The 115,343-nt window shown below is 69.9% G+C and carries 90 protein-coding genes, 1 tRNA gene, 1 rRNA gene, 2 pseudogenes and 1 riboswitch (1 of these 95 running past the window's edge); of the genes and pseudogenes, 60 read left to right on the forward strand and 34 right to left on the reverse strand.

Going from position 1 to position 115,343, the window contains the following annotated elements:
• From rrf to ACFYWS_RS13265, 3 genes are all read left to right on the forward strand, one after another.
• Positions 1–82, forward strand: a 5S ribosomal RNA gene (gene rrf / locus ACFYWS_RS13255); the annotation flags it as partial.
• Positions 83–200: 118 nt separating this feature from the next.
• A complete protein-coding gene (locus ACFYWS_RS13260) occupies positions 201–866 on the forward strand; it encodes a DegT/DnrJ/EryC1/StrS family aminotransferase (RefSeq protein ID WP_389275638.1) in 666 nt (221 codons plus the stop codon).
• A gap of 85 nt (positions 867–951) precedes the next feature.
• Positions 952–1,024: transfer RNA gene (locus tag ACFYWS_RS13265), tRNA-Thr, on the forward strand.
• Positions 1,025–1,087: 63 nt separating this feature from the next.
• Here the strand turns inward: ACFYWS_RS13265 and ACFYWS_RS13270 are convergent.
• Positions 1,088–3,709 carry a SpoIIE family protein phosphatase gene (locus ACFYWS_RS13270; protein ID WP_389274164.1) on the reverse strand — a complete coding sequence of 874 codons (2,622 nt, stop codon included), beginning with the start codon at positions 3,707–3,709 and terminating at the stop codon, positions 1,088–1,090.
• Between the two features lie 378 nt (positions 3,710–4,087).
• Between ACFYWS_RS13270 and ACFYWS_RS13275 the strand changes: the two genes are divergently transcribed.
• From ACFYWS_RS13275 to ACFYWS_RS13320, 10 genes are all read left to right on the forward strand, one after another.
• Positions 4,088–9,634, forward strand: coding sequence for a HAMP domain-containing protein (locus ACFYWS_RS13275; RefSeq protein WP_389274167.1), 5,547 nt, complete (start codon positions 4,088–4,090; stop codon positions 9,632–9,634).
• A 274-nt stretch (positions 9,635–9,908) separates the two neighbouring features.
• Entirely contained in the window at positions 9,909–10,589 is a 681-nt protein-coding gene (locus ACFYWS_RS13280) for a response regulator (RefSeq protein WP_326014117.1), read from the forward strand.
• A gap of 136 nt (positions 10,590–10,725) precedes the next feature.
• Positions 10,726–13,500: a DNA translocase FtsK gene (locus ACFYWS_RS13285; protein WP_389274170.1), complete on the forward strand. Its 2,775-nt coding sequence runs from the start codon at positions 10,726–10,728 to the stop codon at positions 13,498–13,500.
• Between the two features lie 217 nt (positions 13,501–13,717).
• Positions 13,718–14,572: a helix-turn-helix domain-containing protein gene (locus ACFYWS_RS13290; protein WP_389274173.1), complete on the forward strand. Its 855-nt coding sequence runs from the start codon at positions 13,718–13,720 to the stop codon at positions 14,570–14,572.
• A 66-nt stretch (positions 14,573–14,638) separates the two neighbouring features.
• Entirely contained in the window at positions 14,639–16,111 is a 1,473-nt protein-coding gene (rimO, locus tag ACFYWS_RS13295) for a 30S ribosomal protein S12 methylthiotransferase RimO (protein ID WP_389274176.1), read from the forward strand.
• The gene (gene pgsA, locus ACFYWS_RS13300) at positions 16,108–16,788 is read left to right on the forward strand and encodes a CDP-diacylglycerol--glycerol-3-phosphate 3-phosphatidyltransferase (protein ID WP_389274179.1); all 681 of its coding nucleotides are present in this window, start codon (positions 16,108–16,110) and stop codon (positions 16,786–16,788) included. The genes rimO and pgsA overlap by 4 nt, the downstream gene beginning before the upstream one ends.
• On the forward strand, positions 16,785–17,354 hold the full coding sequence (locus tag ACFYWS_RS13305) for a CinA family protein (protein WP_389274182.1): 570 nt from the start codon (positions 16,785–16,787) through the stop codon (positions 17,352–17,354). Before pgsA ends, ACFYWS_RS13305 begins: the two co-directional genes overlap by 4 nt.
• A 109-nt stretch (positions 17,355–17,463) precedes the next feature.
• Entirely contained in the window at positions 17,464–17,844 is a 381-nt protein-coding gene (locus ACFYWS_RS13310; RefSeq protein WP_389274185.1) for a helix-turn-helix domain-containing protein, read from the forward strand.
• A gap of 251 nt (positions 17,845–18,095) precedes the next feature.
• A complete protein-coding gene (locus tag ACFYWS_RS13315) occupies positions 18,096–18,569 on the forward strand; it encodes a Dps family protein (protein WP_389274188.1) in 474 nt (157 codons plus the stop codon).
• A 183-nt stretch (positions 18,570–18,752) separates the two neighbouring features.
• Positions 18,753–19,067, forward strand: coding sequence for a hypothetical protein (locus ACFYWS_RS13320; protein ID WP_389275641.1), 315 nt, complete (start codon positions 18,753–18,755; stop codon positions 19,065–19,067).
• Here ACFYWS_RS13320 and ACFYWS_RS13325 read toward each other — a convergent pair.
• The 3 genes from ACFYWS_RS13325 to ACFYWS_RS13335 all read right to left on the reverse strand — a co-directional run bounded on the left by ACFYWS_RS13325 (position 19,015) and on the right by ACFYWS_RS13335 (position 25,669).
• Complete coding sequence (locus tag ACFYWS_RS13325) at positions 19,015–19,791, reverse strand: SDR family NAD(P)-dependent oxidoreductase (protein WP_389274191.1); 777 nt, start codon at positions 19,789–19,791, stop codon at positions 19,015–19,017. The genes ACFYWS_RS13320 and ACFYWS_RS13325 overlap by 53 nt on opposite strands.
• A gap of 114 nt (positions 19,792–19,905) precedes the next feature.
• Complete coding sequence (locus ACFYWS_RS13330; protein ID WP_389274194.1) at positions 19,906–20,712, reverse strand: Fpg/Nei family DNA glycosylase; 807 nt, start codon at positions 20,710–20,712, stop codon at positions 19,906–19,908.
• Positions 20,713–20,821: 109 nt separating this feature from the next.
• Positions 20,822–25,669 (reverse strand): ATP-dependent helicase, encoded by a 4,848-nt coding sequence (locus ACFYWS_RS13335; RefSeq protein WP_389274197.1) that lies wholly within the window; start codon positions 25,667–25,669, stop codon positions 20,822–20,824.
• Positions 25,670–25,757: 88 nt separating this feature from the next.
• Here ACFYWS_RS13335 and ACFYWS_RS13340 point away from each other — a divergent pair, with 88 nt between their 5' ends.
• Genes ACFYWS_RS13340 through ACFYWS_RS13350 form a run of 3 tightly spaced genes read left to right on the forward strand, consistent with a single transcriptional unit; the run spans position 25,758 to position 27,768 of the window.
• Entirely contained in the window at positions 25,758–26,762 is a 1,005-nt protein-coding gene (locus ACFYWS_RS13340; protein ID WP_389274200.1) for an AraC family ligand binding domain-containing protein, read from the forward strand.
• The gene (locus ACFYWS_RS13345; protein ID WP_389274203.1) at positions 26,714–27,463 is read left to right on the forward strand and encodes an AzlC family ABC transporter permease; all 750 of its coding nucleotides are present in this window, start codon (positions 26,714–26,716) and stop codon (positions 27,461–27,463) included. Before ACFYWS_RS13340 ends, ACFYWS_RS13345 begins: the two co-directional genes overlap by 49 nt.
• Positions 27,460–27,768 (forward strand): AzlD domain-containing protein, encoded by a 309-nt coding sequence (locus ACFYWS_RS13350; RefSeq protein WP_389274206.1) that lies wholly within the window; start codon positions 27,460–27,462, stop codon positions 27,766–27,768. The genes ACFYWS_RS13345 and ACFYWS_RS13350 overlap by 4 nt, the downstream gene beginning before the upstream one ends.
• Here the strand turns inward: ACFYWS_RS13350 and ACFYWS_RS13355 are convergent.
• Complete coding sequence (locus tag ACFYWS_RS13355) at positions 27,758–29,056, reverse strand: MFS transporter (protein WP_389274209.1); 1,299 nt, start codon at positions 29,054–29,056, stop codon at positions 27,758–27,760. The genes ACFYWS_RS13350 and ACFYWS_RS13355 overlap by 11 nt on opposite strands.
• Positions 29,047–30,450, reverse strand: a complete 1,404-nt coding sequence (locus ACFYWS_RS13360) for an alkyl sulfatase dimerization domain-containing protein (RefSeq protein WP_389274212.1) — start codon at positions 30,448–30,450, stop codon at positions 29,047–29,049. Before ACFYWS_RS13360 ends, ACFYWS_RS13355 begins: the two co-directional genes overlap by 10 nt.
• 157 nt (positions 30,451–30,607) lie before the next feature.
• On the opposite strand from ACFYWS_RS13360, the gene ACFYWS_RS13365 reads away from it, so the two are divergent.
• Positions 30,608–31,786 (forward strand): PucR family transcriptional regulator, encoded by a 1,179-nt coding sequence (locus tag ACFYWS_RS13365; RefSeq protein ID WP_389274215.1) that lies wholly within the window; start codon positions 30,608–30,610, stop codon positions 31,784–31,786.
• Between the two features lie 45 nt (positions 31,787–31,831).
• On the opposite strand, the gene ACFYWS_RS13370 is transcribed toward ACFYWS_RS13365, so the two are convergent.
• Entirely contained in the window at positions 31,832–32,782 is a 951-nt protein-coding gene (locus ACFYWS_RS13370; RefSeq protein ID WP_389274218.1) for a hypothetical protein, read from the reverse strand.
• Between the two features lie 79 nt (positions 32,783–32,861).
• On the opposite strand from ACFYWS_RS13370, the gene ACFYWS_RS13375 reads away from it, so the two are divergent.
• Both ACFYWS_RS13375 and ACFYWS_RS13380 read left to right on the forward strand, forming a co-directional pair.
• Positions 32,862–33,056: a DUF3046 domain-containing protein gene (locus ACFYWS_RS13375; protein ID WP_389274221.1), complete on the forward strand. Its 195-nt coding sequence runs from the start codon at positions 32,862–32,864 to the stop codon at positions 33,054–33,056.
• Positions 33,057–33,113: 57 nt separating this feature from the next.
• Positions 33,114–34,340, forward strand: coding sequence for an AI-2E family transporter (locus ACFYWS_RS13380; protein WP_389274224.1), 1,227 nt, complete (start codon positions 33,114–33,116; stop codon positions 34,338–34,340).
• 6 nt (positions 34,341–34,346) lie between these two features.
• Here the strand turns inward: ACFYWS_RS13380 and ACFYWS_RS13385 are convergent, their stop codons facing one another.
• Both ACFYWS_RS13385 and ACFYWS_RS13390 read right to left on the reverse strand, forming a co-directional pair.
• Positions 34,347–35,111, reverse strand: a complete 765-nt coding sequence (locus tag ACFYWS_RS13385; protein ID WP_389274227.1) for a hypothetical protein — start codon at positions 35,109–35,111, stop codon at positions 34,347–34,349.
• An 83-nt stretch (positions 35,112–35,194) separates the two neighbouring features.
• Positions 35,195–36,109, reverse strand: a complete 915-nt coding sequence (locus tag ACFYWS_RS13390; protein ID WP_389274230.1) for an aminoglycoside phosphotransferase family protein — start codon at positions 36,107–36,109, stop codon at positions 35,195–35,197.
• Positions 36,110–36,352: 243 nt separating this feature from the next.
• On the opposite strand from ACFYWS_RS13390, the gene recA reads away from it, so the two are divergent.
• Together recA and recX are read left to right on the forward strand one after the other, a co-directional pair.
• A complete protein-coding gene (gene recA / locus ACFYWS_RS13395; RefSeq protein WP_389274233.1) occupies positions 36,353–37,471 on the forward strand; it encodes a recombinase RecA in 1,119 nt (372 codons plus the stop codon).
• A 6-nt stretch (positions 37,472–37,477) separates the two neighbouring features.
• Positions 37,478–38,266, forward strand: coding sequence for a recombination regulator RecX (recX, locus tag ACFYWS_RS13400; RefSeq protein ID WP_389274236.1), 789 nt, complete (start codon positions 37,478–37,480; stop codon positions 38,264–38,266).
• Positions 38,267–38,327: 61 nt separating this feature from the next.
• Here recX and ACFYWS_RS13405 read toward each other — a convergent pair whose 3' ends face one another.
• The 8 genes from ACFYWS_RS13405 to ACFYWS_RS13440 form a co-directional block, all read right to left on the reverse strand.
• A complete protein-coding gene (locus ACFYWS_RS13405) occupies positions 38,328–38,726 on the reverse strand; it encodes a rhodanese-like domain-containing protein (RefSeq protein WP_389274239.1) in 399 nt (132 codons plus the stop codon).
• Entirely contained in the window at positions 38,723–39,292 is a 570-nt protein-coding gene (locus tag ACFYWS_RS13410; protein ID WP_389274242.1) for a cysteine dioxygenase, read from the reverse strand. The genes ACFYWS_RS13405 and ACFYWS_RS13410 overlap by 4 nt, the downstream gene beginning before the upstream one ends.
• Positions 39,293–39,373: 81 nt before the next feature.
• The gene (locus ACFYWS_RS13415) at positions 39,374–39,463 is read right to left on the reverse strand and encodes a putative leader peptide (RefSeq protein WP_323187227.1); all 90 of its coding nucleotides are present in this window, start codon (positions 39,461–39,463) and stop codon (positions 39,374–39,376) included.
• A 60-nt stretch (positions 39,464–39,523) separates the two neighbouring features.
• A complete protein-coding gene (locus ACFYWS_RS13420) occupies positions 39,524–41,209 on the reverse strand; it encodes an FAD-dependent monooxygenase (protein WP_389274246.1) in 1,686 nt (561 codons plus the stop codon).
• 212 nt (positions 41,210–41,421) lie between these two features.
• On the reverse strand, positions 41,422–42,420 hold the full coding sequence (locus ACFYWS_RS13425; RefSeq protein ID WP_389274249.1) for an amino acid ABC transporter permease: 999 nt from the start codon (positions 42,418–42,420) through the stop codon (positions 41,422–41,424).
• On the reverse strand, positions 42,417–43,064 hold the full coding sequence (locus tag ACFYWS_RS13430) for an amino acid ABC transporter permease (protein ID WP_389274252.1): 648 nt from the start codon (positions 43,062–43,064) through the stop codon (positions 42,417–42,419). The genes ACFYWS_RS13425 and ACFYWS_RS13430 overlap by 4 nt, the downstream gene beginning before the upstream one ends.
• A 143-nt stretch (positions 43,065–43,207) precedes the next feature.
• On the reverse strand, positions 43,208–44,128 hold the full coding sequence (locus ACFYWS_RS13435; protein ID WP_389274255.1) for a glutamate ABC transporter substrate-binding protein: 921 nt from the start codon (positions 44,126–44,128) through the stop codon (positions 43,208–43,210).
• Positions 44,129–44,221: 93 nt separating this feature from the next.
• Positions 44,222–45,001: an amino acid ABC transporter ATP-binding protein gene (locus ACFYWS_RS13440; protein WP_389274258.1), complete on the reverse strand. Its 780-nt coding sequence runs from the start codon at positions 44,999–45,001 to the stop codon at positions 44,222–44,224.
• A gap of 247 nt (positions 45,002–45,248) precedes the next feature.
• Between ACFYWS_RS13440 and ACFYWS_RS13445 the strand changes: the two genes are divergently transcribed.
• Together ACFYWS_RS13445 and ACFYWS_RS13450 are read left to right on the forward strand one after the other, a co-directional pair.
• A complete protein-coding gene (locus tag ACFYWS_RS13445; protein ID WP_389274261.1) occupies positions 45,249–45,935 on the forward strand; it encodes a response regulator transcription factor in 687 nt (228 codons plus the stop codon).
• 21 nt (positions 45,936–45,956) lie between these two features.
• Positions 45,957–47,471 (forward strand): sensor histidine kinase, encoded by a 1,515-nt coding sequence (locus ACFYWS_RS13450; protein WP_389274264.1) that lies wholly within the window; start codon positions 45,957–45,959, stop codon positions 47,469–47,471.
• Here the strand turns inward: ACFYWS_RS13450 and ACFYWS_RS13455 are convergent.
• Positions 47,450–48,445 carry a TAXI family TRAP transporter solute-binding subunit gene (locus ACFYWS_RS13455; RefSeq protein WP_389274267.1) on the reverse strand — a complete coding sequence of 332 codons (996 nt, stop codon included), beginning with the start codon at positions 48,443–48,445 and terminating at the stop codon, positions 47,450–47,452. The two genes, ACFYWS_RS13450 and ACFYWS_RS13455, sit on opposite strands and share 22 nt — an antisense overlap.
• A gap of 145 nt (positions 48,446–48,590) precedes the next feature.
• On the opposite strand from ACFYWS_RS13455, the gene miaB reads away from it, so the two are divergent.
• Together miaB and ACFYWS_RS13465 are read left to right on the forward strand one after the other, a co-directional pair.
• Complete coding sequence (gene miaB / locus ACFYWS_RS13460; protein ID WP_389274270.1) at positions 48,591–50,123, forward strand: tRNA (N6-isopentenyl adenosine(37)-C2)-methylthiotransferase MiaB; 1,533 nt, start codon at positions 48,591–48,593, stop codon at positions 50,121–50,123.
• A gap of 115 nt (positions 50,124–50,238) precedes the next feature.
• Positions 50,239–50,955 carry a class III extradiol dioxygenase subunit B-like domain-containing protein gene (locus ACFYWS_RS13465; RefSeq protein ID WP_389274273.1) on the forward strand — a complete coding sequence of 239 codons (717 nt, stop codon included), beginning with the start codon at positions 50,239–50,241 and terminating at the stop codon, positions 50,953–50,955.
• A gap of 78 nt (positions 50,956–51,033) precedes the next feature.
• On the opposite strand, the gene ACFYWS_RS13470 is transcribed toward ACFYWS_RS13465, so the two are convergent.
• Together ACFYWS_RS13470 and ACFYWS_RS13475 are read right to left on the reverse strand one after the other, a co-directional pair.
• Positions 51,034–51,309 (reverse strand): antitoxin, encoded by a 276-nt coding sequence (locus ACFYWS_RS13470; protein ID WP_389274276.1) that lies wholly within the window; start codon positions 51,307–51,309, stop codon positions 51,034–51,036.
• A gap of 44 nt (positions 51,310–51,353) precedes the next feature.
• Positions 51,354–51,632, reverse strand: a complete 279-nt coding sequence (locus tag ACFYWS_RS13475) for a hypothetical protein (RefSeq protein ID WP_389274280.1) — start codon at positions 51,630–51,632, stop codon at positions 51,354–51,356.
• 182 nt (positions 51,633–51,814) lie between these two features.
• Here ACFYWS_RS13475 and miaA point away from each other — a divergent pair, with 182 nt between their 5' ends.
• The 6 genes from miaA (at position 51,815) to hflX (ending at position 59,746) form a co-directional block, all read left to right on the forward strand.
• Positions 51,815–52,753 carry a tRNA (adenosine(37)-N6)-dimethylallyltransferase MiaA gene (gene miaA, locus ACFYWS_RS13480; protein ID WP_389274282.1) on the forward strand — a complete coding sequence of 313 codons (939 nt, stop codon included), beginning with the start codon at positions 51,815–51,817 and terminating at the stop codon, positions 52,751–52,753.
• 107 nt (positions 52,754–52,860) lie between these two features.
• A complete protein-coding gene (locus ACFYWS_RS13485) occupies positions 52,861–53,328 on the forward strand; it encodes a hypothetical protein (protein WP_389275644.1) in 468 nt (155 codons plus the stop codon).
• Positions 53,329–53,395: 67 nt separating this feature from the next.
• On the forward strand, positions 53,396–54,265 hold the full coding sequence (dapF, locus tag ACFYWS_RS13490; RefSeq protein WP_389274285.1) for a diaminopimelate epimerase: 870 nt from the start codon (positions 53,396–53,398) through the stop codon (positions 54,263–54,265).
• Positions 54,266–54,404: 139 nt separating this feature from the next.
• Complete coding sequence (locus tag ACFYWS_RS13495; protein ID WP_389274288.1) at positions 54,405–56,528, forward strand: RelA/SpoT family protein; 2,124 nt, start codon at positions 54,405–54,407, stop codon at positions 56,526–56,528.
• Positions 56,529–56,606: 78 nt separating this feature from the next.
• Positions 56,607–58,061 carry a M1 family metallopeptidase gene (locus ACFYWS_RS13500; RefSeq protein WP_389274291.1) on the forward strand — a complete coding sequence of 485 codons (1,455 nt, stop codon included), beginning with the start codon at positions 56,607–56,609 and terminating at the stop codon, positions 58,059–58,061.
• Positions 58,062–58,237: 176 nt separating this feature from the next.
• On the forward strand, positions 58,238–59,746 hold the full coding sequence (gene hflX, locus ACFYWS_RS13505; RefSeq protein WP_389274294.1) for a GTPase HflX: 1,509 nt from the start codon (positions 58,238–58,240) through the stop codon (positions 59,744–59,746).
• A gap of 94 nt (positions 59,747–59,840) precedes the next feature.
• On the opposite strand, the gene ACFYWS_RS13510 is transcribed toward hflX, so the two are convergent.
• Positions 59,841–61,064 carry a trypsin-like serine peptidase gene (locus tag ACFYWS_RS13510; RefSeq protein WP_389274297.1) on the reverse strand — a complete coding sequence of 408 codons (1,224 nt, stop codon included), beginning with the start codon at positions 61,062–61,064 and terminating at the stop codon, positions 59,841–59,843.
• A 466-nt stretch (positions 61,065–61,530) separates the two neighbouring features.
• Here ACFYWS_RS13510 and ACFYWS_RS13515 point away from each other — a divergent pair, with 466 nt between their 5' ends.
• The 5 genes from ACFYWS_RS13515 (at position 61,531) to ACFYWS_RS13535 (ending at position 69,896) form a co-directional block, all read left to right on the forward strand.
• Positions 61,531–62,949: a diaminobutyrate--2-oxoglutarate transaminase family protein gene (locus tag ACFYWS_RS13515; RefSeq protein WP_389275647.1), complete on the forward strand. Its 1,419-nt coding sequence runs from the start codon at positions 61,531–61,533 to the stop codon at positions 62,947–62,949.
• Between the two features lie 99 nt (positions 62,950–63,048).
• Positions 63,049–65,019, forward strand: coding sequence for an IucA/IucC family protein (locus tag ACFYWS_RS13520; RefSeq protein ID WP_389274300.1), 1,971 nt, complete (start codon positions 63,049–63,051; stop codon positions 65,017–65,019).
• Positions 65,020–65,034: 15 nt separating this feature from the next.
• On the forward strand, positions 65,035–65,880 hold the full coding sequence (locus ACFYWS_RS13525; protein WP_389274303.1) for a GNAT family N-acetyltransferase: 846 nt from the start codon (positions 65,035–65,037) through the stop codon (positions 65,878–65,880).
• 40 nt (positions 65,881–65,920) lie between these two features.
• Positions 65,921–67,879, forward strand: a complete 1,959-nt coding sequence (locus tag ACFYWS_RS13530) for an IucA/IucC family protein (protein WP_389274306.1) — start codon at positions 65,921–65,923, stop codon at positions 67,877–67,879.
• A gap of 40 nt (positions 67,880–67,919) precedes the next feature.
• Entirely contained in the window at positions 67,920–69,896 is a 1,977-nt protein-coding gene (locus ACFYWS_RS13535; RefSeq protein WP_389274309.1) for an ATP-dependent DNA helicase, read from the forward strand.
• An 88-nt stretch (positions 69,897–69,984) separates the two neighbouring features.
• On the opposite strand, the gene lexA is transcribed toward ACFYWS_RS13535, so the two are convergent.
• Positions 69,985–70,770, reverse strand: a complete 786-nt coding sequence (gene lexA, locus ACFYWS_RS13540) for a transcriptional repressor LexA (protein ID WP_389274312.1) — start codon at positions 70,768–70,770, stop codon at positions 69,985–69,987.
• Between the two features lie 527 nt (positions 70,771–71,297).
• On the opposite strand from lexA, the gene nrdR reads away from it, so the two are divergent.
• Together nrdR and ACFYWS_RS13550 are read left to right on the forward strand one after the other, a co-directional pair.
• Positions 71,298–71,843: a transcriptional regulator NrdR gene (gene nrdR / locus ACFYWS_RS13545; protein ID WP_389275650.1), complete on the forward strand. Its 546-nt coding sequence runs from the start codon at positions 71,298–71,300 to the stop codon at positions 71,841–71,843.
• Positions 71,844–71,980: 137 nt separating this feature from the next.
• Positions 71,981–74,875 (forward strand): vitamin B12-dependent ribonucleotide reductase, encoded by a 2,895-nt coding sequence (locus ACFYWS_RS13550; protein ID WP_389274315.1) that lies wholly within the window; start codon positions 71,981–71,983, stop codon positions 74,873–74,875.
• A 99-nt stretch (positions 74,876–74,974) separates the two neighbouring features.
• Here ACFYWS_RS13550 and ACFYWS_RS13555 read toward each other — a convergent pair whose 3' ends face one another.
• Positions 74,975–75,514 carry a TerD family protein gene (locus tag ACFYWS_RS13555; protein WP_389274318.1) on the reverse strand — a complete coding sequence of 180 codons (540 nt, stop codon included), beginning with the start codon at positions 75,512–75,514 and terminating at the stop codon, positions 74,975–74,977.
• Between the two features lie 147 nt (positions 75,515–75,661).
• On the opposite strand from ACFYWS_RS13555, the gene ACFYWS_RS13560 reads away from it, so the two are divergent.
• From ACFYWS_RS13560 to ACFYWS_RS13570, 3 genes are all read left to right on the forward strand, one after another.
• Positions 75,662–76,267, forward strand: a complete 606-nt coding sequence (locus ACFYWS_RS13560; protein ID WP_389274321.1) for a YdbC family protein — start codon at positions 75,662–75,664, stop codon at positions 76,265–76,267.
• Positions 76,268–76,377: 110 nt separating this feature from the next.
• Positions 76,378–77,037 carry a histidine phosphatase family protein gene (locus tag ACFYWS_RS13565; protein ID WP_389274324.1) on the forward strand — a complete coding sequence of 220 codons (660 nt, stop codon included), beginning with the start codon at positions 76,378–76,380 and terminating at the stop codon, positions 77,035–77,037.
• A gap of 12 nt (positions 77,038–77,049) precedes the next feature.
• A complete protein-coding gene (locus ACFYWS_RS13570; RefSeq protein WP_389274327.1) occupies positions 77,050–77,952 on the forward strand; it encodes an ADP-ribosylglycohydrolase family protein in 903 nt (300 codons plus the stop codon).
• Between the two features lie 28 nt (positions 77,953–77,980).
• On the opposite strand, the gene ACFYWS_RS13575 is transcribed toward ACFYWS_RS13570, so the two are convergent.
• Positions 77,981–79,537: an MFS transporter gene (locus ACFYWS_RS13575; RefSeq protein ID WP_389274330.1), complete on the reverse strand. Its 1,557-nt coding sequence runs from the start codon at positions 79,535–79,537 to the stop codon at positions 77,981–77,983.
• 256 nt (positions 79,538–79,793) lie between these two features.
• Between ACFYWS_RS13575 and ACFYWS_RS13580 the strand changes: the two genes are divergently transcribed.
• From ACFYWS_RS13580 to ACFYWS_RS13590, 3 genes are read left to right on the forward strand one after another with little or no spacing between them, the layout of a single operon-like run.
• Positions 79,794–80,420, forward strand: coding sequence for a TetR/AcrR family transcriptional regulator (locus ACFYWS_RS13580; protein ID WP_389274333.1), 627 nt, complete (start codon positions 79,794–79,796; stop codon positions 80,418–80,420).
• Positions 80,421–80,471: 51 nt separating this feature from the next.
• Positions 80,472–81,173, forward strand: coding sequence for a ribonuclease HII (locus ACFYWS_RS13585; RefSeq protein WP_389274340.1), 702 nt, complete (start codon positions 80,472–80,474; stop codon positions 81,171–81,173).
• Between the two features lie 29 nt (positions 81,174–81,202).
• A complete protein-coding gene (locus ACFYWS_RS13590) occupies positions 81,203–81,877 on the forward strand; it encodes a hypothetical protein (protein ID WP_389274343.1) in 675 nt (224 codons plus the stop codon).
• A gap of 81 nt (positions 81,878–81,958) precedes the next feature.
• Here ACFYWS_RS13590 and ACFYWS_RS13595 read toward each other — a convergent pair whose 3' ends face one another.
• Both ACFYWS_RS13595 and ACFYWS_RS13600 read right to left on the reverse strand, forming a co-directional pair.
• Complete coding sequence (locus ACFYWS_RS13595) at positions 81,959–82,597, reverse strand: hypothetical protein (protein ID WP_389274346.1); 639 nt, start codon at positions 82,595–82,597, stop codon at positions 81,959–81,961.
• A 222-nt stretch (positions 82,598–82,819) separates the two neighbouring features.
• Positions 82,820–84,982 (reverse strand): RecQ family ATP-dependent DNA helicase, encoded by a 2,163-nt coding sequence (locus tag ACFYWS_RS13600; RefSeq protein WP_389274349.1) that lies wholly within the window; start codon positions 84,980–84,982, stop codon positions 82,820–82,822.
• A 132-nt stretch (positions 84,983–85,114) separates the two neighbouring features.
• Here ACFYWS_RS13600 and ACFYWS_RS13605 point away from each other — a divergent pair, with 132 nt between their 5' ends.
• The 7 genes and pseudogenes from ACFYWS_RS13605 (at position 85,115) to ACFYWS_RS13635 (ending at position 94,665) form a co-directional block, all read left to right on the forward strand.
• Positions 85,115–86,542 (forward strand): DUF4192 domain-containing protein, encoded by a 1,428-nt coding sequence (locus tag ACFYWS_RS13605; RefSeq protein WP_389274351.1) that lies wholly within the window; start codon positions 85,115–85,117, stop codon positions 86,540–86,542.
• Positions 86,543–87,182: 640 nt separating this feature from the next.
• Positions 87,183–87,570: pseudogene (locus ACFYWS_RS13610) on the forward strand (glycogen debranching protein); the annotation flags it as partial.
• A 117-nt stretch (positions 87,571–87,687) separates the two neighbouring features.
• The gene (locus ACFYWS_RS13615) at positions 87,688–88,449 is read left to right on the forward strand and encodes an NUDIX domain-containing protein (protein ID WP_266714958.1); all 762 of its coding nucleotides are present in this window, start codon (positions 87,688–87,690) and stop codon (positions 88,447–88,449) included.
• 222 nt (positions 88,450–88,671) lie between these two features.
• Entirely contained in the window at positions 88,672–90,615 is a 1,944-nt protein-coding gene (locus tag ACFYWS_RS13620) for an ATP-binding cassette domain-containing protein (RefSeq protein ID WP_389274354.1), read from the forward strand.
• 163 nt (positions 90,616–90,778) lie between these two features.
• Entirely contained in the window at positions 90,779–91,663 is an 885-nt protein-coding gene (locus tag ACFYWS_RS13625) for a FadR/GntR family transcriptional regulator (RefSeq protein WP_389274357.1), read from the forward strand.
• 449 nt (positions 91,664–92,112) lie between these two features.
• The gene (locus ACFYWS_RS13630; RefSeq protein WP_389274360.1) at positions 92,113–93,669 is read left to right on the forward strand and encodes an RNA polymerase sigma factor; all 1,557 of its coding nucleotides are present in this window, start codon (positions 92,113–92,115) and stop codon (positions 93,667–93,669) included.
• Positions 93,670–93,831: 162 nt separating this feature from the next.
• Entirely contained in the window at positions 93,832–94,665 is an 834-nt protein-coding gene (locus tag ACFYWS_RS13635; RefSeq protein ID WP_389274363.1) for a serine protease, read from the forward strand.
• A gap of 102 nt (positions 94,666–94,767) precedes the next feature.
• On the opposite strand, the gene ACFYWS_RS13640 is transcribed toward ACFYWS_RS13635, so the two are convergent.
• Entirely contained in the window at positions 94,768–94,998 is a 231-nt protein-coding gene (locus ACFYWS_RS13640) for a hypothetical protein (RefSeq protein WP_389274366.1), read from the reverse strand.
• A 442-nt stretch (positions 94,999–95,440) separates the two neighbouring features.
• On the opposite strand from ACFYWS_RS13640, the gene ACFYWS_RS13645 reads away from it, so the two are divergent.
• The 3 genes from ACFYWS_RS13645 (at position 95,441) to ACFYWS_RS13655 (ending at position 99,978) form a co-directional block, all read left to right on the forward strand.
• Positions 95,441–97,564, forward strand: a complete 2,124-nt coding sequence (locus tag ACFYWS_RS13645) for a type IIA DNA topoisomerase subunit B (RefSeq protein WP_389274369.1) — start codon at positions 95,441–95,443, stop codon at positions 97,562–97,564.
• A gap of 273 nt (positions 97,565–97,837) precedes the next feature.
• On the forward strand, positions 97,838–98,371 hold the full coding sequence (locus ACFYWS_RS13650; protein ID WP_389274372.1) for a DUF485 domain-containing protein: 534 nt from the start codon (positions 97,838–97,840) through the stop codon (positions 98,369–98,371).
• A complete protein-coding gene (locus ACFYWS_RS13655) occupies positions 98,368–99,978 on the forward strand; it encodes a cation acetate symporter (protein WP_389274375.1) in 1,611 nt (536 codons plus the stop codon). Before ACFYWS_RS13650 ends, ACFYWS_RS13655 begins: the two co-directional genes overlap by 4 nt.
• Positions 99,979–99,995: 17 nt before the next feature.
• Here the strand turns inward: ACFYWS_RS13655 and ACFYWS_RS13660 are convergent, their stop codons facing one another.
• From ACFYWS_RS13660 to ACFYWS_RS13675, 4 genes and pseudogenes are all read right to left on the reverse strand, one after another.
• A complete protein-coding gene (locus ACFYWS_RS13660; RefSeq protein ID WP_389274378.1) occupies positions 99,996–100,676 on the reverse strand; it encodes a response regulator in 681 nt (226 codons plus the stop codon).
• Positions 100,673–102,325 (reverse strand): ATP-binding protein, encoded by a 1,653-nt coding sequence (locus tag ACFYWS_RS13665; protein WP_389274381.1) that lies wholly within the window; start codon positions 102,323–102,325, stop codon positions 100,673–100,675. The genes ACFYWS_RS13660 and ACFYWS_RS13665 overlap by 4 nt, the downstream gene beginning before the upstream one ends.
• An 86-nt stretch (positions 102,326–102,411) precedes the next feature.
• A pseudogene (locus ACFYWS_RS13670) lies at positions 102,412–103,338 on the reverse strand (sucrase ferredoxin).
• 28 nt (positions 103,339–103,366) lie between these two features.
• Positions 103,367–104,635, reverse strand: coding sequence for a citrate synthase family protein (locus ACFYWS_RS13675; RefSeq protein WP_389274384.1), 1,269 nt, complete (start codon positions 104,633–104,635; stop codon positions 103,367–103,369).
• A gap of 97 nt (positions 104,636–104,732) precedes the next feature.
• Here ACFYWS_RS13675 and ACFYWS_RS13680 point away from each other — a divergent pair, with 97 nt between their 5' ends.
• The gene (locus ACFYWS_RS13680; protein WP_389274387.1) at positions 104,733–105,902 is read left to right on the forward strand and encodes a citrate synthase/methylcitrate synthase; all 1,170 of its coding nucleotides are present in this window, start codon (positions 104,733–104,735) and stop codon (positions 105,900–105,902) included.
• A gap of 60 nt (positions 105,903–105,962) precedes the next feature.
• On the opposite strand, the gene ACFYWS_RS13685 is transcribed toward ACFYWS_RS13680, so the two are convergent.
• Together ACFYWS_RS13685 and ACFYWS_RS13690 are read right to left on the reverse strand one after the other, a co-directional pair.
• Positions 105,963–106,199 carry a hypothetical protein gene (locus ACFYWS_RS13685; RefSeq protein WP_389274390.1) on the reverse strand — a complete coding sequence of 79 codons (237 nt, stop codon included), beginning with the start codon at positions 106,197–106,199 and terminating at the stop codon, positions 105,963–105,965.
• A 154-nt stretch (positions 106,200–106,353) separates the two neighbouring features.
• Positions 106,354–106,908, reverse strand: coding sequence for a DUF6082 family protein (locus ACFYWS_RS13690; RefSeq protein ID WP_389274393.1), 555 nt, complete (start codon positions 106,906–106,908; stop codon positions 106,354–106,356).
• Positions 106,909–107,252: 344 nt separating this feature from the next.
• On the opposite strand from ACFYWS_RS13690, the gene ACFYWS_RS13695 reads away from it, so the two are divergent.
• A complete protein-coding gene (locus tag ACFYWS_RS13695) occupies positions 107,253–108,392 on the forward strand; it encodes a CobW family GTP-binding protein (protein WP_389274396.1) in 1,140 nt (379 codons plus the stop codon).
• Here the strand turns inward: ACFYWS_RS13695 and ACFYWS_RS13700 are convergent.
• The gene (locus ACFYWS_RS13700; protein ID WP_389274399.1) at positions 108,389–110,845 is read right to left on the reverse strand and encodes a DNA topoisomerase (ATP-hydrolyzing) subunit A; all 2,457 of its coding nucleotides are present in this window, start codon (positions 110,843–110,845) and stop codon (positions 108,389–108,391) included. The genes ACFYWS_RS13695 and ACFYWS_RS13700 overlap by 4 nt on opposite strands.
• Positions 110,846–111,139: 294 nt before the next feature.
• Here ACFYWS_RS13700 and ACFYWS_RS13705 point away from each other — a divergent pair, with 294 nt between their 5' ends.
• The 4 genes from ACFYWS_RS13705 to ACFYWS_RS13720 all read left to right on the forward strand — a co-directional run.
• A complete protein-coding gene (locus tag ACFYWS_RS13705; protein WP_389275653.1) occupies positions 111,140–112,492 on the forward strand; it encodes a M16 family metallopeptidase in 1,353 nt (450 codons plus the stop codon).
• Positions 112,493–112,509: 17 nt separating this feature from the next.
• Positions 112,510–113,877, forward strand: a complete 1,368-nt coding sequence (locus ACFYWS_RS13710; protein WP_389275657.1) for a M16 family metallopeptidase — start codon at positions 112,510–112,512, stop codon at positions 113,875–113,877.
• 240 nt (positions 113,878–114,117) lie between these two features.
• Positions 114,118–114,281: riboswitch (cyclic di-AMP (ydaO/yuaA leader) on the forward strand.
• A 12-nt stretch (positions 114,282–114,293) separates the two neighbouring features.
• A complete protein-coding gene (locus tag ACFYWS_RS13715; protein WP_389274402.1) occupies positions 114,294–115,094 on the forward strand; it encodes a M23 family metallopeptidase in 801 nt (266 codons plus the stop codon).
• A gap of 245 nt (positions 115,095–115,339) precedes the next feature.
• A protein-coding gene (locus ACFYWS_RS13720; protein WP_389274405.1) for a GntR family transcriptional regulator crosses the window boundary here: on the forward strand, positions 115,340–115,343 show its 5' end (the start). Its footprint extends 683 nt past the window's final position; the window shows 4 of its 687 coding nt (coding positions 1–4); its start codon is at positions 115,340–115,342; its stop codon lies off the right edge, out of view.

Genomic DNA, 115,343 nt, shown 5'->3' on the forward strand with positions numbered 1-115,343 from the left:
CATTCCGAACCCGGAAGCTAAGCCTCATAGCGCCGATGGTACTGCAGGGGGGACCCTGTGGGAGAGTAGGACGCCGCCGAACTAATTTTATAGAAGAGCTGGTCCCTGAACCTTTTGGTTCAGGGACCAGCTCTTTTTTGTTGCGCTTCACTTGTCGTTCACGTCGCCTGGGCACGATCCCAGACATGGGCACAGTCGAAATGCTGCGAGCCGCAGGTGTCGGTACCGGGGACGAGGTCATCGTGCCGGCCTTCGGGAACGCCGAGGTGGCCGAGGACGTCGTGCGAGCGGGGGCCGTGCCGGTCTTCGCCGATATTCACCCGGAGACGTACTGCATCGATCCCTCCCACGTAGCCGCCGGCGTGAGCGCACGCACCGCGGCGGTCGTCGCCGTGCACCGCTTCGGACATCGGGCTGATCTCGCCCGGCTGAGGGAGCTGGGACAGCGCCACGGGCTGCTCGTGCTGGAGGAGCCGGGCGAGTCCGAGAAGTCGTACGACGAGGTGGCCCAACGCCGTGTGCACGCCGCCTATTTGAGCGCGCGACTCACTGGCGTACGGACTCCCGTCGGGGAGGAAGGACACACGTATCAGCAATACGTGGTGCGGGTGCCGGGTAATGGGCGGCCGGATCGGGACGCATTCGCCCGAGTGTTGCGGGGGAAGGGCGTCGAGTGCCGGGTGCCGGTGAAGACGCCGGTGCACCGGCTGCCGGGTTTCCGGTTCGACATAGCGCTACCCGAAACCGAGCTGGCCGCCGACGAGACGCTTGCCCTGCCTGTCGAAGCCACCATGTCGCGGCGGCAGTTGCAGCGGGTCGTGCATGCCTGCAACGCGTTGGGCGGATTGCTGCAGCCGGCCTTCTAGAGCCGCACTGGTCCGTGGTTCGGAGGGGTCTCAACATCAGGTAAGCTTTATGTCGTTGCCAAGCGGGAAACCGCGAAAGCGACAGGCCCCTATAGCTCAGTCGGTAGAGCGTCTCCATGGTAAGGAGAAGGTCAGCGGTTCGATTCCGCTTGGGGGCTCGTTGAATTAAGGCCTCCGCCCATCGGGCGGAGGCCTTTTTTGTTGCCCCCGCCCCGGCGGCCTCAGTCGTGATGCAGGCCCGGAACGCGCATCGCGAGGATCGCCATGTCGTCCGACGGGGCGTCCGCGGCGAAGCGCTCCACCGCGCGCATGATGCGGGCGGCAACAGCCCCTGCCGTGAGGCCCGTACAGGTGGAGAGGACATCCGCGAGGCCGTCGTCGCCGAGCATGCGGCTGCCCTCACGGCGCTCGGTGATGCCGTCCGTGACGCAGAGCAGGACATCGCCCGGGTCGAGCGTCAGCGTCTGCTCGTACAGCTCCAGGTCGTCCATGACGCCGAGCAGCGGCTGGGGCTCCGCGTACGGCGCGACGGAGCCGTCCTGGCGCAGGCGCAGCGGGAGCGGGTGGCCGGCGCAGACCATCTTCAGGATCGCCGAGCCGTCCTCCTGCGGCCACAACTCCCCGTAGAGCAGGGTCAGGAAGCGGCTGCGGGCGCCCTCGTCGAGGATCGCCGCGTTCAGGCGCTCCAGGACCGCAGGGCCGCCGAAGCCCTCGCGGGCGAGCAGGCGCAGGGCGTGGCGGGCCAGGCCGGTGACGGCCGCCGCCTCCGGGCCCGTGCCGCAGACGTCGCCAATGGCGAAGCCGTACGCGCCGTCCCTGATGGGGAACAGGTCGTAGAAGTCGCCGCCCACCTCGTTGCCTTCACCGGCCGCGCGGTAGATGACCTCCACCTCGACGCCGGGGACGTCGGGGAGCTCCGGGGGCAGGAGGCTGCGCTGGAGGGACTGGCTGATCGCCATGCGCTCCGAGTAGAGGCGCGCGTTGTCGAGGGCCAGGGCGGCCCTTCGGCTCAAGTCCTCGGCCAGCTCCAGGATTTCCTGACGGAAGTGTTCGTCCGTCGGCTTGCCGAGGGTCAGCATGCCGATGACGCGGTTACGGGCCACCAGGGGGAGTACGACGGTCTCGCCGCCGACCGCGGCGGCCGTCTGGAGCGTCGTGCCGATGCCGGAGCTGACACTGGCCGGTTCGCCAAGGCCCAGGCTTCTCATGGACGTACGAAGAGCTGCCTGATGGGCGGCTTCCGCGGGAGCCGCCCAGACGCGGGCGCCGGGAGTCGGGACCGGGTCCGGTGGGGCGATCTTCGAAAGGAGCGCCTTCAGGCCGTCGATACGCTCCTCGTCCTCGTGCAGCACAAAGGAGAGGTACGGCTCCGAGGCCTGGTCGGCGATCGTGTAGACCGCGCACCACGTGGCGAGGGTCGGGACCGTCATCTGGGCCATGAGCGCCAGGGTTTGGTCCCTGTCGAGCGTGCCCGCCAGAAGGTCGGAGGCCTCGACGAGGAAGCTCAGCGAGCCGCGGCGGAGCTTTTCGAGTTCGCCGAGGCGGGCCGACTCGACGGCCAGCGCGATGCGGTCGGCGGCGAACTGCAGACGTAGCGCCTCTTCGTTCGAGTAGCGGTCCGGGGACTCCGCCGCGACTCCCAGGGAGCCCGTGAGGCGGCCCTCGACCTTGAGGGGGACCGTGACGACCGAGCGCATGCCCGTGCCGTTCAAGAGCGGGACCGCGCCCGGGACTTGGGTCAGGTCCTCGTGCACGGCGGGCATCCGGGCCGAACCGTAGCGGCCGGGGCCGACTTCGACGGGTACGCGCGCGAAGCGCTGCCGTGCGGAAGGCAGGCCGGTCGACGCGCGGACCTCCAGCTCCGTCTCGTCGTCCGTGGCGAGCAACAGGAACGCCGAGTCGCCGTCGAGCATGTCGCGAGCGCGCTCGACGGTGCGCTGGAGCAGCCCGTCGAGGTCGTCGGGGGCCGGCGAGCCGATGAAGACCTCGAACGGGTCGGAGCCCTGGCTGTCGGAGTGCGTCGCGGGGTCGGGCGAGGGGAGGCGCAGCGGGGTCTGGAGGATGGCGCGCTCGTGATCGCGTACCAGGAGGCACACGGTCGACGGGTCGCCGTCGGTGTCGCGGACACGCAGGTGCGAGGCGTACACGGGCGTCACGCGGCCGTTGGCGCCGCGGATGCCGTAACTGCCCTCCCAGCGCGAGAGTTGCAGCGCGTCGACGATGCCCGTGCTGGTGCCGGGCGTGTGCGGCCATGCCGCGAAGTCCGTGAGGGGCTTGCCGGTGACCTGCTCGGCCGCGTATCCGAAGAGTTCCTCCGCGTCCTCGTTCCACGCGGTGATCGCGCCGACCCGGTCGATCTGGACGACGGCCACGCGGACCCTCTCGTCCGCGAGCGGGAGGAGGTCGATGGGGAGGCTGGGGCCCGCGGCGCGGGTGCCCACCGAGCGTTCCGGCAGGTCGAGTTGGAACCAGACCCGCTTGTGGGTGGCCGAATAGTCGACGCCCCAGCGGCCGGCGAGCGCGGCGCAGAGCTGGAGGCCGCGGCCTCCCTCGCGGTCCGGGCTGCCCATGCTCATGGCGGACGCCTGCAGCGGAATCTCGCGCTCCGGGTAGCGGTCGGAGACCTCGATCCGGACGTGATCCTCACTTCGCAGGCACAGAACCTCCGCGGATGTGCCCGCGTGAACCACGGCATTTGTCACGAGTTCGCTGGTCAGGACGACAGCGTCATCGATGATGTCGGCATGGCCCCACCCTTGGAGGGTGTCGCGCACGAAGGAGCGGGCGGTCGCGACGGATCGCCCGACCGGTTCGAAAGTGGCAGCCGCGCGCGCGGTGATCACAGAACTCCCTGTACGAGTTGTACTCGTTGTCCGAGTGTCGAGGCCCAGGTCTCCCGTACCCATGTCTCGGCCGCCCCTCCGATGCCCGCTCGTTTTCCGCCACCGCCCAGGCCGGGCAGACCGGGGTGGGTGGACAGCCGCATGCAAGGTTACTTACCTTCGCCGTCCATGCGGATGCCGGTCGTCTGTGTTTCCGCCCGGAGGGTGTGCGGACGGTGTGCGAAGCTGCCGAACTGTTATGGCCTGGTTCAGCCATGGTGAAACACTGGGCAAGCTTCCATGGAAGAACGCATTGAAGTGCCGATGCGGCGGTAGAAGCGAATCCGAGAAACCCGAGCTACCCGAGCAGTACAGGTCGACCCCTGCGGGAGGGACAAAGTGGAGTCTGGCGCAGCGACGCGGAGCAAGAAGACGCGCGCAGAAGACGGACAGTCCCTGGCAAAACAGCGCAAATCGCGCGGTGGCAGTGGAACGACGACGGTGGATACCGCGGCGCTGAACAGGCTGCTCGCAGGTCTTGTCGCGATGAGAGACGGCAATTTCCGCAAGCGCCTGACCGTCAGTGGCGACGGGGTCATGTCGGAGATCGCGGCCGTCTTCAACGAGGTGGCCGACCGAAATCTGCACCTGACGGGTGAGATGTCCCGGGTGCGCCGCACGGTCGGGCGCGAGGGCAAGCTCACCGAGCGGCTCGAGACGGGCGCCTGTGAGGGCTCCTGGGCCGCCGCGATCAACGCGTCCAACGCGCTCGTGGACGACCTCGTACGGCCCGTCTCAGAGGTCGGCAGGGTGCTCTCGGCGGTCGCGGAGGGCGACCTGTCGCCTCGTATGGAGCTGCGGGCCCAGGTGCCGGAAGGGAAGCCGGAGGGGAACGGACATCCGCTGCGCGGCGAATTCCTGAAGGTCGGCCGGACCGTCAACAATCTGGTCGATCAGCTCTCCACGTTCACCGATGAGGTCACGCGCGTGGCCAGCGAGGTGGGTACCGAGGGCAAGCTCGGCGGGCAGGCGCGCGTACGTGGAATGTCCGGTTCGTGGAAAGATCTCACGGATTCCGTCAACACGATGGCGTACCGACTGACCGCGCAGGTACGTGACATTGCTCTCGTCACCACTGCCGTGGCCAAGGGTGACTTGTCCCGGAAGGTCACGGTTCACGTCGCGGGCGAGATGCTCGAGCTGAAGAACACCGTGAACACGATGGTGGACCAGCTGTCGTCGTTCTCCTCCGAGGTCACACGTGTGGCCCGCGAAGTGGGTACGGAGGGTGAGCTCGGCGGTCAGGCGCAGGTGCCCGGTGTGGCCGGAGTGTGGAAGGACCTCACCGATTCGGTGAACCTCATGGCCGGCAACCTGACCGCTCAAGTGCGTGGAATCGCTCAGGTCACCACGGCCGTGGCCAACGGTGATCTGTCGCAGAAGGTCACGGTGTCGGCGCGCGGCGAGGTCGCCCAGCTGGCCGAGACCATCAACCAGATGACGGAGACCCTGCGTACTTTCGCGGACGAGGTCACGCGGGTGGCGAACGAGGTCGGTGCCGAGGGTCAGCTCGGCGGCCAGGCCAATGTGCCGGGAGCCGCCGGCACGTGGAAGGACCTCACCGATTCGGTGAACACGGTTTTCCGGAACCTCACAACTCAGGTGCGGGACATCGCGACCGTCACAACGGCGGTGGCAAACGGTGATCTGTCGCAGAAGGTCACCGTCGACGTCGCGGGCGAGATGCTCGAGCTGAAGAACACCGTGAACACGATGGTGGACCAGCTGTCCGCCTTCGGTTCCGAAGTGACGCGTGTGGCCCGGGAGATCGGTGTCGAGGGTGAGCTCGGCGGTCAGGCCCTCGTGCCGGGCGCGGCCGGTACGTGGAAGGACCTGACCGACTCCGTCAACACCGCGTTCCGGAACCTCACCGGACAGGTGCGCAACATCGCCCAGGTCACGACGGCGGTGGCGAACGGTGATCTGTCGCAGAAGGTCACCGTCGACGTCTCCGGCGAGATGCTCCAGCTGAAGAACACCGTGAACACGATGGTGGACCAGCTGTCGAGCTTCGCCGACCAGGTGACGCGGATGGCGCGTGACGTGGGCACGGAGGGCCGCCTGGGCGGTCAGGCCCGCGTGGACGGCGTGAGCGGCACGTGGAAGGAACTGACCGACTCCGTCAACTTCATGGCCGGAAACCTGACTTCACAGGTACGGCAGATCGCTCAGGTCACGACCGCGGTGGCGCGTGGTGACCTGTCGCAGAAGATCGACGTGGATGCCCGCGGCGAGATCCTGGAGCTGAAGAACACCATCAACACGATGGTCGACCAGCTCTCCGCCTTCGCGGACCAGGTGACCCGGGTGGCCCGTGAGGTGGGCACGGAGGGGCGTCTGGGCGGCCAGGCGCAGGTGCCCGGCGTCGCCGGTGTGTGGCGCGATCTGACGGATTCCGTGAACGGAATGGCCGGCAACCTCACGGCCCAGGTGCGCAACATCGCCCAGGTGGCCACGGCGGTGGCGCGTGGTGACCTGTCGCAGAAGATCGACGTGGATGCCCGCGGCGAGATCCTGGAGCTGAAGAACACCCTCAACACGATGGTGGACCAGCTGTCGGCCTTCGCCGAGCAGGTGACGCGGGTGGCCCGTGAGGTGGGTACGGACGGCATCCTCGGCGGACAGGCCGAGGTGCAGGGTGTGTCGGGTACGTGGAAGGACCTGACGCAGTCCGTGAACGGCATGGCCAACAACCTGACGCTTCAGGTGCGCAACATCGCCGAGGTCACGACGGCCGTGGCGCGTGGCGACCTCTCCAAGAAGATCACCGTCGACGCCAAGGGCGAGATCCTCGAACTCGTCACCACGGTGAACACGATGGTGGACCAGCTGTCGGCGTTCGCGGAGCAGGTGACCCGGGTGGCCCGTGAGGTGGGCACCGAGGGTCAGCTGGGCGGTCAGGCGCGGGTGCCGGGCATCACCGGCATCTGGAAGGACCTGAGCGACAACGTCAACCTGATGGCCAACAACCTGACCATGCAGGTGCGCAACATCTCCCAGGTCGCCAACGCGGTGGCCAATGGTGACCTGACCCGTCAGGTCACCATCGAGGCGCGCGGCGAGGTCGCGCAGCTCGCCGACACGTTCAACACGATGGTGCGGACCCTGAGTTCGTTCGCCGACCAGGTCACCAAGGTGGCCCGCGAGGTGGGCACGGACGGCATCCTCGGCGGCCAGGCCCGCGTACCCGGAGTCTCCGGTACGTGGAAGGACCTGACCGAATCCGTGAACGGAATGGCCTCGAACCTGACCGGACAGGTGCGCAACATCGCGATGGTCACGACCGCCATCGCCAAGGGCGACCTGACCAAGAAGATCGACATCGACGCGCGCGGCGAGATCCTCGAGCTGAAGACCACCATCAACACGATGGTCGACCAGCTGTCGTCGTTCGCGGAGCAGGTGACGCGGGTGGCCCGTGAGGTGGGCACCGAGGGCCAGCTGGGCGGCCAGGCGCGGGTGCGCGACGTGGACGGCACGTGGCGCGACCTGACCGAGTCGGTGAACGAGATGGCCGGGAACCTGACCCGTCAGGTGCGCGCCATCGCGGCCGTCGCCACCGCGGTGACCCGAGGCGACCTCAACCTCAAGATCGACGTCGATGCCGCGGGTGAGATCCAGGTCCTCCAGGACAACATCAACAAGATGATCTCGAACCTGCGCGACACCACGATCGCCAACGAGGAGCAGGACTGGCTCAAGGGCAACCTGGCCCGCATCTCGGGTCTGATGCAGGGCCGCCGCGACCTCGACGACGTGGCGGGGCTCATCATGAGCGAGCTGACGCCGGTGGTGTCGGCGCAGCACGGCGCGTTCTTCCTGGCGCTGCCGCTGGACGAGGCCGACGCGGCGACCGCGCACGAGGACGCGTACGAGCTGCGCATGTGCGGGAGCTACGGCTACTCCATGGGTTCCATGCCGACGGCCTTCCGGCCCGGCGAGACGCTCATCGGGACGGCCGCGCAGGAGCGGCGCACGATCCTTGTGGACAACGCGCCCAGCGGCTACCTGAAGATCGCCTCCGGGCTCGGTGAGGCGCCTCCGGCACAGGTCATCGTGATCCCCGTGCTGTTCGAGGACACGGTGCTCGGCGTGATCGAGCTGGCGTCGTTCACGCCGTTCACACAGATCCAGAAGGACTTCCTCGGGCAGATCGCGGAGATGATCGCGACGAGCGTCAACACGATTTCCGTCAATACGAAGACGGAGGTCCTGCTGAGGCAGTCGCAGGAGCTGACCGAGCAACTCCGTGAGCGCTCCGCCGAGTTGGAGAACCGGCAGAAGGCCCTCCAGGCGTCCAACGCCGAACTGGAGGAGAAGGCCGAACTGCTCGCCCAGCAGAACCGCGACATCGAGGTGAAGAACACCGAGATCGAGGACGCGAGGCAGGTCCTGGAGGAGCGTGCCGAGCAGCTCGCCGTCTCGATGCGCTACAAGAGCGAGTTCCTCGCCAACATGTCGCACGAGCTGCGCACACCGCTCAACTCGCTGCTCATCCTTGCCAAGTTGCTGGCCGACAACGCCGACGCGAACCTCACTCCGAAGCAGGTCGAGTTCGCCGAGACGATCCACGGAGCGGGCTCCGACCTGCTCCAGCTGATCAACGACATCCTGGACCTGTCGAAGGTCGAGGCGGGCAAGATGGACGTCTCACCGACGCGCATCGCCCTGGTGCAACTTGTCGACTACGTAGAGGCCACGTTCCGGCCGCTGACGGCGGAGAAGCAACTCGACTTCTCCGTAAGGGTGTCGCCGGAACTGCCCACTACGTTGCACACCGACGAACAGCGTCTCCTTCAGGTGCTGCGCAACCTGCTCTCCAACGCGGTGAAGTTCACCGACTCCGGTGCCGTCGAGCTCGTCATCAGGCCGGCCGGCGCCGACGTACCGAACGCGATCCGGGAACAGCTCCTGGAAGCGGGCTCGATGACCGAGGCCGACGGCGATGTGATCGCCTTCTCGGTGACCGACACCGGCATCGGCATCGCGGCCAGCAAGATGCGCGTCATCTTCGAGGCGTTCAAGCAGGCCGACGGCACGACGAGCCGCAAGTACGGCGGCACGGGCCTCGGACTGTCCATCAGCCGGGAGATCGCCCGCCTCCTGGGCGGTGAGATTTACGCGCAGAGCGAGTCCGGACGCGGCTCGACCTTCACGCTGTACCTGCCGATGCACCCGAGCGAACTGCCGCCCCAGGGCTACGCGCAGATCGCGCCGACCATCGAACCGGGGGAGCGGCTCGCCCTCAACGCGGCGCCCGACCCCGAGCCCGAGCCCGCCGAGGTGGAGACCCCGGCCGAGGTGAGGTCCTACCAGGACACCCAGAACGGGCCCGCGGCGCTGTTCCGGCGCCGTCGCAGGTCGACCCCGACGCCGCCCGAGCGGACGGCGCTGCAGGGCCAGCCGCTGCCCGCTCAGGAGCGTGCGGAGGAACACTGGGACGGCGGCATGGCGGGTGCGTCGGGCGCGGCCGAGAAGAGCGCGCCCACCCCCCGGCACGGGCTGTTGTTCGTCGGCGAGAAGGTACTCATCGTCGACGACGACATCCGCAACGTGTTCGCGCTCACCAGCGTCCTGGAGCAGCAGGGTCTGTCGGTCCTGTACGCGGAGAACGGGCGTGAGGGCATCGAAGTCCTCGAACAGCACGACGATGTGACAGTTGTGCTGATGGACATCATGATGCCGGAGATGGACGGCTACGCGACGACGACGGCGATCCGTAGGATGCCGCAGTTCGCCGGGCTGCCGATCATCGCGCTCACCGCGAAGGCGATGAAGGGCGACCGGGAGAAGGCCATCGAGTCGGGTGCTTCCGACTACGTGACGAAGCCGGTCGACCCGGACCATCTGCTCTCTGTGATGGATCGGTGGATGCATGGTGAGTGACAGGAAATCGGAATGTTCAAGATGAGTTGCTGACTGAGTGTGGTCGAAGTCGTGTAGAGGCGCGGGATTCGGGGAACCTTCTGGTCTCCCACCGCGTTTCTGCTACGTGCACGGTGACATCGCGGTGACAGGGTGTGGCGACAGGCGGGGTGCGGCTACCATGACCGGCACAAGGACGGGCGACGCAAGGGAGTCGTCCCTTGGGGCGGCGAAAGGAGCCTCCCCGAGTCCTGCGGACAGGGGCGGCCCCATGCCGGGGCGAGGAGGGCGGGCCATGGTGCAGAAGGCCAAGATCCTCCTGGTCGATGACCGGCCGGAGAATCTGCTGGCGCTGGAGGCCATCCTCTCCGCGCTCGATCAGACACTGGTACGGGCATCGTCCGGGGAGGAAGCGCTGAAGGCGCTGCTCACGGACGATTTCGCGGTCATTCTGCTGGACGTTCAGATGCCAGGAATGGACGGTTTCGAAACCGCTGCGCACATCAAGCGCCGCGAGCGGACACGAGACATCCCGATCATCTTCCTCACCGCGATCAACCACGGACCGCATCACACGTTCCGTGGCTACGCGGCAGGGGCGGTCGACTACATCTCCAAGCCGTTCGACCCCTGGGTGCTGCGCGCCAAGGTGTCGGTGTTCGTCGAGCTGTACATGAAGAACTGCCAGCTCCGGGAGCAGGCGGCGTTGCTGCGGCTCCAGCTGGAGGGCGGCGGCAAGGCCATCGGGGACACCAAGGAGCCGGCGGGGCTGCTCGCCGAGCTGTCGGCGCGGCTCGCCGCGGTCGAGGAGCAGGCCGAGGCGCTGTCGAAGCAGCTGGACGACGAGTCCGCGGACGCGGCGGCGGTGGCCACGGCGGCGCACCTGGAGCGCAAGCTCACGGGGCTGCGCAGGGCGCTTGACGCCCTGGAGCCCGGGACAGGCAGCGGAGCGCCCTCACTGCCCTCCCAGAACTGAGGCGGTCGCCCCGGAATCGGGGGCGCCGCTCGGGCTTTGAGGGCACGTCAGTTTTCGCCCCGTCAGTTCGCGACACGATCGGGTGAAGCAGTGGGCACACGTGTCCAAGGTCGGCTCCCCCGGTAACCTCACACCCATGGCCTCACGTCCCGCAGCCAAGAAGTCGCCCGCGAAGAAGACGGCGGCGCCGACCAAGGCTCCGGCGAAGAAGGCCGCTGCCAGAAAAGCCCCCGCGAAGCAGACCGCGGCCAAGAAGCCGGCGCCCAAGAGGGCACCCGCGAAGAAGGCCGTGGCGAAGAAGCCCGCTCCCAAGGCGGCACCCAATCCGACCGGGGGCCTGTACAAGCTCGTACGCGCCCTGTGGCTCGGTACGGCGCACAGTGTGGGGGCCATGTTCCGCGGCATAGGGCGTGGTGCGAAGGGGCTCGACCCGGCACACCGCAAGGACGGGCTCGCGCTGCTGCTGCTCGGGGTCGGGCTGATCTGCGCGGCCGGTACCTGGTCCAACCTGCAGGGCCCGGTCGGCGACCTCGTCGACATGCTGGTGACCGGCGCGTTCGGCCGCCTCGACCTGCTGGTGCCGATCCTGCTCGGGGTCATCGCCGTGCGCTTCATCCGGCACCCAGAGAAGCCCGAGGCGAACGGGCGGATCGTGATCGGCCTCTCCGCGCTCGTCATCGGCGTGCTCGGACAGGTCCACATCGCGTGCGGCTCACCCGCGCGCGGGGACGGCATGCGCGCCATAAGGGACGCGGGCGGTCTCATCGGCTGGGCCGCCGCGACGCCGCTGAGCTTCACGATGACCCAGGTGCTCGCGGTCCCGCTGCTCGTCCTGCTGACGGTGTTCGGGCTGCTCGTGGTGACCGCGACGCCCGTCAACGCCATTCCGCAGCGCCTGCACCAGCTCGGTGTGAAGCTCGGCATCGTGCACGAGGACGCGGCCTTCGCCGACGGAGCCCCCGACGAGTACGACGACGAATGGCGCGAGGCCACGCCCGTGCGTTCGCGCAAGCGCCCCGCGGCCCCGGAGTCGTACGACCCCGACCGTGCCGAGGAGGAGGCGTTCGCCAAGCGGCGCAAGCCCCGGCGGTCCGTGCAGCCCGCGATGGAGCGCCCGATGGACGCGGTCGACGTGGCCGCAGCGGCGGCCGCCGCGCTCGACGGGGCCGTGCTGCACGGCATGCCGCCGTCGCCGCTCGTCGCGGACCTCACGCAGGGCGTATCCGGCGAGGGAACCGGCGAGAACAGCGGTGAGGCGTCCACAGGGGACCGTTCGGCGGCCGTGCCGGGGGCCAGGGCCAAGAAGGCGCCCGCGGCCGCTCAGAAGGAGCCTGAGCCGACGCCCACGTCCCTCGCCGTGGCGGACCTCACCAAGTCCGCACCGGAGCCGAAGGGAGACCTGCCGCCGCGCGCCGAGCAGCTCCAGCTCGCCGGCGACATCACGTACGCGCTGCCCTCCCTCGACCTGCTCACGCGCGGTGGCCCGGGCAAATCGCGCAGCGCCGCCAACGACGTCGTCGTCGAGTCCCTGTCGACCGTCTTCACCGAGTTCAAGGTCGACGCGTCCGTCACGGGCTTCACGCGCGGCCCCACGGTCACGCGGTACGAGATCGAGCTCGGCCCGGCCGTGAAGGTCGAGAAGATCACGGCCCTGGCGAAGAACATCGCGTACGCCGTCGCGTCCCCGGACGTCCGGATCATCTCGCCGATCCCCGGCAAGTCCGCGGTCGGCATCGAGATCCCGAACACGGACCGCGAGATGGTCAACGTCGGCGACGTGCTGCGCCTCGCGGACGCGGCCGAGGACGACCACCCCATGCTCGTCGCGCTCGGCAAGGACGTCGAAGGCGGCTACGTGATGGCCAACATGGCGAAGATGCCGCACATCCTGGTCGCCGGCGCGACCGGTTCCGGTAAGTCGTCGTGCATCAACTGTCTGATCACCTCGATCATGATGCGGGCGACGCCCGAGGACGTCCGGATGGTCCTTGTCGACCCCAAGCGCGTGGAGCTGACCGCGTACGAGGGGATCCCGCACCTGATCACGCCGATCATCACCAACCCCAAGAAGGCCGCCGAGGCACTCCAGTGGGTCGTGCGGGAGATGGATCTGCGCTACGACGACCTCGCGGCCTTCGGCTACCGGCACATCGACGACTTCAATCGGGCGGTCAAGGACGGCAAGCTCACCACGCCCGAGGGCAGTGAGCGGGAACTGAAGGCGTACCCGTATCTGCTGGTGATCGTCGATGAGCTCGCCGACCTGATGATGGTCGCGCCGAGGGACGTCGAGGACTCCATCGTCCGGATCACGCAGCTCGCGCGCGCGGCCGGTATCCACCTGGTCCTCGCCACGCAGCGTCCGTCGGTCGACGTCGTCACCGGCCTCATCAAGGCGAACGTGCCCTCACGGCTCGCCTTCGCGACCTCCTCGCTCGCCGACAGCCGGGTGATCCTCGACCAGCCGGGTGCCGAGAAGCTCATCGGCAAGGGCGACGGCCTGTTCCTCCCCATGGGAGCGAACAAGCCGACCCGTATGCAGGGTGCCTTCGTCATAGAGGACGAGATCCACGCCATCGTGCAGCACTGCAAGGACCAGATGGCGCCCGTCTTCCGGGACGACGTCACGGTGGGCACCAAGCAGAAGAAGGAGATCGACGAGGACATCGGCGACGACCTGGACCTGCTGTGTTCGGCGGTCGAGCTGGTCGTCTCCACGCAGTTCGGCTCGACCTCCATGCTGCAGCGCAAGCTGCGCGTGGGCTTCGCCAAGGCCGGGCGGCTCATGGATTTGATGGAGTCGAGGAACATCGTCGGACCCAGTGAAGGTTCAAAGGCTCGGGACGTTCTTGTGAAAGCCGATGAACTGGAGGGAGTGCTCGCGGTGATCCGCGGGGAGGCTCAACCTTAAGGTGATCCCCTCGAACGACGTCACCCGTACGGGCATCGGAGCAACCGTTTCCTCATCGGCTACGTCAAGTTGAGGAGGAGGCAGCCGTGTACGTCGCCAGCGGGATGGCGGGCCATTCTGATGGCGTACAAAGTCCGACCGCCCGGTTGCCTCACCCATTCACACCCCCCCTACACTGAACCTCCAGCAGGTGGCTACACGCTCGAAAGGCGCCCCCGTGTCCATCGGCAACTCCCCTGAAGACGACCGCCCTTCGGAAGACCGAATCCCGCACGCGGAAGACGACCGGACATCGATCGGTCGTGCCCTCCAGCAGGCACGCGTCGACGCGGAGCTGACCGTCGAAGAGGTCAGTCAGTCGACCCGGGTGCGCATCCCGATCGTGCAAGCCATCGAGCAGGACGATTTCTCGCGCTGCGGTGGTGACGTGTACGCACGAGGCCACATCCGCACGCTCGCGCGTGCCGTGGGCCTCGACCCCGAGCCGCTCATCGAGCAGTACGGCGACGAGCACGACGGACGCCCCGCGCCGACGCCGGCCACGCCGCTGTTCGAGACCGAGCGGATCCGCTCGGAGCCGCGCAGGCCCAATTGGACGGCCGCCATGGTCGCGGCGATCGTCGCGGTCATCGCCTTCGTCGGCTACACCGCCTTCAGCGGCGGCGACAGTGACGGCAGCCAGCAGCAGGCCGCCGAGGGCTCCACCCCTGCGACCAGCAAGCCCACGACCGCGAAGCCCAGCCCCAGCGCCAAGAAGCCCACCGACCCGAAGCCGGATCCGACCGACAGCGCGATCGCCGCGGCCCCCGCGGACAAGGTCACCGTCAAGGTGAACGCGTCGGACGGGCGCAGCTGGATCTCCGCCAAGGACCACAACGGGCGGATCATGTACGACGGGCTGCTGCAGGACGGCCAGACGAAGACCTTCCAGGACAACCGGAAGATCGACCTCGTCCTCGGGGACGCGGGCGCGATCAAGCTGTATGTGAACGGCAAGCAGATCGAGGACGAGTTCAAGCCCGGGCAGGTCGAGCGGCTGTCGTACACGAAGGGTGACCCCGAGGTCGGCTGAGCCCGGCGGTCCGGCGGTAACCCCTCGCGGCTAGGGCTGTCAGTCGGACGAAGTAGTCTTGATTCCATGCCCGAACGCCGTACCGTCGCACTTGTCACCCTTGGCTGCGCCCGTAACGAGGTGGACTCGGAGGAGCTCGCAGGCCGCTTGGAGGCGGACGGCTGGGAGCTCGTCGAGGACGCCGACGCAGCCGATGTCGCCGTCGTGAATACCTGTGGCTTCGTGGAGGCCGCGAAGAAGGACTCCGTCGACGCCCTCCTTGAAGCCAATGACCTCAAGGGTCATGGCAGAACGCAGGCGGTGGTCGCGGTCGGCTGCATGGCCGAGCGCTACGGCAAGGACCTCGCCGAGGCGCTGCCCGAGGCCGACGGCGTGCTCGGTTTCGACGACTACGAAGACATCTCCGGCCGCCTCCAGACGATCCTGTCCGGGGGCAACGTGGAGGCGCACGCCCCGCGTGACCGCCGCAAGCTGCTGCCGATCAGCCCGGCCGAGCGCCAGGAGGCGGGCTCAGGGATCGCTCTGCCGGGGCACGCCCCGGTGGCGCCGCCTGTCGATCTGCCCGACGGCCTCGCGCCCGCGTCCGGCCCGCGTGCGCCGCTGCGGCGCCGACTGGACGGCACCCCTGTGGCGTCCGTGAAGCTGGCCTCCGGGTGCGACCGGCGGTGCTCGTTCTGCGCCATCCCGTCGTTCCGTGGTTCGTTCATCTCGCGCCGCCCCAGCGACGTACTGAACGAGACGCGCTGGCTCGCCGAGCAGGGCGTCAAGGAGATCATGCTGGTCTCCGAGAACAACACGTCGTACGGCAAGGACCTGGGCGACATCCGGCTCCTGGAGTCGCTGCTGCCCGAGCTGGCCGGGGTCGACGGGATCGAGCGGGTGCGGGTCAGCTACCTGCAGCCCGCCGAGATGCGGCCGGGCCTGATCGACGTACTGACGGGGACCGAGAAGGTCGTCCCGTACTTCGACCTCTCCTTCCAGCACTCGGCGCCCGGCGTGCTGCGCGCGATGCGGCGCTTCGGTGACACGGACAGGTTCCTGGAGCTGCTCGACACCATTCGGGCCAAGGCGCCGCAGGCGGGTGTCCGGTCGAACTTCATCGTGGGCTTCCCCGGCGAGACCGAGGCGGACTACGTGGAGCTGGAGCGCTTCCTGAACGGCGCGCGCCTGGACGCCATCGGTGTCTTCGGCTACTCCGACGAGGAGGGCACGGAAGCGGCGACGTACGAGAACAAGCTCGACGAGGACGTCGTCGCGCAGCGCCTCGCGCGCCTGTCCCGGCTCGCCGAGCAGCTGGTGTCGCAGCGCGCGGAGGAGCGCGTGGGTGAGACCGTGCAGGTGCTCGTCGAGTCCGTCGACGAGGAGGAAGGCGTCGTCGGACGCGGTGCCCACCAGGCACCCGAGACCGACGGGCAGGTGCGCCTCACGAGCGGCGCCGGTCTGACAATCGGCCGTATGGTCGAGGCGAAGGTGGTCGGCACCGAAGGTGTCGACCTCGTGGCCGAGCCGCTGGAGATCGCTGAGGAGGCGGACAGATGACCGGAGTCCCGGCGTCCGCTGCGGGCGGGACCGGCAGGCCGTCGCCCGGAAGCACGCTGGGTACCGCGGCCGTCCATCAGGCGAGCCTGTGGAACATCGCGAACATCCTGACCATGATCCGGCTCCTTCTGGTGCCGGGCTTCGTGGCGCTCATGCTGGCCGACGGCGGGTACGACCCGGCGTGGCGGGCCTGGGCGTGGGCGGCGTTCGCCGTTGCCATGATCACGGATGTTTTTGACGGGCATTTGGCGCGTTCATACAACCTGGTTACCGATTTCGGAAAGATCGCCGACCCCATCGCCGACAAAGCGATCATGGGCGCCGCGCTGATCTGTCTCTCGTCACTCGGTGATCTCCCGTGGTGGGTGACCGGCGTCATTCTCGGGCGCGAGCTCGGGATCACGCTGCTGCGTTTCATCGTCATTCGCTACGGGGTCATTCCGGCCAGTCGCGGCGGCAAGGTGAAAACGCTCGCGCAGGGCACGGCCGTGGGCATGTACATCCTGGCGCTGACCGGGCCGCTCGCGACGCTGCGCTGGTGGATGATGGCGGTCGCCGTCGCGCTCACCGTGCTGACCGGGCTCGACTATGTGCGGCAGGCCGTCGTGCTGCGCCGCGCGGGGCTCGCCGAGGCGAAGGCGGCCGCGCAGGCGTCCGCGGGGGCTGCCGAGAAGTGACGTACGAGGCATCCGAGGCGCTGCGCCTGTTGGCGGAGCGGGGGGAGACCCTCGCTGTCGCGGAGTCGCTCACCGGGGGACTGGTGGCCGCGGAGCTCGTGTCGGTGCCGGGTGCGTCCAAGGCCTTCCGCGGCTCCGTCACGGCGTACGCGACCGAGCTCAAGCACCAGCTGCTCGGCGTCGACGCGGACCTGCTGGCCGCGCACGGGCCCGTGCATCCCGAGGTCGCGCTGGCCATGGCGGCCGGGGTGCGGGAGGCGCTGGGCGCGGACTGGGGTGTCGCCACGACCGGCGTAGCGGGGCCGGAGCCGCAGGACGGGCAGCCGGTCGGGACCGTGTACGTGGCCGCGGCCGGGCCCGGATCTGATCATTCCGCAGGTGCGGCCGATTTCGCTGGTAGCCACAAAGTGGCCGCCCTGCGATTGAACGGCGGTCGGACGGAAATCCGTATGGAGAGTGTACGGAGCGTGCTCGGACTGCTCGTCGAAGAGCTGGTCGGAGCGGATTCCGGCGAACGTACGGAGAAAGCGCGGGCACAGGATACGGAACAGAACGGGGGGTTTTGATGTTTGCAGCCCTGAGTGAACACGACATCGCTCCCCGCACGGCCGCGGCACGAGGCGGTACGGTGGGGCGTGAAGGATGCGGCTACGCGGTCCGAGGAGGGAGCCACCGATGATTCTGCTCCGTCGCCTGCTGGGTGACGTGCTGCGTCGGCAGCGCCAGCGCCAGGCCCGTACTCTGCGCGAAGTCTCCTCGTCCGCCCGAGTTTCGCTCGGCTATCTCTCCGAGGTGGAGCGGGGGCAGAAGGAGGCTTCCTCCGAGCTGCTCTCCGCGATCTGCGACGCGCTTGACGTACGGATGTCCGAGCTGATGCGCGAGGTGAGCGATGAGCTCGCTCTCGCCGAGCTGGCTGAGTCGGCAGCAGCGGTCCCGTCGGAGCCGGTGCCCGCACCGGTTCGTCCGAGGCTCAATTCCGTCTCCGTGGCCGGCGTCCCGCCGGAACGGGTGACGATCAAGGCGCCTGCGGAGGCTGTGGACGTCGTAGCGGCGTAGCGCCTGCGCTCAGTGTCTGAGCCCAGTTTGAACGTGGGGAAGCCCCGGCCGAGAGGATCGGCCGGGGCTTTCTGCTGTGCGCTTTCGGGGTGAGTGTCTTCGGGGTGCGTGAGTTCGGTGTGTGTGAGGTTCGGTGTGTGTGAGGTTCGGGGTTGCCTGAGTTCGGTGTGCCTGAGCGAGGGCGGTCTCGATGTGTCCGTAATAGTCCATGTGTGCCATGGTTGATGGGGATTTCTATACGGAGGTGACGCATGGACGTCGTGAAGAGCCCGCTGCCCGATGCCGACCTGAAGATCGTGGGTGAGGCGCTGCAGGGTGCGCTCGTGGATCTGGTGGACCTGTCCCTCGTGGCGAAGCAGGTGCACTGGAACGTGGTCGGTCCGCGGTTCCGGTCGGTGCACCTTCAGCTCGACGAGGTCGTGGACACCGCGCGGCAGCACTCCGACACGGTGGCCGAGCGGGCCTCGACGCTGGGCGTCCCGCCGGACGGCCGTGCGAAGACCGTGGCGGACACCAGTGGCGTGGGAGTGGCCCCCGACGGCTGGGTGAAGGACACGGACGCGGTGGGGACGCTCGTGGACGCGCTCGGCGCGGTCATCGCGCGGATGCGCGCGCGGGTGGACTCGACCGGTGAAGCGGATCCTGTGAGCCAGGACATCTTCATCGGGATCACTGCCGACCTGGAGAAACATCACTGGATGTTCCAGGCGGAGAACCGGGGCTGAGAAGGCTGAGAGTCCCGGCACCTCGGTGTCGCGCGCGCCACGTGTGTCCCGAGTGTCCCGCGTGCCGCGTGTGCTCCTGGGCGTGGCGTCGGCGGCTCGGGGCAGATTGGGCGTGGTCGTGGTCCGTGGTCCCGGAGGTCGTCGGGCGGAGGTGAGCGGTCGGTGGCATGGGCTGGGTGGCGGATGCTCCGGTGGGCGCCGGCGGTCGTGTGCGGGGCGCTGTGGTGGTGGGGCGCCCTGCGGCTCGCCTTCGCGCCGGGCGCCGGGGTGTTCGAAGGCACGCTCGTCGTTGGAGGCTGGGGGCTGAGCCTGCTGCCGGTGCACGCACTGCCGAAGGCGCGGGCGGCCGGCGTGGCCGGGGCGCCCGGGCGGCACGGCGCGCGGCGCGTGCGGACACGGGCCGTGCGCGCCGGGCGCGAGGTCACCGGCGCGGTGTGGCGGCAGGTCACCAGGGCATGGCGACGCCCCCGTTCGGGCGGAGGATCTGGCCCGTCGTGAACGATGCGGCGTCCGAGGCGAGGTGCAGCACCGCGTGCGCGATGTCCTCCGCCTCGCCGACCCGGCCGAGCGGTGACATGCGCACCATCAGGGCCTCGGTGTGGGCCTGAGCGGTCTCGTCGTGGCGGTTCGTCATCGGCGTACGGATCCACCCCGGCGCCACCGCGTTGACGCGGATGCCGTGCGAGCCGATCTCCGTGGCGAGCGTCTTCGTGAGCTGGACGACGGCGGCCTTCGCCGCGCCGTAGCAGAGGAGCCCCGGGCCGCCGGTGTCGACCGCGCCGGAGGCCATGGTGACGATGCTGCCGCGGGTGCCGGCCGCGATCATGGTGCGGGCCGCTTCCTGGCACGCGTACAGAACGCCCTTGAAGTTGATGGCGAGGACGCGGTCCAGGTCCTCTTCGCGGGTCTCCAGGACCGTGCTGTTGTGCATCACTCCGGCGATGGCGGCCATGATGTCGAGGCCGCCCGAGGTGCGGGTCGCGCTCGCGACGGCTTCCGCGATCTGGGCGTGGTCGGACACGTCGACGGTATGCGTGTGGGCCGTCCCGCCGCTCTCCTTGATGAGGGCCGCCGTCTCGTGCAGGCCTTGTGCGTCGCGGTCCGCGCAGTGGACGGTGGCTCCCGCCTGCGCGAGGAGCGTCGCCGACGCGCGGCCGATGCCGCTCGCCGCGCCGGTGACGAATGCGGTGCGTCCGGTGAGGTCGTACGCAGTGAGGGGCATGGAGGGACCGTACGAGGTTGTCTGACGGGGCGTCAATTGCCGTGCGGTCGTTGTGTTTGGCGGCTTTGTCGGTGGGTTTTGCGGATGGCGCTCGGGGGTGGTGTGCGGGGGTGGCTACGACGTGGGGGCCGGGCCCTGTTGGCAGTGCGGGCACCAGTACGTCGGGCGTTCGCGGGAGCCGTCGCCCTGGTCGGCCGTGCGGATGGGGGTGCGGCAGCGCAGGCAGGGGCGGTGGGAGCGGCCGTAGACGTAGAGGCGTTCGTCGGGGCGGGGGCGGCCCGTGGTGACGCGTGCCGGGCGGTCGCGGTTGGCCTCGAGCAGCTTCTTGGCGAGGAGCGTGAGGCGGTCGGCGGTCTCGGCGGGCAGTTCGCCGACCGGGAGCCACGGGGTGACGCGCAGGAGGAAGCAGAGCTCGGACTTGTAGATGTTCCCGATGCCGGCGAGGTTGCGCTGGTCGAGGAGGGCCTCGCCGAGGGGGCGGGTCGGCTCGCCGAGGACGTTGCGCAGCGCGGTGTCCGGGTCCCAGTCCGGGCCGAGGAGGTCGGGGCCGAGGTGGCCGACGGCCTTGAACTCCTCGGTGGTGCGCAGCAGTTCCAGGACCGGCAGCCGGTAGCCGACCGCGGTGCGGGTCTCGGTGCCGAGGATCGCGCGGATCTGGTGGGCCGGACCGCCGCGCCAGCGCTCGCCCGGCGCGTAGACCTTCCACGAGCCGTCCATCCGCAGGTGCGAGTGGAGGGTGAGGCCGCCCTCGATCCGGGTCAGCAGATGCTTGCCGCGCGGGGTGACGTCCAGGACCGTGCGCCCGGTGAGATCTGCTGTGGCGTATCGGGGGACACGCAGGTCGGAGCGGGTGAGTACCTGGCCCGCGAGGGCGCTGTGCAGCCGCTTCGCCGCCTGCGCGACCGTGTCTCCTTCGGGCATGGCGTCCAGAGTAGGGCGGCGTCCAGGCGCGCGCTGCGAAGCGGGACGGCGGCAGCGGTCTTCAGGGGCGCGAGGTGCGGGCTTGGCTGCGGCGTGGGGGCGTGCTGCCTCACGCGCGCAGGCGCAGGCCGCGCGGTGTCGCGTGGAATCCGGCTCCTTCCAGGAGAGGGGCGTACGGGGAGGTGAGCGCGGATTCCGCGTTGACGCGCTCGACCGTGATGGTGCCGAGGGCGCCGGAGCGGGCCGCCTCGGTGAGCGCCTGCGCGGCGGCGGGCACGCGCGGGTCCTCAGCGACTTGGGCGGGGGTGAGGACGGGGCTCGCGGGGCGCGCTCCTCCGGTCGCGGTGCCGGTCGCTTCGGGGGCGGGCGTGGCGTGGGCCGGGGTGGCGCGGGCCAGGTCGGACGCGGACCAGGCCAGAAGGGTCTTGCCGCCGCGCTCCATGTACAGCGTCAGCTCGCCGTCGACCAGGACCACCAGGGAGCCCGCCTTGCGGCCCGGTTTGTGCCCGGGTTTCTGGCCCGGGCCGGTGGGGGGATCGGGCCAGGGCAGAGCGGCCCCGTACGCGTTGGCCGGATCGGCCGCCGCGAGGACGAGGGCGCGGGGCGCGGTGGTCCTGCCCTTGCCTGTGGGGGCGTCGACCGGGGCGTACGGATCCGGGGGCGCGGCCCGCTCCTGCGCGTTCGCCGCCGCGCGCAGGCGGTCCACGGCGCCGTCCATCGCGAACTGGGCCGCGCCGAGGCCCTCCACCACGTAGCCACGCCGTGCCTGACCGCTCTCCTCGAAGACGGACAGAATCCGGTACGTCGCCGAGAACCCGCCCTCGACGCCTTCGGCGGCCACCGCGCCCCGGGTGACCACCCCGTGGCGGTCGAGGAGCGTGCGGGCCAGGGTGTGGGCGCGCACGGTCGGGTCGGGTTCCAGGCCGGGCAGCAGCGACCAGCGGCCCGCGACCGTGGGCGGACCGGTGCGTGACGTGGGCCGGGCCCCCGCGGTGAGGCCTCCGTAGCGGCCGCGCGGCACGGCTCTGCGGGCCCGGTGCGCGGTGGAGCCCGCGGTGCGGCCGGAGCCGAGGACGGCGCGCATCGGGGCCAGCGTGTCGTTCGTGAGACGGCCCGACCAGGCCAGCTCCCAGAGGGCGTCGGCCAGCTGGGGATCGGTGACCTCGAAGGGGGCGCCTCTCTGACCCTCAAGACCTTGAGGGCTGGAGGCGGCGCGGACCTGGTCGGCGATCTGGCGGAAGAACAGGCCGTAGCCGCCGGAGAGCGCGTCCAGGACCGACTGGTGGAGCGGAGTGAGCTCCAAGGGGTGCGGGGGTGGGAGGAGGAGCGGGGCCGTGTCGGCGAGATAGAGGCTGACCCAGCCGTCCTTGCCGGGCAGCGAGCCCGCACCGGCCCACAGGACCTCTCCGGACGCCGTGAGCTCGTCGAGGAGCGCGGGCGCGTAGCCGGAGACGCGCGAGGGCAGGACGAGCTTCTCCAGGGCGGAGGCGGGCACCGAGGCGCCCTGGAGCTGTTCGACCGCCCGGACCAGGCCGTCGACGCCGCGCAGGCCGTGCCCGCCCACGTGCTGCCACTGGGGCAGGAACTGGGCGAGCGCCGCGGGCGGCACCGGCTCCAGCTCATGACGCAGCGCGGCCAGCGAGCGGCGGCGCAGCCTGCGCAGGACCGTGGCATCGCACCACTCCTGGCCGATGCCCGCCGGGTGGAACTCGCCCTGGACGACTCGGCCATCGGCGCCCATGCGCTGGAGCGCGCCCTCCGTGACCGCGGCGCCGAGGCCGAAGCGGGCAGCCGCCTGTGTGGAGGTGAACGGGCCGTGTGTGCGGGCATAGCGGGCCAGGAGGTCGCCGAGCGGGTCCTTGACCGGCTCCGTGAAGGCTTCGGGGACGCCGACCGGAAGCGCCGTGCCCAGGGCGTCGCGCAGGCGGCCCGCGTCCTCGATCGCCGCCCAGTGCTCGGTGCCCGAGATCCGTACCCGGATGGCGCGCCGGGCGACCGCCAGGCGCTCGGCCCAGCTGGGCTCGGCGCCCCGCTCGGCCAACTCCTCGTCCGTGAGCGGCCCGAGGATGCGCAGCAGGTCCGCGATGCCTTCCTCGTCCTTGACGCGACGGTCCTCCGTGCGCCACTGCAACTCCTGCTCCAGGTCGGCAAGAACGTCCGCGTCGAGCAGCTCGCGCAGCTCGGCCTGGCCGAGGAGTTCGGCGAGCAGGCGGGAGTCCAGGGACAGCGCGGCCGCGCGGCGCTCGGCCAGCGGGGAGTCGCCCTCGTACAGGAACTGCGCCACGTAACCGAACAGCAGCGAGCGGGCGAAGGGGGAGGCCTCCGGGGTGGTGACCTCGACGAGGCGGACCTTGCGGGACTCGATGTCGCCCATCAGCTCGGCGAGGCCCGGTACGTCGAAGACGTCCTGGAGGCACTCGCGGATCGCTTCAAGGACGATGGGAAAGGAGCCGAACTCAGATGCCACCTGGAGCAGTTGGGACGCGCGCTGGCGCTGCTGCCACAGTGGGGTGCGCTTGCCGGGGTTCCGGCGGGGCAGCAGCAGCGCGCGGGCGGCGCACTCTCGAAAGCGCGAGGCGAACAGGGCGGAGCCGCCCACCTGGTCGGTGACGATCTGGTCCACATCACCCTTGTCGAAGGCGACGTCGGCCGCTCCGATGGGGGCCTGCCCGTCGTCGTACTCCATGCCGGGCTTGGCGGGTTCCTGGTCGAGGAGGTCCAGGCCCATCAGGTCGGCGTCCGGGAGGCGCAGCACGATGCCGTCGTCGGCGTGCATCACCTGGGCGTCCATGCCGTACTTCTCGCTGAGCCGGGCGCCGAGGGCCAGCGCCCACGGAGCGTGCACCTGGGCGCCGAACGGGGAGTGGACGACGACCCGCCAGTCACCCAGCTCGTCCCGGAACCGCTCGACCACGATCGTGCGGTCGTCGGGGATGTGGCCGCAGGCCTCGCGCTGCTCGGCGAGATACGAGAGGACGTTGTTCGCGGCCCACTCGTCGAGTCCCGCCGACGTGAGGCGCACGCGCGCGTCGTCGGGCTTCTGGGAGCCGACCTCGCGCAGGAACGCGCCCAGCGCACGCCCCAGTTCGAGCGGGCGGCCCAGCTGGTCGCCCTTCCAGAACGGGAGCCGGCCGGGGACCCCGGGGGCGGGCGAGACGAGGACGCGGTCGCGGGTGATGTCCTCGATGCGCCAGGAGCTGGTACCGAGCGTGAACACGTCCCCGACCCGGGACTCGTAGACCATCTCCTCGTCGAGCTCTCCGACGCGGCCGCCGCCCTTCTTGGGGTCGGCTCCCGCGAGGAAGACTCCGAAGAGACCGCGGTCGGGGATCGTGCCTCCGGACGTGACGGCGAGGCGCTGCGCTCCGGGGCGGCCCGTGACGGTGCCGGCGACGCGGTCCCAGACGACGCGCGGTCGCAGCTCGGCGAAGGCGTCGGAGGGGTAGCGGCCCGCCAGCATGTCGAGCACGCCCGTGAACGCCGACTCGGGCAGCGAGGCGAACGGGGCGGCGCGGCGGACCAGCGCCAGCAGGTCGTCGGCCTGCCAGGTGTCCAAGGCCGTCATCGCGACCAACTGCTGGGCGAGCACATCCAGCGGGTTCGCCGGGAGGCGCAGGGATTCGATGGCGCCCGAACGCATGCGCTCGGTCACGACCGCCGACTGCACCAGGTCACCGCGGTACTTCGGGAACACGACCCCCGTGGAAACCGCGCCCACCTGGTGGCCCGCACGGCCCACGCGCTGTAGGCCCGACGCGACGGACGGGGGCGACTCCACCTGGACGACGAGGTCGACCGCGCCCATGTCGATGCCCAGCTCCAGGCTCGATGTGGCGACCACGGCGGGAAGCCGGCCCGCCTTCAGGTCCTCCTCGACCTGCGCACGCTGCTCCTTTGAGACCGAGCCGTGGTGGGCACGCGCGATGACGGGGGGAGCGCCCTTCGCGGCGCCCGATTCCGCCATCAACTCGGCCGGGGAGTGGTCCTCGGGAAGGGGCTCGCCGGTGGCGCGCTCGTAGGCGATCTCATTCAGGCGGTTGCACAACCGCTCGGCGAGGCGGCGGGAGTTGGCGAACACGATCGTCGAGCGATGGGCCTCGATCAGGTCCGTGATCCTCTCCTCCACGGAGGGCCAGATCGAGGGGCGCTCGGCTCCCTGGTCGGAATCGGCCACCGGGGAGCCGCCGAGCTCGCCGAGATCCTCCACGGGGACGACCACCGACAGGTCGAACTCCTTGCCGGACGGCGGCTGGACGACCTCCACCCGGCGCTGCGGCGAGAGATAGCGCGCCACCTCGTCGACCGGCCGGACCGTCGCGGACAGGCCGATGCGGCGGGCCGGGCGGGGCAGCAGCTCGTCGAGCCGCTCCAGGGAGAGGGCCAGGTGGGCGCCGCGCTTGGTGCCCGCCACCGCGTGCACCTCGTCGAGGATCACCGTGTCGATGCCCGCCAGCGCGTCGCGCGTGGCCGACGTCAGCATCAGGAACAGCGACTCCGGCGTCGTGATGAGGATGTCCGGCGGGCGTGTGGCGAGCGCGCGGCGCTCGGCGGGCGGGGTGTCGCCGGAGCGGACGCCGACCTTCACCTCGGGCTCGGGCAGGCCCAGGCGGACGGCTTCCTGGCGGATACCGGTGAGCGGGCTGCGCAGATTGCGCTCCACGTCCACCGCGAGGGCCTTCATCGGCGACACATACAGGACCCGGCAGCGCTTCTTCGGGTCGGCCGGCGGGGGTGTCGACGCGAGCTGGTCGAGCGCTGCGAGGAACGCGGCGAGCGTCTTGCCCGATCCGGTCGGCGCGACGACCAGCACGTCCGAACCCTCGCCGATCGCCTTCCACGCACCGGCCTGCGCGGCTGTGGGCGCGGAGAAGGCCCCCGTGAACCAACCGCGGGTCGCGGGGGAGAAGCCGCTGAGGGCTTGCGAGGCGCTGTGGGCCTCCTGCCTGGACCTGACCATGCCCCCATCCTGCACCCCGCCACTGACAATGGCGGTGACCTGCGGAAACTGGTGGTTCGTCGCGGGTGGCCTGACGCAGAATGGGGCCATGGCACGGACAGCGGGGAAGGACGAATGGGCACGGCACTGGCGCTATGAGCGGCTGCCGGGGCTCGACCTGCTGCGGGCCCGCTACGTCCGGCACACCTTCCCGCGCCACAGCCACGACGGCTTCGTGATCGGTGCGGTCACGCGGGGCGTCGAGGCCATCGGCCTGCCCGACGGGACCTTGAACGCGGGCCCCGGGACCGTCGTCATGCTCAATCCGGAGGTGGCGCACACGGCGCGGGCGGGCGACCCGGACGGCTGGGCGTACGCCACGCTCTACCCCTCCGCCGACGTCATCGCCGAGATCGCCGCGGAGACCGGCACCGGGGGCGGCACCACGGTCTTCGGTGAGCAGATCGTCACCGACCCACAGGCCTCGCAGATGATCAACGAGGTGCACAGGGCGGCGGAGCAGGGCAACGCGCTGGCTGCCGACAGCCTCCTCAGGATCGTGCTCGCCCGGCTGCTCCGGGCGCACGGGGCCTCCTTCGCCGCGCGGCCCCGGCAGTCCGCGGGGGCCACGGCCGCGGACCGCGCGCGCGAAGTCCTCGAAGAGCGTCTGGCGGACCCGCCGTCCCTGGAAGCCCTCGCGGCCGAGCTCGGCACCAGCCCCTTCGCGCTGCTGCGGGCCTTTCGCGACGCGTACGGGATGCCGCCGCACACCTGGCTCACCAATGCGCGGGTGCGCGTGGCACGGCGGCTCCTGGAGGCGGGGACGCCGCCCGCCGATGCCGCCGTGGCCCTCGGCTTCTCCGACCAGCCGCACCTGAACCGGCACTTCACCCGGATCGTCGGGGTGCCGCCGGGCGCGTACCAGCGCGAGCGCAAGAACGTACAAGAACAGGAACCGCCCCTCCTCGTACCGTGCGAGGCGTGGCAGACAAGACAACACCCACAGACATACGTAGAGCAGAGGCCGGCCCTCCCGAGCCCGAGCCTGAGCAATCGACCGGGCTCTTGCTCGAGTCCGAGCCCGCGTCCGAGTCGGGGCAGGTCGGCGAGGTAGACAAGCCGGACTCCGCCGTCGTCCGTGACGCGCTCGGCGTCGGCGTCGCAGTAGGCCTTTCCGGATTCGCCTTTGGAGTGACCTCGGCGGGGAGTGGGCTCAGCGTGCTGCAGACCTGCGCGCTCAGCCTCCTTGTCTTCACGGGGGCGTCGCAGTTCGCGCTCGTCGGAGCGCTCGCGGCCGGCGGCAACCCGCTCACGGCCGCCGCGGGAGCGTTCTTCCTGGGCGTGCGCAACGCGTTCTACGGACTGCGCCTGTCCCAGTTGCTCGCTCTCCCGCGCGCGGTGCGGCCGTTCGCCGCTCACTGGGTCATCGACGAGACGTCGGCCGTCGCGCTGGCGCAGCCGACCCGGCGCAGCGTGCGGGTCGGTTTCACGGTCACAGGACTGACCCTGTACGTGCTGTGGAACCTCACTACGCTGCTCGGCGCCCTGGGGGCCGAGGCCATCGGTGACACCGATGCCTGGGGTCTCGACGCGGCCGGGCCCGCGGTGTTCCTGGCGCTGCTGGCGCCGATGCTGAAGTCGACCATGGAGCGGGCCGTCGCCGGCCTCGCTGTGGTCCTAATGCTCGGCTTGCTTCCCGTACTGCCGGCAGGGATGCCGGTGCTCGTGGCCGCCCTCGCGGCCCCGGCCGCGCTCTACGTAGAGGGGCGCCGCCGCGGCACGGCGCCCAACGCACCACAAGGAGAAGACCGTTGAACGTCTGGATCGCCATCGCGGTCACCGCGGTCGGCTGCTACGCCGTGAAACTGATCGGTCTGCTGGTGCCCGCGGGCGCCCTGGAACGGCCCGTGGTGAAGCGTCTTTCGGCGCTGCTCCCGGTCGCTCTGCTGGCCGCCCTCACGGCCCAGCAGACCTTCGCGGACGGGCGCGTGCTGCTCCTCGATGCCAGGGCGGCCGGGCTCGCCGCGGCGGCCGTCGCGCTCGTGCTGCGGGCGCCGTTCCTGGTGGTGGTCGCGGTGGCCGTGGTGGTCACCGCGGGGGTGCGGGCGCTTACGGGGTGACCTGGTGCGCGGGGAGGGCGGCCGGGGTCTCAGGGACGCCGAGCCGCCCCGCCGTGCGCTCGGGGCGGCAGAAGACGGCCGCGAGGACACCGCCCGTCACCAGGAGGGCAGCGGTCAGCAGCCAGCCGTGCTCATAGCCCGCCGACACGGTGGCGGCGCCGTCCACCAAGCGCCCCAGGACGAGCGGCGAGACGATGCCCCCGAGGGCGTACACGCACGTCAATGCGCCCAGCACCGTGCCCCGTTGGACCGGGGGTGCGATACGGGAGCAGGCCGTCGCCGCGACTGTGAGCATCACCATGGCAAGCGCCATCGGCCCCAGCATCATCGGTACCTTCACGGCCTGCGAGTCGGACAGGGCGAACAGGGCGGTCGCGCAGCCCGAGAGGGCGACCAGGAGTCCCGCACCCGCGCCCACCGGGATGCGGGGCTGCGTTCCCTTCAGGGCCGAGCGTCGCGCCAGCAGGCCGTGCACCAGGAGGACGGCGCCGTGAGCGACGGCTCCCGCGCCGACCATGGTGCTCGCCTGGTGCAGATTCCAGCCCATGACGTTCTCCATGTAGTCCGGCGCCCAGGTCAGCGTCGCACTCATCGACCAGTACGCCGCGAACGATCCGAAGGCCGCGGTCAGGAACGTGGGCGACAACAGGACACGGCGCAGCGGCACCGTGAGGCCGTCCTGCGGCGTCTGTCCCGCCTCCTTGCCGACGTTCGGGGCCAGGGGGCCCTCCTTGCCCCACAGGAGCCACGCCGCCGCCCAGACAAGGCCGACAAGACCCACCGCGCCGAACGACCAGCGCCAGCCCCAGTGGGTGATCACCCAGCTCAGCGCGGGCGCGGCCACCGCGACCCCGGCCGCGGCGCCGACGAGCAGCAGCGCGGTCGGCAATGCCCGCTCGCGCTGCGGAAACCAGCCGTGCACGTGATGCATCGCGACCGGCGCCGCAGGCCCCTCTGCGGCGCCCAGAAGGACGCGGGTGGCCACCAGCGCGCCGAAGCCTGCCGCACCCCACAGCATCGGCAGCTGCGCCGCCGACCACAGCAGGGCGAGCCCCAGGAGCAACGGCGTTGTACGCACCCGCTTCGTGAGGGCCGAGACGCCGAGGGCCGCGACCGAGAACAGTGCGAAGAACGCCGACTGCGCTGTGCCGAACTCCTGGCGGCTGATGCCGAAGTCCGCCCGGATCTCGGGGCCCGCGAGCCCCAGGACCGCCTTGTCCGCGAAGTTCACCACCATGAAGGCGAGCAGCAGCCATGTGGTGCGCCATGCCCCGCGCATCAGCAGCATCCGTCCTCGTCGTCGACCACGCCGACGCTGATCGCACCGCCGGCCCGCTTGCGGCCCTCGGGAGAGCGCGTCAACTCCGTGGCCACGTCCGTGCCTTCGGCCACCGCGGCGGACTCGGCGGCCGCCCAGGCGAAGACCCCGCGCGCCATGGTCGAGGTCTCCCTGCCCGCCCGCTGCGCGTACACCTCGGCACGCGTGCGTGCCACTTCGGGATCCGTGGGGGCCGCCAGAGCCGCCGTCTCCGCCAGGTGCGAGGCGAGCCGTGCGTCGCCCGCCGCGAGCAACTCCCGTGCCCGTTCGGCCAGTGCCGCGGCGCCGCCCGCCGCGCGCGTGTACTCGGCCGCGACGGCCGCCTCCGGGGCGGGCTTGAGGTGGGCCGGGTTCTGGTCGTACCAGCCGCCCCACAGGCGCCACAGGTTCCGGACGACGAACTCAGGCTCGTCATAGGCGGGGTGGAGGTACGGGCGGGACAGGAGTTCGTCGGGGACCTTCACTTCATGGATGACCGTGTCGAGCCGGTGCCCCGCGTTCATCAGCTCCCGCGTCTGCTCGCAGAGCGACTCCAGGAAGCGCGCGGTGTCATCCAGGGCGCGGTTCACGCGTTCGACGCCCATGATGGGAACGCCGTGCCCCGGCAGCAGCAGCTCCGCGCCCAGCTCCTGCATGGAGCGCAGGGCCCGCGCCCAGTCCTCGGGGTAGCGCTGCACCTTCTGCGGGTTGCCCGCGTTCGGCGTGTTCCAGATGAACAGGTCGCCCGTGCACAGGGCTTTGAGCTCCGGCACCCATACGTAGGTGTGGTCGTCGGTCTCCCCGCGCGCGTGGACGAGCTCAAAAGTCAGCTCGCCGCGGCGGAACGCCAGCCGGTCCCGGTAGACGGTGTCCGGGTAGCGGTAGGTGGTGGGCCACTCCAGGGAGGGCACGCCGAACTGCCGCCTGTTGATCCACGAGTTGTAGCCGGCCGTCCGGATGTAGCGGTCGAAACGGGCGGACACGGCCTCGTGCGCCACCACCTCGGGGCGTGCGGTGCCGGTCTCCTCCGCCTCCTTGTCGAAGGGGAACACTCCGAAGACGTGATCCACGTGTCCGTGTGTGTACACCACGGAGCGCACCGGTCCCGTACCGAACCCCTTGACCGCCGTGTGCAGTCGCGTCGCCGTACGGAAGTCGCCCGAATCGACGAGCACCGCACCGTCACCCGTGTCGAAGACCGTCACGTTGGCGAAAGCGGGGAAGAAGCCCACCCGTGGGCTCAGCCGGACCAGTTCGTCCCCGGTGTAGGCGCCCGAGAGATGCGGAAGCAACGTCTCCGACCCCTGCCAGACCCGGTCCGCGTAGTCGGCGTAGTCCACCGGCTTCCGCGAGGCTGCATCGGGCGCGGTGTTGTGCTCGGTCATGGGCACGGCTCCTCCGGGTGGGGGTGGTGCTTTCGGCTTGCCCCGAGTCAAGGCGCACAAGGAGGGCCGGGACAGCGCTCGACGTCACATTCCGGTTGTCCCAGTGCTGTGACGCGTCACAATGGAGCGCTCTGTAGCCGACGTCGGTGGAGGCCCCGTGCCGTTGTCCCCGCAAGCGCGTTCTCTTGCCGCGCGCTGCGAGCCGCGTGTCAACGAACTGGCGCGCCGCATGGCCCGGGAGGCCTTCGAGGAGCTGCCCGGCTACGCGGAGCTGCCGGACGACGTGAAGGACCTGGAGGTCGCGGCGACCGTGCGGTACGGCGTACGGCTGTTCCTGCGCCACGTCGACGACCCGGACGCGCAACGGCCCGGAAGCCACCAGTTGTTCCGTGAGAGGGCCGCTCAGCGCGCCGAGGAGGGCATGCCGCTGCACCTCCTGCTGCGCACGCACGCGCTCGGCTCCTACGTCCTGTGGCGGGCGCTGCGCGAAGCGGCGCAGCCCGGCGACGAGGCGGCCCTCGTCGAACTCGTCGACCTCCTGCTGCGCGCCCAGCCCGGCGTCGTCGGATCGGTAGCCGAGACGTACCTGGACGAACGGTCCGCCCTTGAGGCCGAACAGCACGCGCAGCGGCGGTCGTTGGTGCGCGGGCTGCTCGACGGGATGGTGCCGCCCGGACACGTGCTCCTCGACCAGCTCCGGCTCACGGGGCCCGCCCACGTGCTCGCGCTCGGCATGGACGCGGATCCCACGGAGGGGCCCGTCGCGGTGCGCCGCCGGCTGCGCAGGCTGCAGAGCGTCCTGGACCGCACGTTCGGTGCGGCCGTGCTCACCCTCCTGGACGGCGACGGGGGACAGGTCGTCGTCCCGAAGGACTGCCCTCCGCCCGACGACCTGCCGCACCACCTGAGCCGGGCGAGCGGCCTGCCCGTACGCGTGGCCGCGGTGCGGGCGGACGGCCCCGAACTCATACCCGACGCGGCCCGCACCGCGACCGAGGTCCTGCGCATCACGCGCGCGTGCGGCCTGCCACCGGGCCTGCACCGCCTCGACGACGTCCTGCTCGAGTACCACCTGTCTCGGCGCAACGAGAGCAGCCACCTCATCGCCGCCCTCCTCGACCCTGTCGCCGAGCGGCCGGAGCTCCTGGAGACGCTCCGTACGCACCTGACCCACCAACAGGACCGCAGGGTCACCGCCGAGGCGCTCGGACTGCACCCGAACACGGTCGACAACCGGCTGGCGAGGATCGCCGAGTGGACCGGCATCGAACTGTCCTCACCGCGCGGCACGGCTCTGGCCATCGCGGCGCTTCTCCTGCGCGACGCGGATCAGTGAGGGGAACGCGGCACTACAGAGGGCCGCGGCACGGCAACGGTGGCACTACAAGGGACGCCCGTAGGCGCGCAGCGTGCGCAGTGCGTCGATGGTCACCATGGGGCGTGCCTCCATGGAGATCGTCGACGCCCACTGGCGCCAGTTGATCGGCCAACCACCGTCCTCCTGCTGCTCGCTCACCAGGTGGTCGAGCGAACGGCCCATCTCCTCGTCGGTGAACCAGGAGCGCGCCAGCGACTCGGGCGCCTTGGCGAAGTCGTACGGGAAGTGGTGCTCGTCCGGCGCGTAGCCGGGCGCGACCGGGTAGTCCTCCTTGCGCTCCGGATCGAGCACCGCGAGCCGCTGCTCGCGCACGAGGCGGCCGAGCCGGTCGGCGGCGACCCGCGCGCGCGGGCGGTCGGGTGCGCTGTCCAGGAAGGCGACCGCGGCCTGGACCTCGTACGGGTGGGACGTCTTCAGGGACTCGACGGCCGACCAGCAGAAGTCGGTGGCCCGGAACAGCCAGGCGTGCCACACCTCGTTGCGGTGCAGCAGGCCGACGACGGGTCCGGTGGCCAGCAGCTCGCTCGGCGGGTCGTCCACCACGGGGATGAACGGGGCGCAGGGATAGCCGCGTTGGCTGGGATGCACTGCCGGAAGCGCGCCTTCCGGCGTGGACACGGCGGTCAGGTAGCGGCACACCCGCTCCACGCGCTGACCCGAGCACCGCCCGATCGAGTCGAGGACGCGCAGTGCGTGCCCGGTGTGCAGGGGCTGGCTGACCGGGCCGCGCAGGTCCGGTTCGAGGGCGTGTCCATAGCCCTCGTCCTCGTTGCGGTACGCGGCAAGCGACGTCTCGACCGCGTCGGCCGCCGCGGGGGAGCCGTCCAGGAAGTGATAGGTGAAGCGGCGCTGTTCAAGGACGCGTGCGGTCAGCCAGATGAATGTCTCGGCACGCGAGAGCGGGGAGCGTGCCGGGGGCGACGGGGGGAGTGGGGAAGCTCCGGTTTCGGCCATGCACCGACCGTAGGACGGAAAGCGTTCTCGACAAGCCTCCCGGGCACGGCTGCACTCTCAGGGGCGGGATACTGGACGCATGCGGTTGACGGTCTTCTGGCAGCGAATGACGGATCACTTCGGATCCGGTTACGCCGACACGTTCGCGAGTGATCATGTGATGGCGGGGCTCGGCGGGCGAACGGTCCACCAGGCGCTCGACGCGGGCTGGGAGGCCAAGGACGTCTGGCGTGTTGTGTGCACAGCGGTGGACGTACCGGACGAGAAGCGCTGAAGAGTGACGGAACAGGGGCGGCCGACGATTGTCGGCGACGTGGGCGAGACTGGCAGCGTGGCACCGACAGACGAAACCTTCCAGGTGGCGGACGACGCCGCGCCGCCCGGCACCACGCCGCCAGAGCGGCCGCTGGGCTCTGCGCCGACCCCGCGAGCGGGGATGCCGCGCTGGCTGCCGCGTGCCATGGTGCTCGCCCTGGCCCTCATCGCCTGCTACCAGCTGGGTTATTGGGCCTTCCACCAGCTGATCGGGCTGCTGACCAACGTGTTGATCGCGTTCTTCCTGGCGCTCGCCGTGGAGCCCGCGGTCAGCAGGATGGCGGCGCGCGGGCTGCGCCGGGGCTTTGCCACCTTCCTGGTGTTTCTGGCCGTGGTGATAGTGAGCGCGGGCTTCGTCGTGCTCATGGGGTCGATGCTCGCGGGCCAGATCGTGGACATGTTCGACGACTTCCCGATGTACCTCGACCAGCTCATCAGGTGGGTCAACGACACGTTCCACACGGATCTCAACAGGGTCGAGGTACAGGACAGCCTGCTGCACTCGGACTGGCTCCAGAAGTACGTCCAGAACAGTGCCACCGGCGTCCTGGATGTCTCCACGCAGGTGCTCGGCGGGCTGTTCCAGCTTCTGACGGTTCTGCTGTTCTCCTTCTACTTCGCGGCCGACGGCCCGCGCCTGCGGCGTGCACTGTGCTCGGTCCTGCCGCCCGCCAAGCAGGCCGAGGTGCTGCGCGCCTGGGAGATCGCCGTCGACAAGACCGGTGGGTATCTCTACTCGCGTGGCCTCATGGCGCTGATCTCAGGGGCCGCGCACTACGTCCTGCTCGCGGCGCTCGGCGTCCCGTACGCGCCCGTGCTCGCCGTGTGGGTGGGACTCGTCTCGCAGTTCATCCCGACCATCGGCACGTACCTGGCGGGCGCCCTGCCGATGCTGATCGCCTTCACCGTGGATCCCTGGTACGCGCTGTGGGTGCTCATCTTCGTAGTCGTGTACCAGCAGTTCGAGAACTACGTGCTGCAGCCGAAGCTGACGGCGAAGACGGTGGACATCCACCCGGCGGTCGCCTTCGGCTCGGTCATCGCGGGCACCGCGCTCCTGGGGGCCGTTGGTGCCCTGATCTCGATCCCGGCCGTCGCGACGCTGCAGGCGTTCCTGGGGGCGTACGTGAAGCGTTACGACGTCACGGACGACCCGCGCGTGCACGGGCACCGCAGACGCGGGGCGTCTCTCTGGGTGCGGATGCGGCGCGTCGTGAAGGAGCCGGATCCCGGGGACCGGTAGCTCGCCTCAGTACGTGACGACCGCCCAGAGCGCGGACGCGAGAACAGCGGCCGCGTAGCAGCCGACCGCCACGTACATGACGCGCAGCTTGAGGTGGCCGTTCCAGGTCGTGCGGGACATGAGCCAGGCCAGGGCCGGAAGCACCAGCACCGCGTGCAGGCTGACACCGTGCAGCGGCTTGAGGGCGGCCGTCGAGTGGTAGGCCGCCTCCTGGTGCCCGGTCCGTGTCAGGACGACACCGCGCGCGATCATTGCCGCGCCGGACGCGAGGGCCACCAGGAGGACGGCGAACCCGGTGCGCACGGCGAGGGGCATGCCTGTAGGGCCGCCCGGCCGGTTCCTGAAGGACACGACGGCGAAGGACGTCAGGAGTGCCACCAGGATGCCGCCGCCCGCCGCGAGGGACATGGAGACGACACTGTCGAATGCGGTCTCCATGTCGAGGTGCGACGGCACCTTGCGCCACGCCTGAAGGGTGATTCCGGCGACCTCCAGGACGCAGTCCGCGGCGAACACCACGAGCAGGGCGCCGCGCAGCCGGGCGCCGACCTTGAGGTACGAGGTCACCCAGGTGATGGCCATGAGTGTCAGGCCGAAGGAGAGCCCGAAGGTGATGGGCTTGCGCCAGGAGACCGGCCCGTTCCAGGGGCCGCCGTCGGCTCCGAAGACGACGAGGTGCACGAGGCCGGACGCGACCAGGGCCGCGCCGGTCGCGTAGCAAAGGCGCTCGGCGGGGCGACGGGTCGGAAGTCGGTTCGCGTGGGTGGCCATGGGGACAAGGCTCATTGCATCGGCCCTTGTGGTCGTCGCCCGGCTGAAGACACTCGCCGTACGACGCGGGGAGTACGCGCGGGTCAGCGCGCGGCCGAGGCGACGAGGCGGCGCAGTGAGGCGTGCCCGGGCGGTCCCCAGGAGGGTTTGCCGCCGGGGCGGTCCTCGTCGCCGGCGTGCCCGATGAGGATGCAGACCAGGGCCTTCATGACGGCCCAGCCGCGGGCGCGGCGCAGGGTGGCGGCATCGGGGGCCGGCCGGTATGCGCTGTGGAAGCGCTCGATGGCGCCTTCCGGCAGCAGCAACCAGGCGGCGGCGAGATCCCAGGCCGGATCGCCCACACAGAGGTCACCGAAGTCGATCACGCCGCAGAACGTGCCGTCCGTGGTGAGGAGGTTGGCCGGATGCAGGTCGGCGTGGAGCCACAGCGGCGGGCCCGACCACTCCGGCGCACCGGCGGCGTCCTCCCAGACCGCGAGGACGGCGTCCGGGTCGGGGATCAGGCCGTGCTCGGTGGCCTCGGAGAGCTGCTGGGTGATCCCCTCGGCATGGTCGGCCAGCGGGCCCCCACGGTCGCGGCCGGTCGGCGCCCCCTCGGGGGCCGGCTGGTGAAGAGCCGACAGGAAGGCGGCCAGGGTGTCGGCCGACTCGGGTGCGGTGGCGGGGGCCCGGTCGGCGGGCGACCCCGGTACCCAGGTGGTGACGATCCAGGGGCGAGGAAACCGCTCGGAGGGCTCACCGAGGCGCTGGGGGACGGGAACGGGCAGGGGCAGACTCGGGGCGAGGGCGGGGAGCCAGGCGTGCTCCTTGCGCAGCAGCGCGTCCGCGGATCCGGTGGCCCAGGGCAGCCGGACGGCAAGGTCCTCGCCGAGCCGCCACAGCTGGTTGTCCCACCCGCGGGCACCGAGTCTCACGGGGCGGTCGGCCAGGTCAGGGTGCTGCTCGTGGAGCAGTTCCTGGACCAGCTCTGCGGTGATCTCGATCGAGGTGTGGGTCATGCGGAGCCACGGTAGTCGAGGCGCGCCGGCCCGCGTGGTGCGCTTGACACCGAAATCGAACATCCATTCTTATGGAGTGTCCAGAGCTACTTTTCCCAGTGTTTCCAAGGGATTCGGGGAAGGTGGCCGGGCGAGGAGCCTCGAGTTATCCACAGGCGAGACAGGCGTCGAGGCCGATTGTCAGTGGCAGGCGTTAGCGTCTTTGGCGTGAAGCGATCGACTCAAGCACACCGGGTGGAACCCATGGCAGGAACCGACCGCGAGAAGGCGCTCGACGCCGCGCTCGCGCAGATTGAACGGCAATTTGGTAAGGGCGCAGTGATGCGCATGGGCGAGCGGCCGAATGAGCCCATCGAGGTCATCCCCACCGGGTCGACCGCGCTCGACGTCGCGCTCGGCGTCGGCGGAATTCCGCGTGGCCGTGTGGTGGAGGTGTACGGGCCGGAGTCCTCCGGTAAGACGACCCTGACCCTGCACGCCGTGGCCAACGCGCAGAAGGCCGGCGGCCAGGTGGCCTTCGTGGACGCCGAGCACGCGCTCGACCCCGAATACGCGAAGAAGCTCGGCGTAGACATCGACAACCTGCTCCTGTCCCAGCCGGACAACGGTGAGCAGGCTCTCGAGATCGTCGACATGCTGGTCCGTTCCGGCGCCCTCGACCTGATCGTCATCGACTCCGTCGCCGCGCTCGTGCCGCGTGCGGAGATCGAGGGCGAGATGGGCGACTCGCACGTGGGCCTGCAGGCCCGCCTGATGAGCCAGGCGCTCCGGAAGATCACCAGCGCGCTCAACCAGTCCAAGACCACCGCGATCTTCATCAACCAGCTGCGCGAGAAGATCGGCGTCATGTTCGGCTCGCCCGAGACCACGACCGGTGGTCGCGCGCTGAAGTTCTACGCCTCGGTGCGTATCGACATCCGCCGTATCGAGACCCTGAAGGACGGCACGGACGCGGTCGGCAACCGCACCCGCGTCAAGGTCGTCAAGAACAAGGTCGCGCCGCCCTTCAAGCAGGCCGAGTTCGACATCCTGTACGGGCAGGGCATCTCCCGCGAGGGCGGCCTGATCGACATGGGCGTGGATCACGGCTTCGTCCGCAAGGCCGGCGCCTGGTACACGTACGAGGGCGATCAGCTCGGCCAGGGCAAGGAGAACTCGCGCAACTTCCTGAAGGACAACCCCGACCTGGCCAACGAGATCGAGAAGAAGATCAAGGACAAGCTGGGCGTCGGCGTCCGTCCGGAGGAGCCGGGCAGCGAGCCGGGCGCGGACGCGGCGGAGGCCACCCCTGCCGAGGACGCGGCCAAGACGGTGCCCGCGCCCAAGGCGGCCAAGTCCAAGGCCGCGGCGGCCAAGAGCTAGTCCGCCGTGACACGACGAACCGACTGGGCCGATGACGACGTACGCTTCGCCGTTCCCGAAGGCCGGGGGAGCGGGGGCGGCGAGGCGTACGACGACACGGCGTACGGCGAGGCCGGGGATGACGTCGAAGCGGGGAGCGGCGCGGTGGACGAGCCGCACCGTGGTGGACGCAAGCGGGGCGGAGCCGGGGCCGGGCCGCGTGGGCGTCGGCGCCGGGGCGGATTCGGGGATCCTTCCGGCGCCGCAAAGGACGACGGCCCCCCTGACTCGTCGAGGGCCGAGCGGGGGGCGCCGTCAGGAGACCCGGCTGAGCGGGCGCGGAACATCTGTCTGCGCCTGCTCACCGGGACTCCGCGCACGCGCAAGCAGCTGGCCGACGCGCTGCACAAGCGCGAGATCCCCGATGACGTGGCGGACGAAGTGCTCACCCGGTTCGAAGAGGTGGGGCTGATCAATGACAGCGCCTTCGCGGACGCGTGGGTGGAGTCGCGGCACCACGGCCGGGGACTTGCCCGCCGGGCGCTCGCCCGTGAGCTGCGGACCAAGGGCGTGGACTCGACGGTGATCGACGAGGCGGTCGGGCAGCTCGACTCCGAGCGGGAGGAGGAGACCGCGCGCGAACTCGTTGCGCGCAAGCTCCGTTCCACGCGAGGCCTTGACCGCGACAAGAGACTGCGCCGCCTCGCGGGGATGCTCGCCCGCAAGGGGTATCCGGAAGGCATGGCGCTGCGCGTGGTGCGGCAGGCATTGGAGGAAGAGGGGGAGGAAACCGAGGACTTGGGGTTCGGGGAGTAACGACTGAACCGGGAGCCGGGAGCGCAGCGCTCCCGCGCCCCCGGACCACCACGATCTGCCCCTACGCCTCCGTGACCGGCAGTCCCGCCGCTCGCCACGCCTGGAAGCCGCCCACCAGGTCCGTCGCGCGGTGCAGGCCCAGTTGGTGCAGGGAGACGGCGGCGAGGCTCGACGCGTAACCCTCGTTGCAGACGACCACGACGCGCAGATCGTGACCAGTGGCCTCCGGAGCGCGGTGGCTGCCACGGGGGTCGAGGCGCCACTCCAGTTCGTTGCGCTCGACCACAAGAGCCCCGGGGATCAGGCCGTCGCGCTCCCGCAGCGCCGCGTACCGGATGTCGACCAGCAGCGCCTCGCCACGGGACGCCGCGTCGAACGCGCCCCTCGCCTCGACCCGATCGAGACCGGACCGCACCCGTTCCAGAAGTTCGTCGATACCCACCGGCGATGAAGCGCTCACTGCCAGTCCTCCGGTTGTTCCACCGATTCCAGGCGCAGCACCGGGCCGGTGCGGCTGTACCGCCGGATCCGGGGGAGCGGCGGGTAGTAGGCGTGGACCGAGACGGCGTGCTCGGTGGGGGACTCGTTCAGGACCTCGTGCACGTGATGGCGGCCGAAGGCGCGTCCCTCGCCGGCTCCCAACTGCCGTTCCCTGTCGACGTCTTCGGAGAGTTCCAGGGTCTTCCACCCGTCGGTGGGAAGGCGGGCGGCGAGCGAGTTCTCCGTGAGTGCGCCGCCCGCGGTCAGGAAGGCGCCGACGGACTCGGCGTGATCGTGCCAGCCCGTGCCGGTGCCCGGCGGCCAGCCGATGAGCCAGGCCTCACTGCCGTCGGGGCCTTCGAGCCGCACCCATGTGCGGCCCTCCGGATCGAGCGGCAGCGAGGCGATCAGATCGCGGTCCTGAGCGACGCGGCGGACGAATGCGAGGAGTTCGGCCTGCGTGGGCGCGGCCGACGGCGTACGGGAAGCAGCCGTACGGGAATGCGCAGCGGATTGCGCGAGAGCGGATTGCGTGAAACTGGACACCAGTACCGTCCTGGGAGTTCGCGAGCAGCACGCGCCGCCGAAACGCCGGACGGCGGGCACGTGAAAGGAAGGGATGCGAATTCAGCAGGAGGGGTGACACACGCAGCCCGCGTAGCGGATGAGGTCCATATGGACCCTCCGCCACAGGCGTACATCGGTGTCGACCGTCACGCTCCGGAGTACACCATGGGGGCAGGAGACGGTCAACTCACCGACAGGTCAGCGAGCGGTTCAGCGGGCGGCGCCGCTCTTCACCGGACCCTTCTCCTCCGCGGGCCTGCCGAGGGCCGTGCGCGCCGCCTCGTAGAGCTCCGCCGGGCGTACGCCACTCAGCGCCGTGACCAGATGGCCGTCGGGCCGGATCAGCAGCACCGTGTGCGCCGCGGCCTGTGGGTAACGCTCCGCGACAAGCAGCTCGGCCTCGTGGGGGAGGGCCGCGACGGCCGCCGCGAGCCGCGGCATCAGCCCCGCGGACATCCAGTGCTTGCGCTCCCACACCCCGGTCCCGGGGGCGACGAGGACGACGAGCAGTGGCCCGCGGCCGAGCCGGTCCCTCAGGCGTACGAACGAGCCGTCGGGCGCGGTCACATCGACATCGGCGATCGGCGCGCCCGGCGTCGTGCCCACCTCCACCTGCGACTCGGAGCGCGGAGGTGCGAGCGGCGAGTCGGAGTACGCCCCCGGCGCGCCGAGCGGCCCGTGCCCCAAGTGACCGTCCGTGAGCAGCGCGTCGTGCCCGCGCGCGGCACCGGGGACGTAGGCCCGCAGCCCGCCGCCACCGCGCAGTATCGGCAGCGCCTGGTCCGCGGCGCGCAGCCGCCCGGCCACCACGGCACGGCGCTCGGCCTGATAGCTGTCGAGCAGCGCGTCGCCGGCGGAGTGCGCCCCGTCGTGCCAGGCGAGGGCCAGCTTCCAGGCGAGGTTGTCGGCGTCACGCAGCCCCTCGTCCAGGCCTTGTGTGCCGAGCGCGCCCAGCAGGTGCGCCGCGTCCCCCGCGAGGAAGACGCGGCCCACGCGCCAGCGGCGGGCGAGCCGGTGGTGGACCGTATGGACTCCGGTGTCGAGCAGTTCGTACGGCGGGGTGGAGCCTCCGCACCAGCCCGCGAGGGTCTCCCGGATGCGGGTCACGAGGACATCCGGGGTGACCAGATCGCTGCGGGGCGGCAGCAACCAGTCCAGGCGCCAGACGCCGTCGGCGAGGGGGCGGCCGACGACCTCCGAGCCCGGGCGGCCCGAGGCCCGCCACGGAGGGTTCCGATGGAGCAACGCTTCACCGGGCCACGGAAGTTCCGCGCGCAGCGCGGCGACCGCGTGCCGTTCGACGGCCGTGCGGCCGGGGAAGCGGATGTCCAGGAGCTTGCGCACCGTGGAGCGCGGCCCGTCGCAGCCCACGAGGTAACTGCCGCGCCACCACGTGCCCTTGGGGCCACGCGTGTGTGCGGTCAGGCCCGTCTTCTCCTCCTCGAGCGAGTCGAGGCGGCTGTCGACGGCTACCTTGATGAGCCGCTCGGCGTCGACGGCCCTGCGCAGGGCGTCGGTCAGGTCGTGCTGGGCGATGTGCAGCGGCGCGGGTAGTGTCTCGCCGGGCGACACCGGCCCACCGGGTGCCCCCGGTCCATCAGATGCTCCCGGCTCACCGTCGGCGTTCTGCTCACCGAAGGTGAGCACACCCATCACTTGCTTGCGGCGCATGGAGCGCCAGCCCGTCCAGCGGGCGGCGATCCCCTCGAACGACGTACCCGCGAGCCGCTCGGCCAGCGCCGCGGTGTCCTCGCGCAGCACCACCGTGCGTGCGGGCCGCTGTTCGTCCTTGCCGGGGCCCTCGTCGAGGATCACGGAGGGTACGCCGTGCCGTGCGAGAGCGAGGGACAGAGCGAGCCCGACGGGACCCGCTCCGACGACGATCACCGGGTCCACGGCGCGGCCCCTCCCGCCCCGAGTGGCCCGCCGGGGAGTGTCCCGTGCCAAGGCACGGGCGGCGTACTGGACGTACAAGGTCGGGCAGTTGGAGCGGGGTGCGCGTTCACAGAGCGTATGCAACCCATTGCCGGTGCTTGCGTCAAGTGACGGCGGCAGTGGCGATCACGCCACTGCCGCCGTCCAGCTCAAGCCCCGCGCCCGGGGGCGGGTCAACTCCTTGGCGAACCGGGTCCTTCGGATCGGTCATCGGTCTCCGGGCGCTCGGCGGCGGCCTCGGAGGCGGCCGCGCCGTGGCCGGCCCCGCCAGGCAGGTCCGCGGCGTCCATCAGACCGCCCTCGGCGACGGGTTCGGCGGCCGCGGCCACCTTGATGCCGGTCTTGGCGCGGCGGCCGCGACGCTCGATCCAGTTGGCGAGCCCGGACAGGGCCAGACACATCAGGACGTAGATCGTGCCGGTCACGACGAGTACCGGAACGTACGGGTATTCGCCTTCGACCAGCGTGTTGTTGGCCAGCTTGCGGGCCGCGTACAGGAGCTCCGCGTACGTGATGATGTAGCCGAGCGAGGTGTCCTTGAGGGTGACCACCAGCTGGCTGATAATCGTCGGCAGCATCGAGCGGATCGCCTGCGGCAGCAGCAGCATGGTCATCACTTGGTACTTGCGCAGACCCAGTGCGTACGCCGCCTCGACCTGGCCGCGCGGCACGGCCTGGAAGCCGGCCCGAAGCACCTCCGCCTGAACCGAGCTGTTGTAGACCGTCAGGCCGATCACCAGCGCCCAGAAGGCGTTGTTCTCGCCGACGACTCCCAGGTCGCTCTTGTAGGTGAGGAAAAGAACCCACAGGGCGTAAATGGTGATCAGCAGCGGGATCGCGCGGAACAGCTCGATGAAGCCCGTGGCGAACCAGCGGATCGGCCGGTGCTCCGAGTAGCGGGCCACCGCCAGGACGACGCCGAGCACCAGCGAGAGCGCGCCGGCGGCGGCGAAGACCTTCAGGGTGGTCAGGATGCCGTCACGGATCGCCGCCCGGACATTGGCGTAGTTGAAGATGTCCCACTTGGCGGCGGCGAACTGGTCCTTGGACGCGAGCTGCGCGACCACGAAGACGATGAGGCCGACGACCGCGAGCGTACCGACGACGGTGTAGATCCGGTTGCGCGTGCGGGCCTTGGGGCCCGGGGCGTCATAGAGAACGCTGGCACTCATCGGGCGACCTCCATGGTCCGCTCGAGCACCCGGAACAAGATGCTGATGGCGAAGGTGATGACCAGGTAGCCGAGCGCCACCCACAGGAAGACCCAGGCGATCGGGTACCCCTGGTCGCTCAACAGCTTCTGCCAGCCGAACAGTTCGGTGACGCTGAAGGCGCCCGCGATGGCCGAGTTCTTGGTCAGCGCGATGAAGATGGAACTCAGCGGCGGCAGCACGGTGCGCACCGCCTGCGGCAGGATGACCAGGCCGAGCGTCTGGAAGAACGACATGCCGATCGAACGCGCCGCCTCGGCCTGTCCGAGCGGCACGGTGCTGATGCCGGAGCGCACCGCCTCGCAGACGAACGACGAGGTGTAGCAGCTCAGCACGATCAGGGCCTTGATCCACGGGCTGAAGCCGAAGTCGAGGACCTGGGGCACCGCGAACCAGATGACGAGGAACAGCAGCGTCAGCGGGGTGTTGCGGAACAGCGTGACCCAGGCGGTTCCGAAGTACCGCAGGGGCGGTACGGGCGAGACCCGGAAACCGGCGAGGATCGTGCCGAGCAGCATCGCGAGGAGGCCACTGGCCAGGGTCAGGCCTATGGTGCCGAGGAATCCCTCGCGGAATTCCGAAAGGTGGTCGAGCAGTACATTCACGGGGAGTTCCTCGTGGGGCGGCAGCGGTCGGGCAGGGGGAGCCGCGCCCTGTACGCCGGCGTGGCGTACAGGGACGCAGTCAACTCACTGCCTGCGAGAGACAGGCGGCTGGACGCTCAGGAGCGCTGAACGCTCAGCAGCGCTCAGTAGCGCTCCAGGGCCGGCGGCTCGACGTACGCGGAGCCCGAGAGGCCCAGCGTCGCGTCGTAGGCCTTCTTGTAGTCGCCGTTCTTCTGGTGCGCCTCCAGGGAGTCGGCGACCGCGTCGCGCAGGGCCTTGTCGTCCTTGCCCATGCCGACGCCGTAGGGCTCCTTGGTGAAGGGCTTGCCGACGACCGTCAGCTTCTTCGGGTTCTGCGCGGCGTAGCCCTTCAGGATCGCGTCGTCGGTGGTGACGGCGTCGACCTCGTTGTTGAGCAGCTGCTGCACGCACTCCGAGTACTTCGCCAACTCGACGGTCTCCGCACCGTACTTGGGCTTCTTGATCTCCTGCAGAGGAGTCGAGCCCTTGATGGAGCAGACCTTTTTGCCCTTCAGGGACGTCGGGCCAGTGATGCCCTTCTCGTCCTTGCGGACCAGGAGGTCGGCGCCGGCCATCAGGTACGGGCCCGCGAAGCCGACCTGCTTCTTGCGCTCGTCGTTGATCGTGTACGTGCCTACGTAGAGGTCGACATCGCCCTTGGAGATGGTGGTCTCGCGGACACCGGAGTCGATCGTCTTGAACGTGATCTGGTCGGCCTTGAAGCCGAGGTCGGCCGCGACCATCTTGGCGATCTCGATGTCGAAACCGGAGCGCTTGTTGCTGGAGTCCTGGAAGCCCAGGTACGGCTGGTCGTCCTTGGAACCGATGACGATCTTGCCGGCCTTCTGGGCCTTCTTCAGGGTCGCGGAGTCGACCTTCACATCGCTCTTCACCGCGTACGTGGGCAGCTTCGGCTGGTTCTTGCCACCCGAGGCCCCGGCGGGCTTGTCGCCGGCGTTGCCGGACTCGCCGCCACAGGCGGTGGCGGTCAGCGCGAGCGCGGCGACGGCGGCGGCCGCTGCGGCGGACTTACGGAGCTTCATGGTGAACATCCTTCGTGTCGGCAGATTCGGCGGTAGGGAAAAGACAACACGCGCGCGTGGGGCGCCAGTTGCGGCCCCGCGCGGGGCGCGCCTCTAGTGGTGCAGGATCTTCGACAGGAAGTCCTTGGCCCGGTCGCTGCGCGGATTGCTGAAGAACTGGTCGGGGACGGCCTCTTCGACGATCCGTCCTTCCGACATGAAGACGACGCGGTTGGCCGCGGAACGGGCGAAGCCCATCTCGTGCGTGACCACCACCATCGTCATGCCGTCCCGAGCGAGCTGCTGCATCACTTCCAGGACCTCGTTGATCATCTCCGGGTCGAGTGCCGACGTCGGCTCGTCGAAGAGCATCACCTTCGGGTCCATCGCCAGCGCCCGTGCGATGGCGACACGTTGCTGCTGACCGCCTGAGAGCTGCGCGGGGTACTTGTCGGCCTGCGCGGCGACACCGACCCGGTCGAGGAGCGCACGCGCCTTGTCCTCGGCCGCCTTCTTGTCCGCCTTGCGGACCTTGACCTGCCCCAGCGTCACGTTCTCCAGCACCGTCTTGTGCGCGAAGAGGTTGAAGGACTGGAAAACCATCCCCACGTCAGCGCGCAGGCGTGCCAGCTCCTTGCCCTCCTGGGGCAGCGGCTTGCCGTCGATCGTGATGTCGCCGGAATCGACGGTCTCCAGGCGGTTGATCGTGCGGCACAACGTCGACTTGCCGGAGCCCGACGGGCCGATGACGACGACGACCTCACCCCGCGCGACGGTCAGGTCGATGTCCTGGAGCACGTGCAACGCGCCGAAGTGCTTGTTGACTCGGCTCAGTGCGACCAGCGCTTCGCCCGCAGGGGGCGTGGCGTCCTTGGTCACCGAAACTTCGGTCATCGGGGTCTTGCTCCGTCCTCCTCGGTTGGGAGGACAGTAGTAACCCCGTACGACCAGCGTCATTACATCTGAGGGGAAATTGAGCATAACGATCCGGCCGCAACCGGACACTATGCGTGAAGGGGGCGCTGGGCGCTCATACCGGCTGCATAACGGAACACGGCCGTAACCGGAAGGCTCTTGACGTCGTCCTCACTTTTCGGAGTGGATGCCTTGATGAACCGCGCGGGAGAGGTGAGGGGGCGCAATGAGACTGCTTCTCGTCGAGGACGACGACCACGTGGCTGGTGCCCTTTCGGCGGTCCTGTCCCGGCACGGCTTCGCCGTGCAGCACGCGCGCAGCGGCGAGGAGGCCCTGCAGGCCCTGGTGCCCGATGCGGACGCCTTCGACGTCGTACTGCTCGATCTGGGCCTGCCCGACCTGGACGGCTACGAGGTGTGCGGCAGGATCCGCAAGCGCACCACGACGCCCGTGATCATGGTGACCGCGCGGGCGGACGTGCGCTCACGCATCCATGGACTCAATCTCGGCGCGGACGACTACGTAGTGAAGCCGTACGACATAGGGGAGCTGCTCGCCCGCATCCATGCGGTGAGCCGCCGCACGGCGCAGGAGGAACACACCGCCCCTGTCGACCACGAGGTGCGGTTCGGGGACGTCAGCATCGATCTGCCCACCCGTAAGGTCGCGATCGCGGGAGAGGTGGTTCAACTCACCCGTAAGGAGTTCGACTTGCTGGCACTCCTGGCGCAGCGCCCGGGCGTCGTCTTCCGTAGGGAGCAGATCATCAGCGAGGTGTGGCGGACCAGTTGGGAGGGCACGGGGCGCACCCTGGAGGTGCACGTCGCCTCGCTGCGCTCCAAGTTGCGCATGCCTACGCTCATCGAGACCGTGCGGGGAGTCGGTTACCGGCTCGTCGCCCCGGCCGCGTAACAGAAGCCGTAGAGTCCTGGCGTGCGCGCCCGCCTGCTTCCCCTGCTCATCGTCCTCATGGCGGGCGTGCTGCTCGCACTCGGCTTTCCGCTGGCCGTGAGCGTGGCCTCCGCCCAGCAGCAGAAGGTGGTCGTCGACCGCATCGATGACACCGCGCGGTTCGCCTCCCTCGCGCAGTTCGTGACCACGCGCCCGGACAAGGCGGGCGAGGGCGAGAGACTGGTGAGCGACGAGCGGCAGCAGACGCTGCGCACCGAACTCGCCCGCTACCACGAGGTGTACGGGATCAAGGCGGGCGTCTTCTACCGGGACGAGGAGCCCATGGGACGCGCGCCCGACGACTTCCGGGTGCCGCCGCCGGGCTCCGGCGGTGTGCTGCGCGCATCGTTCGACGAGGCGCTGTACTCGCGCGGCAGCCACGATCCGCCGCAGGTGTGGCCGTGGCAGCGGGGCCGGCTCGTGGTCGCGTCGCCCGTCATCCGCGACGGTGACGTCGTCGCGGTCGTGGTCACCGAGTCGCCGACCGGAGCGATGCGCAGCAAGACACTGCGCGGCTGGCTGGTCATCGGCGCCGGTGAGGTGGCCGCGATGCTGCTCGCCGTGGGCGCCGCGCTGCGGCTGACCGGCTGGGTGCTCCGGCCCGTACGGGTCCTGGACGCGACGACCCACGACATCGCCACAGGGCGCCTGAAGTCCCGGGTCGCGGCGGCCGGCGGCCCACCGGAACTCCGGCGCCTGGCCCGGTCGTTCAACGAGATGGCGGACAACGTCGAGGACGTGCTCGAGCAGCAGCGCGCCTTCGTCGCCGACGCCTCGCACCAGCTGCGCAATCCGCTCGCCGCCCTGATGCTGCGCATCGACGTACTGGCACTCGAACTACCGGAGGGGAACGAGGAGATCGGGTCGGTGAAGGCCGAGGGCAAGCGCCTCGGCCGGGTCCTCGACGACCTGCTCGACCTGGCCCTGGCGGAGCACGCCGCCGCGGACCTTCAGCTCACCGACATCGGCGAGCTGGCCGCCGAGCGGGTGGAGGCCTGGCGCCCGCTCGCGGACGAGAAGGGCGTACGACTCGTGGCCAACTGCCCGGCGGTGACGGGCTGGGCCGATCCGGTCGCGCTGTCCAGCGCCCTGGACGCCGTGGTCGACAACGCCCTGAAGTTCACGCCCGAGGGCGAGCAGGTGACCGTCACCGCGAGAGCCACCGGCGACGCGACGGTGATCGAGGTCGCGGACGGCGGGCCGGGCCTGAGCGAAGAGGAACTCGCCCGGGTCGGCGACCGGTTCTGGCGCAGCGGGCAGCACCAGAACATCAAGGGCTCGGGCCTCGGCCTGTCCATCTCGCGGGCACTGCTGACGGCGGGTGGCGGTTCCCTGGGGTACGCGCTGCGGGAACCGCACGGCCTGGAGGTGACGCTGCGGGTGCCCAGGACGGCGCCGGTGCCGGTCCAGGGGGTCGCGGAGGCGAGTGGCGGGGCGAGCCGCGGGGAGGGCGGTTCAGGCCGGGAGGCGGCCGCTCAGGGCTTGACCGAGCGGTAGTAGCGGCGCGCGCCCTCGTGGAGGGTGAGCGGGTTCGTGTAGACAGCCGTTCTGAGGTCGACGAGCTGGGCCGCGTGCACCTTCGCCCCGATGTGGTCGCGGCTGTCGATGACGGTACGGGTGACCGCCTCGGTCAGCTCCGGGTCCACGCGGTCGGTCGTCACCAGCAGGTTCGCCACCGCCAACGTGTTGACGGGCTCGCCCTGTTGGGCCGCTGGGTAGGCGTCGGCGGGCATCACGGCGGCCCGGTAGTAGCGCGAGTAGCCGCCCATGGCGTGCAACTTGTCGACCAGCGAGCCGAGTTCGACGAGCCGGATCGGGGCGTCCTCGGACAGGTCCCGTACGTGGTTGGTGGGCAGGCCCCCGGACCAGAAGAACGCGTCGATCTCGCCGGACTCCAGGGCGCGCGGCATGGCGTCTATGCCGATGCCCACCTCGGTGACGTCCTTGCGGACGTCGAGCCCCGCCGCCTTCAGGATCCGCTCGGCGATCAGCCGAACTCCTGAACTCCGACCGCCCACCGCCACCTTCATGCCGCGCAGGTCGGCGACTTTCCGCACGGACGAGGACCGCTCCACGACGAGCTGCATGTAGTCGTCGTAGAGGCGGGCGCAGCCGCGCAGCTGCCCCGCGCCGGCCTGGTCCTCGGACTGGTACTTGGCGACCGCGTCCGCCGCGGCGATGGTGAAGTCCGCCTTTCCGGTGGCCACACGCTCCACGTTCTCCCAGGAGCCCTGGCTGCCGGTGAGAGTGACCCCAAGGTCGGGCAGGTCGCGGTCCACGGCACGCTTGAGGAGCTTGCCGTACCTCTCGTAGACGCCCGTGCGCGCGCCGGTACTGAAAGTCACCTGGCCCCGGGGCTGCTGCTCGCCGAGCGGCAGCAGCCACCACAACAGCAGGCCGAACACCACGAGTCCGGCCACTGAACCCATGAGGGCACTGCGACGGGTCACGCGGAGGGGCGGCTGCGGCATGGCGTGATCCTGCCAGCTGGGGCCGCGCGGTGGCCAGGTTCGGAACGTCCCCTTGTGGTCACGTTCGGTGACGTCGCTGCCACGGTGCCGGGAGGGCGAGGACGGCGCCACAGAACCACTCCGGAAACCCCATACCCTTGTTGTCATGAGCAGCAGCGACCCGCGTCCGGCCGTGGACGACCGTTCACCCGATCCCACGAAGACATACGAAGTACGCACCTACGGGTGCCAGATGAACGTCCATGACTCCGAGCGCTTGTCGGGTCTCCTGGAGGGCGCGGGTTATGTGCGCGCCCCCGAGGGCTCCGACGGCGACGCCGACGTCGTGGTCTTCAACACGTGCGCGGTGCGGGAGAACGCTGACAACAAGCTCTACGGCAACCTCGGCCGCCTCGCCCCCATGAAGACGCAGCGTCCCGGGATGCAGATCGCCGTGGGCGGCTGCCTCGCTCAGAAGGACCGCGACACCATCGTGAAGAAGGCGCCCTGGGTGGACGTCGTCTTCGGTACGCACAACATCGGCAAGCTGCCCGTCCTCCTGGAGCGCGCCCGCGTCCAGGAGGACGCCCAGGTCGAGATCGCCGAGTCGCTTGAGGCGTTCCCCTCCACGCTGCCCACCCGCCGCGAGAGCGCGTACGCGGCCTGGGTGTCCATCTCGGTCGGCTGCAACAACACCTGCACCTTCTGCATCGTCCCGGCACTGCGCGGCAAGGAGAAGGACCGCAGGACCGGCGACATCCTCGCGGAGATCGAGGCACTGGTCGGCGAAGGCGTCTCCGAGATCACGCTGCTCGGCCAGAACGTCAACGCTTACGGGAGCGACATCGGCGACCGTGAGGCCTTCAGCAAGCTGCTGCGCGCCTGTGGTGGCATCGACGGCCTGGAGCGCGTGCGCTTCACGTCGCCGCACCCGCGCGACTTCACGGACGACGTGATCGCTGCCATGGCCGAGACCCCGAACGTGATGCCGCAGCTGCACATGCCGATGCAGTCCGGTTCGGACGCGATCCTCAAGGCGATGCGCCGCTCGTACCGCCAGGAGCGCTTCCTCGGCATCATCGACAAGGTCCGCGCCGCCATGCCGGACGCGGCGATCTCCACCGACATCATCGTGGGCTTCCCCGGCGAGACCGAGGAGGACTTCGAGCAGACGATGCACGCCGTGCGCGAGGCCCGCTTCGCCAACGCCTTCACCTTCCAGTACTCCAAGCGCCCCGGAACCCCGGCCGCGACCATGGAGGGGCAGATCCCCAAGGAGGTCGTCCAGGCGCGCTACGAGCGCCTCGTCGCCCTCCAGGAGGAGATCTCCTGGGAAGAGAACAAGAAGCAGGTCGGCCGCACCGTGGATCTCATGGTCGCCGAGGGCGAGGGCCGCAAGAACGGCGCCACCCACCGCCTCTCCGGCCGCGCCCCCGACAACCGCCTCGTGCACTTCACCAAGCCAGAGGCCGAGGTGCGCCCCGGCGACGTCGTGACCGTCGCGATCACGTACGCCGCCCCGCACCACCTGTTGGCCGAGGGCGACGTCCTGAACGTGCGCCGCACGCGCGCGGGTGACGCGTGGGAGAAGCGCAACCAGGAGGAGCAGGACAAGAAGCAGGGCGTGCTGCTGGGCCTCCCGAAGATCGGCGTTCCTGAGCCGCTGCCCGTGGTGACCGGTGGCTGCGCCGTCGACTGACCGGCCTCACCTCCTGTACTGACCGGTCTCATCTCCTTGTACTGGCCGGTCTCGCCTCCTTGTGAGGTGCGGCCGCCTTTCCCGTGTGCGGCGGGCGCGCAGTAGGCTGCCGATCATGCTTGTCGCCGCTGCCGCCTGCCCGTGCCCGCCCCTGCTCGTGCCCGAGGTCGCCGCAGGTGCGGCTCCGGAACTGGACGCTGCGCGTGCGGCCTGCGACGAGGCGATCGCGGCGCTGCTCGCGACGGAGCCCGACCTGGTGTGGGTCATCGGCGAGGGCCCGGCCACGGGCATCCACGAGCCGGGTGCCCGCGGCTCCTTCCGCCCCTTCGGTGTCGACCTCGATGTGCACCTGGGCGCGACGCCGTCCGACGCCGTGGAGGCGACGCTCCCGCCGTCCCTCTCCGTAGGCGCGTGGCTGCTCGCGCGCGCGGGGTGGACCGGCGGGGTGCGCGGGTACGAGGTACCGGGCGACGGCTCGGCGTCCGCCCACGCCGGTGGTGCGTTCCGCCTCGCGGGGGGCACGACCGGCGCGGAGCGTGTCGCGTTCCTCGTCATGGGTGACGGCACGGCCTGCCGCACGCTGAAGGCCCCCGGCTACCTGGACGAGCGCGCCGAGGGCGTGGACGCCGCGATCGCCGGGGCGCTGCGTGACCTCGATGCCGACGGCACGCTCGCGAACCTCGACGCCGACCTCGCCCGCGAACTGAAGATCTCCGGACGCGCCCCGTGGCAGTTCCTCAGCGCCGCCTGGGACAAGCGGGACGGCACGGCCCGTCTTCTGTATGAGGACGCGCCCTACGGAGTGGGCTACTTCGTGGCGTCCTGGATGTAGCGCGTCGCACCACAGACGGCGACGGCCGCGAAGCCCAATGGGTTCGCGGCCGTCGCCGTCTGTGAGGCGCGCACGGGGTCACGATGAGGGGGAAGGGGGCGACGGCGGAGTGTTCCCGCCGTTGGTGTCCTTGGCGTTCTTGCCCTCCGACGCGGACATCCTGTCGACGGCGTCCTTCGCCTTGTCCGTGCCCATCCGGATCTTGTCGCTGTACTTGCCCTTGGTCTTCTGGTCGACCATCTTGCCGGCCTTGTCCAAGCCCTGGTCGATCTTGTCCCCGTGCTGCTGCGCGAGGTCCGAGACCTTGTTCTTGGCGGGGCCGAACTTGGCCTTCAACGAGTCCAAGATGCCCATTGCTGCGCCCTTCCTTCGTGTCCTTCGTACCGAGTCCTGTAAGGCTACTTGCGGGCGCCCTCACTGGCCTCGTTGTCCGCGGCCTGCTCCGCGGACTGCTGCTTCGGGATCTCCACGCCCTCCGCCACGGCCGCCTCGGTGGTCTCGCCGTCGGCTGCGGCCTCCGTCGTCTCCTGCTCCGCGGTGGGAGCCGCGGCGGCCTCGGTGGGCTCCTCGGCGTCCGCCACCTCCGGAGCGGCCGTCAGAGTGGCGGCCTGGGCCTCGGCGGTTGACGCCTCGTCCGCAGCGTTGACCTTCCGGCGAAACCTGGCAAAAACGCCCATTTCAACTCCATACGTTACTCGTGTGGGCGAAATCCCGCCCTACCCGGTGCGTCCCATTGCGGCGACCGGGGCGCCGGCTCTCGAAACCGGCGGCTGGAACCTCGCAACAGGCAACGAACCCGAACCTGTGGCGTCACGTAGCTCATTCGTGAACAGGTGCCCGGGTTTGCGAGACTGGGGCGGTGAGTAGCGCAGCTCCCGCCCCGCGGGTCATCGCCGTCGTCGGGCCCACCGCGGCAGGAAAGTCAGATCTAGGCGTGTTCCTCGCCAAGGAACTCGGCGGCGAGGTGGTCAACGCCGACTCCATGCAGCTGTACCGGGGGATGGATATCGGCACCGCCAAGCTGACGCCCGAGGAGCGCGACGGGGTGCCGCACCACCTCCTGGACATCTGGGACGTCACGGAGGCCGCCAGCGTCGCCGAGTACCAGCGCCTCGCCCGCGCGGAGATCGACCGGCTGCTCGCGGCGGGTCGCTGGCCCGTCCTCGTCGGTGGATCAGGGCTCTACGTAAGGGGCGCCGTCGACAAGATGGAGTTCCCCGGCACCGACCCCGAGGTCCGCGCCCGCCTGGAGGACGAGCTCCGGCTGCGCGGCTCCGGCGCCCTGCACGCGCGCCTCGCCGCCGCCGACCCGGAGGCCTCCGCGGCGATCCTGCCCAGCAACGGACGGCGCATCGTCCGCGCCCTCGAGGTCATCGAGATCACCGGCAAGCCGTTCACCGCCAACCTGCCGGGACACGACTCCGTCTACGACACCGTCCAGATCGGCGTGGACGTGGCACGGCCCGAACTCGACGAACGCATCGCCACGCGCGTGGACCGTATGTGGGAGGCGGGCCTCGTCGACGAGGTGCGCGCGCTGGAAACACAGGGGCTGCGCGAGGGGCGTACGGCGTCGCGCGCCCTCGGCTATCAGCAGGTGCTCGCGGCGCTCGCGGGGGAGTGCACGCTGGACGAGGCGCGCGCGGAGACCGTCCGCGCCACCAAGCGCTTCGCGCGCCGCCAGGACTCGTGGTTCCGCCGCGACCCGCGGGTGCATTGGCTCAGTGGGGCCGTGGCGGAACGCGGGGAACTCCCGGCTCGCGCAATGTCGTTGGTCGAACGACCGGTTACAGCCTGATCACGTGATGGCATCGGGACGCTCCGCCCGTCATCGCGGCCTCTGTGGGCGTGCCATCATCGACCATCGATCGACCAGTGGAGTCCGGAGTGGGAGGGCGCGTGGCGATGGAGGCCGGCCCTCGTGACACCGCACCAGGCGGAGAGCAGCTCAGTACCGATGGTCCTGAGGCGAGCGCCGACGGCGTGATCGCCGACGGCCCGACCCCGGAGGAACTCACCGCACAGGACGAGGGCCAGGAGGTCGAGGTCGAGCTGCGCCCGCAGCGCAGGCTCCGCATCTGGCAGCTGGCACCCATCGTGATGCTGGCCGCGGTCGGCTCCCTGATGTTCGCGTTCCCGCTGTTCTTCGAGTTCGGCGACGGCGGCGCGGTCGTGGCGATGCTCGGCCTCCTGATCAGCTCCTGCGCCGCGGGCTGGGGCATGATGGCGGCCCGCCGGGTGGGCTACACGCTGCCGGGACTGCCGCCTCGCGGCTCGGGCCGATGGCCGGACTGGCGGGTTGTGGGCGCGTACGTCGTCGTGGTCGCGGCCGTCGCGGTGCTCGCCGTGTGGCGCGTGGCGCGGCTCCGCTGACCACGCCCTGCGCCTCTGGCAGCACTCCGCCGACCAGGTTGTCGCACCGATCTCGTACGATCGAGAAATGAGCACTTTCCTCAAGGGCCACGGGACCGAGAACGACTTCGTGATCATCCCGGACCCGGAGAACGCCATCGCGCTCTCGCCGACCGCCGTCGCCGCCCTGTGCGACCGTCGGGCCGGCATCGGGGGCGACGGCGTGCTCCATGTCGTGCGCACCGTCGCGCACCCCGAGGCGCGGCACATGGCCGACGAGGCGGAGTGGTTCATGGACTACCGCAATGGCGACGGCTCGGTGGCCGAGATGTGCGGCAACGGAGTGCGGGTCTTCGCCCGCTACCTCCAGCACGCGGGACACGTCGGCGAGGGCGACCTCGCCGTGGCCACCCGCGGCGGCGTCAAGGCGGTCCACATCGACAAGGAAGGCCTGATCACGGTCGGCATGGGCAGGGCGACGCTCCCCGAGGGCGACGTCACGGTCAGTGTCGACGAGCGGACCTGGCCCGCGACGAACGTGAACATGGGGAACCCGCACGCGGTCGCCTTCGTGGCCGACCTCGCGCACGCGGGCGCCCTGTACGACCCGCCCCCGTTCGCGCCGGCGAACACGTACCCGGAGGGTGTGAACGTCGAGTTCGTCGTCGACCGCGGCCCGCAGCACGTCGCCATGCGCGTGCACGAGCGGGGCTCCGGCGAGACCCGCTCCTGCGGCACCGGCGCCTGCGCCGTGGCCGTCGCGGCCGCCCGCAGGGACGGCCTGGACCCGGCGGTGACCGGGTCCCCAGTCACGTACGAGATCGATCTGCCCGGAGGCAGGCTGACGATCACCGAGCGTGCGGACGGTGAGATCGAGATGACCGGTCCCGCCGTGATCGTCGCGGAAGGTCGGCTCGACACCGACTGGTTCGCGGCAGTCGAAACCGTAAACCAGTGAACCTTCGCTCGAATGGGTGATCCGTTTCACGCTCGGCGAGAGCGGGACTGCGCCACGTGATGGGCTCGGTAGCATCAAGCACCGGTCCGGACGGGTGCCGCCCCCAGCCCGCCGCCGGTCGACAAAGCCGGAGGTGCTCATGAGTGCGGAGGCGACCAACCCCGCGAACCCGGGACCGATCACGCCCGGAGCGCACCGTCGGCGTGGCCGCCCCCGGATCGATCTGCGCCGTCTCGGCCGCGCGGCGCTCCTCGGCCCCACCGCCCGCGGCCGCCTCCCGGACGCGATCGGCCACGTGGCGGAGGCCCACCGGGCCCACTATCCCGACGCCGTTCTTGAGCCGCTGCACCGCGCCTACGTACTGGCCGAGTCCTCGCACCGCGGCCAGATGCGCAAGAGCGGCGAGCCGTACATCACACACCCGCTCGCGGTGACGCTGATCCTGGCCGAGCTGGGCGCGGAGACCACGACACTGACCGCCTCCCTGCTCCACGACACCGTCGAGGACACCGAGGTCACGCTTGACCAGGTGCGCGAGGAGTTCGGCGAGGAGGTCGCCTATCTCGTCGACGGTGTGACCAAGCTGGAAAAGGTCGACTACGGAGCGGCGGCCGAACCCGAGACCTTCCGCAAAATGCTGGTCGCGACCGGGAACGACGTGCGCGTCATGTCGATCAAGCTCGCCGACCGCCTGCACAACATGCGCACCCTCGGCGTCATGCGCCAGGAGAAGCAGGAGCGGATCGCCAGAGTCACCCGCGACGTCCTGATCCCGCTCGCCGAGCGGCTGGGCGTGCAGGCCCTGAAGACAGAGCTCGAAGACCTCGTGTTCGCGATCCTGCGTCCCGAGGAGTACGCGCAGACGCGCGAGCTCATGACGGCCTACGCGCAGCACACCGAGGACTCCCTCGCCGGATTCGCGACCGAGCTGCGCTCGGTGTTGCGCGAGGCGGGCCTGAGCGCCGAAGTCCTCATCAGGCCGCGGCACTTCGTGTCGGTCCACCGGGTGCGGCGCAAGCGCGGCGAGATGCGCGGAGCCGACTTCGGGCGCCTTCTCGTCCTGGTGTCCGAGGACGCGGACTGTTACGGCGTCCTCGGTGAGCTGCACACGTGTTTCACGCCGGTGGTCTCGGAGTTCAAGGACTTCATCGCCGTACCGAAGTTCAACCTGTACCAGTCGCTGCACACCGCGGTCGCCCGCACGGACGGCGAGGTCGCCGAAGTCCTCATCCGTACGCACCAGATGCACAAGGTGGCGGAGGCGGGCGTCGTGGCGCTCGGCAATCCGTACACGCCCTCCGGAGAAGAGCACCTGGACACCGTCGGCGAGCGCTCCGACCCCACGCGCCCCGGCTGGCTGAACCGGCTGCTCGACTGGCAGCAGTCCGCGCCGGACACCGACATCTTCTGGTCGACGCTGCGCGAGGAACTCGCCCAGGACCGAGAGATCGCTGTCTTCCGGCCCGACGGCGGCACCATCGGCCTTCCCGCAGGCGCCAGTTGCGTCGACGCCGCGTACGCGCAGTACGGAGAGGACGCCCACGCCTGCATCGGCGCGCGGGTCAACGGCCGCCTGGCGACGCTCAGTACGGTCCTCGTCGACGGTGACACCGTCCAGCTGCTCATGGCGGGGGTGGAGGGCAGCGCCGCGTCCGAGCCCTCGATCGCCTGGCTCGACCACGCCCGTACGCCCGCCGCCCGCATCGCCATCCGCCGCTGGCTGGCCACCCACCCGGAGGGCCCGAGCACGTCCGCATCGGCGCCTCGCGCGCCTTACAGCGGCCCCTCGGCGCGGCCCTCCGCGGCGAACGCCGTGGTCGACCAACCGGGCGCCACGGTGCGCCTCGCGGGCTGCTGCACGCCCGTTCCGCCCGACGAGGTGACCGGGTTCGCCGTACGCGGCGGCGTCGTCACTGTGCACCGCGTCTCCTGCTCCGGAGTGGCGCGCATGAAGGACGCGGGGCGCGCGGAGGTCGGCGTGCGCTGGGCGGACGCGGAGGCCGCCGAGTACCGGGTGACGCTGATCGCCGAGTCGTTCAGCCGCCCCCATCTGCTGGCCGACCTGACCGAGGCCATAGCGCTGGAGGGCGTCGCCATCATCTCGGCGACCGTCGACCCGCCCGACCAGGGCCGTGTCCGGCACACGTACACGCTCCAACTCCCGGACGCAGCGCATCTCCAGGGCCTCATGCGGGCGATGCGGAACGTGCCGGGCGTGTACGACGTGGGGCGCACGCGGCACGCGGCGGCAGGCGCTCTGTAGGTCCACCCGGGCCCCTCGTTCGGGTGGTGCGGCGCGTGCCGCACCATGCACCGAGGCGCGCGCTGATAGCCGTAGTTCATGCTGCTCAGCTCCCGAACGCCCCGCGTCGCCGCGCTTCTGGCCGCCGGCGCCTCGCTCGCCCTTGTCGCCGCGGCCGCGCCCGCCGAACCGCTCGGCATCGGCGACCGGCTCTTCCCGCATCTCGGCAACCCCGGCTACGACGTCACCGACTACGACATCTCCTTCACGTACCACGGTGACAACAGCAAGCCCCTCGACGCGGTCACCAAGATCGACGCGCGGGCGACTTCCTGGCTCGACCGGATCAACCTCGACTTCTCGCACGGCACCGTGCGTTCGGTGACGGTCAACGGGGTGCGGGCGCACTACACCACCAAGGGCGAGGACCTGGTCGTCACGCCCGTCGCGGCCGTGGCTCCCGGCCACCCCCTGAACATCACCGTGCAGCACACCAGCGACCCCAGGCCCGGCAAGAAGGAAGTCGGCTGGTTGCGCACCAAGGACGGGCTCGCGATGGCCAACCAGGCCGACGCCGCGCACCGCGTCTTCCCGTCCAACGACCACCCCTCCGACAAGGCCTACTTCACCTTCCGGGTCACCGCCCCGAAGGAGTACACGGCTGTCGCCAACGGTCTCCCTGTCGCGAAAACGCGACAAGGAGGAGCCACCAAGTGGGCCTACCGCACCGCCCACCCCATGGCCACGGAGCTGGCCCAGGTCTCCATCGGCCGCTCCGCGGTGCTGCACCAGGAGGGCCCGCACGGACTTCCCGTACGTGATGTCGTGCCGGCCAAGGACACCAAGGCGCTGAAGCCGTGGCTCAAGAAGACGCCGGGCCAGATCTCCTGGATGGAGGGGAAGGTCGGCAACTACCCCTTCGAGAACTACGGGCTGCTGATCGCCCAGGCGTCCACCGGCTTCGAACTCGAGACGCAAACGCTCTCTCTCTTCGAGAGAGACCTGTTCAAGGAACCCGCATACCCGAAGTGGTACGTCGAGTCGATCATGGTGCACGAGCTGGCACACCAGTGGTTCGGCGACAGCGTCAGCCCCCGCACCTGGTCCGACCTGTGGCTCAACGAGGGGCACGCCACCTGGTACGAGTCCCTGTACGCCGAGGAGGAGGCGGACCGGCCCATGGTGAAGCGGATGCGCGCCGCCTACCGCGCGTCCGACGCCATGCGCGCCGACGGCGGGCCGCCCGCCGCGCCCAAGAAGCCCACGAGCGACGGGAAGATCAGCATCTTCCGGCCGGTCGTCTACGACGGCAGCGCCCTGGTCCTCTACGCCCTGCGCCAGGAGATCGGCGCGGACGCCTTCCAGCGCCTGGAGCGCACGTGGGTGAGCACGCACCGTGACTCCACCGCCACGACCGCGGACTTCGTGAAGCTAGCCTCTCAACTGGCGGGGCGGGACCTGAGCGGCTTCTTCGACGCCTGGCTCTACGAGAAGAAGACGCCGCCCATGCCGGGCCATCCCGACTGGAAGTCCGACCCGGTGTCGAAGCACTGACACGGGGAAACAATCCAGATGACGAGACGGCCCGTACCGTGCGAATATCGTCGACGTCGACGGCGCGGGCCACCGGATCGGCGCTCGCGGGAATCCCCGGAGCAGGCCGAGCGTTGTCAGAGGTGACGGGTGGGACGCCCGTCACTTTTCCCGAATCCCACAGACGTAAGGACCCAATGACCTCCTCTTCTTCCCCTTCCCAGGACGCGCAGAACATGGTGCAGAACCACACCGAGAGCCTTCGGGCCGATGCCCTGATGGAAGAGGACGTCGCCTGGAGCCACGAGATCGACGGAGAGCGGGACGGCCATCAGTTCGACCGCTCCGAGCGTGCGGCTCTGCGCCGTGTCGCGGGCCTCTCCACCGAGCTCGAGGACGTCACCGAGGTCGAGTACCGACAGCTCCGCCTGGAGCGCGTGGTGCTCGTCGGCGTGTGGACGTCGGGAACGGTTCATGACGCGGAGAACTCCCTCGCGGAGCTCGCCGCCCTCGCCGAGACAGCCGGCGCGCTCGTGCTCGACGGCGTCATCCAGCGCCGCGACAAGCCGGACGCGGCGACGTACATCGGCTCGGGCAAGGCCCAGGAGCTGCGCGATGTCGTGCTGGAGACCGGAGCGGACACCGTCGTGTGCGACGGTGAGCTCAGCCCCGGCCAGCTCATCCACCTCGAGGACGTCGTCAAGGTCAAGGTGGTCGACAGGACCGCGCTGATCCTCGACATCTTCGCCCAGCACGCCAAGTCCCGAGAGGGCAAGGCGCAGGTCGCGCTCGCGCAGATGCAGTACATGCTGCCGCGGCTGCGCGGCTGGGGTCAGTCGCTGTCCCGGCAGATGGGCGGTGGTGGCTCCTCCGGTTCCGGTGGCGGCATGGCCACGCGTGGTCCCGGTGAGACCAAGATCGAGACGGACCGGCGTCGGATCCGCGAGAAGATGGCGAAGATGCGCCGTGAGATCGCGGAGATGAAGACCGGCCGCGACATCAAGCGCCAGGAGCGCCGCAGGAACAAGGTGCCTTCGGTGGCCATCGCCGGATACACCAACGCCGGCAAGTCCTCGCTCCTCAACCGCCTCACGGGCGCGGGCGTACTGGTGGAGAACTCGCTGTTCGCCACCCTGGACCCGACCGTGCGCCGGGCCGAGACGCCAAGCGGCCGGCTGTACACGCTGGCCGACACGGTCGGTTTCGTACGCCACCTGCCGCACCACCTCGTCGAGGCGTTCCGCTCGACCATGGAGGAGGTCGGTGACTCGGACCTGATCGTGCATGTGGTCGACGGTTCGCACCCGGTGCCGGAGGAGCAGCTCGCCTCCGTACGTGAGGTCATCCGCGACGTCGGCGCGACCGATGTGCCCGAGATCGTGGTGATCAATAAGGCGGACGCGGCGGACCCGCTGGTGCTGCAGCGGCTGCTGCGCGTGGAGAAGCGCTCGATCGCCGTCTCGGCCCGTACGGGCCAGGGCATCGAGGAGCTGCTCGAACTCATCGACGCCGCACTGCCGCGGCCCGCGGTCGAGATCGAGGCCCTTGTGCCGTACACGCACGGCCAGCTGGTCGCGCGGGCGCATGCCGACGGTGAGGTGATCTCAGAGGAGCACACCCCGGAGGGCACGCTCCTGAAGGCACGCGTGCACGAGGAACTCGCGGCGGAATTCGCGCCGTACGTTCCGGCGGCGGTCGCGGGCTGACGGCTCGTACCGAAGTACCGAACATGGCTGAGCCCCTCTCCGGTCGACCGGAGAGGGGCTCAGCCATGAGAGCGGCCGCCTGCGCGGCGCGTGCCTACTGCCCGGCGAACTTCCTGCTCACCGAGTCGTAGATCCCCTTGGCCTCCTTGCCGAGCCGCGGACCCGCGAGCCAGCCCGCCGTCACCGGGCCGATCGACGTGTTGGACACCAGGGCCGGCTTGCCGTCGGAGCCCTGGGCGACCCAGCCACCGCCGGACGAACCGCCCGTCATGGTGCAGCCGATGCGGTACATCGTCGGGTCCGCGTCATTCAGCGAAAGACGGCCCGGCTTGTCCGCGCACTGGTACTGCTTCTGCCCGTCGAACGGCGCCGCCGCCGGGTAGCCCTTCGCGGTCAGCTGCGAGACCTTCGGCACCGCCGGTGCGTTGAAGTTCACCGGAAGCGCCGAACCCACCGTCTCCTCAAGAGACTTGGTGGTGGCACCCTTCTCCGGTGTCACATGGATCACGGCGAAGTCGTACGAAGCGCCCGCCCCGCCGCTCGGGCCGCCCTGGGCGATCCACTGGTCGGACGTCAGCGCCGCGTCGCCCCACCACACGCCGTACGGCGCGACCTCGTTCCTGGGCGCGTTCTCCAGCTCCTGCGCGGACTTGCCACTGTCGTTGTACGAGGGCACGAACGCGATATTGCGGTACCAGCCGCCGTTCTTGCCCGCGTGCACACAGTGACCCGCCGTCCAGAGCATGTTGGACTGACCGGGGTGCGCGGGGTCGGTGACCACGGTCGCCGAGCAGACCATCGACCCCTTGGGGCCGTCGAAGAACAGCTTGCCCGCGTACGGTGCGTTCGCGTGGTACGGAGTGGACAAGCCCGCGGCCGCCACCGGCCTCGGCTCCGGGTCCGTCACACCCTGGTCGCCGGAGAGGTCGTTCTCGTCGACCTCGCCCCCGGTGGGCTTGTCGGCGTCCCGCATCCGGTTGCTGTCCCACAGCCCGTCGATGATCGGGTTGACGAAGTCCTGCGCCTCACGCAGCCACTGGTCCTTGTCCCAGTTCTTCCACTCGCCGTCCTTCCACTTGTCCGGGTCGATCCCGTGCTCTTTCAGCCGGTCCTGGATGTCGTCCGGGATCTTGAACTTGCCATCGCCCGCGGATGCCGAGGCGGTCGGCTTGTCGTTCGCGTTGTTCTCGCTCGAGCCGCACGCCGTGGCGGTCAGAACGACCACAGCACCCAGCGCGACCGCCGCCGCCACAGGGAACGTTCTGCTTCGCGCGCTTCGAGTGCGGCGCGCGGCGAACTGCGGGCGTATGGGTCGCATGTCGTGAATCCCCCTGGGCTTCGAAAGGGTTGAACTGCCGTACGTGTGCGGTGGAGTCGGGTCGAGACCTCGTCTCCGAACGGCACACCACCCTATGCCGGTGCCATCGGGGACGGCCGACGGAACAGCAACGGTTCCGTCACGGAGGGATCTTCCGGCCGGTACGGATCGTTACGGGCGGCGCGTGCGGCGCGTCTCGGGCCTGTGGTGGGGGAGCGGCGGCTGCGGTCGTCCGCCGACGTCGCGGACACCTGGCAAAGGTCTGCTCATGAGTCCCGTACGAGCCGTGTTCCGCCGCCCGCCCCGTCGTTGGTACGTACGGGGGAACCGCAGTCGGCGTTCAGCGCGCGCCGACTCGCCCCGCCGGTCGGTGAGTCGAGGGGCCTTTTCGGCCGTATATCCAGCGGGAGGACCAACAGCCGTGGCGGTGACCGATCCTGTGCCTGTGACCGAGCCTGAGACCGTGGTGGTGCCGGCCCCGTATGGCGAGGGGACACACAGAAGCCTTGTCCACGACACCGTCGCGCACGAGGGAATCCTGCGCCGTCAGTGCGCGCGGGAGTCCGCCGCGCGCACCTATGCGCGCGCACTGCCGATCGTGCCGGTACGGGCCCGCGGGCTCACCATCGAGGGTGCCGACGGCCGGCGTTATCTGGACTGTCTGTCCGGGGCCGGGACCCTCGCGCTCGGCCACAACCATCCGGTGGTGCTCGAGGCCATCCGCAAGGTGCTCGACTCGGGTGCGCCGCTGCATGTCCTCGACCTGGCCACTCCGGTCAAGGACGCGTTCACCACCGAGCTGTTCCGCACGCTGCCGCCCGGCCTGGCCGACCGGGCCCGCATCCAGTTCTGCGGTCCCGCGGGCACCGACGCCGTCGAAGCCGCTCTGAAGCTGGTCCGCACCGCCACCGGGCGCTCGGGCCTGCTCTCTTTCGCGGGCGCCTATCACGGCATGACGGCGGGGGCGCTCGAAGTGTCCGGCGGGGCGCAGGACATCCGTGTCACGCGCCTGCCGTATCCGCAGGACTATCGCTGCCCCTTCGGCATCGGGGGCCCGCGCGGCGCCGAACTCGCCGCCCGCTGGACCGAATCGCTCCTCGACGACACCAAGTCCGGGGTGCCGCAGCCGGCGGGCATGATCCTCGAACCGGTGCAGGGGGAGGGCGGCGTCATCCCCGCCCCCGACGCCTGGCTGCGCCGGATGCGAGCCGTCACCGAGCACCGCTCGATCCCGCTGGTCGTCGACGAGGTACAGACAGGTGTCGGCCGCACCGGCACCTTCTGGGCCGTGGAGCACAGCGGTGTCGTGCCCGACGTCATGGTCCTGTCCAAGGCCATTGGGGGCAGCCTGCCGCTCGCCGTGATCGTCTACCGCGACGACCTCGACGTCTGGCCTCCGGGGTCGCACGCCGGCACGTTCCGCGGCAACCAGCTCGCGATGGCCGCGGGCGCCGCCACCCTCTCGTACGTCCGCGAGAACGGCCTCGCCGAGCGTGCCGCCACTCTCGGCGCCCGCATGCTCGACCAACTTCGGTGCCTGTCCGACGAGTTCGCGTGCGTCGGCGAGGTCCGTGGGCGGGGCCTGATGATCGGCATGGAGCTCGTCGACCCGGATGGCGCCGTCCCAGCCCCCGGCGCCGCGGAACTCGCCGACGATCCCCTGCTCGCAGGAGCCGTCCCACTCCCGGCCGCGCCCCAACTCGCCGCCGCCGTGCGCGACGCCTGCCTCCACCGCGGCCTGATCGTCGAACTCGGCGGCCGCCATTCGAGCGTCGTACGCCTGCTCCCTCCCCTCACCATCACCGACGAGCAGGCCGCCGCCATCGTGGACCGGCTCGCCGACGCCCTGGCCGCCGTCGCCCGCGCTCGCCGTCACGAGTCGTAGGAGCGCCCGACGACACACCGCCACCAGAGACGGCAGTGACACTCCGGACCGGCCGGACCACCGCCTCATGGAGCCCACCACCCCACGCAAGGAAGCCAGTTGAACGCCACCCCCGCATCCGACGGCCGTTCCCGTCCCACCGCCGGCGGATCCTGTGACACGCAAGCCCCGCGCGCCCAGGAGCGCGAATCGATCCCGCGGCAGCAGGGCGGCGACCAGGAGACCGAGCGTCCCCACACCCCCACCGTCGATCTACTGGAACACCCGGACCCCGCGACTGCCGCCCAGGTGGCAGCGGTCGAGAACCTGCTGCGCTGCTGGGTCCGTGAGAACAACATCGCTCCTCCTTCCTTCGGCGCGCTCCGCATCCCGCTGCCCGCGAGCGGCACCGCCCTCCTCGTCCCGGTCCACTACTGGTCGCCCTCCGGCTGGCACCGCTTCGGCCTGCCCTGCCTGGAGAACGCCCCGCCGCACGCCCCCGGCGTGGACGCCGTCGCGCTCGCCGCCCTCCTGAGCCGGGAGTCGGCCCACAGCGAAGCCGACGGGCCTGCCGCCTCCGGTGGCCCCGCCCAGGCCGCACCCGCCCCCGGCGGCGACAGCGGTGAACTGGTCGTCCGCGTCGCCGACTCGATGCGCCGCACCACCGACTTCATCGCGAACCGCCGCCACCGCCCCGCGGACCAGGCCGATCCCTTCCTCGCCGCAGAGCAGGCGCTGCTCCTCGGGCACCCGCTGCACCCGACTCCGAAGAGCCGCGAAGGGCTCTCCGATGCCGAAGCGGGCCGCTACTCACCGGAGTTGCGTGGCTCCTTCCCCCTGCACTGGATCGCCGTAGCCCCGGACGTCCTCGCCCACGACTCGGCCTGGACCGAACAACACCTCACCCGCACCGCCGCCGATCTCACCTCTCAACTGGCAGGACCGGGGCTCCCGCTGCCCGCAGGGCACGCCGCGCTGCCCGTGCACCCATGGCAGCTGCGCGAACTGCGTGAGCGCCCCGCCACTGCCGCCCTCCTGGACGCCGGCCTGCTGCGTGACCTGGGCCCGCACGGCGAGCCATGGTTCCCCACCTCCTCCATTCGCACGCTGTACCGGCCCGGCGCCCCGGCCATGCTCAAGCTCTCCCTGGGCCTGCGCATCACCAACTCCCGCCGGGAGAACCTCCGCAAGGAACTCCACCGGGGCGTCGAGGTCCACCGGCTCCTCGGCACCGGTCTCGCCGCGCAGTGGCAGGCCGCGCACCCCGGTTTCGACGTCGTCCGCGACCCGGCCTGGCTCGCCGTCGACGGCCCGGACGGCGAACCGGTGCCGGGCCTGGACGTGATGATCCGCACCAACCCCTTCCGCTCCCACGACGACGCGGCGTGCGTCGCCGGCTTCGTCTCGCCCAGGCCGACGGCCGACCCGGCCGGCCGCACCGACCGCACCGGTCACCCGGCCATGAGCTCCCGCCTCGCCGACACCGTGACCCGGCTCGCGGCCCGCACCGGACGATCCCGCGGAGCCGTGTCCGCCGAGTGGTTCCTGCGGTATCTGGAACACGTCGTACGCCCCGTGCTCTGGCTCGACGGCGAAGCCGGCATCGCTCTGGAGGCCCACCAGCAGAACACTCTGGTGCTCCTGGACGCCGAAGGCTGGCCCGTCGGCGGACGCTCCCGGGACAACCAGGGCTACTACTTCCGCGAGTCCCGCCGCGCCGAACTCGACCGGCGCCTGCCCGGCATCGGCACGCACAGCGACACCTTCGTCGACGACGACGTCACCGACGAGCGATTCGCCTACTACCTCGCCATCAACAACGTCCTCGGCCTGATCGGAGCCTTCGGTTCCCAACGGCTCGCCGACGAAGAGCTGCTGATCGCCGCGTTCCGCCGCTTCCTCAGGGAAGCCGCCGCTGGTCCGAACAGGCAGCGCAGCACACTGCCGAGCCTGCTGCTCGACGCGCCCACCTTGCGCTGCAAGGCCAACATGCTCACCCGGCTGCACGGCCTCGACGAACTCGTCGGCCCCGTCGACACCCAGTCCGTCTACGTCACCATCGCCAACCCCTTTCATTCCCGTCGTACCTGAGAGAGGAGCGCCGCCGTGCCTCCCACCGATGCGAGCACCGACGCGGACACCACTCCCACCGCCGTCCCCCATGCCCCCGCTCCACCCGCGGAGAGCTCGGAGGAGGCGCAGGGCGCAGCGAACGCGGAGCACACGCGGACCGCGGACGGTGCGGACAGCGCCGACTTCCAGGACACCCTGGACCTGCGCCTCCCCGATGAACTGCTCGCGCTCCTCGCGGAGCGGGACGGCGGGCCCCGACTTGCCCCCGAACCCGCGGTCCCGACCGAGCACGATCTGCTGGACGACGTGGGGGAGTGGGGACCGGTCACCACTCCCTCAGGCGTGTTCCAGCTCGTCCCCGTGCGCATCGAGCGAGACCTGGCACTCATCAGCCGTTGGATGAACGACCCCGCCGTGGCCGCCTTCTGGGAACTCGCGGGAACCGACACCGTCACTGCGGACCACCTGGGTCCCCAACTCGACGGCGACGGACGCAGCGTGCCCTGCCTCGGCGTCCTCGACGGCACGCCCATGAGCTACTGGGAGATCTACCGCGCCGACCTTGACCCGCTGGCCCGCTATTACCCCGCCCGCCCGCACGACACCGGAATCCACCTCCTCATCGGTGGCGTCGCCGATCGCGGACGAGGACTCGGCACCACGTTGCTCCAAGCCGTCGCCGACCTCGTACTCGATCATCGCCCGCGCTGCGCGCGCGTCATCGCGGAACCCGACCTTCGCAACACCCCCTCCGTCTCCGCTTTCCTGGGCGCGGGATTCCGCTTCTCCGCCGAGGTGGACCTCCCCGACAAGCGGGCCGCGCTCATGGTCCGTGACCGCGCCCTGCGCAACGCACTCCAGGCCAGTCACTCTCTGTAACGAACCTCGACCCGATCCGGTTCCCGTCCGAGGAGTCCCCGTGCCGAATCCGTCCGTCGCCCCGAGTTCCGAAGAGCCGACCGAGCTGTACGACCCGCCCGAGCTCACATCCGGGAACTGGGGCAGGGCGGGCGCCCGACTGCTGGCCAAGCTGATCGGCGAATACGCCTACGAGGACATCCTGCGACCGACGGCCCTCGCCCCGGACGCCGGTGCCGGCCCCTACCCGTACGCCCTGCCCCTCCCCGCGGGCCGGCCCGGCGGGGGCGGCGCGGACGCGGCCGACGCGAGGGAGGTCGGCGGCACCTTCCATTTCCGCGCCCGCCGCGGCGCGTACGGCCGCTGGCAGGTCGACCCGGCGAGCATGGAGTGGGAACCCGGTCTGCCGGGCAAGGACGGGCCAGCCGGGCAGGTGGAACCCGAGCCGACCGGGGCAGAGGGAACAGCCTCGGCCACAGGCGGACGCGAGCCCCTCACCGACCCGCTCACCTTCCTCCTCCGCGCCAAACACGCTCTCGGCCTCGACGGCAGCACTCTCGGCCACCTCATCCGCGAACTCACCGTCACCCTCGCCGCCGACGCCCGCCTCGACCACACGGCGCTCACCGCGTCGCAGCTGGCCGACCTCGGATACGCCGAACTCGAGGGGCACCAGACCGGCCACCCCTGGCTCGTACTGAACAAGGGGCGTCTCGGGTTCTCCGCGACCGACACCTCACGCTGGGCACCGGAATCGCGCCGCCCCACCCGCCTCCCATGGCTCGCCGTGCACACCGGCCTCGCCACCTACCGAGGCGTCGCGGGCCTGGAGGACCCCGCCTCCCTCTATGACGGCGAACTCGACGGACCGACCCGGGCGTTGTTCGCGCAGGAGCTCCGGTCGCGCGGCCTGGACCCGGCGGCGTATCTCTATCTCCCGGTGCACCCCTGGCAGTGGGACGACATCGTGCTGCCGCTCTTCGCGCCGTCCATCGCCACGAACGAGATTGTTCCGCTGCCCACGGACGGTGATGTGCGCCTGCCCCAGCAGTCCATCCGTACGTTCCTGAACACGGCGCGCCCCGACCGGCACACCGTGAAGTTGCCGCTGTCCATCTTCAACACCCTCGTATGGCGCGGGCTTCCTACGGAGCGCACCTGGGCCGCGCCTGCAGTCACCACATGGGTGCACGCACTGCGTGATGCCGACCCCTTCTTGAGCGACGAATGCGGCGTCGTCCTGCTGGGCGAGGTCGCATCAGTGACCGTGGAACACCCGCTGTACGACGGGCTCGACGAAGTCCCCTATCAGTACAAGGAATTGCTGGGCGCGATCTGGCGCGAGCCCCTCTCCCGACACCTCGCCCCCGGGGAGCGCGCTCGAACACTCGCCTCCTTGTTGCACATCGACACTGAAGGTCGCGCGTTCGTTGCGGAGCTCGTCGTCCGCTCGGGCCTGGACCCGAAGACATGGCTCCGAAGGCTTTTCGCCGCCCTGCTGCCCCCACTGCTGCGCTTCCTCTACCGCTACGGAACCGTGTTCTCTCCTCACGGAGAGAACGCCATCGTCGTCTTCGACGACCAGGACGTGCCGGTGCGGCTCGCGGTCAAGGACTTCGTGGACGACGTCAACATCAGCTCGGAGCCGCTGCCCGAGCACGACTCCATGCCTGACGACGTGCGCGAGGTCCTGCTCACGGAGGACCCCGCGTTCCTGACCCAGTTCATCCATTCAGGGCTTTTCGTGGGCGTCTTCCGCTACCTGGCGCCGCTGTACGAGGAGCAACTCGGTCTCTCCGAGGACGAGTTCTGGTCCCTGGTGCGCGCCGAGATCCTGCGCCACCACGCGCGCTTCCCGGAGCTCAAGGAGCGGTACGAGATGTTCGACCTGCTCACCCCGCGGATCGAGCGCCTGTGCCTCAACCGCAACCGGCTGCACCTCGACGGCTACCGTGACCGCGCCGACCGTCCGCACGCGGCCGTGCACGGCACCGTCGCCAATCCGCTGCATCAGCCGTGATCGCCGGATTGTCAGTGGGTCCGTTTAGGGTGGTCGAGCTATGACGAAGCCCTCACTCCCCGAGCTCCTGCACGCCGCGGTCACCGCCGTCGGTGGCACTGAGCGCCCTGGCCAGGTCACCATGGCCGAGACCGTCGCCGAGGCGATCGACGACGGTTCCCATCTGCTCGTCCAGGCGGGCACCGGCACAGGTAAGTCGCTGGGCTACCTCGTACCGGCCCTGGCCCACGGGGAGCGCGTCGTCGTGGCGACCGCCACACTGGCGCTGCAGCGCCAGCTCGTGGAGCGGGACCTGCCGCGCACGGTCGAGTCGCTGCACCCCCTGCTGCGGCGCCGCCCCAATTTCGCGATGCTCAAGGGCCGGTCGAACTACCTGTGCCTGCACCGCCTCCACGAGGGCGTACCGCAGGAGGAGGAAGGGGGCCTCTTCGACCAGTTCGAGGCGGCCGCGCCCACCAGCAAGCTGGGCCAGGACCTGCTGCGCATGCGCGACTGGGCGGACGAGACGGAGACGGGGGACCGGGACGACCTCACACCCGGCGTCTCGGACAAGGCCTGGTCGCAGGTCTCCGTCTCCTCGCGTGAATGCCTGGGAGCGTCCAAGTGCGCCTACGGTCAGGAGTGCTTCGCCGAGATGTCACGCGAGCGCGCCAAGCTCGCCGACGTCATCGTGACCAACCACGCCCTGCTCGCGATCGACGCCATCGAAGGCGCGCCGGTCCTGCCGCAGCACGAGGTACTGATCGTGGACGAGGCGCACGAACTTGTCTCGCGGGTGACCGGGGTGGCGACGGGGGAGCTGACTCCAGGCCAGGTCAACCGGGCGGTGAGACGCGCGGCGAAGCTCGTCAACGAGAAGGCGGCGGACCAGCTGCAGACCGCCTCCGAAGGCTTCGAGCGGGTCATGGAGCTCGCCCTGCCCGGTCGGCTCGAGGAGGTCCCGGAGGACCTCGGCTACGCGCTCATGGCCCTGCGTGACGCGGCCCGTGCGGTGATCACCGCAATCGGCACCACGCGCGACAAGTCGGTCCAGGACGAGGACGCCGTCCGTAAGCAGGCCCTCGCCGCGGTGGAGAACATCCACGACGTGGCGGAGCGGATTGCGAACGGATCGGAGTGGGACGTCGTCTGGTACGAGCGGCACGACCGCTTCGGCGCCTCCCTGCGTGTGGCTCCCATGTCGGTGTCCGGCCTCCTGCGGGAGAAGCTCTTCACCGACCGCTCTGTCGTTCTGACCTCGGCGACACTGAAGCTCGGCGGCGACTTCAATGGGGTGGGTGCCTCCATGGGCCTCGCCCCCGAAGGCACCGAGGGGGAGGACCTGCCGGTCTGGAAGGGCGTCGACGTCGGATCGCCGTTCGAGTACCGCAAGCAGGGCATCCTCTACGTCGCGAAGCACCTGGCGAAGCCGACGCGTGACGGCACGCGCACGGACATGACGGACGAGCTGAGCGAGCTGATCCAGGCGGCCGGCGGCCGTACGCTCGGCCTTTTCTCGTCGATGCGCGCGGCTCAGGCGGCGGCCGAGGAACTGCGCACGCGGATTCCGGAGTTCCCGATCCTGCTGCAGGGCGAGGACACTCTGGGTGAGCTGATCAAAGCCTTCGCGGCAGACCCGGAGACCTGTCTGTTCGGCACCTTGTCGCTGTGGCAGGGCGTGGATGTACCAGGCCCGAACTGCCAGCTGGTCGTCATGGACAAGATCCCGTTCCCGAGGCCGGACGACCCGCTGATGAGCGCGCGCCAGAAGGCGGTCGAGGAAGCGGGTGGCAACGGCTTCATGGCCGTGGCCGCGACACACTCGGCCCTGCTGATGGCACAGGGAGCGGGCCGCCTCATCCGGGCGACGGGTGATCGCGGCGTGGTCACGGTCCTGGACCCTCGCCTCGCGACGGCGCGCTACGGCAGCTATCTGAAGGCCTCGATGCCGGACTTCTGGTTCACGACTGACCGGAACCAGGTGCGGCGTTCGCTCGCGTCGATCGACGCGACGGCGAAGAAGGCGGACGCGGAGTAGTACCCGGCGCACGCGCGGGGCCCGGCGTGGACAGCGCTGGGCCCCGGAACCGGCGCAGTTGGTTCCGGGGCCCGGTCAGGGAGGAGCGTCACACGCGCCGCAGAACGGCTACCACCTTGCCGAGGATGGTCGCCTCGTCGCCGGGGATCGGCTGGTACGCGGAGTTGTGCGGCAGGAGCCACACGTGGCCGTCCTCCCGCTTGAAGCGCTTGACGGTCGCCTCTCCGTCGAGCATCGCGGCGACGATGTCGCCGTTCTCCGCGACGGGCTGGCGGCGGACCGTGACCCAGTCCCCGTCGCAGATCGCGGCCTCGATCATCGAGTCGCCGACGACCTTCAGGACGAACAGCTCACCGTCACCGACGAGCTGCCGGGGCAGCGGGAAGACGTCCTCGACCGACTCCTCGGCGAGGATCGGGCCACCGGCGGCGATCCGGCCCACCAGGGGAACGTACGAAGCTGCGGGCTTTCCGGCGGTGTCCGTGGGCTGCGCGCTGGGCTGGTCCGAGCCACGGACCTCGTACGCGCGCGGGCGGTGCGGATCACGGCGCAGGAAGCCCTTGCGCTCCAGCGCCATCAGCTGGTGCGCGACCGACGACGTGCTGGACAGGCCTACCGCCTGGCCGATCTCCCGCATGGACGGCGGGTACCCCCGACGCTGCACCGAGTCCCGGATGACCTCGATGACGCGGCGCTGCCGATCCGTGAGTCCCGAGCTGTCAGCGCGGATCCCTGGCGGCCGACCGGGCAGTGAGCGCCCCGGCTTGGGGGCCTCCTGGCTCATGGCTGTGTCATTCATGGCATGCACCGGCTCGAGTCGGCCCTGGGCGCGGCCCTGGGCAGTGATGGTGGCACTGTCTGCGGTCGTGGTCACGTCGGTCGGCCCCTCTCGAGAATGTCTCCCTAGCTAGCCAACGGTAGTTCCTTTCGAAAGGTTGCGCCAAACACACGTTCGAGTGAAAAACCGTTGATTGCTTGTCGTGATCATGCGCCTGGGTGTAGGGCGGCCTCGAAGCGGAGCGACAATTCAGCTGAATCCGGTACGCTTCTTCGCTGGAGTCGAGGTTCGGCCCGTGGGTCCCCCAGTCTGCCACTCGCCTCTCCGTGAACCAGGCACCGCCCTCGGTTTTCCCTGTGTCGTGCCGGTGCGGATTCGGGTGCCGCGCGGCCCCGTCGCCCCTTGTGTGGCGTGTTCCGCACGCGCGACACGCACGACACGCGCTAGGGCTCAAAATGCGACCGAACCCCAGATGTAGTGGTTGGATTGGATCCGCAGCCCAGAAGTTGTGGTCCCCGGTCCATCTCGGCCGTGGTCATCGCCTATGCTTGGGGCTACTTCGAGAGGCGTGTACCAGCCTCCCGGGGCTATCTAGTCGTGCCGTGAAGGAGGGTTGGGAGTTCATGCACTGCCCCTTCTGTAGGCACCCCGACAGTCGTGTCGTCGACAGCCGCACCACCGACGACGGCACGTCGATCCGCCGGCGCCGTCAGTGTCCGGACTGCTCCCGTCGTTTCACGACGGTGGAGACCTGCTCACTGATGGTCGTGAAGCGGAGCGGGGTGACCGAACCCTTCAGCCGTACCAAGGTCATCAACGGCGTACGCAAGGCGTGTCAGGGACGTCCGGTCACCGAGGACGCCCTCGCCCAGCTCGGCCAGCGGGTCGAGGAGGCGGTGCGCGCCACCGGAAGCGCCGAACTGACCACTCACGACGTGGGCCTGGCCATACTCGGCCCGCTTCAGCAGCTGGACCTCGTCGCCTACCTGCGGTTCGCGTCCGTGTACCGGGCGTTCGGCTCGCTGGAGGACTTCGAGTCGGCCATCGCCGAACTGAGGGAACAAACGCCCGGCGCCGAAACGGACGGCGCGGGCGGAGAGCGCACACAGAGCGAGTGCGGGCCCGGAGGGACTGTAGAAGTCCCCGTGCCCGCCCACGCCGCCGACTGACGGCCACGAGCCGGGCGGCGGCGACCCCAAAGACCTGTTGCGGGCGGCAAGAGCGGCGGCCGCAACACAAGACAGACAACGTGCGCGGGAAGTTCTGTGCACTTTAGGGCGTTTTAGCCCAGTATATGGGAGGCGGCATGACAGAGACGGCGAGCGGCCCGGCACGAGGCTCCCGAGCCAAGGGAGCCAAGGCCAACAAGGGTCTGCGTGTCGAGCGCGTCCACACCACCCCCGGCGTGCACCCGTACGACGAGGTGGAATGGGCGCATCGTGACGTCGTCATGACCAACTGGCGCGACGGCTCGGTCAACTTTGAGCAGCGTGGCGTCGAGTTCCCCGAGTTCTGGTCGGTGAACGCGGTCAACATCGTCACCAGCAAGTACTTCCGGGGCGCCGTCGGCACCCCGCAGCGTGAGGTGAGCCTCAAGCAGCTCATCGACCGCATCGTGAAGACGTATCGGAAGGCCGGCGAGGACAACAACTACTTCGCTTCGCCCGCCGACGCGGAGATCTTCGAGCACGAGCTGGCGTACGCCCTCCTGCACCAGATCTTCAGCTTCAACTCGCCGGTGTGGTTCAACGTCGGCACGCCGCAGCCCCAGCAGGTCTCCGCCTGCTTCATCCTGTCCGTCGACGACTCCATGGAGTCGATCCTCGACTGGTACAAGGAAGAGGGCATGATCTTCAAGGGCGGCTCCGGCGCCGGCCTGAACCTCTCCCGCATCCGCTCCTCCAAGGAGCTGCTCTCCTCCGGCGGCAACGCCTCGGGTCCCGTGTCCTTCATGCGCGGTGCCGACGCCTCTGCAGGAACGATCAAGTCGGGTGGCGCCACGCGCCGCGCGGCGAAGATGGTCATCCTGGATGTCGACCACCCCGACATCGAGGGCTTCATCGAGACCAAGGTGAAGGAAGAGGAGAAGATTCGCGCCCTGCGCGACGCGGGCTTCGACATGGACCTGGGCGGCGACGACATCACGTCCGTCCAGTACCAGAACGCCAACAACTCGGTCCGCGTGAACGACGAGTTCATGAAGGCCGTCGAGTCCGGCTCGAAGTTCGGCCTTCGCGGCCGCATGGACGGCGAGGTCATCGAGGAGGTCGAGGCCAAGTCCCTCTTCCGCAAGATGGCCGAGGCCGCCTGGGCCTGTGCTGACCCCGGCATCCAGTACGACGACACCATCAACCACTGGCACACGTGCCCGGAGTCCGGCCGCATCAACGGCTCGAACCCGTGCAGTGAGTACATGCACCTGGACAACACGTCCTGCAACCTCGCGTCGCTGAACCTGATGAAGTTCCTGAAGGACGACGGCAAGGGCCACCAGTCCTTCGACGTCGAGCGCTTCTCGAAGGTCGTCGAGCTGGTCATCACCGCGATGGACATCTCCATCTGCTTCGCGGACTTCCCGACGCAGAAGATCGGTGAGAACACCCGCGCCTTCCGTCAGCTCGGCATCGGCTACGCGAACCTGGGTGCCCTGCTCATGGCGACCGGCCACGCCTACGACTCGGACGGCGGCCGCGCCCTCGCCGGCGCGATCAGCTCGCTGATGACGGGTACGTCCTACAAGCGCTCGGCCGAGCTCGCCGCGATCGTCGGCGCGTACGAGGGCTACGCGAAGAACGCCACGCCGCACCAGCGCGTCATGAAGCAGCACGCCGACGCCAACACGGAGGCCGTCCGCGTGGACGACCTGGACACCCCGATCTGGGCCGCCGCCACGGAGGCCTGGCAGGACGTCATCCGCCTCGGCGAGAAGAACGGTTTCCGTAACGCCCAGGCGTCCGTCATCGCCCCGACCGGCACCATCGGTCTCGCGATGTCCTGCGACACCACCGGCCTTGAGCCCGACCTCGCCCTGGTCAAGTTCAAGAAGCTGGTCGGCGGCGGCTCGATGCAGATCGTCAACGGCACCGTGCCGCAGGCCCTGCGCCGCCTGGGCTACCAGGAGGAGCAGATCGAGGCGATCGTCGCCCACATCGCCGAGCACGGCAATGTGATCGACGCTCCGAGCCTCAAGCCCGAGCACTACGAGGTGTTCGACTGCGCCATGGGCGAGCGTTCCATCTCCGCGATGGGCCACGTCCGCATGATGGCGGCCATCCAGCCGTGGATCTCCGGCGCGCTCTCCAAGACGGTCAACCTGCCGGAGACGGCGACCGTCGAGGACGTCGAGGAGGTCTACTTCGAGGCCTGGAAGCTGGGCGTCAAGGCGCTCGCCATCTACCGCGACAACTGCAAGGTCGGTCAGCCCCTCTCCGCCAAGAAGAAGGAGCAGGAGAAGACCGAGGTCACCGAGAAGACCGAGGCGACGATCCGCGAGGCCGTCGAGAAGGTCGTCGAGTACCGCCCGGTTCGCAAGCGCCTCCCGAAGGGCCGCCCCGGCATCACCACCTCCTTCACTGTGGGCGGCGCCGAGGGCTACATGACCGCCAACTCCTACCCGGACGACGGTCTCGGCGAGGTCTTCCTGAAGATGTCCAAGCAGGGCTCCACCCTCGCGGGCATGATGGACGCCTTCTCCATCGCCGTCTCGGTCGGCCTCCAGTACGGCGTGCCGTTGGAGACCTACGTCTCGAAGTTCACCAACATGCGCTTCGAGCCGGCCGGCATGACGGACGACCCGGATGTGCGGATCGCGCAGTCGATCGTCGACTACATCTTCCGCCGCCTGGCGCTCGACTTCCTGCCCTTCGAGACGCGCTCCGCGCTCGGCATCCACTCCGCCGAGGAGCGCCAGCGTCACCTGGAGACGGGTTCCTACGAGCCGAACGAGGACGAGGTCGATGTCGAGGCCCTGGCCCAGTCGGCGCCCCGCGCCCAGGAGTTGAAGGCCGTCGAGACGCCGAAGGCTGAGGACGCCACGGCCCAGTCGGTGCCCCAGCAGGCGCACACCAGCGCCGAGCTCGTCGAGATGCAGCTGGGCATCCAGGCCGACGCCCCGCTCTGCTTCTCCTGCGGCACGAAGATGCAGCGGGCCGGCTCCTGCTACATCTGCGAGGGCTGCGGCTCGACCAGCGGCTGCAGCTGATCCGGCTGAACGCCTGAACTGAGGGGCGGCGGAACCATCACGGTTCCGCCGCCCTTTGGCGTAGGCACACGGTCCGCTCCGCGGGCCCGCCGGGTGTGCCTACAGAGCGCCCATCGCCGCGGCGAACGCGTTCAGATCGCCGTTGTCGAAGCCCCGCACCGCCTCGTGGAACACCCACTCCCCGTCGGCGCCCCGGGTGAACTCCGCGATCGTGGTCGCCGAGGCGCCGGAGACCACCGCGAAGTCGTGCAGCGACAGGTCGGTGTAGCCCTCTCTTATGCGAACTGCCGTGTTCGGGACGTCAGCGAAGACCTTGGCTCGGCCGGTCTCCTGCTCTTCCTGCTGGATGGCCACTCCCACGACCACGCGCGCGTACGAGGGCGCGAGTCGCTCCAGTTCGAGCGTCATGACCTCGTCGAAACCGAAACCCTGGCCGGTTCTGCTGTCCCGGTTGAGCGTGATGGTCCCGTCGGGCGAACGGCTGTCGAAATGGACGACGTACGCGGGGCTGCCCTGCGGGTCGTCGCCCGTGTACGCCGCGGCGATCAGGTCCAGGTCGTGGGGAGGCGAGCCCATCGGGCTCGGGTCCCACTTCAGGCCGATCTCGATCTTCTCGATTCCCTTGCGGAGGCTGCTCACCGAACTCCCCCTCCTCGGTGCGATGTTGAGTACTACGGACACGCTACGTGGTCCCACTGACAACAACACGACCATCCCCTCGGAGGTGTCTCGACCGTGGGTTCGGGACCACCGCGGCAGGGGGCCGGCGCGCCGTACGATGGCGCGGTGCTGGTCAAGTGGATTCGTTGCACTGTGGTGGATCGTCGGGGTTTCGAGCGGGGACAGCGGAAATGGGCGGGGCTTCTGGGAGAGCCGGGATTCCGGGGCCAGGGCGGAGGCTGGAGCAGGCAACGGCCCGATGTGGCCCACGTGTTCGGCTTCTGGGAGAGCCGCGCCTTCTACGACTCCTTCATGGCGCGCTCCCATGACCGGCTCGCGGCCGCGCAGTCGGGGACGTACAAGAACATCCAGGTGAAGCTCTTCGACCATCGCTTTGATGTGAAGACCGGGTTCGAGCCGCGGTTCACGGACGCGGACGTGGTGCGAGTGGCGCACTGCACGGTGCACGCCGAGCGGGCCGAGCACTACACGTTGATGCAGCAGAAGGTGTGGAACCCGGCGATGGCCGGCTCACCCGGGATGGTCCGGGGACTGTTCGGCGACGCCCCAGGAGACGAGTTTCTGGTCCTTTCCATGTGGCGCTCGGCGGCCGAGCACGGCAAGTACCAGGCCGACCGGGTGGAGCGGCTTTCGGTGCGTGCCCAGACGGACGTCGACATCGCGGCCATCACGGGGGACATCGTGGACCTGGAGTCGACCTGGACGGTCTGAACGCGAGACCACGCGCGCGTGCATGCCGGTCGACCGCTGTGATCCACGGCATCTCCACAGCACAGCCCGCACGGGTGCTCGAACCCGCCCGGCGATCTAGGGTCGTGTGCATGGCACGACCGCGGCGCATCGTTCTTGTCCGGCACGGCGAATCCGAAGGCAACGCCGACGACACCATCTACGAGCGCGAGCCCGATCACGCCCTGACGCTCACCGACAAGGGATGGCGCCAGGCCGAGACCAGCGGCGAGGACCTCCGGCGGCTCTTCGGGCGCGAGCGGGTGAGCGTGTACGTCTCGCCGTACCGGCGTACCCACGAGACCTTCCGGGCGTTCCGGCTCGACCCCGATCTCGTACGCGTCCGAGAAGAGCCCCGGCTCAGGGAGCAGGACTGGGGGAACTGGCAGGACCGCGAGGACGTACGGCTGCAGAAGGCGTATCGCGACGCCTATGGGCACTTCTTCTACCGGTTCGCTCAGGGAGAGTCGGGGGCGGACGTGTATGACCGGGTGGGCGCGTTCCTGGAGAGTCTGCACCGCAGCTTCGAGGCCCCGGACCATCCGCCGAACGTCCTGCTCGTGACGCACGGGCTGACCATGCGGCTGTTCTGCATGCGCTGGTTCCACTGGTCCGTCGCGGATTTCGAGTCGCTGTCGAACCCCGGGAACGCGGAGATGCGCTTGCTCGTTCTCGGGGAGAACGGCAAATACACCCTGGACCGCCCGTTCGACCGCTGGCGCGAACCGGAATCGTACGGAGTCACCGGATAGAGTGGCAGAGCGATGACCGCTGACTCCTCACCCGACGGGCGCTTGAACCGCGCCCTGTCCAGCCTGCGCGGACTCTCCGTGGGAGACGCGCTGGGATCACAATTCTTCGTTCCCGCGAACTATCCGCTGCTCAAGGCCCGCGCCCTGCCGGACGGCACATGGCAGTGGACCGACGACACCGAGATGGCCGCCTCGGTGGTGTCCGTCCTGGCCGCTCACGAGCGCGTCGACCAGGATGAGCTGGCGCGATCGTTCGCGGAGCGCCAGGACGTCGACCGCGGGTACGGCCCTGCCGTGAACCGGCTGCTGCAGCAGGTCCGCGCGGGTGATGACTGGCGGACCCTGGCCTCCGCGCTGTTCAACGGGCGGGGGTCGTGGGGGAACGGCGCGGCGATGCGGATCGCGCCGCTCGGCGCCTATTACGCCGACGACCCCGAGCAGGCCACGCATCAGGCCGAGATCTCCGCCTACCCGACGCACCAGCACAGGGAGGCCGTCGTGGGCTCGATGGCAGTGGCGGCCGCGGCCGCTCTGGTGGCGGATGCCGAGGGACCTCCCACGCCGCAGGACCTGCTGGACGGCGTGATCTCGCTCGTGCCGCGCAGCGCGGTGGGCGCCGGGCTGCGCCGCGCCAAGGACATGCTCGACTACGGGGACGCGTCCACGGTGGCGGCGGTCCTCGGCTGTGGCCGGAGGACGACCGCGCACGACACCGTGCCGTTCGCCATCTGGTCGGCGGCGCGTGGTCTCGGTGACTTCGAGGGAGCCTTCTGGAGCACGGCCCAGGTCGGTGGCGACATGGACACGACCTGCGCGATCGTGGGCGGCATCGTCGCCTCTGACGCGGACGGGGCGCCCTCGGCCGAGTGGCTCGGGCGGACCGAGGCACTGCCGGCCTGGGCGCCGACCGCGTAGAGCACAGCACAGGTCTGGGGGAGCGCCCTCAGACCGAGGCCCCGGACTTCCCGCTCAGCGCCTCCAGGTCGCTCTTGCGTACCTGGATGAGGAACAGGGCGATGAGCGCCGCGACCACGGCCAGTGAGGCGGCCGCTATGAAGGCGTTGCTGATGCCGTGGGCGAGCACCGAGTCGTTCCATGGAGCAGGCAGCCGGTGGGTCCTGGCGAACTCGGCCTTCTGTTCCGGTGAGCCTTCGGCGAGGAACTTCGGGATCTGCTTCTTGGCCTCGCTCTCGCTGGCGCTGCTGAAGATCGTGGTGAGGACGGACAGACCGAGGGCGCCGCCGACCTGCTGCGTGGTGTTGAGCATGCCGGACGCCGCACCGGACTCGCTGTCGGCTATGCCGGAGACCGCGGTCAGGGTCAGCGTGACGAAGTTCAGGCCCATGCCGAAGCCGAACAGGAGCATCGGGCCGAGAATGCCGCTGAGGTAGGAGCTGCCGGGGTCGATGAGCGTCAGCCAGCCCATGCCGGTGGCGGTCAGCAGGCAGCCCACGGTCATGAAGGGTTTGGGTCCGAGCCGGGGCAGCAGGTTCGTGGCGATCCCCGCGCCGAGCACGATGGCGGCGGTCACCGGGAGGAAGGCGAGGCCGGCCTTGACCGGGCTGTAGTGCAGCACGTTCTGCACGAAGAGCACGATGAAGAAAAACATGCCGAACATCGCTGCGGCGAGGCTCAGCATCATCGCGTAGGTGCCGGACCGGTTGCGGTCCCTGAACAGCTTCAGAGGCGTGATCGGCTGGCTGGTGCGCCTCTCGATGGCGATGAAGGCGATCAGCAGGACCGCGGCCGCGCCGAAGGACGCCGTGGCGAGTCCGTCGCTCCAGCCTTCGGAGGCGGCACGGATGAATCCGTATACGAGGGCGGCCATGCCGAGGGTCGAGGTGAAGGCGCCCGGAAGATCGAACCGGCCCGGGTGGCGCTGCGACTCGTTGATGTACCGCGGGGCGAGAAGGGCGATCAGTACGCCAATGGGTACGTTGACGAAGAGCACCCAGCGCCAGTCCAGCCAGTCGGTGAGCATGCCTCCTGCGAGCAGCCCGACGGCGCCGCCACCGGCGGAGACGGAGGCGAAGACCCCGAACGCCCGGTTCCGCTCGGGTCCTTCGGGGAACGTGGTGGCGATGAGGGCCAGCGAGGTGGGTGACGCGATCGCACCGCCGACGCCCTGAAGCGCGCGGGCCGCGAGCAACTGCCAAGGCTCCTGGGCGAAACCGCCTAAGAGCGATGCGAGGCTGAACAGGGCGATACCGGTGATGAACATGCGGCGGCGCCCGAGAAGGTCGCCGGCCCGGCCGCCCAGAAGCAGCAGTCCACCGAAGGTGAGCGCGTAGGCATTGATCACCCAGGTCAGGTTGTTGGTGGAGAAGCCCAGTGCCGTCTGCATGTGAGGCAGGGCGATGTTCACGATGGTGGCGTCGAGCACGACCATCAGTTGGCATGCGGCGATCACTGTCAGCGCGATGCCGGGTCGGGGTCGGCGCGCGGTGGCGCGCGGCTTGTTGGGTGGAGCCGGGTGTGCCTGGATCTGATCCTGTGTCACGAGCGATCCCCCATGGGCATGATTAGAGAACGGTCACGTTCCCTGTGCGGGATCGTAGCGTCCCTGTCATAGTGAACACAAGCGTTCTTTACGGAAGTTGGAAATGACCCGGAAGGACCTTGCTGTCGACCCATCGAAAGAATCGGGTGAAGCCTGAGATGCTCGGTGGTGACTCCCCATCAGTGCACGTGAGCGTGTGCTGAGCTCACTGCCGCGCGTCCGAACCGCTCTCGGACGGCTCAACGGAGAGATGATGATGGTTAGTTCACGTCGGACGGTCGCCCCCGCTCAGGCGGCCTCCGCGCTTCGCAGGCGTGGCCCCGTGCTCGAACGGGCCATTCTGGAAGCGGCGTTGGATCAGCTCAGTACGGTCGGCTGGAACGGCCTCACGATGGAAGGCGTCGCCGCGGGCGCGCAGACCGGCAAGGCCGCGGTGTATCGGCGCTGGCCCTCCAAGGAGGACCTCGTCGTCGATGCGCTCCAGGCGGGGCTGCCCGCGTTGGACTCGGCCCCGGAGTGCGGAAGTGTGCGGGAGGACCTGCTGGAACTGTGCCGCCGGTTGCGGGCCGCCATGTACTCCCGGCCCGGCTATGCGCTGCGCTCCGTACTTCACGAATGCGACACCCTCACCGCCGAACGCTTCCACGGAGTGATCACCGAAGGTGTTATCCAGCCCAGCGTCGAGCTGATCAAGGAAGTCGTACGTCGTGGTGTCGAGCGAGGTGAGGTGCGCCCGGACGTCGACGAGGCGAGCGTGTGTGACGTGATTCCGGCGCTGATGATGTATCGCTCGAAGGTGTGCGGAAGCGAATGGGGAGAGGGGGATCTGGTGGAGATGATCGACCACGTGATGGTCCCGCTGCTGCGACGCCAGGCGCATTGAGGTGAGCCGAGTGTCGCGACGGTACCCGGGCGGCGTACGCTGTTTGCCGCCATGCCGTACGAAGCCCCCACCCACACCGTCGAGCGCTCACTGCGCGCCACTACCGGTGCCAAGATCATTGCCGGTGTCGACGAGGTCGGTCGCGGTGCCTGGGCCGGTCCCGTCACCGTCTGCGCCGCCGTTACCGGGCTGCGCCGTCCGCCGGAGGGACTCACCGACTCCAAGCTGATCAGCCCCAAGCGTCGCGAGACCCTCGCGGTCGAGCTGGAGAGCTGGGTGTCCGGGCATGCCCTCGGGCACGCTTCACACGAGGAGATCGATGCCCTGGGGATGACGGCAGCCCTCCGGCTCGCCGCCGTGCGTGCCCTCGAGGGCCTGCCGGTGCGGCCGGACGCGATCATCCTCGATGGGAAGCACGACTACCTGGGTGCCCCCTGGCAGGTTCGTACGGTGATCAAGGGGGACCGTACCTGCATCGCCGTCGCCGCGGCGTCGGTGATCGCCAAGGTCCGCCGCGACAAAATGATGGCCGAACTGGGCATCGACCATGCAGACTTCGGGTTTGCGGCGAACGCCGGATACCCGTCGCCGGTGCATCGCGCCGCGTTGGAGGAACGGGGGCCCACCCCGTACCACCGGCTTTCGTGGGCGTATCTTGATGCGCTGCCCCAGTGGCGGCACCTCAAGAAGGCCCGCAGTTGGGTGGACGTCGGCGTTCCAGAGATCGAGGGCCAGCTCGGCTTCGACTTCTGACCGCCGCGCTCGCACTGACGTGCCACACGTTGGCGCGAGCCGCACCCGCGTTTGATAGATATCAGCTCACGCCTCTCAGTCCCGAGGAGCCTCAGATTCCCGAGAGTGCCCAGGGTCCCCGCGCCACGCCCACCAGCGGCCGTACCGCGTCGACCCCCCGCCCCGTACCCGGCCCGCGTCCCGCGGCGCCACCGCGACCCGGACGTCCGGGTCCCTCAAGGCCCATGCCGCCCGCGCAGCGAACCCCGCGCGAGTCGGCCGGTGCCCCCAAGCCGGGGTCGAACGCCCCTGCCGCCACGCCGACTTCGGTCTCCCAACCGCAGATCCAGCTCATCCCGGCCTCGGCCGAGGGCGCGCTGGACGCCGCGGAAGAGGCCCTGGACATGCTGCTCGACTCGGGCCGCGCGCCCGGCGACGTCCTGGTGATCACCACAGGTGACCCGCACCCGTGGACGGCTCACGAGCTGTCCTTCGGCGAGGACTCCTACTGGGCGCAGCACGACGCGCGCGACGACGTCTTCTACGCCGATGCCTCCGCCCTGGGCCGCGCCGCGTCCCGCCCGGTGGTCGTCGTCGCCGTGAACGGCGGAGCCGACGAGGTGGCCACCACAGCGCTGCCGATCGCGCTCGGCCGGGCCGGTGCGCTGCTCATCGTGTGCGGCGACCCGGAGCGCATCAATTCGTTGCTGGGCGCCGGGGTCTGACGCACCGCTTGCCGGCTGCCCGTACCGCGAAGCGGTGTCCGGGGAGTCCGGCAGGCGGGCGCGCGACGGCCGCCGTGCCGTTCAGCGCGCCGCGGCGCGGCGGAGCACCTCCGTCGCGGCGCCGCCGGTGCGCGGCGTCGGCGGCTCCTCGGCACCCAGGGCCTCGGCCGCGGAGCCCACGCTCGGGCGCCGACCGGTCCTGCCCTCTCCGAGTACCTGCCAGCCGTCGCGCGTCATCGTGATGTACGCGCCGCAGCGCAGGCCGTGCAGCGTGCACGCGTCACGCAGCCCCCACATCCAGGCCCCGTCCTCCTGAGTCCAACGGGCGTCCCCCTCGCGGCAGTACAGCATCACCGCGGTGCGTACCGGCGTGCGGCGGCGCAGGTCGTGCGGGATCACCCGGCGCAGCTGGGACAAGAGGGCGTTGCGGAACGTCCAGCCGTCGGTGGCGCTCTCACGGCGCATGAACGAGGCGCTGGCCCGCAGTCGCTCGTCGGGGTCGAGCACGGCTACGACAACGGTCTGTGGGATCGGTCGGTGGCGGGAGTGCAGCCCGCTGACGACCTCGCGAGGGTTGCGCAGCAGCGGGATGCCGGCTGCCGCCCACTCCGCGGGTTCCAGCAGTCGTGTCGGTCGGTTGACGGAATCGGCGGACCTCTCGGCGCGCATCAAGGACGCAGGCATCGATGCCGCCGAGGACGGAGCGAATCCGAAGGTCACGGTCCTCCCTTCGGCTACACGCCCACACTGAGGGCGGGGTCGGACTGGGGAGCGCACCGCGACACAGCTCTACCATCCACCGGATCACGGGGACCGCGCGGGGAGCAGCCCCAATTCTTCCCGTCGTAGTGGCAGACGGCAACGAACAATTGGGACCGCGTTCCTGTATCTGACGATGCGTCGCCAATATCCCTGCCCAAAGGTCGGATCGCTACGCGCTCCTCACGCCTGTACCGCCAGGACCAGTGGCAAGACCCCCTCGGCGCCCGCCCGGCGCAGCAGCCGGGCGGCCATCGCCAGGGTCCAACCGGTCTCCGTGTAGTCGTCGACGAGCAGTACCGGGCCACCCGCGCGCGCGAGCGCTTCGGACAGCTCGGCCGGGAGCGTCAACGTGCCGTCGAGAGCGCGCAGCCGCTGTGCGCTGTTGCTGCGCGGGATGTGCGCGGTGTCGCTGCCCGGCGCGTACGAGACGCTGCCCAGCAGCGGCATGCGGCCGACCTGTGCGATGCCTGCGCCCAGGGACTCGATGAGCTGCGGGCGGGTGTGGGACGCCATCGTCACCACGCCCACGGGGCGCGGCGAGGCATCGGCGGAACCGGACGCCCAGCCGCCCGGCCCCTTGGCCCAGTCGGCGAGCACGTCGACGACGGCTCCCGCCACGTCGTCCGGCACCGGTCCGTCCGGGGCCTGCGGCGCGAACATGGGGCGCAGTCGATTCCCCCAGCCGATGTCCGACAGACGGCCGAGTGCCCGCCCGGTCCCGGCCAGCTCACCCGCGGGGATGCGGCCCTTGAGGTCGATGCCGACGGCCGCGAGGCCGGTCGGCCACATCTTCCGGGGCTCCACCTCGACGCCGGGGCGCCCGAGTTCACCGCGCGCCGAGTTCAGTGCTTCGGACGAGACAGCGTCGGAGAACCGCGGCGCCGCGCAGTTGTCGCAGCGGCCGCACGGGGCCGCCTCCTCGTCGTCGAGTTGACGGCGCAGGAACTCCATGCGGCAGCCGTCCGTCGTCGCGTAGTCCCGCATCGCCTGCTGCTCGGTCTCGCGCTGCTTGGCCACCCACGCATAGCGCTCGGTGTCGTAGGCCCAGGGCCGCCCCGTGGCGATCCAACCGCCCTTCACCCGGTGCACCGCGCCGTCCACGTCGAGGACCTTGAGCATGGTCTCCAGGCGTGACCGGCGCAGCTCAACCAGCGGTTCCAGCGCGGGCAGGGAGAGCGGCCGCTCGGACTGCGCGAGCACGTCCAGCGTGCGTCGCACCTGCTCTTCCGGCGGGAAGGCGAGCGAGGCGAAGTAGCGCCAAATCGCCTCGTCCTCCTTGCCTGGAAGCAGCAGCACCTCCGCGTGGTCGACTCCGCGCCCGGCGCGGCCCACCTGCTGGTAGTAGGCGATCGGCGAGGACGGGGAGCCCAGGTGGATGACGAATCCGAGGTCCGGCTTGTCGAAGCCCATGCCGAGCGCCGACGTGGCGACCAGCGCCTTCACGCGGTTCGCCAGGAGGTCCTCCTCGGCCTGCTGCCGATCGGCGTTCTCCGTCTTGCCCGTGTAGGAGGACACGATGTGGCCGCACTGTCGCAGATAGGCCGTGACCTCCTCGGCCGCGGCGACGGTGAGGGTGTAGATGATCCCGGAGCCCGGAAGCTCGGTCAGATGGTCGGCGAGCCAGGCCAAGCGGTGTGCGGCGTCCGGCAGCTGCAGGACCCCGAGACTGAGGCTCTCGCGGTCGAGCGGGCCGCGCAGCACCAGGGCGTCCGAGCCGGATCCGGTGCCGAGCTGCTCGGCCACGTCCGCCGTCACGCGCGCGTTGGCCGTCGCCGTCGTCGCCAGGACGGGGACGCCTTGCGGAAGGTCGGCCAACATCGTGCGCAGGCGTCGGTAGTCGGGGCGGAAGTCGTGCCCCCAGTCAGAGATGCAGTGGGCCTCGTCGACGACGAGCAGGCCCGTGGCCGCGGCGAGTTCGGGCAGGACGTTGTCCCGGAAGTCGGGGTTGTTGAGCCGCTCCGGGCTGACCAGGAGCACATCCACTTCGCCGGCCGCCACATCGGCCCGCACGGCGTCCCACTCCTCGGTGTTCGACGAGTTGATGGTGCGGGCGCGGATGCCCGCACGCTCCGCCGCCTCCACCTGGTTGCGCATGAGCGCGAGAAGCGGGGAGACGATCACGGTCGGACCGCCGCCACGGTGGCGGATCAGTGCGGTCGCGACGAAGTACACCGCGGACTTGCCCCAGCCGGTGCGCTGCACGACGAGGGCCCGCCGATGGTCGGCGACCAGGGCCTCGATGGCGCGCCACTGGTCCTCGCGCAGTCTGGCCGCGCCGCTCGGGTCGCCGACGAGACGGGCGAGAACGGTATCGGCGGCTGTCCGCAGCTCTTCGTTGCTCATGCCCCCATGCAACCTGATCGCACTGACATCACGCGAACGAGCCCGCCGCCTGTGGACAACTCCTGTCGTGTCCCTGATCGGGGTTATCCACAGGCAAAACCGGAGTGCTGCGTTCCGGGGCATGGTCGGCGCATGACGAATCACAGCGAGCCCGCCGGGCTGACCGGCGAAGCAAAGGTCACCCTCCGCACGCCAGGTGAACTCGCCGAGGCGCTCCCGTACTTGCTCGGGTTCCGACCCGACGACAGCATCGTCCTGGTCGCCCTGCACAAAGGGCGCTTCGGCGGTCGTGTGCGCCTCGGCATTCCCGAGCGCACCGAGGACTGGGAGGCCGTGGCGCGACAGATGGCCCAGTGCCTGATCGGCGAGTGCGAGCGCAGGGACGGCCACCCCGACAGCATCGTCGCGTTCCTCTGCCAGGACGCCCCGGCCCCGAGCCCCGACGCCGGGCGGCGGATCATGCAGCGCCTCAGGCCACTGGCCCAGCTGCTGCGCACCGAGTGCGGCGGCCTCGATGTGCCGGTCACGGAAGCTCTGTGCCTCTCGGAAGGCAGGTACTGGTCCTACTGCTGCGCACGCGCCGAGTGCTGCCCGGTGGAGGGCAACATGATCGCGACCGACGGCACCTCGGTGATGGCGGCCACGGCAGCCTTCGTGGGCATTCAGGTACGGGGGTCGCTGCGGAGGATGAGGGCGCGCCTGGCCCCCTTGGAGACAGCGCTGGTCACGGACCAGACGCGTGCCCTCGACGCGGCGGCGATGGAGCTCGTGCCGAGGATCCTCGCCGGGACTCCCCGCAAGGAGGTGGAGGCGGCGACGTTGGATCTGGCCCGCCTGGTCATGCGACGCCTCGCGGATGCGCCGGCAGCGGCCGACGCGCTCGCGGCCGACATCGAGGACGACGAGCTGCTGGCACACGACGAGGCCGCGTCGCTGATTCTGGGCCTCCAGGACCGGTTGACCAGAGATCGGGCGGCGGAGTGGATGGAGGGCGAGGAGGCCGTCCACGCGCTGCGCCTGTGGCGGGCGCTGGCGCGCCGGTGCGTCGGCGCCTACGGAGAGCACGCCGCCGCGCCGTTGACACTCGTGGGTTGGGTGTCCTGGTCGCTGGGCGACACCGTCGAGGCGGACCAGGCACTGGAGATGGCTCTCGGCGCCGACCCGCGTTACACGTTCGCCCGCCTGCTCAACGAAGCACGGGTCGGCGGGATCGACCCCGAGCATCTGAGGCGCTCCCTGCGGGCCAGGCGGACTGATCCGGACTCGGAACCGGACTTGGAACCGGACTCGGCTTCGGACACGTCGGCAGGAGTGGCCGAGGGCGAAGCCACGAGTGGCGGCGGAGTCGACGGGCCTCGACCTTCTGCGGTGGCCGTCCCCGGAGGCGCTGCCGATCCAGGTAGGTCCCGTGCCGCCCGTGGCCTGGAGGCCGCCCTGCGTCGGCGTGGCGAGCGGCGTCCCGGGGCCGGGACGCGCCCGGCGCGGGCGGGCGGGCGTGCACCCCGGCGTCCGACGGAGCCCCGCCGTCCCAGGCGGCAGCGGAGCAGGGGCGATGGATGAGGACCAGCTGCCCCGCGGGCCCGCTTTCTCGTTTCGCGGCCCTGCGGCGTTACTTGGAGTGGGCGCGCCCTGCTCGTCTGGGCGAGTGGTGGCGGCGGCGAGGTCGCGTCGCCGAGGTGCAGGGCAGGACTGCGGCGTGCCGTACCCGCTGGGGGAGGCGAGCGAAGACGATGTCCGACGCTTCGCCGCAGTACGCACCTACGGTGCGTGACACTGATGCGCCCCGGGATTTGCTGGCGGCCCGTGAGGTGCCCGGGGTGACAGGGGCGTTGGCCCAGGATTGCGCCCCCGGTGCCGTGCCGCCCGATCCTGCACAAGGACGGCCACGTACGCCGCCGGGCCACACCGGCCTCCAGGCGCCTTCGACGGGGTCGGCCCGTGAGCTGCGGCGGAGTACGGAACTCGCGCCGGTTCACCAGGCGTTGATCTGTGTCGGCACCCTGGCATCGGCCCTGGCATTCGTCGGCCTGCTGCGCAGGGAGTTCGAACTTCCGCCGGGTGGCAGGCATACGGTGCCGCTGCGGGTACGGGCAACCGGCGCGGGGGTCGGCAGAGCGGCGGGGCCCGCACGGGTTGTTCGACGCCTCCTTCGCCCCAGACTTATGAGCCTCCCCTGTCCGGAGTCGAGCTCGGGGCCACGGTGCGGGTGTACGAGACGGCTGTCGCCGCGTACCTGCTCAGAGGCGTCCTCGACACGGCCGACGCTGTCGACTGCAGGCTGCAGGCTGCCGGGGATGTACGCGGGGCTGCCGCGGGTCGAGGCGGGCGTTCCGCTGCCACACCGCGCAGTGTGCAGACCCGCTGCCGTGTCGGCCGCAGCCGGAGCGCACCTCCTGGCCGCCTTCGCGGGCATCCGCCCGTACATACCGGCCTGGACGGTGACTCTGTAGCGGATGAGAAGTGTTCCGCTGGGCGAGATCGGCCTGACCGGGCTGCGGGTCGCTGGGCAGGCGTTCTCCGTACGCGTCAGCAGGCTCGGCCTCGCCGTGGTCGAGGAGGCCGCGGACGTACTGCAGTTGGGGGTGTGAGAGGGGGGTGAGGGCGCGGGCCCTGGCGGACTGGTACCACCGCGCACCACCCGACGCAGGGCCGAGTAGGGGAGCGAAGGGCGTGTTTATCGTCAGGCAGACGACTATGATCGCTCCATGTCGCCCTACGACCCGTCGGCTTTTCCGCCCTTCGCAGTCACCGTCGATCTGGTCGTGCTGACCGTGCGCCGTCACGCACTGTGTGCGCTGGCGGTGCGCCGTGGTGAACCGCCGTTTCAAGGGCGTTGGGCCTTGCCGGGCGGGTTCGTACGGGACGACGAGGACCTGACGGCGGCGGCCGCGCGTGAGCTGATCGAGGAGACGGGGCTGTGCGCCCATGACCCGATGGCACCGGCGCAGGACAATGGAGCACACCTGGAGCAGTTGGCCACGTACGGCGATCCGAAGAGGGATCCCAGGATGCGTGTGGTCAGCGTCGCCCACCTCGCGCTCGCCCCGGACCTACCCGCGCCGCGTCCCGGCGGCGATGCGCACAGCGCACGATGGGCGCCGGTGGAGGCGCTGCTGAAGCACGGCGGTTACGGGCGTGAGGACGAGCAGGCGGCACCGTTGGCCTTCGACCACGCGCAGATCCTGGCGGACGGTGTGGAGCGGGCGCGCTCCAAGATCGAGTACTCCTCGCTCGCGACGGCGTTCTGCCCGCCCGAGTTCACCGTCGGCGAGCTGCGCCGTGTCTATGAAGCCGTGTGGGGCGTCGCCCTCGACCCGCGCAACTTCCACCGCAAGGTGACGGGCACACCGGGTTTCCTGGTGCCGACCGGCGGCACCACCACCCGCCAGGGAGGTCGGCCGGCCCAGCTCTTCCGGGCCGGTGGGGCCACGCTCCTCAACCCGCCGATGCTCCGGCCGGAAGCCTGATCGATTCGTCGGTGAGGGAACCGTCCCACGCGCGGTGCGGGCGCCCGGTGGGTCACGGCGACGCCGGGGAGGACCCGGAATCGTGGGCACTCACGTAAGCGCGATGCCCGAAAAGTGCTAAATATCGCGTTATCTTGCTGAAGTACCCGAGGGGTCTGCCCGTCGCCCTGCCGGCGGGCCGGTCCCGGCCGCCGAGCGGTCGCCCATCCTGCGAGAGAAGCGATGATCCAGGCCACCGGACTGACGAGTAACGCACGCAAGGGGAGCCCGCCCGCGGTCGACGACGTGTCCTTCGACGCGCGCGCCGGCCGTGTCACCGCCCTGCTCGGCGCACGGCGGTCGGGCAAGACGACAGCTGTACGCCTGATGCTCGAACTCCAACAAGGCCGTGGCGTCACCTACTTCAGGGGCCGCCCGCTGCACCGCATCGCTCACCCCGGGAGGGAAGTCGGCGTACTGCTCGGTGACGTGCCCGGTCATCCGGCCCGAACCGTCCGGGGCCACTTGCGCATGCTCTGCTCCGCGGCCGGTGTACCTGTGCGACGCGCGGACGACGTCCTTGAAGTGGTGGGCCTCGTCAGCCTGCGAGAGGAACGCCTGGGCACTCTGTCGCGCGGCATGGACCGACGGCTCGGCCTGGCCTGCGCGCTGCTCGCCGACCCGCACACGCTGGTGCTCGACGACCCCGCGGCCGGCCTGTCCGCCCGGGAGGGCAAGTGGCTGCACGGCGCCCTGAGGGCGTATGCCTCGCTCGGTGGCACGGTCCTTTTCACCACCGACGATGCCAAGGAGGCGGCCCGGGTCGCCGACCGCGTCGTCACGCTCGACGCGGGCAAGGTGGTGGCGGACCAGGATGTCGCCGACTTCGCCCGGACCAGGCTGCGGCCCCGGGTCGCGGTCCGCAGCCCGCACGCAGCGAGGTTCGGCGTCCTCCTGGCGAAGGAGGCGCGCACGGCCAAGCGCTCGGTCGAAGTGGTCACAGAGGACGGCAGCCGGCTGTCGGTGTACGGCAGTACCTGCGCGGACGTGGGGGACATCGCGTTCCGGCACGGCATCCTCGTGCATCAACTCGCCGACGAGATCGGCGACGCGGGCCCTTCGGCGGCGGAGCCTCTCGTTACCGAAGACCGGACGGACAGTGACGGTGACCACGCGCGCGCCGACGGCCAGGCCGGCACCGACACCGGCACCGACAGTCAGGCGAATCCTCCCGCGGCGGCCACACCCCTCAACGCCCTCACCCCCACCAGCACGTTCGTGCCGCTCGCCGATGCGGCGTCGCCCCCGGCGGCGCAGCGCCGGGCCGCCTCGAAAGACCGCGCGACCGAGTCCGAATCCACACGCGAGACGTCTGCCGCACTACCGATGCTGCCGCCACCGATCACCGTGCGCACCGCCCGCGGCCCGCTGCGCCCGGTGCGCTACGAACTGCGTCGCGCGACCGGCATCGCCACCGGTCATGTCACCGTCGCACTCGTTCTCGCCGTCTCCGCGCTCCTTTCCGCGCTGCTCGCACGTGCCGGACACACACCGCAGCCCCGCCTGATCGCCGCCTGGCCCCAAGTGCTTCCCCTGCCTCCCGCCGCCCTGGGCGCGGGGCTGCTCGGCGCCTTCGCCTTCGGCGAGGAATTCCGCTACCCCGCGCTCGCCGCCGACCGCGGAACCGTCCCCCGCCGCCTGGGACTTCTCGCCGCGAAGCTGCTCGTCGGCGCGGCGGCCGCCCTTCTCCTGGGCGTGCTCACCGTCGCCGGTGATGCCGCGCTGCTCTACCTCGTATACGGATCGGAGCTCACACAAGTTCCCGCCGAGTGGCTTTCCCTGAGCGCAAGTTGGCTTGCCCTGCTCGTCGGGTGCGCTTGGGCGGGTGTTCTCGCGGCCGGTCTGTTCCGCTCCACGGCGGCCGGACTGGCCGCCGTGGTGGCCGTGCCGATCATCATCGTGCCGCTCGTACAGAAGGCCTTGGAGGGACCATCTGTGCGAACAGCGGCGGGACTTCCGGGGCGCCTGCGTGATCTTGCCCTGGTGGACTGGCCGTTCGGGATCGAGCGTTTTGCCGCAGCGGGAATGCGGATGATCACTCAACCTGTGGGCGGCGCGCTGATGTTGTCGCTGAGTGCTCTGCTCTGCGCATATCTGTTCACAGCGCTGCGTACTCGGGTGCGGTGACGACCGGCCGACACCTTCCGGAGCCTCGCTGAGCGCAACTCCCCGTGGAACGCCCATTTCTTTCCGATAAGGCGTCAAGTACAGCGAGGAGGGAGATCACCCTTTCGTGTGCTTTTCACCAAAGACCTCAAGGGAGTTGGGGACGGCGCCGACAACAGATTCCGTGAGTACCCTTGCGCACACCATGATGACCGCCGCCCGCTCCGCCGACTCCGGCCTCGCAGGACCGGGCGAACTCGACCGCTACCCCTATATGGAGTCGACCGCCGAGCGCGTCGGCGGCCCCGCATGGGAGAGCCCGGACTCGGATCTCGGCCGGATGAGCCGACGTGCCGGGGGCAGCAGGGGGCGCGGTCTGCACGGCCAACTCGTCCAGCAGCTCGGGCAGATGATCGTCTCCGGCGACCTCGGCGCCGACCGCCCGCTGGTTCCGGAGGAGATCGGCCAGCGATTCGAGGTGTCCCGCACCGTCGTCCGCGAGTCTCTGCGCGTACTGGAGGCCAAGGGCCTGGTCAGTGCTCGGCCGAACGTCGGCACGCGCGTGCGGCCGGTCAGTGACTGGAACCTGCTGGACCCGGACATCATCGAATGGCGTGCCTTCGGGCCGCAGCGCGACGATCAGCGGCGCGAGCTGAGTGAGCTGCGGTGGACGATCGAGCCGCTCGCCGCGCGACTCGCCGCGGGTCACGGCAGGGAGGACGTACAGCAGCGCCTGGCCGACATGGTGGAGATCATGCGGCACGCGCTGGGTCAGGGAGACTCGATCACGTTCTCGCGTGCGGACGCGGAGTTCCACTCGCTGCTCATCCAGCTCGCGGGCAACAGGATGCTCGAGCACCTCTCCGGCATCGTGTCCGCCGCCCTGCATGTCTCCGGCGGCCCGGTCATCGGCTGTGACCGTCCGAACGAGGCGGTCGTCGCGCATCATGCGCGCATCGCCGACGCGCTGGCCGCGGGCGACAGTGCGGGTGCCGAGGCGGCCATGCGGCAGCTGCTCACCGTCCACCCCGAGGTGGAGCGCGTGGTGCCGGCTCCCCGCGAGCACTGACCGCGCCAGGGGCGCGGCAGGGCGAGGGAGGGCGAACCATGTGTCGCCGGACGGTGCCGCATGTGCGACGTGGATACGGAGCATGTGCAGGAGGGCGCCATCCGGCGACTCGAGGCGTAGGTGGAGGGCCCGCTCTCCTGTAGGGGATCCGCTCTCCGAGGTCGTCATATGCCCGGACGGGATTCGCCGCATGACCTGTTCTGTCCGTATCAGTCAGTCTTTGACCGATAACGGGGTGTGACTCGGGCCACGCAGATTGGGCGTAACGCTCCTCGGGGTAGCGCGATGACCTAAGAGGTGACAGCCGAGGAGGGAATACAGCAGCCGCTTGTGGCGCTGTCCATCTCCCAGGCTCCTGCCCGCGCCGTCGGCCCATCCCCAAGCCGGCGGTCGTCGGCTCCGGTCCATACAGGACGGGGCCGGAAGCCGTTTTCCAACGTTCCGAGAGGTTGTTCGTGTCGGCCAGCACATCCCGTACGCTCCCGCCGGAGATCGCCGAATCCGTCTCTGTCATGGCGCTCATTGAGCGGGGAAAGGCTGATGGCCAGATCGCCGGCGACGACGTGCGCCGTGCGTTCGAAGCCGACCAGATTCCGGCCACTCAGTGGAAGAACGTTCTGCGCAGCCTCAACCAGATCCTCGAGGAAGAGGGTGTGACGCTGATGGTCAGTGCCGCTGAGCCCAAGCGTCCCCGAAAGAGCAGCGTCGCAGCCAAGAGTCCGGTCAAGCGCACCGCGACCAAGACCGTCGCGGCCAAGACGGTCACCGCCAAGACGGTCGCCGCCACCACCACTCCCGAGCCGCCGGCCGTCGAGGCTGTCGACGAGGAGGCCGAGTCGGCCAAGAAGGCCGTGGCGAAGAAGGCGCCGGCGAAGAAGGCCGCCGCCAAGAAGACGGTCGCCAAGAAGGCCGCCGCGAAGAAGACCGCCGCCAAGAAGGACGACGACCTTCTTGAGGACGAGGCGACCGAGGAGGCCACCCCCGCTGCCGGTAAGACCGGCGAGGGCGAGCCTGCCGAGGAGAAGGAGGGGCAGGGCTTCGTCCTGTCCGATGACGACGAGGACGACGCGCCGGCCCAGCAGGTTGCCGCCGCCGGTGCCACCGCCGACCCGGTCAAGGACTACCTGAAGCAGATCGGCAAGGTCCCGCTGCTCAACGCGGAGCAGGAGGTCGAGCTCGCCAAGCGCATCGAGGCCGGCCTGTTCGCGGAGGACAAGCTGGCCAACGCGGACAAGCTCGCCCCCAAGCTCAAGCGCGAGCTGGAGATCATCGCCGAGGACGGCCGCCGCGCCAAGAACCACCTCCTGGAGGCCAACCTCCGCCTGGTGGTCTCCCTGGCCAAGCGCTACACCGGCCGCGGCATGCTCTTCCTGGACCTCATCCAGGAAGGCAACCTCGGTCTGATCCGCGCGGTCGAGAAGTTCGACTACACCAAGGGCTACAAGTTCTCGACGTACGCCACCTGGTGGATCCGTCAGGCGATCACCCGCGCCATGGCCGACCAGGCCCGCACCATCCGTATCCCGGTGCACATGGTCGAGGTCATCAACAAGCTCGCGCGCGTGCAGCGCCAGATGCTCCAGGACCTGGGCCGCGAGCCCACCCCGGAGGAGCTGGCCAAGGAACTCGACATGACCCCCGAGAAGGTCATCGAGGTCCAGAAGTACGGCCGCGAGCCCATCTCCCTGCACACCCCGCTGGGCGAGGACGGTGACAGCGAGTTCGGCGACCTCATTGAGGACTCCGAGGCCGTGGTCCCCGCCGACGCCGTCAGCTTCACGCTCCTCCAGGAGCAGCTGCACTCCGTGCTCGACACCCTGTCCGAGCGCGAGGCGGGCGTCGTCTCCATGCGCTTCGGTCTCACCGACGGTCAGCCGAAGACCCTCGACGAGATCGGCAAGGTCTACGGCGTGACGCGTGAGCGCATCCGCCAGATCGAGTCCAAGACGATGTCGAAGCTGCGCCACCCGTCGCGCTCGCAGGTCCTGCGGGACTACCTCGACTAAGCCACAGGCGCTGTACGGCCCTCAGAAGGCCCGGCACTTTCCCGTTCGCGGGAGAGTGCCGGGCCTTCGCCGTAGGCGGCTGTGGGCGTCTCCTCGCGATGCGCGGCGTGTCGCGCTGAACGACTCTGGGTGTGCCGTTGCAACCCTGAGTGAGGAGACCGTATGCGTCGCTCTTTCGCGAGAGTACTGACCGCTCCACTGGCCGGGCTGGCCGCGGCGGCGGTACTGCCGTTGGCTTCCCCCCAGCCGGCGGCCGCCGACGAGGGAATTGTCGGAGGCCATCGGGTCGACGCCGCCAAGAGCCCCTGGGCGGTGGCGCTCGCGAGTCGTGACCGGTTCGGGGGCACGCGCGCGGGCCAGTTCTGCGGGGGAGTCGTCGTCGGGCGGTCGACAGTCCTCACCGCGGCGCACTGCCTGAGCCAGGACGTGCTCGGAGTGCCGCGCGATCGGGTGCGGGACCTCAAGGTGATCGTCGGCCGCGGCGATCTCGGCGCGTCCAACGGCGCCGAGGTGTCCGTGCGCAGTGAACGGATCAATCCGGCGTACGACAGCCGGACGAACGCCGGCGATGTGGCGGTCCTCACACTTGATACACGGCTACCTGAGGGACACGTGCTCCCGATGGCGGACGAGGGCGACCCTGCGTATCGGGCCGGCACTGGCGCGTCCGTCTACGGGTGGGGGGACACGACGGGAGCGGGCGACTACGCGCGTACGTTGCACGCCGCGCGGGTGCGGGTGCTTGCCGATGCCGAATGCAAGGAGGCATACCCGCCGGGCGGCACGGACGGGACGTACGAACCGTCGTCGATGCTCTGCGCGGGCGAGTCCAACGGTGGCAAGGACGCCTGCCAGGGGGACAGCGGCGGCCCGCTGGTCGCCGGGGGCAAGCTGATCGGCCTGGTGTCGTGGGGGAGCGGGTGCGGGCGCGCGGGCAGCCCCGGGGTCTACACCCGCGCCTCGGAGGCGCTGCGGGTCCTGCGGGAGCACGCCTGACGCGTCGTATGGATACGAGGACGGGCGGCTTCCCCTGGGGTCAGGGGAAGCCGCCCGATCACCGGCCTGATGCCGGAGCTGGCTCGTCGTGTGTGCGAGGCGTCAGCGGTCCTCGGTCTCGGCGCTTGCCGGATCGGCGGTGAGCCGCTCCGTCTCGTCCTGTATCTCAGCGGCGATCTTCTTGAGTTCCGGCTCGAACTTGCGACCGTGGTGGGCGCAGAAGAGCAGTTCACCACCGCTGATCAGAACGACGCGCAGATATGCCTGGGCGCCGCAACGGTCACAGCGGTCAGCGGCCGTCAGGGGGGTCGCGGGGGTCAGAACAGTAGTCACGTCGCCTCTTCTCTAGCTCGACGAGCTGTCGTACCAGGGTCAACATCCAACCAGGCCGAAAACGTTCCCGCTCGCGGCTTTTCCTCGAAAAATTTCTCCGAGGCCGGCTGTCTGTCGCCGGGTGGCGGCGAATGTGCCGTATTGCGTCTCTACACGTCTTACGGGTTCGCGCGTTCTGTCAGGTCGGTCCTCCCCCGGCTGGTTGCCAGGTTTGTTCATGAGGACGTGCCCGGAGCCTAAATGGTTCATGCCTGGAAGGGAACGTGATGTGGGCGTCACTCCATCGAGGGATCGAACATTCATGCGATCCTGGACTAGTCTGGGCTGAGGTGAGGGTGGCGTGACAAAGGCTCTACCAGGCCTCGGTACCCTCTGAACGGCGACCGACGCCGGCCCTTCATTAGTGAGGGCCCCATCTGAAATTCAGCGAGGAGCGAACCGCGTGACCGCCGATACGTCCGTGCCGTCCACAGCGCTGCTGTCCGGAGCAGACCGGGACGGTTCCAACTACACCGCGCGGCACCTGCTCGTCCTTGAGGGGCTTGAAGCAGTACGCAAGCGTCCGGGCATGTACATCGGCTCGACCGACAGCCGCGGCCTGATGCACTGCCTCTGGGAGATCATCGACAACTCCGTCGACGAGGCCCTCGGGGGCTACTGCGACCGCATCGAGGTGATCCTGCACGACGACGCCTCCGTCGAGGTGCGGGACAACGGCCGCGGCATCCCCGTGGACGTCGAGCCCAAGACAGGCCTCTCCGGAGTCGAGGTCGTCATGACCAAGCTCCACGCGGGCGGCAAGTTCGGAGGCGGGTCGTACGCGGCCTCCGGTGGTCTGCACGGCGTGGGCGCCTCCGTGGTGAACGCGCTGTCGGCCCGCCTGGACGTCGAGGTGGACCGTGGCGGGCACACGCACGCCATCAGCTTCCGGCGCGGCGTTCCCGGCGCCTTCGCCAAGCCCGGTCCGGACGCCTCGTTCGACCCCTCTGCGCGACTGAGCAAGGCCAAGAAGGTCCCGAAGGCGCGCCAGGGGACCCGCATCCGCTACTGGGCGGATCGCCAGATCTTCCTGAAGGACGCCAAGCTCTCCCTGGAGCACCTGCACCAGCGCGCGCGGCAGACGGCCTTCCTGGTGCCGGGCCTGACCATCGTCGTACGGGACGAATTCGGTCTCGGTGAGGGCGGCAGCAAGGGCGAGGAGTCCTTCCGCTTCGACGGCGGCATCAGCGAGTTCTGCGAGTACCTGGCCCAGGACAAGGCGGTCTGTGACGTCCTCCGCCTGACGGGGCAGGGCACCTTCAAGGAGACCGTCCCCGTGCTCGACGAGCACGGCCACATGACGCCGACCGAGGTTCAGCGCGAACTCGACGTGGACATCGCGCTGCGCTGGGGCACCGGCTACGAGGCGGCCGTCAAATCGTTCGTGAACATCATCGCCACGCCCAAGGGCGGCACGCATGTGACGGGCTTCGAGCGCTCGCTCACGAAGACGATGAACGAGGTTCTGCGCACCCAGAAGGTGCTGCGCGTGGCCGAGGACGACATCGTCAAGGACGACGCCCTGGAAGGTCTCACAGCCGTCGTCACGGTGCGTCTGGCGGAGCCGCAGTTCGAGGGACAGACCAAGGAAGTCCTCGGTACGTCGGCGGCCAACAGGATCGTCGCGAATGTCGTGGCCAAGGAACTCAAGGCGTTCCTGTCATCCACGAAGCGGGATGCCAAGGCTCAGGCCCGCGCGGTGATGGAGAAGGCCGTCTCCGCGGCCCGTACGCGCATCGCCGCGCGTCAGCACAAGGACGCGCAGCGCCGCAAAACGGCCCTGGAGTCCTCGTCCCTCCCCGCCAAGCTCGCGGACTGCCGCAGCGGCGACGTGGAGCGCAGCGAGCTGTTCATCGTCGAGGGTGATTCCGCGCTCGGCACCGCCAAGCTCGCGCGAAACTCCGAGTTCCAGGCCCTCCTGCCGATCCGCGGCAAGATCCTCAACGTTCAGAAGTCGTCCGTGACGGACATGCTGAAGAACGTGGAGTGCGGCGCCATCATCCAGGTCATAGGAGCCGGGTCCGGTCGGACCTTCGACATCGACGCGGCGCGCTACGGCAAGATCATCCTGCTCGTCGACGCCGACGTCGACGGCGCGCACATCCGTACGCTGCTGCTGACGCTGTTCCAGCGCTACATGCGGCCGATGATCGAGGCCGGCCGTGTCTTCGCGGCCGTGCCGCCCCTGCACCGCATCGAGCTGGTCCAGCCGAAGAAGGGCCAGGACAAGTACATCTACACGTACTCGGACCGAGAGCTGCGCGAGACGCTGCTCGAACTCCAGCGCAAGAACGTGCGGTACAAGGACTCGATCCAGCGGTACAAGGGTCTCGGCGAGATGGACGCCGACCAGCTCGCGGAGACCACGATGGACCCGCGCTATCGCACGCTGCGCCGGATCAACATCGGCGAACTGGAGGCGGCGGAGCACGTCTTCGACCTGCTGATGGGCAACGATGTGGCGCCGCGCAAGGAGTTCATCAGCAGCTCCGCGTCGACCCTCGACCGGTCGCGCATCGACATGTAGCGACGAGGGCGGGGGCGCGGTGACCGTGCCCCCGCCCTCGCTGGTCGTCCGCTCCCGCCTGCTGATGCTGTGGGCCGGTCGGAATGGTTCGCGAAGACCGGGCTCAAGGACCGTGCCCAGGCCGTCCGTTACGCGTCCCGGCACGGACTCGCGGCGCTACCGGGGGCGTCCATCACCTAATGGAGTGAAGGGGCTGCGGAGAGCGTCCTGGATCTTCCCGTTCTGTCCATCCTTGGTCCGCGGCCGCAGTGGGCCGCGGACAAGGAGAGTTCGGTGGACAAGCACGACGGGCGCGCGGCCGCGCGGCCCAGGGCCGTTGCCACGAGGGGCAGCGGTGATCCCTGGTACGACGAGCCGGACTCGCAATGGGATGAGTGGCGCGGCCCCGGCGTGCAGGCGGCAGCGGTGCCCGCCCCGGCCGTGCCGTCCGAGCGGAGCGCGGCGGGGGTCTACCTGGAGGTGCAGCGCAGTGCGGCGTTCCAGGAGGTGCGCAGGCGCTATCGGCGGTTCGTCGTCCCGGCCGGTGTGCTCTTCTTCGCCTGGTACGTCGCGTACGTCGTGACCGCCACGACGGCGCCCGGCCTGATGGCCCAACCGGTCGCGGGCGTCGTGAACGTGGCGATGGTGGCGGGCCTCGGGCAGTTCGCCAGTACGTTCCTGCTCACGTGGCTGTATGCGCGCCATGCGCGACTGCGCCGCGATCGTGCGGCGCTCGAACTGCGGTGGGACACGCAGGAGATGACGCGCGGCATCGTCGGGCACGCGCGCGTGAACGGTACTGCGCGCGGCGAGGGCGGCCAGCGGTGACCGGGGCGCATCAGACCCTGGCCCTGGTCCTGTTCAGCGCGTTCGTGGCGGTCACGCTCGCCATCACGACCTGGGCCAGCCGCAAGCGACATGGCTCGGCGGAGGAGTTCTACGCGGGCGGCCGGCTGTTCTCGCCCATGGAGAACGGATTCGCCATCGCGGGTGACTACATGTCGGCCGCCTCCTTCCTCGGCATCTCCGGACTGATCGCGCTGTTCGGATACGACGGGCTGCTCTACTCGGTCGGCTTTCTCGTGGCCTGGCTCGTGGTCCTCTTCTTCGTCGCCGAACTGGTGCGCAACTGCGGCAGGTTCACGCTCGCCGACGTCGTCGCGGCCCGGATGCGGGAGCGGCCGGTGCGCATCGCCGCGGGAACTTCTTCGGTGACCGTGTCCGTTCTGTATCTGGTGGCGCAGATGGTGGGTGCGGGAAGCCTGGTCGCGCTGCTGCTGGGGGAGGCGAGTGGCGCCGCGCAGGCATGGACCGTCGTCGGCGTGGGCGCGCTCATGGTCATCTATGTGTCGATGGGAGGGATGCGGGCCACCACGTGGATCCAGATCGTGAAGGCCGTCCTGCTCATGGGCGGGGCGATCGTCCTGACGGTGCTCGTCCTGGCGCGCTTCCACGGTGACTTCGACGAGCTGCTGCGCACCGCCGCCGCGCGCAGCGGGCACGGCTCGGACTTCCTCGTGCCCGGTCTGAAGTACGGAGGAAGCTGGACCGCTCGCTTCGACTTCATCAGCCTGGGCCTCGCGCTCGTGCTCGGCACGGCGGGCCTTCCGCACATCCTGTCGCGCTTCTACACCGTGCCGACCGCGCGGGCCGCGCGCCGCTCGGTCGTGTGGTCCATCGGGCTCATCGGCAGTTTCTACCTGATGACGATCGTGCTCGGATTCGGTGCCGCGGCCCTCGTGGGCCCCGATGCCGTACGGGGCTCGAACGCCGCGGGGAATACGGCGGTTCCGCTGCTCGCCCTCGACCTGGGCGGCGGCGAAGACTCCACCGGGGGCACGGTGCTGTTCGCGATCGTGGCCGCGGTCGCCTTCGCCACCATCCTCGCCGTCGTCGCCGGGATCACGCTGGCATCCTCGGCCTCCGTGGCGCACGACCTGTACGCCTCACTCCGTAGAGGCGGCCCCGCGGGGAAGCGCGGCGACAGTCAGTGGAGCGAAGTCGCGGTCGCGCGGGTCGCCGCGGCCGGTGTCGGCGTGCTCGCGATCGGTCTCGGGCTGCTGGCGCGCGACCTGAACGTGGCGTTCCTGGTCGGGCTCGCGTTCGCGGTCGCCGCGTCGGCCAATCTGCCCGTGCTGCTCTACTCGTTGTTCTGGCGGGGCTTCACCACACGGGGCGCCGTGTGGTCGGTGTACGGCGGCCTGGTGCCCGCACTGGTGCTCGTGGTGCTGTCCCCGGTGGTCTCCGGGAGCCCCGCATCGCTGTTCCCCGGCGTGGACTTCCAGTACTTCCCGCTGGAGAACCCCGGACTCGTCTCGATTCCGCTCGGCTTCCTCGCGGGCTGGCTGGGCACCATGACCTCCCCCGAGGAGCCGGACGGGGCCAAGCACGCGGAGACCGAAGTACGGGCGCTGACGGGCGCAGGGGCGGTCTGACACGCCCCTGGGGGGAATCAGCGGCCGGCGGCGGTCCACTCGTAGCGGTGCTCGGGCCGCCCGGTGTCGCCGTACTTGAGGCTCAGCCGTACCCGTCCGGTCCGCTCCAAGAGCTTGAGGTAGCGCTGGGCGGTCTGTCGGCTGAGCCCGGTGGCATCGGCCAACTCCTGTGCCGAGAGCGGGCCTTCGGCGGTCATCATCGCCCGGCGCACGTGCTCGGCGGTGGTGGGCGAGTGACCCTTGGGCAGCTCGGGCGCGGGCCCGGCGGAGAGCGCGCCGAAGATCTGGTCGACCTCCGCCTGCTCCGCCTCGCCCCCACCGTCGAGGGTGCGCCTCAGCGCCGCGTACGCCTCCAACTTGCCGCGCAGGCCGGCGAACGAGAACGGCTTGACCAGGTACTGCAGCGCTCCATGGCGCATCGCGGCCTGTACGGTCCCCACGTCGCGCGCCGCGGTCACCATGATCACGTCGATCTGGTGGCCGCGTTCACGCACCGTCCGGGCGAGCGCCAGGCCCGTCCGGTCCGGCAGGTAGTGGTCGAGCAGCACCAGATCGACAGGGAGCTCCTCGATCCGGTCGAGTGCCTCCGCCGCACTGTGCGCGGTCGCCGCGACACGGAAGCCGGGAACCTTCGCCACGTAGGCGGCGTTGACGTCGGCCACGCGGATGTCGTCGTCCACGACCAGTACGTCGATCATCGGGCCTCCTCGGTCACGTCCGGCACGTCCGGCACGTCCACGGTGAGTGCCTCCGGCAGGACGACGACGAATTCGGCGCCCCCGAGAGGCGACTCGGTCACCTCGACGGTGCCGCCCTGCCGCTCGGCGAACCTGCGCACCAGGGCGAGTCCGATGCCGCGCTTGCCGTGGGCCGGTGGCTCCTTGGTGGACCAGCCTTCCACGAAGACGGTCGCCCGCTGGTCGGCGGGGACGCCCGGCCCCGAATCGCGTACCCGTAGGACCGCGCTACGGCCTTCGGCCCGCAGAACCACCTCCACGCGCGCGTGCTGCGCCGAACCGGCGGCCGCGTCCAGGGCGTTGTCCACCAGGTTGCCGACGATCGTGACGATGCCGCGCGGATCGACGAGGCGGTCCGGAAGCCAGGTGTCCCCGGAGATGCCGAACGCGACACCACGCTCCGCGGCCACGGTCGCCTTGCCCACCATCAAGGCCGAGAGCAGCGGGTCCTCGATCCGCTCGGTGATCTGCTCCGCGGTCACCCGGCGCGCCCCCGCCACCTCGCCGACGAAGTCCACGGCCTCCTCGTACATCTCCAGCTCCAGAAGACCCAACAACGTATGCATGCGGTTCGCGTGTTCGTGGTCCTGCGCGCGCAGGGCGTCGATCAGGCCGCGGGTGGAGTCGAGTTCGCGGCCCAGCTGCTCCAGCTCGGTGCGGTCACGCAGGGTGGCGACCGCGCCCCCGTCGTCGGTGGGCATCCGGTTCGCGACCAGGACGCGCTGCCCGCGGACGGTGAGCAGGTCGGTCCCGGAGACGTGCCCCGCGAGCACGTCCGTCGTACGCCCCGCCCCGAGCGCCTCGTCCAGCGGCTTTCCGGTCACCTTCGAGTCCACGCCGAGCAGCCGCTGCGCCTCGTCGTTGAGCAGGCGTATCCGCCCGCCGCGGTCCAGCGCCACGACCCCCTCGCGAATGCCGTGCAGCATGGCCTCGCGCTCGGCCAGGAGCGCCGAGATGTCCGAGAAAGCCAGGTCACGGGTCTGCCGCTGGACCCGTCGCGAGATCAGATACGCGGCGAGCGCCCCGACGGCCAGAGCCCCTCCCGCGTACGCGAACAGGCCGGGGATGGCGTGGATGAGACGCGCGCGGACGCTGTCGTACTCGATGCCGACCGAGACGGCGCCCACGATGGCCCCGTCCGCGGCCCTGAGGGGCACTTTGCCGCGCGCTGAGCGGCCGAGCGTCCCCTCGTCGATCTCCATGACCGCGCGGCCCGCCAGCGCCGTGCTGGGGTCCGTCGACACTATCTGCCCGATCCGGCCGCGATCGGTGTGCGACCAGCGGACGCCCTCCCGGTTCATGATCACGACGTACTCGGCGCCGCTGGCCCGGCGGATCCGCTCGGCCGCGGCCTGCACGGGACCGTCCGGGCTCGGCCGCGAGGAACGCAGCTCCTCGGCGATCCGGGGCTCCGCCGCCGTGGTCTGCGCGATGGCCAGGGCCCGGCGCATCGCCTGGTCGTCGAGCTGGTCGCTCAGCGGCGCGAGGAAAAGCCCCGTCGCCAGCACCGCCACCCCCGCGGCGATCGCCACCTGCATCAGCAGCACCTGGGCGAACACTCGCTTAGGGAGGCCGAAGCGCAGCCGGCGGACAGGGGAAGTCGAGCTCATGGCTCAGAACGGTACGGGCCCGTCGACGCTGGTCGAAGGGCTTGTGGCGCGGATCTCCTCCACCATGCCGCTGCTGCGCCGACGCGTCAGCGGTGTGACGCGGGAACCTCACGCACCGCCACGACATCCATGCGCGCGGGTGATCCCAGTGCGGCCCCACAGCTCTCCGGGCGCGGTGGTGACGAGGCGGCCTGAGCCACGGTGACTTCCCACCGCCGTCCGTCGACATGGGCAACCGTCACGTCCCAGTGGGGCGCACCAGGCGCCTCCGTCGTACGTACGACGCTCAGGACACCGGCGCCGTACTCGGCGGCGGCCCGGCGCACGGCGAGCTCGGCGGCCTGCCCTGGACGGTCCCAGGCGGAGTTGCCGCGGCAGCCATGGAGCACGATCCGGCCCGAGCGCACCGCATGGAGGACCTCCTTGACGTCGGCGGCCGAGGACCTTCACTAGGCGTAGCCGTAGGGCAGCACAAGGAGAGTGGGGGAGAAGCGGTGGCCGCCCAAGTGCGTGATTTCCCAGACACTCTCACCTCCTCCGGAGGAGGTGAGTTCGGAGGCCAGAGGCCGCCCCAGAAGCGCGCAGCACTGGTCGCGCTTCCCGTTCGTGCAGACGAAGGCGAGGGGTTCGCCTTCATAGGGTGCGCCGAAGTCGCCGTGCCGACCCGCCCCCAAGGCGGTGAAGTCGAGCCGCAGAAGCTCTTCGGGAGCCGCGACTGTGGTGCTGCGCAGCCACGTGTTTCCCGGGTCTGTGTGGGCCACGTACACCTGGTGGCGCCGCGCGGCATGGTGGTCCGCGTGCCGGCCCGGGCGGCGGACGAGGGCGACACGCACTCCCGTGCCGTCTGCCGCCGCCTCCAGAGAGCGGCCCACATTGGGGTCGAGATGGCTGGAGACCAGGGCCTTGGCGCCCCACGGTCCGGGCTGCTCGATCAGCAGCCAGGTGCGCGCGGTGGCCGCCGTCCCGGCCAGCGGCTCCTCAAGATCCCGCGAGGCGGTCGTGCACGTATTCACAGCGGCGACCCTAACCCCGCCCGCCCGGTCACTTCGCCGGGGAGGCCGATGGCAGGGGCTGCGGCGGGCGCAGGCCTACGTAGTGTCCCGTCGGCCGCATACGGAGAGGGCGTTCGCCGTACTCCTCCAAGGCGTGCGCGATCCAGCCCGCTGTCCGTGCGACGGCGAAGATCGTCTCCCCTGCCTGCGCCCCCATCCCGAACGACGCCGTGAAGGCGGCCAGGGCCAGGTCCACATTGGCGTGCAGGTCCGTGTGGCGGGCAGTGGTCGCCACGACATCGCGGGCCGCCGCGAGCGCGGGACGCGCCTCGGGCAGTTCCTCCAGCGCCGCGAACATCGCCTGTGCGCGCGGGTCCTCGCCCTGGTAGAGACGGTGGCCGAGCCCGGGCACACGGCGGCCCGAACGCAGCTCGTCGGCCACCACGGAGCCCGCGCTGCCCCGGTCGAGGACGTCCAGCAGCATCCGGTGGGCCAGACCGCTCGCCGCCCCGTGCAACGGCCCCTCCAGGACGCCCAGGCCCGCCGAGACGGCTGCGTAGGTGTGCGCCCGCGCGGACGCGGCGACGCGCACCGCGAGCGTCGAGGCCGCCAGGTCGTGATCGACCAACAGGGCAAGGGCCATGTCCAGGACGCGCAGTGACGCCTCGTCAGGTTCCCTGTAGGTCAGCCGACCCCACAGTCGCTGGGCGATCGGCGCACCGTCCACGTACGTCGGCTGTACGAGTGGCGGCGCGGCCGCGAGGGTGGGGATGAGGGATCGGGCGGCGCCGAGCACGGAGTCCTCGGACAGGTCGTAGCGCAATGGGTCGGTCGTTGCCGCGGCGACGGCCGCCACCCGCAACCGGTCGATGGGACTGCTGAGTTCGGGCAGGGCGGCCATGGCCTTGCGGGCCGCGGAGAGCGACTCCTTGGGGGCGGTGAACCGGACGCCGGGGCGCAGCCTGCCCGTCCACAGCCACTCAGCGACCTCCTCGTACGAGTGGCGGGCGGCGAGTTGCACCGCGTCGACCCCTCGAAAGAAGTACTGGTCGTCGTCGATGAGGGTGAGCCGCGTGCGCACCGACAGCTCGCCAGGGCTCGAACCGGCCGTGGTCTCCCGCCTGTTGCGGCGGGCGAGCGCCTCGACCTCGGCGGAGTCGAAAGTGCTGCCGCGCGTGCTCTCCCCGCGCCTGCTGGCGAGCTGCCCGCGGCTCACGTACGCGTACACCGTCTCGGGCTTCACGCCGAGCAGCTCGGCGGTCTCCTTGGTGGTCAGGCGGCGGGCCTGCTGCGCCGGTGCAGGTTCTTGATCCCTCATGCGCGTCACCGTATCCGGGTCGCCGTGCATTGACTCAATCAATATTGACAGTAATCGAGTCAAGCATGGACAGTCGAATCAAGTTCAGGGAGGAAACATGCCGATCAACGGGAGTACGGCCGCCACGGCCGTCGACGTACCGCGCGGGCTCGCCGGTGTCGTCGTCACCGATACCGAACTTGGGGACGTCAGGGGGCGTGAGGGTTTCTACCACTACCGCCAGTACTCGGCCGTCGAGCTCGCGGAGACCCGCGGCTTCGAGGACGTGTGGCATTTGATGCTCCATGGCGAGCTGCCCGGCGCCGAGCGGTCTGCCGACTTCGCGCGGGAGACCGCTGGTCAGCGCTGGCTGCCCGATGACGTGCGGGCCGCGCTGCCGGCGATCGCCCGGGCCGGTGCGGTCTCGGGGCCGCTCGCCGGGCTGCGTACGGCGCTCTCGCTGTTCGGCGCCTCTCGGGGCTTTCGGCCCGTGTACGACATTGCCCCGGAGCGGCGCCGCGCGGACGCCGTGGCGGCCACGGCCGTGGTGCCCACGATGCTCACCGCGCTGCACCGGCTCGGTGAGGGGCTCGAGCCCGTGGAGCCGCGCGAGGACCTCTCGTACGCGGCCAACTATCTGTACATGTTGACGGGTTCGGTGCCCGAACCCGCACATGCGCGAGCCATCGAGCAATACCTGATCTCAACCATTGATCACGGATTCAACGCGTCAACGTTCACGGGCCGTGTCATCGCGTCGACCGGAGCCGATGTCGCGGCCTCCCTCGTCGGTGCGGTCGGAGCGCTGTCGGGTCCGCTGCACGGAGGGGCTCCCAGCCGTGCGCTCGACACCCTGGACGCGATCGGCACGCCGGACCGCGTCGACTCCTGGATCCGGGAGCGGGTGCTTGCGGGGGACCGGATCATGGGCTTCGGTCACCCCGTCTACCGCACTGAGGATCCGCGTTCGCGCATGCTGCGCGGAATCGCGGAGCGGTTCGGCGGCCCGCTGGTGGAATTCGCGGTCGAGGTCGAGCGTCAGGTGGAGGCGATCCTCGCGGAGCTGAAGCCGGGCCGTGAACTGCACACGAACGTGGAGTTCTACGCGGGTGTGGTCATGGAGCTGTGCGGGTTGCCGCGCGCGATGTTCACGCCGACGTTCGCTGCGGCCAGGGTCGTCGGCTGGAGCGCCAACATTCTTGAACAGGCGGAGGACTCAAAGATCATCCGGCCGGCGGCGCGGTATGTGGGGGTGCGGGCGCCGGTGGCGGTGCCGAGGTTCGGGTGACGCCGTAGGACGGCCATGGAGCGACGCCCGGGCCGTCCCTGTCCGACGTGCCGCTCCGGCTCAGGCGTCCGGGATGTCGGCCTTCGCGCGCAAGAGTGTTTCCCGGCTAACGATCACGATGCGTTCATAGTCGGCACGTGATGCATCGTCTGGAAGTTCTCCATCGAGCTCCGCCGTGGCCTCAGTTCCGATCACGGCAAAGTTCCCGTCGCTGAGCTCGAATACGTCGGGGCAGTTCGCGCCGGAGGCACTGCCTCGGGCGCGAGGAGGCACACCGATGCGGCGCACGATCTTCAAGGGGTACCGGTCCTTTGGGCAAAAAAATATCAAGCCAATGAGTACGCCGAAGAGTAATGCGTCGCATGGGGGCCCGGGGGCGCGATACCGCGATTTTACAAGGCACTTGCCGTGTGATCCCACCCGTATGGGCGTGCGACCCGGTTGACGTGACTCAGGGTGTCGGCGGTTCCCCCACGACCCACCACTCTTCGGTGTCCGCCTCCTCCAGATCCTGGATGAGCCCGTTCACGATGCGTCCGATGCGCGCCTCGTCGGAGGAGTGCTTGAGTGTGTCTCGCTGTGCCTGGGAGGCATTCCAGTACTCCCGCATCACAGGGTTCTGGAAGAGCTCGCGCAGGTGGCCGAAGAGCTCCTCGACGTCCACGAGGCCCGCCCGGTGCAGATGGAAGGCGTTGACGTACCAAGCGTTGGCATACAGGAACTGGCGGCGCTTCTCTGCTGGGATGTCCTTGTCGTAGGTGTCGATTACGGCAGCCAGGGACGGATCGTCGATGGCCTTGATCAACAACTCCCAGTGCATACGTTGTTGATGGGCCAGGGCCACGCGGCGCTGGGCCTGACGTTCCTGCTCGAGTCGCTTCTCCTGCATGCGCAGGGCCTTGGAGCGGCGTTGCTGCGTAGCGAGCATGAGTCCGGCGCCGGCCAGCGACAGACCGGCGGCCGCGGTGGACGCGAACTGTTGTGCGCCGTACTTCTTTGTGGTCATGTCAACCCCCGATTCAGGCGACCGTGCGCCGGTCGTCGGATGCGGGGCGACGGAGACGGAGACCGGCGGCGGTGGGCGGCGCGCTTGCCGACTCCCGGGGTGCCGAGCGGCTCTGATCGGCGGGGAGGCGGAGAGGAGGCGCACGGGTGGATGCTCAGTTCGCGAAAACCGGCGCCATGTCCAACGTGTGCCCAGCGGACGCCGTTAGCAATCGTTCACTTCGCGGCCTTTCCACCCGCTCGTATCCTGGGGCGGCATTCATTCTTCGTACGAGAGCCGGATCCTGAACCGGCGTGCGCTGCGGCGCGTGCCGCGGCGTGCGATCCGGTGTGAGAGAGGTCGCGTTGAGCAAGGCCAGCCCGCAGCAGATCCCCGTCGTCGTCCTCGCCGGCTTTCTGGGGTCGGGGAAGACGACCTTGCTCAATCATCTGCTGCACCGCAGCGGGGGCACCCGGATCGGGGCGATCGTCAACGACTTCGGGTCGATCGAGATCGACGCCATGGCGGTCGCCGGGCAGCTGGGCGACTCGACGGTCGCGCTCGGCAACGGATGCCTGTGTTGCGCGGTGGATGCCAGTGAACTTGACGTGTATCTGGACAAGTTGACTCGTCCGGTCAATGACATGCATGCCATTGATGTCATCGTGATCGAGGCGAGCGGCATCGCGGAGCCTCAGGAACTCGTGCGCATGGTGCTGGCCAGCGACAACCCGCGGATCGTGTACGGAGGGTTGATCGAGGTCGTCGACACCGCCGAGTTCGACGCCACCCGCGAGAAGCACCCCGAGGTGGATCGGCACCTGGGGATCGCGGACCTGGTCGTGGTGAACAAGGGCGATCGCGTCGGCCCGGACGAGCGTGAGCGGGTCCTGAGTGCCGTGCGGGCCGCGGCCGGCCGGGCCGCCGTCGTGCCCGCGTCGTACGGGCGCATCGACCCGGCGCTGCTCTTCGACTGCCGCCCCACCGAGGAGCGGATCGGGCAGCTGTCCTTCGACGATCTGCACCGGCATGAGGGCCACGAGGGCCACGAGGGCCACGCGGCGCACGGCACGCATCTGCACGCCGCCTACGACAGCGTCGCGTTCACCTCCGAAGTACCTATGGACCCCCGCCAGTTGATCGCGTTCCTCGACAGCAGGCCCGAGGGGCTCTACCGCATCAAGGGATATGTCGACTTCGGCGCGGGCGACACGGGCAACCGGTACGCCGTGCATGCCGTGGGGCGCTTCTTGAGGTTCTACCCGGAGCCGTGGCCGAGCGGCGAGGAGCGCCTCACCCAGCTCGTGCTGATCGGATCCGGCATCGATGCCATCGCCCTCGGCGAGCAGCTCGACGCCGCCAAGAGCGACGCCCCACACACCGTGGACGAGCAGGGCATGTGGGGCGTTCTCCGCTATGTGCAGGACAAGGGCGAGGCAGAGGAGGTCGCGGACTACGTCGACCCCCAGGCGGACCTCGCTCCTGACCAGCTTCCGCGTTCCTAGATCGGACCCGCCGTCGACGCCACCGTCTTCGGAAGCGACACGCCCGAACCGTCGCGGCGCGGGTCCATCTCGGGCAGTTCGGCCGGCGTGCCGTTCTTCTGAGCCGCACGCGCGGGTGCCGGGCCGGCCCAGGCCAGGCTCAGACAGTCCTCGCCCTTCAGGAAGCGCTGGCAACGGACGCCGCCCGTGGCACGCCCCTTCCTCGGATACTGGTCGAACGGCGTGAGCTTGGCCGTCGTCTGCACCGAGTCGTCCAGCGTGCCGCGCGAACCGGCCACGGTGAACACCACCGCGTCGACTGCCGGGTCGATCGCGGAGAAGGAAATGACCTTCGCTCCTGTCGCCAGCTTCATGCCGGACATGCCGCCCGCCGCACGGCCCTGCGGGCGCACGATGGAGGCCTGGAAGCGCAGCAACTGTGCGTCGTCCGTGATGAAGACCAGGTCTTCCTCACCGGTGCGCAGCTCCGCGGCACCGACGATGCGGTCACCGTCCTTGAGGGCGATGACCTCCAGCTCCTCCTTGTGGGAGGGATAGTCGGGCACCACGCGTTTCACGATTCCCTGTTCGGTGCCGATCGCCAGACCGGGCGAGGACTCGTCCAGGGTCATGAGACACACGACCGTCTCGTCCGGCTCCAGGGAGGGGAGGAACTCGGCGACCGGGGCGCCTCCGGAGAGGTTCGGTGCGGAGGCCGAGTCCGGGAGCTGCGGCAGGTCGACCACGTTCAGGCGCAGCAGGCGCCCTTCGGACGTGACGACGCCGACCTCGCCGCGCGCCGTCGCGGGGACCGAGGAGACGATCAGGTCGTGCTTTGTGCGCTTGGTGTCCTCACCTTCGGTGAAGGGATCGCCGTTCGCCGTACGGGCAAGCAGACCGGTCGAGGAGAGCAGCACGCGGCACGGGTCGTCGGCGACCTGGAGTGGCACCGCGGACACCGGGGCGCCCGCCGACTCCAGGAGCACCGTGCGCCGGTCGTCGCCGAACTTCTTCGCCACGGCGGCCAGTTCGGACGAGACCAGCTTGCGCAGCTCGGAGTCGGAATCGAGGATGCCGGTCAGTTCGTCGATCTCGCCGTTGAGCTTGTCGCGCTCCGAGTCCAGCTCGATGCGGTCGAACTTGGTGAGACGGCGCAGCGGCGTGTCCAGGATGTACTGCGTCTGGATCTCGCTCAGCGAGAAGCGCTCGATCAGGCGCTCCTTGGCCTGCGCGCTGTTCTCACTGGAGCGGATGATGCGGATGACCTCGTCGATGTCCACCAGGGCGACGAGGAGGCCCTCCACCAGGTGGAGCCGGTCCTGCTTCTTGCTGCGGCGGAACTCGCTGCGGCGGCGCACCACGTCGAAGCGGTGGTCCAGGTAGACCTCGAGGAGTTCCTTGAGGCCGAGGGTGAGCGGCTGGCCGTCCACCAGGGCCACGTTGTTGATGCCGAAGGACTCCTCCATGGCCGTCAGCTTGTAGAGCTGCTCCAGGACGGCCTCCGGCACGAAGCCGTTCTTGATCTCGATGACCAGGCGCAGGCCGTGCTCGCGGTCCGTGAGGTCCTTGACGTCGGCGATGCCCTGGAGCTTCTTGGAACCGACCAGTTCCTTGATCTTCGTGATGACCTTCTCGGGACCGACCGCGAAGGGCAGCTCGGTGACGACCAGGCCCTTGCGGCGCGCCGTCACGTTCTCCACGGCGACCGTCGAGCGGATCTTGAACGTGCCGCGGCCGGTCTCGTACGCGTCCCTGATGCCGGACAGACCGACGATCCGGCCGCCCGTCGGCAGGTCGGGCCCCGGAACGAACTTCATGAGTGCGTCGAGGTCGGCGCCCGGGTGCCGGATCAAGTGCCGCGCGGCGGCGATCACTTCGCCCAGGTTGTGCGGCGCCATGTTCGTCGCCATGCCGACCGCGATGCCCGACGCGCCGTTCACCAGCAGGTTCGGGTACGCCGCCGGGAGGACGAGCGGCTCCTGCTCCTGGCCGTCGTAGTTCGAAATGAAGTCGACGGTGTTCTCTTCGATCGACTCCGTCATGAGGGACGCGGCGGCGTCCATCTTGCACTCGGTGTAACGCATGGCGGCCGGGCGGTCGTCATTGCCCAGGGAGCCGAAGTTCCCGTGCCCGTCCACCAGCGGGACGCGCATGGAGAACGGCTGGGCGAGGCGCACCAGTGCGTCGTAGATCGACGAGTCGCCATGGGGGTGCAACTTACCCATGACCTCGCCGACGACGCGGGCGCACTTCACGTAGCCGCGCTCGGGGCGCAGGCCCATCTCGTTCATCTGGTAGACGATCCGACGGTGGACGGGCTTCATCCCGTCGCGAGCGTCGGGCAGGGCGCGTGAGTAGATGACCGAGTACGCGTACTCCAGGTAGGAGCCCTGCATTTCGTCGACCACGTCGACGTCGAGGATCTTCTCCTCGAAGTCGTCGGGCGGCGGGGTCTTCGTGCTGCGGCGGGCCATCGCGGCTGCGGCTCCTTCACCTACAAGAACGGTTACATGAACGGGAACTGTCGCGGACCATTGTGGACCGCCGCACTGACAACGCCGCTCGCGGCCCTTCAGTACCGGGTGTCGCACGGCCCCGGGAGGGCCGCCTGCTCGCTCACGGCGTAGCTCCGGCGGGAACTTCGCCAGGTGCCAGCACGCTTGCATACAGTGGCAGCACTCGCAGCAGTTCAGTGTTCCAGGACCTGCCGCAGTCCAGAACTCACCGCGTATTCGCGTTGCACCGCGATCGAAGGGACGTACATGCCCATGGGTCACACGGCCACCGCCGAGGCCGGCTCCGGCGGCCTGACAGCGACCGAGCACCGGCTGGCCAACGGCCTGCGCGTGGTGCTCTCCGAGGACCATCTGACCCCGGTCGCGGCGGTCTGCCTCTGGTACGACGTCGGCTCGCGCCACGAGGTCAAGGGCCGTACCGGCCTGGCTCACCTCTTCGAGCACCTGATGTTCCAGGGCTCGAAGCAGGTGCACGGCAACGGGCACTTCGAGTTCGTCCAGGGCGCGGGCGGCTCGCTCAACGGTACGACGAGCTTCGAGCGCACCAACTACTTCGAGACCATGCCCGCCCACCAGCTGGAGCTCGCGCTGTGGCTTGAGGCCGACCGTATGGGATCGCTGCTCACGGCCCTCGACGACGAGTCGATGGAGAACCAGCGGGACGTCGTGAAGAACGAGCGGCGCCAGCGCTACGACAACGTGCCCTACGGCACCGCGTTCGAGAAGCTGACCGCCCTCATGTACCCCGAGGGGCACCCGTACCACCACACGCCCATCGGCTCCATGGCCGACCTGGACGCGGCCACCCTCGAAGACGCGCGGAACTTCTTCCGCACCTACTACGCGCCCAACAACGCGGTGCTGTCGATCGTCGGCGACATCGACCCCGAGCGGACGCTGGCCTGGGTCGAGCGGTACTTCGGCTCCATCCCCGGCCATGACGGCAAGCCCGCTCCGCGCGACGGTGCCCTCCCGGAGGCCATCGGCGAGCAGCAGCGCGAGCTCATCGAGGAGGAGGTCCCGGCGCGCGCCCTGATGTCGGCCTACCGGCTCCCGCAGGACGGCACGCGCGCGTGCGACGCCGCCGATCTCGCCCTCACCGTCCTGGGCGGCGGCGAGTCCTCGCGCCTGTACAACAGGCTCGTACGCCGTGACCGCACCGCTGTGGCGGCCGGTTTCGGCCTGCTGCGCCTCGCCGGAGCGCCCTCCCTGGGCTGGCTGGACGTGAAGACCTCCGGAGACGTCGAGGTGCCGGTCATCGAGGCCGCTGTCGACGAGGAGCTCGCCCGGTTCGCCGAGGAGGGCCCGAGCCCCGAGGAAATGGAGCGCGCGCAGGCCCAGTTGGAGCGCGAGTGGCTGGACCGCCTGGGCACGGTCGCGGGACGCGCCGACGAGCTGTGCCGCTACGCCGTCCTGTTCGGCGACCCGCAGCTCGCCCTGACCGCCGTGGGGCGCGTCCTGGACGTGACAGCCGAGGAGGTCAAGGAGATCGCCAGGGCGCGCCTGCGCCCCGACAACCGCGCGTCCCTCGTGTACGAGCCGACCGCGCCCGCCGACACCGAGAACGCCGAGACCGCCGAGATCACCGAGGAGGCGGGCCAGTGACCGAGCAGCTCGCGAACATGGACTTCCATCCCCGGCCGCAGGCGGGCGAGCCCAAGCCCTGGGCGTTCCCGGCCCCGGAGCGCGGCACGCTTCCCAACGGCCTGACGCTGCTGCGCTGCCACCGGCCGGGCCAGCAGGTCATCGCCGTGGAGGTGCACCTGGAGGCGCCGCTGGACGCTGAACCGAAGGGCCTCGACGGCGTCGCGACGATCATGGCGCGGGCCTTCAACGAAGGCACCGACAAGCACTCCGCCGAGGAGTTCGCCGCTGAGCTGGAGCGCTGCGGCGCCACGATGGACGCGCACGCCGACCACCCCGGCGTCCGTGCCTCCCTCGAAGTGCCGGCCTCCCGCCTCTCCAAGGGCCTCGCCCTGTTCGCCGACGCCCTGCGCGCACCCGCCTTCGACGGCAGCGAGATCGAGCGCCTCGTCCGCAACCGCCTGGACGAGATCCCGCACGAGAGCGCCAACCCGGCCCGGCGTGCCGCCAAGGAGCTCTCCAAGCAGCTTTTCCCGGCCGACGCGCGCGTGTCGCGCCCGCGCCAGGGCACCGAGGAGACTGTCTCGGCGATCGACGCGGCGGCCGTGCGTGCCTTCTACGACCGGCACGTACGCCCCGCCACCGCCACGGCCGTCGTCGTGGGCGACCTGACGGGCATCGACCTGGACGCCCTCCTCGCCGACACGCTCGGCGCCTGGACCGGCGGCACCGCCGAGCCGCGCCCCGTGCCGCCGGTCGTCGCCGACGACACAGGCCGTGTGGTCATCGTGGACCGCCCGGGCGCCGTGCAGACGCAGTTGCTCATGGGCCGGGTCGGACCGGACAAGCACGACCGTGTGTGGGCCGCGCAGGTCCTCGGCACGTACTGCCTGGGCGGCACCCTCACCTCGCGCCTGGACCGCGTCCTGCGCGAGGAGAAGGGCTACACCTACGGTGTGCGGTCCTTCGCCCAGGTGCTGCGTTCCGCGCCCGACGGCAGCGGTGCCGCGATGCTCGCCATCAGCGGCTCGGTGGACACTCCGAACACCGGGCCCGCGCTCGACGACCTCTGGAAGGTCCTGCGCACGCTGGCGGCCGACGGGCTCACGGATGCCGAACGGGACACCGCCGTACAGAACTTGGTGGGCGTGGCCCCGCTGAAGTTCGAGACCGCGGCGGCCGTCGCGAGCACCCTCGCCGACCAGGTCGAGCAGCACCTGCCGGACGACTTCCAGGCGCAGGTGTACCGGCAGCTGGCCGCCACGGGCACCGTGGAGGCCACGGCTGCCGTCGTCAGCGCCTTCCCTGCGGACCGTCTGGTGACGATCCTGGTGGGTGACGCCGCGCAGATCGAGGAGCCGGTCAAGGCGCTCGGCATCGGCGAAGTCACGGTGGTCGCGGGCTGAATTCGTCTCCCGAGGCACACCACGAAGCCCCGGCGCCGGCATCGGCCGCCGGGGCTTCGTGGCGTCCGTCACGATCACCTTCAATCGCCACACGCTCACAAATGTCCGAATTGGCATAGAGGTTGCCTGTCTGCCCTGTGGCGTGCACTACAAAAGTCGGGTTCTGTTTGTTGATTCAAAGACGCCCCGCTTAGCGTTCCCTCCGGCTGTTCGCCAGACGTACGTCGCGCCCGCGACACCGGACAGTCATCGCCGAGTCCCCGTGGTGCGAGCCAGGGGAGCCGGGGACCCACCGAAGTCCCTGGGGTGAATCGGGCGCTCTTCCCGTGAGGGGAGGGGGCCTGTAGGAGACCTTCCTGCTCCGAACCCGTCAGCTAACCCGGTAGGCGAGAAGGAAGGAAAGGACCAGCCACTTCATGGGGTTCACCCGTGCCACCGGGAAGCACCGCCGTCCCAGCCGCCTGACGCGTACCACCGCTCAGGTCGCGGGCGTCGCCGCAATCACCACGACGGGCGTGGTGGGTGGCCTCGCCGCCCCCGCCCTCGCCGCCGACACCGCGATAGCCCCGCACGACGGCCTCACGCAGGCCGTGGCCATCGGCGACTCCCTGGCCGAGCAGATCGACGCGCAGGCCTCCGCGCAGCAGAAGGCCGCCGCCAAGGCGAAGGCCGAGGCCGAGGCCAAGAAGAAGGCCGAGGAAGCCAAGCGCAAGGCCGAGGCGGAGGCCAAGAAGCGGGCCGCCGAGAAGGCCGAGAAGGAGCGCGAGGCCAAGAAGCGCGCCGCCCGCGAGGCCGAGCGCAAGCGCCTGAACAGCTACGTGTCGCCGATCTCCGGCTCGTACGTCTCCACCTCGTATCAGGCCGGCAGCGGACTGTGGTCCTCCGGCAGCCACACCGGCATCGACTTCCACGCCTCCAGCGGCACTTCGGTGCACTCGGTCGGCATGGGCACCGTCGTCGAGGCCGGCTGGGGCGGCGCGTACGGCAACAACGTCGTGATCAAGATGAACGACGGTACGTACACCCAGTACGGTCACATGTCGTCCATCGGCGTCTCCGTCGGCCAGGACGTCACCCCCGGCCAGCAGCTCGGCCTCTCCGGGGCCACCGGCAACGTCACGGGCCCGCACCTCCACTTCGAGGCCCGCACCGGCCCCGACTACGGCTCGGACATCGACCCCGTCGCGTACTTGCGCCAGCACGGTGTGAACGTCTGACCCACCAGGAACACTCCACGAAAGCCCCGGCTCACCGAGCCGGGGCTTTCGCGTGCGCGGGCCCGCACTGTCCAAACGTGCGCGGGTCCGCGCTGTCCAAAAAATATCCCCGGATTCAGTTCCCGCGTCGGAAATTCAAGTCCGGTGGAATAGAGTCGCGGGTAAACGTTCCGGCCGCGTGCCATTCGCGCTTGACCGGGCGTCAATAGACCGCGTATCGCGGGCATTGAGGCGGAGGTCGAGTCATGC

The organism is Streptomyces sp. NPDC002795 (assembly GCF_042888725.1).
Lineage (GTDB): Bacteria > Actinomycetota > Actinomycetes > Streptomycetales > Streptomycetaceae > Streptomyces.

Excerpts from the sequence above, each read along its gene's own strand:
- ACFYWS_RS13260 (WP_389275638.1), top strand. The coding sequence starts at position 201 with ATGCTGCGAGCCGCAGGTGTCGGTACCGGGGACGAGGTCATCGTGCCG.
- ACFYWS_RS13280 (WP_326014117.1), top strand. The coding sequence starts at position 9,909 with ATGGTGCAGAAGGCCAAGATCCTCCTGGTCGATGACCGGCCGGAGAAT.
- ACFYWS_RS13285 (WP_389274170.1), top strand. The coding sequence starts at position 10,726 with ATGGCCTCACGTCCCGCAGCCAAGAAGTCGCCCGCGAAGAAGACGGCG.
- rimO (WP_389274176.1), top strand. The coding sequence starts at position 14,639 with ATGCCCGAACGCCGTACCGTCGCACTTGTCACCCTTGGCTGCGCCCGT.
- pgsA (WP_389274179.1), top strand. The coding sequence starts at position 16,108 with ATGACCGGAGTCCCGGCGTCCGCTGCGGGCGGGACCGGCAGGCCGTCG.
- ACFYWS_RS13310 (WP_389274185.1), top strand. The coding sequence starts at position 17,464 with ATGATTCTGCTCCGTCGCCTGCTGGGTGACGTGCTGCGTCGGCAGCGC.
- ACFYWS_RS13315 (WP_389274188.1), top strand. The coding sequence starts at position 18,096 with ATGGACGTCGTGAAGAGCCCGCTGCCCGATGCCGACCTGAAGATCGTG.
- ACFYWS_RS13320 (WP_389275641.1), top strand. The coding sequence starts at position 18,753 with ATGCTCCGGTGGGCGCCGGCGGTCGTGTGCGGGGCGCTGTGGTGGTGG.
- ACFYWS_RS13325 (WP_389274191.1), bottom strand. The coding sequence starts at position 19,791 with ATGCCCCTCACTGCGTACGACCTCACCGGACGCACCGCATTCGTCACC.
- ACFYWS_RS13330 (WP_389274194.1), bottom strand. The coding sequence starts at position 20,712 with ATGCCCGAAGGAGACACGGTCGCGCAGGCGGCGAAGCGGCTGCACAGC.
- ACFYWS_RS13335 (WP_389274197.1), bottom strand. The coding sequence starts at position 25,669 with ATGGTCAGGTCCAGGCAGGAGGCCCACAGCGCCTCGCAAGCCCTCAGC.
- ACFYWS_RS13340 (WP_389274200.1), top strand. The coding sequence starts at position 25,758 with ATGGCACGGACAGCGGGGAAGGACGAATGGGCACGGCACTGGCGCTAT.
- ACFYWS_RS13355 (WP_389274209.1), bottom strand. The coding sequence starts at position 29,056 with ATGCTGCTGATGCGCGGGGCATGGCGCACCACATGGCTGCTGCTCGCC.
- ACFYWS_RS13360 (WP_389274212.1), bottom strand. The coding sequence starts at position 30,450 with ATGACCGAGCACAACACCGCGCCCGATGCAGCCTCGCGGAAGCCGGTG.
- ACFYWS_RS13370 (WP_389274218.1), bottom strand. The coding sequence starts at position 32,782 with ATGGCCGAAACCGGAGCTTCCCCACTCCCCCCGTCGCCCCCGGCACGC.
- ACFYWS_RS13375 (WP_389274221.1), top strand. The coding sequence starts at position 32,862 with ATGCGGTTGACGGTCTTCTGGCAGCGAATGACGGATCACTTCGGATCC.
- ACFYWS_RS13385 (WP_389274227.1), bottom strand. The coding sequence starts at position 35,111 with ATGGCCACCCACGCGAACCGACTTCCGACCCGTCGCCCCGCCGAGCGC.
- ACFYWS_RS13390 (WP_389274230.1), bottom strand. The coding sequence starts at position 36,109 with ATGACCCACACCTCGATCGAGATCACCGCAGAGCTGGTCCAGGAACTG.
- recA (WP_389274233.1), top strand. The coding sequence starts at position 36,353 with ATGGCAGGAACCGACCGCGAGAAGGCGCTCGACGCCGCGCTCGCGCAG.
- ACFYWS_RS13425 (WP_389274249.1), bottom strand. The coding sequence starts at position 42,420 with ATGAGTGCCAGCGTTCTCTATGACGCCCCGGGCCCCAAGGCCCGCACG.
- ACFYWS_RS13435 (WP_389274255.1), bottom strand. The coding sequence starts at position 44,128 with ATGAAGCTCCGTAAGTCCGCCGCAGCGGCCGCCGCCGTCGCCGCGCTC.
- ACFYWS_RS13440 (WP_389274258.1), bottom strand. The coding sequence starts at position 45,001 with ATGACCGAAGTTTCGGTGACCAAGGACGCCACGCCCCCTGCGGGCGAA.
- ACFYWS_RS13445 (WP_389274261.1), top strand. The coding sequence starts at position 45,249 with ATGAGACTGCTTCTCGTCGAGGACGACGACCACGTGGCTGGTGCCCTT.
- ACFYWS_RS13455 (WP_389274267.1), bottom strand. The coding sequence starts at position 48,445 with ATGCCGCAGCCGCCCCTCCGCGTGACCCGTCGCAGTGCCCTCATGGGT.
- miaB (WP_389274270.1), top strand. The coding sequence starts at position 48,591 with ATGAGCAGCAGCGACCCGCGTCCGGCCGTGGACGACCGTTCACCCGAT.
- ACFYWS_RS13465 (WP_389274273.1), top strand. The coding sequence starts at position 50,239 with ATGCTTGTCGCCGCTGCCGCCTGCCCGTGCCCGCCCCTGCTCGTGCCC.
- ACFYWS_RS13470 (WP_389274276.1), bottom strand. The coding sequence starts at position 51,309 with ATGGGCATCTTGGACTCGTTGAAGGCCAAGTTCGGCCCCGCCAAGAAC.
- ACFYWS_RS13475 (WP_389274280.1), bottom strand. The coding sequence starts at position 51,632 with ATGGGCGTTTTTGCCAGGTTTCGCCGGAAGGTCAACGCTGCGGACGAG.
- ACFYWS_RS13485 (WP_389275644.1), top strand. The coding sequence starts at position 52,861 with ATGGAGGCCGGCCCTCGTGACACCGCACCAGGCGGAGAGCAGCTCAGT.
- dapF (WP_389274285.1), top strand. The coding sequence starts at position 53,396 with ATGAGCACTTTCCTCAAGGGCCACGGGACCGAGAACGACTTCGTGATC.
- ACFYWS_RS13495 (WP_389274288.1), top strand. The coding sequence starts at position 54,405 with ATGAGTGCGGAGGCGACCAACCCCGCGAACCCGGGACCGATCACGCCC.
- ACFYWS_RS13500 (WP_389274291.1), top strand. The coding sequence starts at position 56,607 with ATGCTGCTCAGCTCCCGAACGCCCCGCGTCGCCGCGCTTCTGGCCGCC.
- hflX (WP_389274294.1), top strand. The coding sequence starts at position 58,238 with ATGACCTCCTCTTCTTCCCCTTCCCAGGACGCGCAGAACATGGTGCAG.
- ACFYWS_RS13510 (WP_389274297.1), bottom strand. The coding sequence starts at position 61,064 with ATGCGACCCATACGCCCGCAGTTCGCCGCGCGCCGCACTCGAAGCGCG.
- ACFYWS_RS13535 (WP_389274309.1), top strand. The coding sequence starts at position 67,920 with ATGACGAAGCCCTCACTCCCCGAGCTCCTGCACGCCGCGGTCACCGCC.
- nrdR (WP_389275650.1), top strand. The coding sequence starts at position 71,298 with ATGCACTGCCCCTTCTGTAGGCACCCCGACAGTCGTGTCGTCGACAGC.
- ACFYWS_RS13550 (WP_389274315.1), top strand. The coding sequence starts at position 71,981 with ATGACAGAGACGGCGAGCGGCCCGGCACGAGGCTCCCGAGCCAAGGGA.
- ACFYWS_RS13565 (WP_389274324.1), top strand. The coding sequence starts at position 76,378 with ATGGCACGACCGCGGCGCATCGTTCTTGTCCGGCACGGCGAATCCGAA.
- ACFYWS_RS13570 (WP_389274327.1), top strand. The coding sequence starts at position 77,050 with ATGACCGCTGACTCCTCACCCGACGGGCGCTTGAACCGCGCCCTGTCC.
- ACFYWS_RS13580 (WP_389274333.1), top strand. The coding sequence starts at position 79,794 with ATGGTTAGTTCACGTCGGACGGTCGCCCCCGCTCAGGCGGCCTCCGCG.
- ACFYWS_RS13585 (WP_389274340.1), top strand. The coding sequence starts at position 80,472 with ATGCCGTACGAAGCCCCCACCCACACCGTCGAGCGCTCACTGCGCGCC.
- ACFYWS_RS13600 (WP_389274349.1), bottom strand. The coding sequence starts at position 84,982 with ATGAGCAACGAAGAGCTGCGGACAGCCGCCGATACCGTTCTCGCCCGT.
- ACFYWS_RS13605 (WP_389274351.1), top strand. The coding sequence starts at position 85,115 with ATGACGAATCACAGCGAGCCCGCCGGGCTGACCGGCGAAGCAAAGGTC.
- ACFYWS_RS13615 (WP_266714958.1), top strand. The coding sequence starts at position 87,688 with ATGTCGCCCTACGACCCGTCGGCTTTTCCGCCCTTCGCAGTCACCGTC.
- ACFYWS_RS13620 (WP_389274354.1), top strand. The coding sequence starts at position 88,672 with ATGATCCAGGCCACCGGACTGACGAGTAACGCACGCAAGGGGAGCCCG.
- ACFYWS_RS13635 (WP_389274363.1), top strand. The coding sequence starts at position 93,832 with ATGCGTCGCTCTTTCGCGAGAGTACTGACCGCTCCACTGGCCGGGCTG.
- ACFYWS_RS13660 (WP_389274378.1), bottom strand. The coding sequence starts at position 100,676 with ATGATCGACGTACTGGTCGTGGACGACGACATCCGCGTGGCCGACGTC.
- ACFYWS_RS13665 (WP_389274381.1), bottom strand. The coding sequence starts at position 102,325 with ATGAGCTCGACTTCCCCTGTCCGCCGGCTGCGCTTCGGCCTCCCTAAG.
- ACFYWS_RS13675 (WP_389274384.1), bottom strand. The coding sequence starts at position 104,635 with ATGAGGGATCAAGAACCTGCACCGGCGCAGCAGGCCCGCCGCCTGACC.
- ACFYWS_RS13680 (WP_389274387.1), top strand. The coding sequence starts at position 104,733 with ATGCCGATCAACGGGAGTACGGCCGCCACGGCCGTCGACGTACCGCGC.
- ACFYWS_RS13690 (WP_389274393.1), bottom strand. The coding sequence starts at position 106,908 with ATGACCACAAAGAAGTACGGCGCACAACAGTTCGCGTCCACCGCGGCC.
- ACFYWS_RS13700 (WP_389274399.1), bottom strand. The coding sequence starts at position 110,845 with ATGGCCCGCCGCAGCACGAAGACCCCGCCGCCCGACGACTTCGAGGAG.
- ACFYWS_RS13705 (WP_389275653.1), top strand. The coding sequence starts at position 111,140 with ATGGGTCACACGGCCACCGCCGAGGCCGGCTCCGGCGGCCTGACAGCG.
- ACFYWS_RS13710 (WP_389275657.1), top strand. The coding sequence starts at position 112,510 with ATGGACTTCCATCCCCGGCCGCAGGCGGGCGAGCCCAAGCCCTGGGCG.
- ACFYWS_RS13715 (WP_389274402.1), top strand. The coding sequence starts at position 114,294 with ATGGGGTTCACCCGTGCCACCGGGAAGCACCGCCGTCCCAGCCGCCTG.